Source organism: Mycolicibacterium aubagnense, assembly GCF_010730955.1.
Lineage (GTDB): Bacteria > Actinomycetota > Actinomycetes > Mycobacteriales > Mycobacteriaceae > Mycobacterium > Mycobacterium aubagnense.
The window spans coordinates 2,506,943-2,620,716 of the sequence record NZ_AP022577.1; the positions used below are offsets into that span (position 1 = coordinate 2,506,943).

General features: G+C 67.0%; 113 protein-coding genes, 1 pseudogene and 1 riboswitch (2 of these 115 running past the window's edge). Of the genes and pseudogenes, 48 read left to right on the forward strand and 66 right to left on the reverse strand.

From position 1 onward, the window contains the following. From G6N59_RS12415 to G6N59_RS12440, 6 genes are all read right to left on the reverse strand, one after another. Positions 1–847, reverse strand: the 5' portion of a protein-coding gene (locus tag G6N59_RS12415) for a DUF4878 domain-containing protein (RefSeq protein ID WP_163911279.1). Its footprint begins 443 nt before the window's first position; only the first 847 of its 1,290 coding nucleotides appear in the window; its start codon is at positions 845–847; its stop codon lies off the left edge, out of view. Between the two features lie 82 nt (positions 848–929). Further along, positions 930–1,550, reverse strand: coding sequence for an LON peptidase substrate-binding domain-containing protein (locus tag G6N59_RS12420; protein WP_179970356.1), 621 nt, complete (start codon positions 1,548–1,550; stop codon positions 930–932). A 17-nt stretch (positions 1,551–1,567) separates the two neighbouring features. Then, complete coding sequence (locus G6N59_RS12425) at positions 1,568–2,716, reverse strand: glutamate--cysteine ligase (RefSeq protein WP_138232696.1); 1,149 nt, start codon at positions 2,714–2,716, stop codon at positions 1,568–1,570. Continuing rightward, positions 2,697–3,416 (reverse strand): superoxide dismutase[Cu-Zn], encoded by a 720-nt coding sequence (gene sodC / locus G6N59_RS12430; RefSeq protein WP_138232566.1) that lies wholly within the window; start codon positions 3,414–3,416, stop codon positions 2,697–2,699. The genes G6N59_RS12425 and sodC overlap by 20 nt, the downstream gene beginning before the upstream one ends. Positions 3,417–3,426: 10 nt before the next feature. Further along, a complete protein-coding gene (locus tag G6N59_RS12435) occupies positions 3,427–3,888 on the reverse strand; it encodes a LytR C-terminal domain-containing protein (protein WP_138232567.1) in 462 nt (153 codons plus the stop codon). 41 nt (positions 3,889–3,929) lie between these two features. Next, positions 3,930–4,238: a nucleoid-associated protein NapA gene (locus G6N59_RS12440; RefSeq protein WP_138232568.1), complete on the reverse strand. Its 309-nt coding sequence runs from the start codon at positions 4,236–4,238 to the stop codon at positions 3,930–3,932. 161 nt (positions 4,239–4,399) lie between these two features. Between G6N59_RS12440 and G6N59_RS12445 the strand changes: the two genes are divergently transcribed. After that, entirely contained in the window at positions 4,400–4,993 is a 594-nt protein-coding gene (locus G6N59_RS12445; protein ID WP_138232569.1) for a peptide deformylase, read from the forward strand. Continuing rightward, on the forward strand, positions 4,993–5,856 hold the full coding sequence (locus tag G6N59_RS12450; RefSeq protein ID WP_138232570.1) for an N-acetylglutamate synthase, CG3035 family: 864 nt from the start codon (positions 4,993–4,995) through the stop codon (positions 5,854–5,856). The genes G6N59_RS12445 and G6N59_RS12450 overlap by 1 nt, the downstream gene beginning before the upstream one ends. A 69-nt stretch (positions 5,857–5,925) precedes the next feature. On the opposite strand, the gene gjpA is transcribed toward G6N59_RS12450, so the two are convergent. After that, positions 5,926–7,587: an outer membrane porin GjpA gene (gene gjpA / locus G6N59_RS12455; protein WP_138232571.1), complete on the reverse strand. Its 1,662-nt coding sequence runs from the start codon at positions 7,585–7,587 to the stop codon at positions 5,926–5,928. Positions 7,588–8,238: 651 nt separating this feature from the next. Between gjpA and G6N59_RS12460 the strand changes: the two genes are divergently transcribed. Genes G6N59_RS12460 through G6N59_RS12480 form a run of 5 tightly spaced genes read left to right on the forward strand, consistent with a single transcriptional unit; the run spans position 8,239 to position 15,508 of the window. Beyond that, positions 8,239–9,720, forward strand: a complete 1,482-nt coding sequence (locus tag G6N59_RS12460; protein WP_179970308.1) for a DUF3375 domain-containing protein — start codon at positions 8,239–8,241, stop codon at positions 9,718–9,720. A gap of 17 nt (positions 9,721–9,737) precedes the next feature. Continuing rightward, positions 9,738–10,403: a DUF4194 domain-containing protein gene (locus G6N59_RS12465; RefSeq protein WP_138232573.1), complete on the forward strand. Its 666-nt coding sequence runs from the start codon at positions 9,738–9,740 to the stop codon at positions 10,401–10,403. Further along, the gene (locus tag G6N59_RS12470; RefSeq protein WP_138232574.1) at positions 10,396–13,737 is read left to right on the forward strand and encodes an ATP-binding protein; all 3,342 of its coding nucleotides are present in this window, start codon (positions 10,396–10,398) and stop codon (positions 13,735–13,737) included. The genes G6N59_RS12465 and G6N59_RS12470 overlap by 8 nt, the downstream gene beginning before the upstream one ends. Before the next feature lie 10 nt (positions 13,738–13,747). Next, on the forward strand, positions 13,748–14,533 hold the full coding sequence (locus tag G6N59_RS12475; RefSeq protein WP_138232575.1) for an exodeoxyribonuclease III: 786 nt from the start codon (positions 13,748–13,750) through the stop codon (positions 14,531–14,533). After that, positions 14,534–15,508, forward strand: coding sequence for an alpha/beta hydrolase (locus tag G6N59_RS12480; RefSeq protein ID WP_138232576.1), 975 nt, complete (start codon positions 14,534–14,536; stop codon positions 15,506–15,508). On the opposite strand, the gene G6N59_RS12485 is transcribed toward G6N59_RS12480, so the two are convergent. After that, on the reverse strand, positions 15,505–16,071 hold the full coding sequence (locus G6N59_RS12485) for a TetR/AcrR family transcriptional regulator (protein WP_138232577.1): 567 nt from the start codon (positions 16,069–16,071) through the stop codon (positions 15,505–15,507). The genes G6N59_RS12480 and G6N59_RS12485 overlap by 4 nt on opposite strands. A 113-nt stretch (positions 16,072–16,184) precedes the next feature. Between G6N59_RS12485 and G6N59_RS12490 the strand changes: the two genes are divergently transcribed. From G6N59_RS12490 to G6N59_RS12505, 4 genes are all read left to right on the forward strand, one after another. Further along, positions 16,185–19,298, forward strand: a complete 3,114-nt coding sequence (locus G6N59_RS12490; protein WP_138232578.1) for an MMPL family transporter — start codon at positions 16,185–16,187, stop codon at positions 19,296–19,298. Positions 19,299–19,861: 563 nt separating this feature from the next. Beyond that, complete coding sequence (locus G6N59_RS12495; protein WP_138232579.1) at positions 19,862–20,068, forward strand: hypothetical protein; 207 nt, start codon at positions 19,862–19,864, stop codon at positions 20,066–20,068. Beyond that, positions 20,061–20,969: a COG1361 family protein gene (locus tag G6N59_RS12500; protein ID WP_138232580.1), complete on the forward strand. Its 909-nt coding sequence runs from the start codon at positions 20,061–20,063 to the stop codon at positions 20,967–20,969. The genes G6N59_RS12495 and G6N59_RS12500 overlap by 8 nt, the downstream gene beginning before the upstream one ends. Continuing rightward, positions 20,966–22,855 (forward strand): serine/threonine-protein kinase, encoded by a 1,890-nt coding sequence (locus G6N59_RS12505; protein WP_138232581.1) that lies wholly within the window; start codon positions 20,966–20,968, stop codon positions 22,853–22,855. Before G6N59_RS12500 ends, G6N59_RS12505 begins: the two co-directional genes overlap by 4 nt. Here G6N59_RS12505 and G6N59_RS12510 read toward each other — a convergent pair whose 3' ends face one another. From G6N59_RS12510 to G6N59_RS12545, 8 genes are all read right to left on the reverse strand, one after another. Further along, the gene (locus tag G6N59_RS12510) at positions 22,856–23,068 is read right to left on the reverse strand and encodes a hypothetical protein (RefSeq protein ID WP_138232582.1); all 213 of its coding nucleotides are present in this window, start codon (positions 23,066–23,068) and stop codon (positions 22,856–22,858) included. Positions 23,069–23,273: 205 nt separating this feature from the next. Further along, positions 23,274–23,663, reverse strand: a complete 390-nt coding sequence (locus tag G6N59_RS12515; RefSeq protein ID WP_138232583.1) for a hypothetical protein — start codon at positions 23,661–23,663, stop codon at positions 23,274–23,276. Between the two features lie 3 nt (positions 23,664–23,666). Further along, on the reverse strand, positions 23,667–24,437 hold the full coding sequence (locus tag G6N59_RS12520; protein ID WP_138232584.1) for a MerR family transcriptional regulator: 771 nt from the start codon (positions 24,435–24,437) through the stop codon (positions 23,667–23,669). Positions 24,438–24,446: 9 nt separating this feature from the next. Beyond that, positions 24,447–25,931: a flavin-containing monooxygenase gene (locus G6N59_RS12525; protein WP_138232585.1), complete on the reverse strand. Its 1,485-nt coding sequence runs from the start codon at positions 25,929–25,931 to the stop codon at positions 24,447–24,449. Between the two features lie 2 nt (positions 25,932–25,933). Beyond that, on the reverse strand, positions 25,934–26,854 hold the full coding sequence (locus G6N59_RS12530; protein WP_138232586.1) for a ferritin-like domain-containing protein: 921 nt from the start codon (positions 26,852–26,854) through the stop codon (positions 25,934–25,936). Positions 26,855–26,866: 12 nt separating this feature from the next. Next, positions 26,867–27,724, reverse strand: coding sequence for an SDR family NAD(P)-dependent oxidoreductase (locus G6N59_RS12535; protein ID WP_138232587.1), 858 nt, complete (start codon positions 27,722–27,724; stop codon positions 26,867–26,869). Continuing rightward, entirely contained in the window at positions 27,724–28,713 is a 990-nt protein-coding gene (locus G6N59_RS12540; protein ID WP_138232588.1) for an alpha/beta hydrolase, read from the reverse strand. Before G6N59_RS12540 ends, G6N59_RS12535 begins: the two co-directional genes overlap by 1 nt. Before the next feature lie 87 nt (positions 28,714–28,800). Further along, positions 28,801–30,555: an MFS transporter gene (locus tag G6N59_RS12545; protein ID WP_138232589.1), complete on the reverse strand. Its 1,755-nt coding sequence runs from the start codon at positions 30,553–30,555 to the stop codon at positions 28,801–28,803. Between the two features lie 183 nt (positions 30,556–30,738). After that, positions 30,739–30,853, forward strand: a riboswitch (TPP riboswitch). Here G6N59_RS12545 and thiC point away from each other — a divergent pair. The 5 genes from thiC (at position 30,845) to G6N59_RS12570 (ending at position 35,739) form a co-directional block, all read left to right on the forward strand. Then, positions 30,845–32,479, forward strand: coding sequence for a phosphomethylpyrimidine synthase ThiC (gene thiC, locus G6N59_RS12550; RefSeq protein ID WP_138232590.1), 1,635 nt, complete (start codon positions 30,845–30,847; stop codon positions 32,477–32,479). Its footprint overlaps the riboswitch before it by 9 nt. A gap of 7 nt (positions 32,480–32,486) precedes the next feature. Beyond that, entirely contained in the window at positions 32,487–33,317 is an 831-nt protein-coding gene (gene thiD / locus G6N59_RS12555; protein WP_138232591.1) for a bifunctional hydroxymethylpyrimidine kinase/phosphomethylpyrimidine kinase, read from the forward strand. After that, positions 33,314–33,940, forward strand: a complete 627-nt coding sequence (locus G6N59_RS12560; protein ID WP_138232592.1) for an alpha/beta hydrolase family protein — start codon at positions 33,314–33,316, stop codon at positions 33,938–33,940. The genes thiD and G6N59_RS12560 overlap by 4 nt, the downstream gene beginning before the upstream one ends. Positions 33,941–33,954: 14 nt before the next feature. Beyond that, positions 33,955–35,442 (forward strand): flavin-containing monooxygenase, encoded by a 1,488-nt coding sequence (locus G6N59_RS12565; RefSeq protein WP_138232593.1) that lies wholly within the window; start codon positions 33,955–33,957, stop codon positions 35,440–35,442. Between the two features lie 15 nt (positions 35,443–35,457). Beyond that, entirely contained in the window at positions 35,458–35,739 is a 282-nt protein-coding gene (locus tag G6N59_RS12570) for a DoxX-related protein (protein ID WP_138232594.1), read from the forward strand. On the opposite strand, the gene G6N59_RS12575 is transcribed toward G6N59_RS12570, so the two are convergent. From G6N59_RS12575 to thiO, 11 genes are all read right to left on the reverse strand, one after another. Then, the gene (locus G6N59_RS12575) at positions 35,740–36,945 is read right to left on the reverse strand and encodes an MFS transporter (protein WP_138232595.1); all 1,206 of its coding nucleotides are present in this window, start codon (positions 36,943–36,945) and stop codon (positions 35,740–35,742) included. Further along, positions 36,942–37,580, reverse strand: coding sequence for a GntR family transcriptional regulator (locus G6N59_RS12580; protein ID WP_138232596.1), 639 nt, complete (start codon positions 37,578–37,580; stop codon positions 36,942–36,944). Before G6N59_RS12580 ends, G6N59_RS12575 begins: the two co-directional genes overlap by 4 nt. A 67-nt stretch (positions 37,581–37,647) precedes the next feature. Further along, a complete protein-coding gene (locus G6N59_RS12585; protein WP_163911282.1) occupies positions 37,648–38,088 on the reverse strand; it encodes a hypothetical protein in 441 nt (146 codons plus the stop codon). A gap of 82 nt (positions 38,089–38,170) precedes the next feature. Beyond that, entirely contained in the window at positions 38,171–39,646 is a 1,476-nt protein-coding gene (locus G6N59_RS12590; RefSeq protein WP_138232597.1) for a M28 family peptidase, read from the reverse strand. Next, entirely contained in the window at positions 39,643–41,115 is a 1,473-nt protein-coding gene (locus G6N59_RS12595; protein ID WP_138232598.1) for a M28 family peptidase, read from the reverse strand. Before G6N59_RS12595 ends, G6N59_RS12590 begins: the two co-directional genes overlap by 4 nt. Before the next feature lie 52 nt (positions 41,116–41,167). After that, positions 41,168–41,914 (reverse strand): ABC transporter permease, encoded by a 747-nt coding sequence (locus G6N59_RS12600; protein ID WP_138232599.1) that lies wholly within the window; start codon positions 41,912–41,914, stop codon positions 41,168–41,170. After that, positions 41,914–42,816 carry an ABC transporter ATP-binding protein gene (locus tag G6N59_RS12605; RefSeq protein ID WP_138232600.1) on the reverse strand — a complete coding sequence of 301 codons (903 nt, stop codon included), beginning with the start codon at positions 42,814–42,816 and terminating at the stop codon, positions 41,914–41,916. Before G6N59_RS12605 ends, G6N59_RS12600 begins: the two co-directional genes overlap by 1 nt. Next, complete coding sequence (locus G6N59_RS12610) at positions 42,813–43,580, reverse strand: SGNH/GDSL hydrolase family protein (RefSeq protein ID WP_138232601.1); 768 nt, start codon at positions 43,578–43,580, stop codon at positions 42,813–42,815. Before G6N59_RS12610 ends, G6N59_RS12605 begins: the two co-directional genes overlap by 4 nt. Beyond that, positions 43,577–44,320 carry a thiazole synthase gene (gene thiG / locus G6N59_RS12615; RefSeq protein WP_268815830.1) on the reverse strand — a complete coding sequence of 248 codons (744 nt, stop codon included), beginning with the start codon at positions 44,318–44,320 and terminating at the stop codon, positions 43,577–43,579. Before thiG ends, G6N59_RS12610 begins: the two co-directional genes overlap by 4 nt. 22 nt (positions 44,321–44,342) lie before the next feature. Next, a complete protein-coding gene (thiS, locus tag G6N59_RS12620) occupies positions 44,343–44,540 on the reverse strand; it encodes a sulfur carrier protein ThiS (RefSeq protein ID WP_138232603.1) in 198 nt (65 codons plus the stop codon). Beyond that, the gene (gene thiO / locus G6N59_RS12625; RefSeq protein WP_138232604.1) at positions 44,534–45,553 is read right to left on the reverse strand and encodes a glycine oxidase ThiO; all 1,020 of its coding nucleotides are present in this window, start codon (positions 45,551–45,553) and stop codon (positions 44,534–44,536) included. Before thiO ends, thiS begins: the two co-directional genes overlap by 7 nt. A gap of 130 nt (positions 45,554–45,683) precedes the next feature. On the opposite strand from thiO, the gene thiE reads away from it, so the two are divergent. Then, positions 45,684–46,352 (forward strand): thiamine phosphate synthase, encoded by a 669-nt coding sequence (gene thiE, locus G6N59_RS12630; protein ID WP_138232605.1) that lies wholly within the window; start codon positions 45,684–45,686, stop codon positions 46,350–46,352. Here the strand turns inward: thiE and G6N59_RS12635 are convergent. Continuing rightward, the gene (locus G6N59_RS12635) at positions 46,342–46,827 is read right to left on the reverse strand and encodes an NUDIX hydrolase (RefSeq protein ID WP_138232606.1); all 486 of its coding nucleotides are present in this window, start codon (positions 46,825–46,827) and stop codon (positions 46,342–46,344) included. The genes thiE and G6N59_RS12635 overlap by 11 nt on opposite strands. Before the next feature lie 143 nt (positions 46,828–46,970). Between G6N59_RS12635 and glnX the strand changes: the two genes are divergently transcribed. Genes glnX through G6N59_RS12650 form a run of 3 tightly spaced genes read left to right on the forward strand, consistent with a single transcriptional unit; the run spans position 46,971 to position 51,522 of the window. Continuing rightward, positions 46,971–48,287, forward strand: a complete 1,317-nt coding sequence (glnX, locus tag G6N59_RS12640; RefSeq protein WP_138232607.1) for a protein kinase G-activating protein GlnX — start codon at positions 46,971–46,973, stop codon at positions 48,285–48,287. An 8-nt stretch (positions 48,288–48,295) separates the two neighbouring features. Next, entirely contained in the window at positions 48,296–49,249 is a 954-nt protein-coding gene (locus G6N59_RS12645; RefSeq protein ID WP_163911285.1) for a glutamate ABC transporter substrate-binding protein, read from the forward strand. Continuing rightward, positions 49,249–51,522: a serine/threonine-protein kinase PknG gene (locus G6N59_RS12650; protein WP_138232697.1), complete on the forward strand. Its 2,274-nt coding sequence runs from the start codon at positions 49,249–49,251 to the stop codon at positions 51,520–51,522. Before G6N59_RS12645 ends, G6N59_RS12650 begins: the two co-directional genes overlap by 1 nt. A 233-nt stretch (positions 51,523–51,755) precedes the next feature. On the opposite strand, the gene G6N59_RS12655 is transcribed toward G6N59_RS12650, so the two are convergent. The 4 genes from G6N59_RS12655 to fgd all read right to left on the reverse strand — a co-directional run bounded on the left by G6N59_RS12655 (position 51,756) and on the right by fgd (position 56,949). Beyond that, complete coding sequence (locus tag G6N59_RS12655) at positions 51,756–52,637, reverse strand: cytochrome c oxidase assembly protein (RefSeq protein ID WP_407665886.1); 882 nt, start codon at positions 52,635–52,637, stop codon at positions 51,756–51,758. A gap of 81 nt (positions 52,638–52,718) precedes the next feature. Then, entirely contained in the window at positions 52,719–53,843 is a 1,125-nt protein-coding gene (locus tag G6N59_RS12660; protein ID WP_138232609.1) for an acetate kinase, read from the reverse strand. Next, positions 53,840–55,909, reverse strand: a complete 2,070-nt coding sequence (pta, locus tag G6N59_RS12665) for a phosphate acetyltransferase (RefSeq protein ID WP_138232610.1) — start codon at positions 55,907–55,909, stop codon at positions 53,840–53,842. Before pta ends, G6N59_RS12660 begins: the two co-directional genes overlap by 4 nt. Positions 55,910–55,938: 29 nt before the next feature. Then, on the reverse strand, positions 55,939–56,949 hold the full coding sequence (gene fgd / locus G6N59_RS12670) for a glucose-6-phosphate dehydrogenase (coenzyme-F420) (protein WP_138232611.1): 1,011 nt from the start codon (positions 56,947–56,949) through the stop codon (positions 55,939–55,941). A 127-nt stretch (positions 56,950–57,076) separates the two neighbouring features. Between fgd and G6N59_RS12675 the strand changes: the two genes are divergently transcribed. Continuing rightward, complete coding sequence (locus G6N59_RS12675) at positions 57,077–57,826, forward strand: MBL fold metallo-hydrolase (RefSeq protein ID WP_138232612.1); 750 nt, start codon at positions 57,077–57,079, stop codon at positions 57,824–57,826. Between the two features lie 27 nt (positions 57,827–57,853). On the opposite strand, the gene G6N59_RS12680 is transcribed toward G6N59_RS12675, so the two are convergent. Genes G6N59_RS12680 through G6N59_RS12690 form a run of 3 tightly spaced genes read right to left on the reverse strand, consistent with a single transcriptional unit; the run spans position 57,854 to position 59,958 of the window. After that, the gene (locus G6N59_RS12680) at positions 57,854–58,171 is read right to left on the reverse strand and encodes a hypothetical protein (RefSeq protein WP_138232613.1); all 318 of its coding nucleotides are present in this window, start codon (positions 58,169–58,171) and stop codon (positions 57,854–57,856) included. Between the two features lie 50 nt (positions 58,172–58,221). Further along, entirely contained in the window at positions 58,222–58,737 is a 516-nt protein-coding gene (locus G6N59_RS12685; RefSeq protein WP_234884413.1) for a GNAT family N-acetyltransferase, read from the reverse strand. 12 nt (positions 58,738–58,749) lie between these two features. After that, positions 58,750–59,958, reverse strand: coding sequence for an FAD-dependent oxidoreductase (locus G6N59_RS12690; protein ID WP_138232614.1), 1,209 nt, complete (start codon positions 59,956–59,958; stop codon positions 58,750–58,752). Positions 59,959–60,033: 75 nt separating this feature from the next. On the opposite strand from G6N59_RS12690, the gene G6N59_RS12695 reads away from it, so the two are divergent. Further along, positions 60,034–60,888, forward strand: coding sequence for an SDR family oxidoreductase (locus G6N59_RS12695; protein WP_138232615.1), 855 nt, complete (start codon positions 60,034–60,036; stop codon positions 60,886–60,888). A gap of 182 nt (positions 60,889–61,070) precedes the next feature. After that, positions 61,071–61,988 (forward strand): annotated as a pseudogene (locus G6N59_RS12700) (YbfB/YjiJ family MFS transporter); the annotation flags it as partial. Between the two features lie 39 nt (positions 61,989–62,027). Here G6N59_RS12700 and G6N59_RS12705 read toward each other — a convergent pair. Continuing rightward, entirely contained in the window at positions 62,028–62,954 is a 927-nt protein-coding gene (locus G6N59_RS12705) for a LysR family transcriptional regulator (RefSeq protein ID WP_138232616.1), read from the reverse strand. A gap of 119 nt (positions 62,955–63,073) precedes the next feature. Between G6N59_RS12705 and G6N59_RS12710 the strand changes: the two genes are divergently transcribed. After that, the gene (locus G6N59_RS12710) at positions 63,074–63,787 is read left to right on the forward strand and encodes an SDR family NAD(P)-dependent oxidoreductase (protein ID WP_138232617.1); all 714 of its coding nucleotides are present in this window, start codon (positions 63,074–63,076) and stop codon (positions 63,785–63,787) included. Continuing rightward, complete coding sequence (locus G6N59_RS12715; protein ID WP_234884414.1) at positions 63,774–63,992, forward strand: nuclear transport factor 2 family protein; 219 nt, start codon at positions 63,774–63,776, stop codon at positions 63,990–63,992. The genes G6N59_RS12710 and G6N59_RS12715 overlap by 14 nt, the downstream gene beginning before the upstream one ends. Positions 63,993–64,196: 204 nt before the next feature. Here G6N59_RS12715 and G6N59_RS12720 read toward each other — a convergent pair whose 3' ends face one another. From G6N59_RS12720 to G6N59_RS12745, 6 genes are read right to left on the reverse strand one after another with little or no spacing between them, the layout of a single operon-like run. After that, positions 64,197–64,589 (reverse strand): hypothetical protein, encoded by a 393-nt coding sequence (locus tag G6N59_RS12720; protein WP_138232619.1) that lies wholly within the window; start codon positions 64,587–64,589, stop codon positions 64,197–64,199. 8 nt (positions 64,590–64,597) lie between these two features. Next, complete coding sequence (locus tag G6N59_RS12725) at positions 64,598–65,812, reverse strand: O-succinylhomoserine sulfhydrylase (protein WP_138232700.1); 1,215 nt, start codon at positions 65,810–65,812, stop codon at positions 64,598–64,600. Between the two features lie 5 nt (positions 65,813–65,817). Then, positions 65,818–66,231: a rhodanese-like domain-containing protein gene (locus G6N59_RS12730; RefSeq protein ID WP_138232620.1), complete on the reverse strand. Its 414-nt coding sequence runs from the start codon at positions 66,229–66,231 to the stop codon at positions 65,818–65,820. A 20-nt stretch (positions 66,232–66,251) separates the two neighbouring features. Beyond that, positions 66,252–66,701 carry an Rv0361 family membrane protein gene (locus tag G6N59_RS12735; RefSeq protein WP_138232621.1) on the reverse strand — a complete coding sequence of 150 codons (450 nt, stop codon included), beginning with the start codon at positions 66,699–66,701 and terminating at the stop codon, positions 66,252–66,254. Between the two features lie 2 nt (positions 66,702–66,703). Beyond that, the gene (locus G6N59_RS12740; protein ID WP_138232622.1) at positions 66,704–67,825 is read right to left on the reverse strand and encodes an ATP-grasp domain-containing protein; all 1,122 of its coding nucleotides are present in this window, start codon (positions 67,823–67,825) and stop codon (positions 66,704–66,706) included. Between the two features lie 45 nt (positions 67,826–67,870). After that, positions 67,871–68,179 carry a UBP-type zinc finger domain-containing protein gene (locus G6N59_RS12745; RefSeq protein WP_138232701.1) on the reverse strand — a complete coding sequence of 103 codons (309 nt, stop codon included), beginning with the start codon at positions 68,177–68,179 and terminating at the stop codon, positions 67,871–67,873. A 58-nt stretch (positions 68,180–68,237) separates the two neighbouring features. On the opposite strand from G6N59_RS12745, the gene G6N59_RS12750 reads away from it, so the two are divergent. From G6N59_RS12750 to G6N59_RS12770, 5 genes are all read left to right on the forward strand, one after another. Then, complete coding sequence (locus tag G6N59_RS12750) at positions 68,238–69,830, forward strand: Na+/H+ antiporter (protein ID WP_138232623.1); 1,593 nt, start codon at positions 68,238–68,240, stop codon at positions 69,828–69,830. A 318-nt stretch (positions 69,831–70,148) separates the two neighbouring features. Then, a complete protein-coding gene (locus G6N59_RS12755) occupies positions 70,149–70,553 on the forward strand; it encodes an ArsR/SmtB family transcription factor (protein ID WP_138232624.1) in 405 nt (134 codons plus the stop codon). Then, positions 70,550–71,032, forward strand: coding sequence for an SRPBCC family protein (locus G6N59_RS12760; RefSeq protein ID WP_138232625.1), 483 nt, complete (start codon positions 70,550–70,552; stop codon positions 71,030–71,032). Before G6N59_RS12755 ends, G6N59_RS12760 begins: the two co-directional genes overlap by 4 nt. 35 nt (positions 71,033–71,067) lie before the next feature. After that, complete coding sequence (locus G6N59_RS12765; RefSeq protein WP_138232626.1) at positions 71,068–71,529, forward strand: VOC family protein; 462 nt, start codon at positions 71,068–71,070, stop codon at positions 71,527–71,529. A gap of 313 nt (positions 71,530–71,842) precedes the next feature. After that, positions 71,843–72,697, forward strand: coding sequence for a glycoside hydrolase family 25 domain-containing protein (locus G6N59_RS12770; protein WP_138232627.1), 855 nt, complete (start codon positions 71,843–71,845; stop codon positions 72,695–72,697). Here G6N59_RS12770 and G6N59_RS12775 read toward each other — a convergent pair whose 3' ends face one another. Beyond that, complete coding sequence (locus G6N59_RS12775; protein WP_138232628.1) at positions 72,698–73,183, reverse strand: MarR family winged helix-turn-helix transcriptional regulator; 486 nt, start codon at positions 73,181–73,183, stop codon at positions 72,698–72,700. It lies immediately after the preceding gene. Between the two features lie 61 nt (positions 73,184–73,244). Between G6N59_RS12775 and G6N59_RS12780 the strand changes: the two genes are divergently transcribed. Further along, the gene (locus G6N59_RS12780) at positions 73,245–75,221 is read left to right on the forward strand and encodes an MMPL family transporter (protein ID WP_138232629.1); all 1,977 of its coding nucleotides are present in this window, start codon (positions 73,245–73,247) and stop codon (positions 75,219–75,221) included. On the opposite strand, the gene G6N59_RS12785 is transcribed toward G6N59_RS12780, so the two are convergent. Both G6N59_RS12785 and G6N59_RS12790 read right to left on the reverse strand, forming a co-directional pair. Then, complete coding sequence (locus tag G6N59_RS12785) at positions 75,218–75,835, reverse strand: PaaI family thioesterase (RefSeq protein ID WP_138232630.1); 618 nt, start codon at positions 75,833–75,835, stop codon at positions 75,218–75,220. The two genes, G6N59_RS12780 and G6N59_RS12785, sit on opposite strands and share 4 nt — an antisense overlap. Further along, positions 75,835–77,127: an adenylosuccinate synthase gene (locus G6N59_RS12790; protein ID WP_138232631.1), complete on the reverse strand. Its 1,293-nt coding sequence runs from the start codon at positions 77,125–77,127 to the stop codon at positions 75,835–75,837. The genes G6N59_RS12785 and G6N59_RS12790 overlap by 1 nt, the downstream gene beginning before the upstream one ends. 81 nt (positions 77,128–77,208) lie before the next feature. Between G6N59_RS12790 and G6N59_RS12795 the strand changes: the two genes are divergently transcribed. The 3 genes from G6N59_RS12795 to G6N59_RS12805 all read left to right on the forward strand — a co-directional run bounded on the left by G6N59_RS12795 (position 77,209) and on the right by G6N59_RS12805 (position 79,613). Continuing rightward, positions 77,209–77,841 carry a peptidase M50 gene (locus G6N59_RS12795; protein ID WP_170212456.1) on the forward strand — a complete coding sequence of 211 codons (633 nt, stop codon included), beginning with the start codon at positions 77,209–77,211 and terminating at the stop codon, positions 77,839–77,841. A gap of 10 nt (positions 77,842–77,851) precedes the next feature. Further along, positions 77,852–78,625, forward strand: a complete 774-nt coding sequence (locus G6N59_RS12800) for a site-2 protease family protein (protein ID WP_138232632.1) — start codon at positions 77,852–77,854, stop codon at positions 78,623–78,625. Positions 78,626–78,722: 97 nt separating this feature from the next. After that, positions 78,723–79,613, forward strand: coding sequence for a cation diffusion facilitator family transporter (locus G6N59_RS12805; RefSeq protein ID WP_138232633.1), 891 nt, complete (start codon positions 78,723–78,725; stop codon positions 79,611–79,613). 64 nt (positions 79,614–79,677) lie between these two features. Here G6N59_RS12805 and G6N59_RS12810 read toward each other — a convergent pair whose 3' ends face one another. Next, entirely contained in the window at positions 79,678–80,091 is a 414-nt protein-coding gene (locus G6N59_RS12810) for a DUF3151 domain-containing protein (RefSeq protein ID WP_138232634.1), read from the reverse strand. Positions 80,092–80,224: 133 nt separating this feature from the next. Between G6N59_RS12810 and G6N59_RS12815 the strand changes: the two genes are divergently transcribed. Beyond that, a complete protein-coding gene (locus G6N59_RS12815) occupies positions 80,225–80,662 on the forward strand; it encodes a hypothetical protein (RefSeq protein ID WP_138232635.1) in 438 nt (145 codons plus the stop codon). Between the two features lie 22 nt (positions 80,663–80,684). On the opposite strand, the gene fbaA is transcribed toward G6N59_RS12815, so the two are convergent. Further along, positions 80,685–81,731, reverse strand: a complete 1,047-nt coding sequence (gene fbaA, locus G6N59_RS12820; protein WP_138232636.1) for a class II fructose-bisphosphate aldolase — start codon at positions 81,729–81,731, stop codon at positions 80,685–80,687. Between the two features lie 80 nt (positions 81,732–81,811). Beyond that, on the reverse strand, positions 81,812–82,825 hold the full coding sequence (locus tag G6N59_RS12825) for an alcohol dehydrogenase catalytic domain-containing protein (protein ID WP_138232637.1): 1,014 nt from the start codon (positions 82,823–82,825) through the stop codon (positions 81,812–81,814). Between the two features lie 66 nt (positions 82,826–82,891). On the opposite strand from G6N59_RS12825, the gene G6N59_RS12830 reads away from it, so the two are divergent. Beyond that, the gene (locus tag G6N59_RS12830; protein ID WP_179970309.1) at positions 82,892–83,551 is read left to right on the forward strand and encodes a VTT domain-containing protein; all 660 of its coding nucleotides are present in this window, start codon (positions 82,892–82,894) and stop codon (positions 83,549–83,551) included. A 6-nt stretch (positions 83,552–83,557) separates the two neighbouring features. On the opposite strand, the gene G6N59_RS12835 is transcribed toward G6N59_RS12830, so the two are convergent. Continuing rightward, positions 83,558–84,460, reverse strand: coding sequence for an LLM class F420-dependent oxidoreductase (locus G6N59_RS12835; protein WP_138232639.1), 903 nt, complete (start codon positions 84,458–84,460; stop codon positions 83,558–83,560). Between the two features lie 42 nt (positions 84,461–84,502). Further along, on the reverse strand, positions 84,503–85,279 hold the full coding sequence (locus G6N59_RS12840; RefSeq protein ID WP_138232640.1) for an IclR family transcriptional regulator: 777 nt from the start codon (positions 85,277–85,279) through the stop codon (positions 84,503–84,505). 127 nt (positions 85,280–85,406) lie between these two features. On the opposite strand from G6N59_RS12840, the gene G6N59_RS12845 reads away from it, so the two are divergent. From G6N59_RS12845 to G6N59_RS12855, 3 genes are all read left to right on the forward strand, one after another. Beyond that, the gene (locus G6N59_RS12845; protein ID WP_138232641.1) at positions 85,407–86,201 is read left to right on the forward strand and encodes a CoA transferase subunit A; all 795 of its coding nucleotides are present in this window, start codon (positions 85,407–85,409) and stop codon (positions 86,199–86,201) included. Beyond that, the gene (locus G6N59_RS12850; RefSeq protein WP_138232642.1) at positions 86,198–86,842 is read left to right on the forward strand and encodes a 3-oxoacid CoA-transferase subunit B; all 645 of its coding nucleotides are present in this window, start codon (positions 86,198–86,200) and stop codon (positions 86,840–86,842) included. The genes G6N59_RS12845 and G6N59_RS12850 overlap by 4 nt, the downstream gene beginning before the upstream one ends. 194 nt (positions 86,843–87,036) lie before the next feature. Next, a complete protein-coding gene (locus tag G6N59_RS12855; protein ID WP_138232643.1) occupies positions 87,037–87,585 on the forward strand; it encodes an NADPH-dependent FMN reductase in 549 nt (182 codons plus the stop codon). A 19-nt stretch (positions 87,586–87,604) separates the two neighbouring features. Here the strand turns inward: G6N59_RS12855 and G6N59_RS12860 are convergent, their stop codons facing one another. Beyond that, on the reverse strand, positions 87,605–90,523 hold the full coding sequence (locus G6N59_RS12860; protein WP_138232644.1) for an MMPL/RND family transporter: 2,919 nt from the start codon (positions 90,521–90,523) through the stop codon (positions 87,605–87,607). 134 nt (positions 90,524–90,657) lie between these two features. Between G6N59_RS12860 and G6N59_RS12865 the strand changes: the two genes are divergently transcribed. Together G6N59_RS12865 and G6N59_RS12870 are read left to right on the forward strand one after the other, a co-directional pair. Continuing rightward, complete coding sequence (locus G6N59_RS12865; RefSeq protein ID WP_138232645.1) at positions 90,658–91,881, forward strand: sensor histidine kinase; 1,224 nt, start codon at positions 90,658–90,660, stop codon at positions 91,879–91,881. After that, positions 91,874–92,551, forward strand: a complete 678-nt coding sequence (locus tag G6N59_RS12870; RefSeq protein ID WP_138232646.1) for a response regulator — start codon at positions 91,874–91,876, stop codon at positions 92,549–92,551. Before G6N59_RS12865 ends, G6N59_RS12870 begins: the two co-directional genes overlap by 8 nt. A gap of 14 nt (positions 92,552–92,565) precedes the next feature. Here G6N59_RS12870 and G6N59_RS12875 read toward each other — a convergent pair whose 3' ends face one another. Continuing rightward, positions 92,566–93,417, reverse strand: a complete 852-nt coding sequence (locus tag G6N59_RS12875) for an SDR family oxidoreductase (RefSeq protein WP_234884415.1) — start codon at positions 93,415–93,417, stop codon at positions 92,566–92,568. Positions 93,418–93,591: 174 nt separating this feature from the next. Between G6N59_RS12875 and G6N59_RS12880 the strand changes: the two genes are divergently transcribed. The 3 genes from G6N59_RS12880 to G6N59_RS12885 are packed head-to-tail and all read left to right on the forward strand — an operon-like array spanning position 93,592 to position 95,620. Then, a complete protein-coding gene (locus G6N59_RS12880) occupies positions 93,592–93,930 on the forward strand; it encodes an intersectin-EH binding protein Ibp1 (RefSeq protein ID WP_138232647.1) in 339 nt (112 codons plus the stop codon). Positions 93,931–93,953: 23 nt separating this feature from the next. Then, positions 93,954–94,118, forward strand: a complete 165-nt coding sequence (locus G6N59_RS30570) for a hypothetical protein (RefSeq protein WP_090562895.1) — start codon at positions 93,954–93,956, stop codon at positions 94,116–94,118. Next, positions 94,115–95,620 carry an alpha,alpha-trehalose-phosphate synthase (UDP-forming) gene (locus G6N59_RS12885; RefSeq protein WP_234884416.1) on the forward strand — a complete coding sequence of 502 codons (1,506 nt, stop codon included), beginning with the start codon at positions 94,115–94,117 and terminating at the stop codon, positions 95,618–95,620. The genes G6N59_RS30570 and G6N59_RS12885 overlap by 4 nt, the downstream gene beginning before the upstream one ends. An 82-nt stretch (positions 95,621–95,702) precedes the next feature. Here G6N59_RS12885 and G6N59_RS12890 read toward each other — a convergent pair whose 3' ends face one another. From G6N59_RS12890 to G6N59_RS12945, 12 genes are all read right to left on the reverse strand, one after another. Further along, the gene (locus G6N59_RS12890) at positions 95,703–96,191 is read right to left on the reverse strand and encodes a mammalian cell entry protein (protein ID WP_138232648.1); all 489 of its coding nucleotides are present in this window, start codon (positions 96,189–96,191) and stop codon (positions 95,703–95,705) included. Then, a complete protein-coding gene (locus G6N59_RS12895) occupies positions 96,191–96,919 on the reverse strand; it encodes an Rv1363c family protein (RefSeq protein ID WP_138232649.1) in 729 nt (242 codons plus the stop codon). Before G6N59_RS12895 ends, G6N59_RS12890 begins: the two co-directional genes overlap by 1 nt. Then, positions 96,919–98,568 carry an MCE family protein gene (locus G6N59_RS12900; RefSeq protein ID WP_163911997.1) on the reverse strand — a complete coding sequence of 550 codons (1,650 nt, stop codon included), beginning with the start codon at positions 98,566–98,568 and terminating at the stop codon, positions 96,919–96,921. Before G6N59_RS12900 ends, G6N59_RS12895 begins: the two co-directional genes overlap by 1 nt. A gap of 2 nt (positions 98,569–98,570) precedes the next feature. Next, positions 98,571–99,740, reverse strand: a complete 1,170-nt coding sequence (locus tag G6N59_RS12905) for an MCE family protein (RefSeq protein WP_163911290.1) — start codon at positions 99,738–99,740, stop codon at positions 98,571–98,573. Continuing rightward, entirely contained in the window at positions 99,740–101,161 is a 1,422-nt protein-coding gene (locus G6N59_RS12910; protein ID WP_138232706.1) for an MCE family protein, read from the reverse strand. The genes G6N59_RS12905 and G6N59_RS12910 overlap by 1 nt, the downstream gene beginning before the upstream one ends. Then, a complete protein-coding gene (locus tag G6N59_RS12915; RefSeq protein WP_138232651.1) occupies positions 101,161–102,216 on the reverse strand; it encodes an MCE family protein in 1,056 nt (351 codons plus the stop codon). Before G6N59_RS12915 ends, G6N59_RS12910 begins: the two co-directional genes overlap by 1 nt. Beyond that, the gene (locus G6N59_RS12920; RefSeq protein WP_138232652.1) at positions 102,209–103,243 is read right to left on the reverse strand and encodes an MCE family protein; all 1,035 of its coding nucleotides are present in this window, start codon (positions 103,241–103,243) and stop codon (positions 102,209–102,211) included. Before G6N59_RS12920 ends, G6N59_RS12915 begins: the two co-directional genes overlap by 8 nt. A 25-nt stretch (positions 103,244–103,268) precedes the next feature. Further along, entirely contained in the window at positions 103,269–104,471 is a 1,203-nt protein-coding gene (locus G6N59_RS12925) for an MCE family protein (RefSeq protein WP_138232653.1), read from the reverse strand. Between the two features lie 13 nt (positions 104,472–104,484). Further along, the gene (locus tag G6N59_RS12930; RefSeq protein ID WP_138232654.1) at positions 104,485–105,327 is read right to left on the reverse strand and encodes an MlaE family ABC transporter permease; all 843 of its coding nucleotides are present in this window, start codon (positions 105,325–105,327) and stop codon (positions 104,485–104,487) included. A 43-nt stretch (positions 105,328–105,370) separates the two neighbouring features. Then, complete coding sequence (locus G6N59_RS12935) at positions 105,371–106,135, reverse strand: MlaE family ABC transporter permease (RefSeq protein ID WP_029105067.1); 765 nt, start codon at positions 106,133–106,135, stop codon at positions 105,371–105,373. 275 nt (positions 106,136–106,410) lie between these two features. Beyond that, a complete protein-coding gene (locus tag G6N59_RS12940; protein ID WP_138232655.1) occupies positions 106,411–107,337 on the reverse strand; it encodes a 3-oxoacyl-ACP reductase in 927 nt (308 codons plus the stop codon). Positions 107,338–107,376: 39 nt separating this feature from the next. Beyond that, a complete protein-coding gene (locus G6N59_RS12945; RefSeq protein WP_029105068.1) occupies positions 107,377–107,568 on the reverse strand; it encodes a ferredoxin in 192 nt (63 codons plus the stop codon). A gap of 187 nt (positions 107,569–107,755) precedes the next feature. Here G6N59_RS12945 and G6N59_RS12950 point away from each other — a divergent pair, with 187 nt between their 5' ends. From G6N59_RS12950 to fadD17, 3 genes are read left to right on the forward strand one after another with little or no spacing between them, the layout of a single operon-like run. Continuing rightward, the gene (locus tag G6N59_RS12950; RefSeq protein ID WP_138232656.1) at positions 107,756–108,937 is read left to right on the forward strand and encodes an acyl-CoA dehydrogenase family protein; all 1,182 of its coding nucleotides are present in this window, start codon (positions 107,756–107,758) and stop codon (positions 108,935–108,937) included. Between the two features lie 16 nt (positions 108,938–108,953). Next, positions 108,954–110,054 (forward strand): acyl-CoA dehydrogenase family protein, encoded by a 1,101-nt coding sequence (locus G6N59_RS12955; protein ID WP_138232657.1) that lies wholly within the window; start codon positions 108,954–108,956, stop codon positions 110,052–110,054. 8 nt (positions 110,055–110,062) lie between these two features. Next, the gene (gene fadD17, locus G6N59_RS12960; protein WP_138232658.1) at positions 110,063–111,625 is read left to right on the forward strand and encodes a long-chain-fatty-acid--CoA ligase FadD17; all 1,563 of its coding nucleotides are present in this window, start codon (positions 110,063–110,065) and stop codon (positions 111,623–111,625) included. Here the strand turns inward: fadD17 and G6N59_RS12965 are convergent. After that, positions 111,622–112,746 carry a methyltransferase gene (locus G6N59_RS12965; protein WP_138232659.1) on the reverse strand — a complete coding sequence of 375 codons (1,125 nt, stop codon included), beginning with the start codon at positions 112,744–112,746 and terminating at the stop codon, positions 111,622–111,624. The two genes, fadD17 and G6N59_RS12965, sit on opposite strands and share 4 nt — an antisense overlap. Positions 112,747–112,809: 63 nt before the next feature. Here G6N59_RS12965 and G6N59_RS12970 point away from each other — a divergent pair, with 63 nt between their 5' ends. After that, the gene (locus G6N59_RS12970; RefSeq protein ID WP_138232660.1) at positions 112,810–113,508 is read left to right on the forward strand and encodes an LpqN/LpqT family lipoprotein; all 699 of its coding nucleotides are present in this window, start codon (positions 112,810–112,812) and stop codon (positions 113,506–113,508) included. Positions 113,509–113,570: 62 nt separating this feature from the next. Here the strand turns inward: G6N59_RS12970 and G6N59_RS12975 are convergent, their stop codons facing one another. Next, positions 113,571–113,774, reverse strand: the final stretch of a protein-coding gene (locus tag G6N59_RS12975; protein ID WP_138232661.1) for an NAD(P)H-dependent flavin oxidoreductase. Its footprint extends 918 nt past the window's final position; only the last 204 of its 1,122 coding nucleotides appear in the window; the start codon falls outside the window, past its right edge; it ends in the stop codon at positions 113,571–113,573.

Below are 113,774 nucleotides of genomic sequence, written 5' to 3' on the forward strand. Positions count from 1 at the left end.
CGAGGTCCAGGAAGCCCGGGAACACGTAGATCGCGGACTCGTCGCTGATCTCCTTGCCGAACACCGTCAGCGTCTTACGTGCGGCGTTGTCGCTGCTGCCGAGCGACGACAGGTCGACCTTGATGGCGGCGTGGGCCAGCTGCCACTTGTCGCCGTCCTTCTTCACCTGGATCGTGGCATCGGAGTTCTTGTCGCCGAACTTGGCCGCCACATGGACGTCGCCCCGGCCGATGGACGCCATGGTCTTGTCCTCGTTCAGGATGCGGATGTCGCTGATCGGCCATTCGGCGATCTGCTTCTTCAGCACGTCGTTGGAGAGGAACTCCTTCGAGGCCGGCTGGTCGCCGCTGAACGACAGTGCCGCATCGGCATCACCCTTCGACAGCGCCTCCAGGTAGCCCTTGACGACGTCGCCGGCCGAACTCGAGCCGCCGCTGCTACCCGAGCCGAACGAGTCGTAGACGTAGTAGATGCCGCCGCCCAGGACGACGAGCACCACCACGATGGCCGCGATGATCAGCGGCACCTTGCTCTTCTTCGGCGGGGTGACGAACGGCTGGGCGCCGTAGCCGCCCGGTGCCGCTGGTGCCCCCGGCCAGCCCGGAGTGCTCGGCGGCTGGCCCCAGCCCCCGGCCTGCGGTGCGGCCGGTTGGCCCCATGCCGGTGTCTGGGTCTGGCCCGCCGGCGGCTGGCTCAAAGGCGGCGGCGGCTGCGGCGACTGCTGCGGCCAGCCCGGCGCGGCCGGAGGCCTGGTCTGGTGAATCGCCGTCTCTTCTTCGTCGGACGACCTACCGGCGCCCCCGCCTGGGTTGGGACCGTTATAGCCGCCCCCCTGCCAACCCGTCATGAGCCCTCCCCCTAACACAAGAAACTGTGTCCAGGATAGGCGGTGCCGCATCCCCCTCGCTGCACGGAATGGCCCCGCTCCGCTAGTCCTCCGACAGCTGGAACTCCACCAAGGCCGTGATGCTCTCGACCGCTTCGTCCAGCGCCTCCAGCCGGGCCGCGGCATTCGGTGCGGCCAGCACCGAATACTTGTCGGCCTGGCCGATCGGCAGCAGTGAAGCCAGCGCGTACAGCCGTTGTCCCACAGCAGGTTTGACAGTCCTGGCCAGGATCGAGTCGCGGTCGCGCAGGCGCGCGCCCTGTGCCGACGCGATGCGTTGGAACAGCGCGATGATCCGGTCCTCGATCGCCACGATCGAGGATTCGGGTACCACCGGCCCCGGCTCGTCGGGCCACTTCTCGATTTCGGCGCGCGGATAGGGATCGTCGTTGTGCCACTGCACGATTCGGATGCGGTCCGTCACGCTGCAGTTCAGCATGTACCGTCCGGCCCCCTGCGGCTGGCACCGGTCGATGCGCGCCAGCGCCCCGACCGAGCACCGAGCCTCACCCCCACCGACCTCGCGGCCGGCCGAGATCAGCACCACGCCGAACACCTGCTCCGCGGCGGCCATACAGTCCCGCACCAGTTCGCCGTACCGCGGCTCGAAGATGCGCAGCGGCAGTTCGTCGCCGGGCAGCAGCGTGGATTCCAGCGGGAACATCGGCGTGGTGGTCACGGCTACAACTCCAGCTCGGACACCAATGCATCGACCACTTGCAGCAGGTCCCCGTCGCTCTCCTCGGCGACCCGGCGCTGACGCTGATAGGACCCGCCCAGCGTGTAGATGTCCTCGACACGCGCCAGCTCGTCAGCGCAATTCAGCGATGCCGCAACGGGTTCCAGCCGATTCAGCACATCGTCCAGATCTTCGGTGACGAGTCGCTCGTTGCTGTCGGCATCCAGGATGATCTCGGCGTCCAGCCCGTAACGCGCTGCGCGCCACTTGTTTTCCTGCACATGCCAGGGCGGCATGGTCGGCAGCTGCTCGCCGGCATCCAGCCTGCGGTCCAAATCGACGATCAGGCAATGCGTCAGCGCGACCAGCGCACCGAGCTCTGCGATGTTGGACACACCGTCGAAAATCCGGACCTCGATCGTGCCCAGATGCGGCGACGGCCGGATGTCCCAACGGATTTCGTTCATGTGGTCGATGATGCCGGTCTTGCGCTGGTCGTAGACGAAGCGCTCGAAGTGCGACCATTTCTGGAAGTGGAACGGCAGGCCCGCCGTCGGCAGCTGCTGGAACATCATGGCCCGGTTACTGGCGTAACCGGTGTCCTCGCCGTCCCAGTACGGCGACGACGCCGACAGGGCCAGCAGATGCGGGTAGTGGTTGAGCAGCGACGTGATGATCGGCATCACCTTGTGCGCCGACGAGATCCCGACATGCACGTGCACGCCCCAGATCAGCATCTGCCGTCCCCACCACTGGGTGCGCTTGATCAGCTCGGCGTAGCGTTGGCCCTCGGTGAGCTGCTGGCTCTCCCATTCCGCAAACGGATGCGTCCCGGCGCAGAACAGTTCCATGCCGCGCTCCCGCACGATCCGGCGTACCGGACCGAGCGTGGACCGCAGGTCGTCCATGGCCTCGCCGACGTTGTCGCACACGCCGCTGACCACCTCAACGGTGTTCCGCAGCAATTCCTTGTGTACGTGCGGTGTTTCGCCGATCTCGGCGATGACCGCGGCGGCCTCATTACTGAGGTCGCGCGTGTGGGCATCGACGAGGGCGAATTCCCATTCGACGCCGAGGGTCGGTCGTGGCGACCCCGCGAAATCGATCCGCGGTGGGGTGTGGCTGTCCGCCCTACCCGGCAGAGATGACACCGCAGGCCACGCGCTTACCGGCGTCACCGGTGCTCAATGAGGCCTCGTCCGCACCCGGGGCGGCGCCCTGGATCTGCTGGTACCGGTCGGCCGGGATGTTGCCGAAGTTGTCGGCCTTCTCGTGGATGATCAGCGCCGTCTTGTTGCCGGCCAGCAGCTGCTCAGCGGTGACGGCGTCGGTGGTGGTCACCAGCTGCGCGGTGCCGTCATTACGCACCTGCAGCGAGGCCAGGTCGCCGCTCATTGGCTGTCCGGTGTGGCCCGGAGCCTGGAAGTGCCCACCGGCGGACAAGAAGTCGCCGGGCGCGCCACCGGTTGGCGCCACCGAGTTCGGCTCGCACTTGCCGGTCGAGTGGATGTGCAGGCCGTGGAAGCCGGGAGTCAGCACGCCGCCCTCGGTCGTCTTCACCGTCAGGGTGGCAAAGCCGCCGTTGAACAGGAACTCAGCGGTCGCAACCGTCGCGCCCTCGGGGGTCTTCAGCTCGGCGACCAGTTTCTCGCCGACCGGGGCGGCCTGCGGGGCAGCCTTGTCGCCGGCCATGTCACCATGGCCCTGCGGAGCGTGCTCGACACCGGTCCAGACGGCCGGCGTGGTGCCGGGCTGCGAGGTGGCAACCTGTCCGGGAGGGGCACACGCGGCCACGACGGGGGCGATGACCGCAGCGGCGGCCAGGAAGCGAATCGGGGCTGAGATCGGCATGCCCGAGAGCCTATCCGGTCACCAAAACGATCACGCCCGGTCCCTTGTCATTGAGCGCGGGGATGCGCGGTTCGACCGGCGCGTCAAGGATTTTGCCGACCGCTTCGGCGGCTTCCTTCTCCCCTGCCGCGTCACCGAAATACACGGTCGTGGCGGCCGGTGGGGCGTCCACGCTGAGGTTATCCGTCTCGGTCACGTTCCACTGCTGCTCATGCAGCTTGTTGGCGACGGTCTGCGCCGCGCCGGCAACCTCGGAGATGTTGAAGACCTTGACGTCGGCCTTGGCCGGCGCCGGCGGCGTCGTGGTGGCCGTGGCGGACGTGGCGCTGGTGGAGCTGCTCGACGAGCTCGATTCGGAGCTACTGTCCGAACTCAACGACTGGAACGCCACGAGCAAGAACACGACACCGAGGAACAGCAGCACCATGACCATGGCGCGCAGGGGTAGTCCGGAAGACTCTCGCTGATTCATTGCTCCCCACCTTATCGAGGCGAACCCTCAGGGCAGAAAAGCTAGGTGATTTCGAAACCGAGACGACGCGCGGCCTTGGCCTTCTGCCGGCTGGCCCGCTGCCGACGCAGCCGCTTGACCAGCATGGGGTCCGCCGCGAGCGCCTCAGGTCGGTCGACCAGCGCATTGAGCACCTGGTAGTACCGGGTGGCCGACATCGAGAACAGTTCCTTGATGGCGTCCTCTTTGGAACCCGCGAACTTCCACCACTGACGTTCGAAACCAAGAATGTCGTGTTCGCGGCGGGTCAACCCGTCGGCGAGCTCAGAGTCGTCCCCGGATCGCTCAGTACGCGCAATAGCGCCGTCCATTTCGCCCCTGGACCCTTTCTCTGATCTCGGTACATACCAGCCTGTTTCGCACGTCACAACGGATCTGGGACGCACCAGGTGGTTCGGCGATCATTCAACCACGGCCGACGGTGTTGAGCCGTGATCGTTACCCGCGAGTCGGATCACTAAGATTGCTCGTCATGGCTGTACGTCCAATCTGCATCGTCGGTGACCCTGTTCTGCACAACGCGACCACTCCGGTGGCTGTCGGCGCCGACGGCGCCCTCCCGTCCGATCTCGCCGAACTCATCGACGACATGTACGAGACCATGGACAAGGCCAACGGCGTGGGCCTGGCGGCCAATCAGATCGGCGTCGGGTTGCGGCTGTTCGTCTACGACTGCGCCGACGACCGCGGCCAGACCGCGCGCCGTCGCGGCGTTGTGATCAACCCGGTGCTGGAGACCTCGGAAATCCCCGAGACCATGCCCGACCCCGACCTCGACGACGAGGGCTGCCTGTCGGTCCCCGGCGAGTCGTTCCCGACCGGGCGCGCCACGTGGGCGAAGGTCACCGGCCTGGACGCCGACGGCAAACCCGTCGAGTTGGAGGGCACCGGCCTGTTCGCTCGCATGCTGCAGCACGAGACCGGACACCTCGACGGCTTCCTGTACCTCGACTGCCTGATCGGCCGCAACGCACGGGCCGCCAAGCGGATGGTCAAGTCGAACAAGTGGGGCGTGCCCGGGCTGAGCTGGATGCCGGGTGAGGTCGACGACCCGTTCGGGCACTGATGCCGTCGGTCGGTAGCCGCGTCTCGCTCCGTTACCGGCTGGCGGACTCCGAAGCGGAGGCCTTCACCGACGTCGTCGGTCACCTCGAGGCGCTCACTCCGCTCGTAGTGGTGCGTACCAAATCCGGCGAGCGCGTCGAGGTCAGCCCCGCCGACGTGATGTCGGTTCGCGAGCTGTCGCACGCTCCGGTGCGCAATTCGGAGATTCGCGCGGTCGAGCACGCCGCCGCGCTGGCCTGGCCGGGCACCGAGCACCGGTGGGTCGACGGCTGGCTGCTGCGGGCCGGGGGCCCGGCCAAGCGGACCAATTCGGCTGTGCCGCTGCTCTTTTCCTCGGATCTGACCACCCTGCCGGCAATCGCCGACTGGTACGGGGCCCGCGGGCTGCAGCCGTGGGTGGCGCTGCCGGAGCGGCTGTTGCCCGTCCGTGCAGAAGGCGTCGAGCCGAACCGGGTGCTGACCGTCGAATTGCCGGGTGGTGGTTCGGATGTCGCGCTGCCGCCGCACCCTGACAATCGGTGGCTGGCGATCTCCGGGCAGGACGTGCCCGTCGAGGCGCTCAGCGCCGTCATCGACGGAGAAGTGGCGTTCGCCACGGTGTCGGATGCGGCGGTCGGACGTGTCGCGGTGACCACGGCGCCCGACGGCAGGGTCTTTGCCGGGTTGTCGGACGTCGCCGTCCTCGAGTCGGAACGTCGACGCGGGCTGGGCCGGAAGGTGTGTGCGGAGATGCTGGCGTGGGCGTCGTCCCGCAGCGCGACGCACGCCTACGTTCGGGTGCCCGACGACAATGCGGCGGCCTTGGCGCTGGCCGAGTCGATGGGGTTCCGGCTGCATCACCGCGCTAGATACGTACTGCTGTAACGCCGAGACTACGGTTTCTCGCGCGACATCGTCGGCGCACGGGAAACCGTAGTCTCGGCGGAAGTGGTCCTACTCGTGCGAGCCGGAGCCGGAGGTGCCGTGCGTTGAACCGCCCTGGCTTGCAGCAGATTTCGCCGTAGCGCTCGATTGCTGCGATTCAGACTTCTTTGGCTCGGACTTGTTCGGCTCAGACTTGGTGGCCGAACCCGACTTCTCGCCAGCCGGTTTCGTCGTCGAACCCGACTTCGTGGTGTCCGACTTCGTGCTGTCCGACTTGGTGTTGTCCGACTTCGTGGTGGTGTCGGCCTTGGTGGTGGCGTCGGCCTTCGTGGTGGTGTCGGCCTTGGTCGTCGAAGTCGACTTCGGAGCGTCGGTCTTCGTCTGGCTGTCCGCCTTTATCGTCCCATCGGCCTTCGGTGCGGAGTCGGACTTCGTCGCCGTACCGGTGTTGTCGACATTGGTCGTGTGCGACTCGGTCGACACTGTGGCAGTGGCAGCAGGAGTGGCCGACGACGCAGTGTCGGCGGACTTGACGCCCGTCGGGTCAGCGGTAGCCGACGTCTGAGCACTGGTCTTGACAGCCGCGGTGGCAACTGGCGTCTGCGGCACGGCGGTGACCGAGTTATCCGTGATGCCCTTGGTCACGCTGACGGACAACGCGTTCGGGGTAGGCGCAGCCGCAGTGGCCGCGGCGGCCGCAGCCGGGGCGAGCGGGTTACCGGTGCCACTCCAGCCGATGGCCTTCGCCAGCAATTGACCGAGCGACATCAGCGCACCGATCGGCCCGACGCCTTGGCCGGCGATCGGCAGGTCGAGCGGGAAACCCATGACGCCGGTGGTGACGACCTGACCGAGCGAGTTGAGGATCGAACCGCCGATGTTATTGGCGGCGCCGGTGACGGGGTCCACCCCGGTGACGCCGGCAGTCAGCAGCCCGCCGAACTGAATGCTCAGATCGTGCAGGGTCGTCTCATGGGTCAGGAGTCCGGAGCCATTGATCAGTGGCACCAGCGCGCCGAGGTTGAGGTTGGCTCCGTTGAGGAAACCGCCGACCACATTCGCCGGAATGTTGATCACCTGCTGCAGTGCGGCCATTGCGTCACCGGTGGACAGCGCCGCTCCGGCCGCGGTGAGACTGTTGACCAGCGCCACTACCGGGCTGATCGCCGGACCCGCCAAGCCGATCAGGACACCGCTGAGCGGCGAGGCAAGAACGTTGAGGACCTGGGTGATCACCTGCGTCGCCCGCGGGTCGTTCTCCGTCGGGAGCAACTTCGGCATGATATTGAGCGCCATGTAGTGCCAGCCATCGAGCGAGCCGAAGGCCTGACCGGTGTTGTAGTCGGTGTTCAGGAGCGTGGCGGCCTGAACCACGGACTGCACGTTCTTCACCACCTGACCGAGCACCGTCCCGATGCTGCCCGGGTTCTGCAGGATCGTGCGGAGGTGGGTCACCTGGTTGGCCAGAATCTGCTGGAGCAGCACGGCCGGCGCCGCGGAGAATTCCGCGCCGAGTTTCTGTGCATTGGCACCGGCGGTGTCGAAGACGTCCTTCCATGCCTGCAGCGGGTTGTACGCCGCGGTCAGCTGCACTGCGGCGGTGCTGACCGACGGCAGCGCCGGAAGGTGGGCAGCGGCAGGCACCGACGACAGCAGCGGGCTGACCACGATGGCCGCCGTGGTCGCTGCGCAAATGCCCGCCTTGGTATGGCGACGGACGGCAACATTCATGAACAAACTCCTCTGGTTGTCTGCTTACTGGCGGGTAATTTACCGACGAGTAACTCAGTTAATCCAGAGCTTCTGACGAAGTCGTAAAGAATTGATAGCGACCACACGAGGTCTACAGCCCACACAAAGCCGGCCCGCGTATTAGCCGGTAAAGGACTGTTCGTAGGCTGGCTAATCTTCCCGACAAATGGCCAGTCGGCAAAGCCATTTACATGGCCGGGCTACCGCGTCGCGAAGCCGCCGGCAGCCGGTACATCCACCTGGAACTATTTCATTTAGCAATGCTCAGAGGTGATTTTTCACCGTGACCCACCCCACAACCCATGCCCATCGTGACCGGGGTCTCACCAATGCCCGGCGGCTGCCGGTGAGCTCGGCCGCGGGCGCCCCTCACCCCCGCGGAGCAAATCGGGCGTGGGCCGGATCGATGCCCCGGGGTCGTTGCTGCACGCGCCCGCGCCAGAGGCCGTTCGGACGCTGACCGGTGTCCACATAGTGAGAACACAAGTGGGACGCGGCGTCCCCGGCAATATCAACAATCGCCTTTCGGGCGTCCGCGGGGGACGACCGCCGACGCCGGCCGGCACTTCGCCAAGTATCTTGGACCGGCGGTGGAACGCACCGAAGAGTCAGGTTGGTCAGGGGTTGCAGGTGCAAGAGAACGCGGCGCTGTCGGCCGCCGAGCTGCTCGAACTCAACCGTGACGTTCAAGGCTCGCGCGCGGTCCGGCTGCTGGCCACCAACAACCTCGGCGTGTACGCCACGCTGATGGAGCGCCACCTCAGTGCCGGCATGGTCGCCGAAACCGATCTGGTGGTTCGGCTGGAACGCGATCTGGCGGCCCTCGGCGAGAGCGACGACCAGCTCGGGCAGTCCGGCCTGGCGCTGATCAAGTCGTGGGCCAGCCAGGGCTGGGTACACCGGGTCGTGGATCAGCGGAGCGGCTCGGGCGATTTCGCCCGCAATGTCTGTTATCTGACACAGGACGCCCGACGCGCCCTCGACTTCGTCCGCGGCATGCGGCGCGGCGACAGCATCGCCACCGGCGGCTCGATCGCCGGCATCGCATCCCGCATGCGCCAGATCGCCACCCGCGCCGGCAATGACCCCGACCGCATCCGCGCCGGCATCGAAGCCGAGATCGCCGCGCTGCACCGCGAGCTCGACGAGTTGGAAGCCGGACTGCGACCCGAGCCCGACGTCACCGACATGTACGACGAGGCCCGTGCCATCGCGCTGCAGATGGAACGGTTGATCACCGACATCGGCCGCTACGGCACCATGATCGAGCAGGCCACCCAGGCGCTGGACGATCCGATCGACACCAACATCGAGTACCGCGACCGGCAGCGCCAGATGTATGCCGACTACCAGGCCGCGTGGGATTCGGCCGGTCGCGATTCGCACCGGGCGTTCCTGCGGATGATCAACGACCCCGACCAGCGCAGAGAGTTCGAATCGGATATCGCCACCGTCGCGTCGGCGCTCCCCGGGCTGGACCCGGCGCTGCGCAAGGTGATGGCCGGGTTCTTCGAATTGATCGGCCACCAGATCGACGAGGTCGAACGTATCCAGCAGCGGTGCGCGCAACGAGTGAAGCGGTTCACCGCGTTCGGCACCATGGAGTCCAGCCGTGGGGTGGCGCGCCAGCTCAACGAGGCCATCGGCGCGGCCCGCACGCTACTGAAGTCGTCCCTGACCGACTCCCGGCTGGACATCGAAGTCCCCTTGGCCCGGCACGCGATCAGCTCGATCGGCGCGCTGAGCTTCAAGATCGGCGACCTGTCGGCACCCAAGCCGGCCCAAGCGGCACAGGGCGACGTCGACCTATCGAGCTTCGCCGCCCTGACCACCCAGGTCGATGCACCGGCGATGTCCGAGATGCTCAACGCCGCGGTCGCGCGCCGCCCGGTGTCCCTGGCCGAGGCCGTGGAGCTGCTCGATTCCGCCTATCTGGGTCACGTCATCGTGTTGTGGTCCTGGGCCCTCAAACAACCCGGAGGATCAGGCGACCCCAGCGCAAACACCATGTCGGTGCGGTTCCGGTCACTCGACGGGCGGGACCGCGAGATCGAGGTGCCGTATCTGATGTTCACCGAGCCTGTTGCTGTGGCAGGAGCCCTACATGACTAGCGTTGGCGGAGCCAAATATGAGCGATAGCCCTATCGATTTCGCCTCGCTCCCTGAGGTCGACGGCGCCAGCCGGGTGGTCGGACAGCGTCGTCCGCGGTTCGACGGCGACGTCAGCGCCATGCCGGACCGCGCCTGCTGGGCGCTGCAGCACCTGCTGACCCGCCGCTACATCAGCAGCGAATCCGACCGCGACATCTACAGCTGGATCCTGGAGTACCGCGACGAATTATCGGTACGACTGTCCGAACTCGACCTGCAGCTGCGCATCTCCGAAGGCGTCGACATCGCCTTCATCGAGCAGGCCCGCTACGAGTCGGCCAAGGGCATCAAGTTGCTCCGCCGTGAACCGCTGGGCACCTACGACTCGATTCTGGCCCTGCAACTGGCGCAGATGATGCGCGCCGGCGGCGACCAGAGTTTCCTGATCACCCGCGACGAAATGCACGGCATGTTCAGCGGCGTGCTCAACGAAACCGACCGCGACGCGGTGACATTCACCGCTCGCATCGACGCGGCCATCGCCCGCCTCACCGGTCTCGACATCCTGCGCCGCAGCCGCGACGACGAGGACAGCTACACCGTGAGCCCCGTCATCACCGCGGTGATGACGGCCTCGGTGATCACCGAGTTGCAGCAGCAGTTCGAACAACTCACCAGTGGAGGGGCCGACACTGATGGCTGAACAGTTCCACCTGTCCCGCCTCCAGATCATCAACTGGGGTGTCTTCGACGGCTACCATTCCGTACCGTTCAGCGCCGGTGGATCGCTGATCGCCGGCGCGTCGGGCAGTGGCAAATCGTCACTGCTGGACGCGATTTCGCTGGGCTTTCTGCCGTTCAACCGGCGCAACTTCAACGCCTCCGGTGACAACACCGCAGCGGGCTCGAGTGCCGGCCGCCGCACCGTCGACAAGTACGTCCGCGGCGCGTGGGGTCAGCGCAGCGACGCCGGTACCAGTCAGGTCATGTACCTGCGCGGCGACGGCACCACCTGGTCCGCCGTCGCCGTCAGCTACACCAGCAATACCGGTCGCACCATCACCGGCCTGGTGCTCAAATGGCTTACCGGAGAATCGCGTTCGGACTCATTGAGCCGCTTCGTCATCGGGGACGGCGACCTGGACATCGAGGACGTCTGCAACCGGTGGGCCGCGGGCCGGTTCGACACGGGCGTGTTCAAGGACAGCGGTTGGCGGTTCACGACCAAGGTCGAGTCGCAGTACCTGGCCCAGCTCTACGCCTCGATCGGTATCCGGGCCTCGGATGCCGCCCAGCAGCTGCTGGGCAAGGCCAAGTCGCTGAAAAGCGTTGGTGGACTGGAGCAGTTCGTCCGCGAGTTCATGCTGGACGAACCGGACAGCCTGGCCCGGCTGCCCGAAGCCCTCAAGCAGATCGATCCCCTTGTCGAAGCCCGTGAACTGCTCGCGGTGGCGCAGCGCAAGCGCAAGATCCTCGGTGACATCGAGGCCATCCAGGTGCGCTACGCCTCCGAGTCGACCGACCTCGGGATCATCGATCTGGTCGACCTGCCGATGGTGCGGGCCTACACCGACCACGTGCGGCTGCGGCACTGTCCCGCCGAGATCGAGACGCTCGATGCGACCATCGACCAGCTGGAGCACGAGAACGCTGACCTGACCCGGCAGCTGAATCTGGCCAAGGCCGAGGGCGATTCGCTCAATGCCCAGATCAACGGGGCGTCGGCGAATGTCGCCCCGCTGCAGTCGCAGGTAAATGCGGCCGAGGCGCAGGCCGACGAGGTGGCCCGCCGACGCGCGGGCTACGAGGAGATGGTCGCGGCCCTGGGCGTGGAAGTGCCCGACAGCGCCGATGAATTCTGGAACCTGCGCGAGGAGCTGACCCGGCAGGCCACCGAGATGCTGGGCAAGTTGGAGTGGGGCCGCGATGCCTCCACCGACGCCGAGTACGCGCAGAAGTCGGCGCGAATCCTGCGCGACAACGCGGCCAAGGAGCTCAAGCGCGTCGAGCATGTGGGCTCGGCGCTGCCCGAGTCCGCGGTCACGATGCGGGACCAGATCTGCGCGGGTGTCGGCATCGACCCCGCCGAACTACCTTATATCGCGGAGCTTTTCGACCTGCAGCCCGAGCACACGCGGTGGCGCCTCGCGGTCGAGAAGGTGCTGCGCTCGGTGGGCCTGCGGCTGCTGGTGCCGGATCAGCACTATGCCAAGGTGCTGCGGTTCGTCAACGAGACCAACATGCGCGGACGCCTGGCGCTGCACCACGTCCGGGCCGGCTCCTCCGGTCGCGAGGCCGAGCCGAACACGTTGGCGGGCAAGCTGTTCCTGGTCAAGCCCAAGCATGCCTGCGCCGCCGAAGCTGCGGATGTGATCGCCGCGGCCGGTGACCACATCTGCGTGGACACCCCCGACGTGTTCGTGCGGTTCCGCCGGGCGGTCACCGATACGGGCCTGTACAAGGACTCCGACCGGTTGGCCATCAAGGACGACAGGCGCCCGATCAAGCCGTCCGAGTACATCTATCAGGGCGACATCAGCGCCAAGCTGGAAGCGCTGCATGCCGAACTCACCGAGGCCGAGGAGGCCTTCGCCGCGGCCCGACGTGCTGCGGATGAGATTGCGGCGCAGCGGCAACGGTGGCGCGACCGCGCGGCAGCATGCAAGGCGGTCTACGAGCAGTTCCCGCAGTGGAGCCAGATCGACACCGACACGGCAGAGGGCCACGCCGACCGGCTCCGCGACCAGTACGAGCTGCTGCTGGCCGATCATCCCGACATCGAGGCATTGTCGGCCCGCGCCGAGGAGTGCTGGGTCGACATCCAGACCCTCATGACGCGGCGCGGCGCCATCCAGACCCGGCGCGACGATCTGGACGCACGTCGGACCAAGCTGATGGATCTGCAGGACCGTCTCTCGCCCGCCGACGTGTCGGAGCACGCGACAGATCTGTTGCGCCGCTACGCCGCTGACGTCCCGGTGCCGCTGGAGCTGCTCAACCCCGAACCGCACCGCGAGGCGCTGTTCGCGGCCATCCGCCGCGAACGCGACCAGCTCACCGAGAGCAGGCGGCGCTCCTACGAGGAGCTGTCCCGCATCGTCGCGACATTCGACACGTCGTTCCCGGATGCGATCCCGAACGACTCGGACGACTTCGATGAACGGATCTACGACTACGTCGCGGTCTGCCGCCACATCGACGAGCGCGAGCTGCCCGACGCCTATGACCGCATGATGCGGCTCATCACCGAGCAGGCGCCCGACGCGATCCTGACCCTGCACCGCGTCGCCGAACAGGAAACCCGGCGGATCAGCGACCAGATCGAGCGGGTCAACACCGGTCTGGGCGCAGTCGAATTCAACCGCGGCACCCGACTGACGCTGCGCGCGAACCCGCGCAGCATGGTCGCCGTGTCCGAGCTGACCGACATCGTCAAGGCCATCTCGCGACGTATCGCCGAGGTGGGACTCGGCGACAAGAAGGCCATCCTGGATCAGTACGCCGACATCCTGCGGCTCCGAAACCGGTTGGCAGGCAACAACCCCGAGGACCGGGCCTGGACCCGGGACGCGCTCGACGTGCGCAACCGGTTCACGTTCGACTGCGCCGAGTGGGACGTCGCGAACGACGAACTGATCCGCACGCACAGCAACGCCGGCGACAACTCCGGTGGCGAGCAGGAGAAGCTGATGGCGTTTTGTCTGGCCGGTGCGCTGAGCTTCAACCTCGCCAATCCCGAAAGCGGTGACAACAAGCCGGTTTTCGCGCAGTTGATGCTCGACGAGGCGTTCTCCAAGTCCGATCCACAGTTCGCCTCGCAGGCGCTGCAGGCGTTCCGTAAGTTCGGCTTCCAGCTGGTGATCGTCGCAACGGTGCAGAACGCCACCACCATTCAGCCGTACATCGACGGCGTGGTGATGGTGTCCAAGTCCGAGGCGACCGGCCGCAACGCCCGTCCGGTCGCCAATGTCGCAACCAAGACCATCACGGATTTCACCGCCCTGCGTCGGGAACTGAAAGTCCCGGAACCTGTCTGATCGGAGCGTCATGCGTATCGCCACCTGGAACGTCAACTCCATCCGCACCCGGGTCGACCGGGTCACGGACTGGCTGTCCCGCGCGGACGTCGACGTGCTCGCCATGCAGGAAACCAAGTGCAAGGACGAGCAGTTCCCGACGATGCCGTTCGCGGCGCTGGGATACGACGTCGCGCACGTCGGGCACAGCCAGTGGAACGGCGTGGCGATCGCGTCCCGCGTGGGGCTCGAGGACGTCCAGATCGGTTTCGACGGCCAACCACAATGGCAGGAGGCCGACGAGGCCCGCGCCATCGGAGCCACCTGCGGTGGGGTCCGGGTGTGGAGCCTGTACGTCCCGAACGGCCGGACGCTGGACGACCCGCACCTGCCGTACAAGCTGAAATGGCTTGCCGCGCTGCGGGACACCGCCACCGGCTGGCTGGCCGACGACCCGTCGCTGCCCCTGGCCCTGATGGGCGACTGGAACATCGCGCCCACTGACGAGGACGTGTGGGACATGGCGGTGTTCCAGAATTCGACTCACGTCTCCGAGCCGGAGCGCGCGGCGTTCCGTGCCATGAACGATGCCGGATTCGCCGACGTGGTGCGACCGTTCACCCCGGGCCCGGGCGTCTACACCTACTGGGACTACACGCAGCTGCGGTTCCCCAAGAAGCAGGGCATGCGCATCGACTTCGTCCTGGGCTCACCGGAATTCGCGGCCCGGGTCACGCACGGTGAGATCGTCCGCGAGGAGCGAAAAGGCAAGCAGCCCAGCGATCATGCACCCGTGCTGGTCGACTTGGAGAAATAGATGACGTCCCTTCCTATCGTCTACGCCCCCGGCCCGGCGAGTCGGCGCGCCCGCGTCATCCACTTCATTGCGAACCTCCTGTTGGCCCGCATCCTGATTCGGGCCCTGACGACGGCGGAGTTCGAGGCCACATCGCTACGCATCGAACGAGTGGGACGCCGCGTCAACCGGATCGCCCGGCTGCAGCGCGTTCGGCCCTACCGCAGATTCCGGCTGGTCGCGGACAACTGGAACGGTCTGCCGGTCGAGTCGGTCTCGCTGTTGAACCTGCCTGCGTCGACCACGAACGGCGTCATCCTCTACTTCCACGGCGGCGGTTTCGTCCTCGGCGATCTCAACACCCACATCCACGCCGTCGCGACCTTGACGCGGGTCACCAAGTTGCCCGTGGTGCACGTCGAGTACCGGCAATACCCCGAGGTCGATCTGGCGACGTCGATCCAGGACTGCCTCGGCGCCTACCGTCATCTGCTGGGCCAGGGCATCGATCCGGAGAAGGTCATCATTGCCGGCGACTCGGCCGGTGGTTTCCTGGCGTTCGCGACCGCGCAGCGCGCACCGGAGAACGGATTACCCACTCCCGCAGGGGTGGTCGGCATTTCGCCTTTGCTCGAACTGCACAACACGGCACGCTGCGCGCATCCGAACGCTCGTACCGACGTGTTCGGCATCTCCACGGTCCTGCCGGTGCTCAGTGACCGCATCTGCCCCGGCGCGGATCTGGCGCAGCTCGAACCCATGTCGGGGCCCATGGACGCGATGCCACCGTCGCTCATCCTCGTCTCCGCATCGGAGGCCCTGCTGAGCGACGCCGCCCGGATGCAGGAGAAGCTGATCCAGGCGGGACGCACCTGCGAGGTCGCGGCCTGGCCGCGCCAGCTGCACGCGTTCCCGGCCATCTTCCCCGGGCTGCCCGAAAGCCGTCAGGCGTACGCGCGGATCGCACGGTTCATCTCCGAATGCCTGGCCCGCTAGCCATTCTTCAGAAGCTGTTCCACCGATTCGACGAGCGCTTCCTCGACGCGGCGTAGCGGCCGCTCCGATTTGGTCGCCTGCGACATGACGATCGCGCCCTCGATCGCGGCTACGGTCAGTGTCGCCTGGCGTTCGGCATCTTCTGTCGACAGCCCGGCGGTTTCGAGACCGGTGGCGATCCGCTGTTCCCAATCGAGGAAGACCTGACCGGCAGCGTCGGCCGCCGCCGGTGCTTCACTGCGACCCAGCGCCGCGGCGAGAATCGGACATCCGACTTCGAAGTCGCTACTGGTCAGATTCGCGATCCACATGGCGACGAACGCTCGCAGCGTTCCGACCGGACCTTGTTCGGCGAACAAGAGGTCGATGCCGTCGGCCAGCGTCTTACCGGCGGTCACGGTGGCGTCGGCCACGAGTTCGGCCTTGCCACCGGGGAAATTCAGGTACAGCGACCGCCGCGCGGCGCCGCTGCGTTCGAGCAGCTGGCTGAGCCCCGTTGCCGCGACACCTTGGCGCCGAATCAGATCGATGGCTGTGACGACGAGCCGATCACGGACACTCATGTGACGTAACTCCCTGTCCCTCAGCGTTGTTTCTACACCAGTCGGTCTACTAGCGTCTGGCCTCAATAGTAGACCGAACGGTGTAGTTCCGGTCTCGAATCAAAGGGGTCCGGGTGGGACACAACAGCAGTTTTTTTGCCGCCACCAGCAGATTCTGCGCCAGGTGGGCGTGGTTGGTCATCGGCTTCTGGGTAGCGCTGGCCGGAATTCTCAACGTGGCCATCCCGCAGCTCGAGCAAACCGTCGCAGCACGCTCCGCGCCGTTCATGCCGGCCAACATCAAGGCCGCGCAGACCCTGCGTGAGATGTCCGACGCCTTCGGCGTCCCCCGGTCGTCCGCCGTCGGCAGTGTGGTGCTGGTCGATGAGCACGGTATCGATGCCGCGGACGAAGCCCTGTACCGGAACATCGTCACCACCCTGCAGCGGGACAAGGCCAATGTCGCCTACGTCCTCGACACCTACAACAATCCGCAGTTGCGCGACATCGCGCTCAGCCCGGACCACAAGGCGATCAACCTGGTGCTCGCCGGCACCGGTGATGTCGGGTCGACGAAGGCACACCAGAACACCATCGCGATCCGCGATCAGCTTCAGGCGCTGCCCAAACCACCCGGGGTCGGGGTATACCTCACCGGGCCGTCACCGACACTGGCAGATCTGTTCAGCGCCATGGACTTTTCACTGCTGATCATCACCGCGGTGTCCGTTCTGCTGATCACGCTAGTGCTGCTGATGGTCTATCGCTCCCTGGCGACGGCGATGGTCCCGTTGTTGACCATCGGTATCGCCCTCGGCGTGGCTCGCCCGATCGTGTCGCTTCTCGGCATGACCGGGATCCTCACCGTTTCGAACTTCACCATCTCCCTGATGACCGCGATGCTGCTCGGTGCCGCCACCGACTACGCCATCTTCATCCTGGCCGGCTATCACGAGGCCCGGCGCAGCCAGGTCCCCGTGGGCGATGCGATAGCTCAAGCCGGACAGCGGGTTTCAGGCATTCTGATCGCGTCGATGCTGACGATCGCGGCAGCCGCCACGGCGATGGGATTCACCGAGCTGGGCATGTTCAAGGCCGCCGGCCCGCCGATCGCCATCGCGATCGTCGTCGGCCTGGCGGTGTCGATGTCACTGCCCTATGCCCTGCTGTCGATCCTGGGCGGGCGCGGACTGGCCGAACCACGGCCCCTCAACGACCGCCGCTGGCGCCGGATCGGATCCACCATGATCCGCCGGTCCGGCGTGCTGGTGACCGCGTCGCTGGTGCTGTTGCTCGCTGCCGCATCGGTTCTGACCACCTTCCGGGTGAACTTCGACGAGAACTCCATGCAGCTCGACGACACCGAGAGCGCGATCGGCTACCAGAAGACCTATGCACACTGGGGCGTCAACGAGGCGGCGCCGGAATACCTGATCGTCTCGGCCGACCATGACATGCGGAACACCGACGACCTCGCCGCGCTGGACCGGGTCGCGGGGCGCATTGCCGGCATGCCCGAGATCGCGTACGTCCGTTCGATGACGCGGCCGGCCGGAAAGCAGTTGCCGCAGACCACCATCGGCTATCAGGCCGGGATCGTGGCAGACCGGCTCGGCGACGCGAAGAACCAGGTCACCAAGGTAGTGCCCGACATGCACCGCCTGGACTCCGGAGCGACGCAGTTGCGCGACGGCGCCGCGTCCGCGGTGACCCAGATCCCCCAATTGGTTTCGGGCATAAAGCAAGTGACCGGGCTCGCCCACCAGGTCCTCGACGGGTACCAGGCCGCCGGCGCGGGGCTCGCCACCCTGACCGACGGGACTGTGGACGTCCAGTCCGCGCTGGCGGATCTGAGTTCCTCCACCGGATTGCTCGACGCGGCGTTGCAGGCCATCGACGGCAACACGCAGGTCGCCGAGGCCGGGCGCCTGGTGAGTTCGGCGCTCGGCTCGGCACTTTCGCCTCAGCCCGGGCCGGACTGCCTGCTGAACCCGGTGTGCAGCCGCGCCCGCGCGGACATCGCCGACCTCGACTCGATCTCCAACGGGGCGGTCAGCCGGGCGCTGCTGCAGGCCCAGCACCTCTCCGCGATCCCGCAGGTCACCGTCGACAAGGTTCGGGCTGCCGAGCCGGCCATCCGAGATGCGTTGGGCACGTTGCAGAAAATGGTCTCGAACCTGCCCGGCGGTTCACCGGCGCAGGCCCGCGTCCAGCTGACCGAGCTGGTGCGCGGCGCCGACCAACTCAGCGCCGGGATGACCCGGCTCGCTGTCGGACTCGACCAGGTCAAGGGTGGCGTGGACCGCGTGGTCGACATGTCGGGGCAACTCACCGACGGACTCGGTCAGGCGACGGACTATCTGACGACCTTGAGCACCCATACCACCGACGGCCCGGCATCAGGCTTCTACCTTCCGCCCCAAGGTTTCTCCGACCCGAAGTTCCGGGCCGCACAGGACCTGCTGTTCTCCCCTGACGGCAAAACGGCACGCATGCTGGTCATCTGGAAGATCAATCCGTACAGCGCCCAGGCGCTGGACGCATCGCGGTCGCTGGCCCCGGCCGCGACCCAGGCCGCCGCCGGAACCTCTTTGCAGACGGCACGTTTCGCCAGCACCGGTCTGGCTACGCTGTCGGCCGACATGCGGGACCAGGTGTGGCACGACTTCGCCGCCTACGGCATCGTCGCGATCCTGGGTGTGCTGCTGGTGTTGATCGTGCTGTTGCGCAGCATTCTCGCGCCGGTGTTCATGGTCGCAGTGGTGACCCTGTCATTCGCCGCCGCTGCCGGAGTCAGTGTGCTGGTGTGGCAGCACCTCATCGGCGTCGACGTGGACTGGTCGGTGTTCCCGGTGTCCTTCATGGCGCTCATCGCCGTGGGCGCGGACTACAGCATGCTGTTCGCCGCACGCATCCGCGACGAGTCCGCCGACGGCATGATCCGCGGCATCCTGCGCAGCTTCGGCAGCACCGGAAGTGTCATCACCACCGCCGGAATCGTGTTCGCGCTCACCATGTTCGCGCTGATGAGCGGGCGAGTGATCAATCTGCTGCAGATCGGTTTCACCATCGGTATCGGTCTGCTCATCGATGTCACCCTGGTACGCACCGTGCTGGTGCCGGCCGCCATGGCGATGATCGGCAACCGCATCTGGTGGCCGAGTAGGCCGACCGCCGGGGCCATACATGCCGATGGACCGCCAGTCACAACGAACTCGCGGCGCGATGCCGCGGTCGTCGACGCTTAGGTGAACTAACCGAAGGCGCGGTGGGCCGGGCGGCCCACCGCGGCAAACTCGATTTCCGCCTGTATTCGTGGCCTCAATGCTCGTAGGATCCATAGCAGCCGAAACGGTGGTTCAATATCTCCGACTGGTTCACGGCTACTACGCGGGAGCTTCCAGTGAGCGACAGAACCTCGAACAGACTGCGCGCCATCGCCCTCACCGTCGTGTTTGCCGCTTATTTCGCGGCGTCCGCCACAACAGCCGGTCTCACGGCCAGTCACGCAGCCCCTTCTCCGCCCCCGCGCCCGACCAACGCCAACAGGCCAACGAATGCGCCGAGTTCCAACGGGGGCGGGAGCCACTACACCCCGACCGCTCCGGCTCCTACCTCAGCGAACGGACCCGAACCGTCGGTCACCGCGGATACCGTCGTGATTCACACCCCACCGGCCTCGGTGCCAACACCGACATTGCCGCCGCCGGCTATCAACACCCCGGTCCCCACCCGGCCTCAGCCGACCCAGCCAACCCAGCCGGTCGACGTACCGATACCACCGCAAGCCCCGCAGTCCGAAGGTCCACCCGTGCCAGCCGTTACCCCGACCCCGGTGCAACCGCTCAACGTCAGTACCGCGCCGCTGAGCCGGACCGAGAACGTGATGTTGACCAACAGCGTCGACGCCGGGACTTCCGCGGAGATCATCATCCTCGTGCTCTTGGCCATCGGGGTCTGGTACTACACCCATCGCGTCATCGTGCAGTTGACAGCAAGAAGGCCGCAGCGTGCGTAATTTCTTCGTGGCGGTTTTGTTGGTGGCCGGGTGCACGCTGCTGTCTGCACCGTCGGCGAACGCGTCGACATCAGCGAAAGACGCTGCGCTGCAGATTGTGTCGGCAACCGTCGACGGCCAGAACCTCAAGGACAGCACGCAGTCCGCACCGCTACGCCTGGTGCCCGGCGAGTCGGTCGACGTCGCGGTGCAGGTCGCCAATCACGGCGACCAGGCAGTCCGCGTCCGGCATGTCGAGTTGAGCGGGCGCGTACTCGGACTGGTCTTCTACAACTACCTCGCCAACGTCGACTTTCAGATCGCGCCCGGTGCCACCGAGACCGTTCGCTACCGACTTGAGCTGTCCGGCTTGAAACGACAGGGCGTCGGCTTGATGCGCGGCGAGATGGCCGTCACCGACGCGGACGGCAACACGATCGCGTCGACACCGATGGTCAGCGACATCCGCGGGTCGTACCTCAGCGTGTACGGACTGTTCGGTTTCGCCCTACTGGTGCTGACAGTCCTTGCATCCATCGATGCCGCCCTCGCTCTCGCCCGACACAAGCTGTCCGACAATCGATTTCTCCGCGGCGTCCGACTGCTCATGCCCGGCATCGGTGTCGGTCTGCTGCTGCTCTTCACGGCCTCGGCATGCCGAATCTGGGTGCCTGAGACACCGGTCTGGCTGGCGGTCGCGGGGGTAACCGCGGCGCTGTTCTTCACATGCGGGTACTTCAGCCCCACCCCGCGCGACGAGGACGACGAGGACGACGACATCGTCGACGACGACATCGTCATCGGAACCGACGGACTCGATGCGGAAACAACCGATCGGTTGACCCCGGTCAGAGCCGACGAACCGACGCTGATCATCCCGACCACGCGCACGTTGGCGGCCGATAGCGGGGCGGGCGATTGACCTCGGACAACACCGCGCGTATCCGTGCTGCGCTGCCCGGCTACGACATTGGTGGGCAGATCGGGGCCGGTGGCTGTGGCGAAGTCTTTGGCGGCGTGCATCGCGAACTGCGGCGGCGGGTGGCGATCAAACAGATTCCGCCCCAATTCGCGGCTGATGCGGAATTACGAAAGCGGTTCGCCACGGAAGCCACGTTGATGGCTGCTATCGACCACCCCCATGTCGTCTCGGTGTACGACTACGTCCAGGAGGCGGATCTTTGTCTGCTGGTCCTGGAGTACCTGTCCGGCGGAACTGTCCACGATCGCTTCCAGAAGGAAGGATTCGACGCGTCGACGTCCATCGCGGTGGCGCTTTCGTGTGCGGCGGGCCTACAGGACGCACACCGCCGCGGCGTGCTGCATCGCGACATCAAGCCGGCGAACCTCATGTTCTCGTCAAATGGCACGGTGAAGCTCACCGACTTCGGGATCGCGAAAATCATGGGCGGGGATGGCCAACTCGTCACCAAAACCGGCATGATCGTGGGCACGCCGTCGTACATCGCCCCGGAACAAGTACGCGGGCTGGAACTTTCGCCGGCGACCGACGTTTACGCGCTTGCCACCATGACGTATCAACTGCTGTCCGGAAAGCTGCCGTTTCCGCCCACTTCCGACACCATGGCGATGTTGTTCATGCACGCCTACGAGCAGCCGATACCCCTCACAGAGGTGGCCCCTGGAATTCCTAAAGCCATTGCCGACGTGGTGATGCAAGGCTTGGCGACCGATCCGGGGTACCGATACGACTCTGCCGAAGCCTTTGGCGTGGCGTTGGCGACGCCGGCAAGCCAATCGTGGGGACAAAACTGGCTCAGCGAAATCGGCGTTCCCGTCCTGGGCGCCGACACCATTACGGCCGCCGCGACGGGGCGTCGGCACGCCACCCAGTTCCGCACGCCGGCGCAACCCACCCAGGTCCACACACCGGCGCAATCCACTCCCGTGAGAACGCCGAGTACGGCAGAACGCACCGTCCGCAGCACGACTCGGGTCCGGCCGACCGAACCGCTGCCCCGGGCAGCGATCAACCTCAGCGACCTGGATCGCGATGACGTCAAGCCGGTGCGCCGCATCGTCGCTTTCCGGTCCCCCAGAATTCCGGCGATCCTCGCGCTCGTCCTTGCCGGACTCTGCGTCGCGATCGGCGTTTTCGGTCCGGTCACGCCGCCCGGCGGCGACCTGCTCCCCGGGGTGGTGACCATCGCGGGCACGGATCCGACACTTGGCTCTGTCGACCGAGTTGACCTCGCCCACCCGATCCCCGTCACGATCAGCGCGCCGAATGTCACCGACGTGTCTCTGTCCCTGAACTTCCTGGGGCTGCCGATCGCCAAGCAGAAGGCCGAACTCCACGGCGGCGCGGGAACAGTATCGGCACCTGTCAGCCCGCTGATCCTGGCCGGCCAACTCAACACCGAGGTTACCGTCACGACCGGCAGCAAGTCGGTCGCCGCGAGCCGATTCCAGCTCCGGTCGACACAGTCCCCGTTGCCGACGGCGACAACCATCGGCATCGGTCTGCTTGCCCTGTTCAGCGCCGCCTACCTGGAGTCCAGTCTGCGAACCCTGCGCCGTGGCCGCCGTTCAGTCGCGAGCGGCGCCGGAGCAGTGGTGAGCGCGGTTGCGTTGGCATTCGTCGGGCTGGCCGCCCTGTGGGTTTACCAGGGACGCCAACCCACGCCCGAGTCGCTCTTCGGCGCAGTGTCGCTCGCCGCCATGGCCGCCATCGCGGCCGGCATCGCCGCTGCTCGTGCCGGCAAGGTGCGCCGGTACCGCCGATCCCTCGACCGGGCGCTCGCATTGGCCCTCACCCAACAGCTGACAAAGCGCACCCGGCGGTGATCACTCATCGACGGTGGCGGCACCGTCGAACATGCTGATCGCCTGTTCGCGGATGGGGCGAACTCGGTCGGCGAGGGCATTCATCGCCTCCTGGGACTCCCACGCCGTCGTGGCGATGCAGCGGCCGGATGCGCGGTCGGTGAGCAGCGACATGCCGACAAACCCTTCGAGCCCTTGGAGTTGGGGCAGCACTTCATCGCGGAGGTGCGTCACTCCTGCGTCGATAGCCGAGGGTTGTGCGTGAATAGTGGTAGAGCGTGCGTACACGACCCACCCCCTCTATATCGGGGCAGCGCCCCAGCGGCGCCGCCGGTCCACCGATGTACGTTCCTCCGATGACCGGCCGGTGGCAATAGCCGCGCGGTGCGCGCAAATTCCTTGACACCCAAGGAAATTAGCTCGTTTAAGCGCTGAGGACCTAGCTGCGCTTGACGCCCGGAAGCCGGTCGACGAGCCAGCCGAGCCGCGCCACTGTGGTGTCCAGTGGCTCCACAACTTCGGCCAGCCGCTGCAGACTCGGCAGTGTCGCGGCAATCGAATTGGCGCCGTGGGCGATCTTCTCGGCAGACCTGTCGATCCCGGCCGCGGCCTCGGTCAACGACGTGATCTGGCTGGCGATCAGTTCGGCATGACGGTCGATACCGGCAGCGCTCACGCTCAGCTCGGCGATGTTGTCGGCGATGAACTGAGCCGACTTCCTCAGCTCGGCTACGTCATCCATCAACGCGAACACGGCCTGAACGAGCGTCTTCGGTCCGCGCCGCTTCCGCTTGCCGGACGCATTCCCGGCTTCGTGTGCCCCTGCCATGACTCACGCCTTCCGTTCGACAGGAGCCCCCTTGTCCTTGGCCTCCTGCTGGTACTGCCGCAGCTCGGCACGCACCGCTTCATCTAACGCGCGGTCAAGGCTAGCGTGGGCGGAACGGCGAGACACCCGGCGCATGGCATCAATCAGGTCGGCGGCCCAGGCAAGTTCGACATCGTTGCTGGGATACCAGCCCGTCCCCCGTTGCCGGACCACCTCGGTATGGCCGGCCCGGGTCATCGCCCGCGCCGCCTCGTCGAGCTTCTTGTCCACCGCCGTGGTGGTTTTCAGGATCGCGGCCAACGGCATGCCGCGAGAGATGAGCTTGGCGAAGTCATCGATCACCCGGCGGTCGGGCACCAGGTAGGCATCCTTGTCGTCCGTGGACTGGATGATCCCGCCCGAGACCAGCCGGCGCAGGGTCGCGCCATCCAGCCGGCCGAGCTGCATCTCCATCTCCTGGCGCGTCATGGTCTGCGCCTTCGGGTTCGACCACGGCGAGATCACCAGTTCTTCGAGTTCCGCCAGATCCAGCACCTCGACCAGCCCTTCACCGCGCTGTAAGCCAGTGATGAACTTCAGAATGTGCTTGACGGTGAAGCCCTCGCTGAGCAGCCGGACGATCGCCTGCAACTGGCTCAGGTGCCGGTCGGTGTAGATCGCGACCCGGCCCCGGCGCTGAGGCCGGGGCAGCAGGCCGCTCTCCTGGTAGACGCGGACGTTCCGGGTTGTCGTCCCCGCTTTGCGCGCGAGGTCGTCGATCCGGTACTCAGCCACCAGCGGATTCTATGCGGTCAGGACTGAGGCACCGCTGGTCTGTTCAGCAGTGATCTTGAAGTCGTGCAAATTGACGCTCTTCAGCTGGTTGACGTACTGGGTGGCGAACCCGGGGAACATCGTCGCGTTGAAACCGTCGTCGGTCAGGTACCAGCTCTGGCAGCCGGAGTTCCAGGTCGTGGACTGCAGCCGCTGCTGAATGGCGTCGTTGTAGCGGGCCTGAACCTCAGGACGCACGTCGAGCGACTTCCAGCCGAACTTCAGCAGCTTGGAGATGGCCTCGACGATGTAGTCGATCTGCGCTTCCATGTACACCAGCGCCGAGCTGTGGCCGGGGCCGGAGTTGGGTCCGAAGGTGAAATACAGGTTCGGATACCCCGATACCGCGACGCTGCGGTAGGCGTATGCGCCCCGGCTCCATTCCGCGGCGAGCTCCCGGCCGTCGATGCCGATGACGGGGAACGGCGTGCCGGCCTTGGACACCTCGAAGCCGGTGGCGAAGACGATGGCGTCGAACTGGTGCTCGATGCCTTCGACGGTCCGAATTCCCTTGGGCGACAACCGGGCAATAGGCCAGGTGACCAGCTTGCAGTTGTCGGCCTGCAGCGCCGGGTAATAGTCGCTGGTCATCAGCAGCCGCTTGCAGCCGGCCGAGAAGTCCGGCGTCAGCTGCCGGCGTAGCCACGGATCTTTCACCTGTCGACGGAGATTCGCCAGGCTCACCGCCTCGACCACGCGCGTGAACGGGCTGTCCCACACCACGCCGAGCGCGACCGACTCGTGGCCCCAGAACCAGGCCGACCGCATCAGCTTCTCGGCCAGCGGCACGTCCTTGTAGAGCCGCTTCATCCACCCACTGGTGGATCCGTTGACCCGCGGGATCACCCAGCCGGGCGTGCGCTGGAACACTTTGACCGACTTGGCGACCTTGACCAGTTCCGGGACGATCTGCACACCACTGGCGCCGGTGCCGATCACCGCGACCTTCTTACCGGTGAAGTCGTAGTCGTGATCCCAACGGGCACTGTGGATCTTGTGACCCTCGTAGGTCTCGATGCCCTCGATCTTCGGAAAGCTGGCGTTCGCCAACGGCCCCGAGGCGACGATGACGGTGCGCGCCTGGACCGGCGGCCGTCCCTCGAAGTTGACGGTCCACTCCCCCGCCGCCTCGTCGTACTCCACGCCTGTCACGTTGTGGCCGAACTGGATATACGGCGCGATGCCCGCGGACTCGACCATGGTGTCGATGTACCCGAGGATCTCGTCGCTACCGGAATAGGTGTGTGACCAGTCCGGGTTGGGCGCGAAGCTGTACGAGTACAGGCGCGACGGAATGTCGCAGGCCGCACCGGGATACGTGTTGTCGCGCCAGGTACCGCCGACCCGGGTACCGCGTTCGAAGATCTCGAAATCGGTGATGCCCTGGTCTTTGAGCCGGATGGCGGCGCCGACGCCGGCGAACCCCGCACCGATGATGGCTACAGAAATGGTCATGATCAGGCCACCGGCTCGTAGGTCAGTTCGTCCGACCAGGTCGGCGTGTAGCGCACCAGCGGCATCGGGATGACGCCGGTGACCTTCACCAACGAGTCCGCCAGCCAGTGGTACTTCGAGGTGCGGTCGATGACCTTCTTGCTGTGCCAGGAGATGAAGCGGTACATGGGCACCCTATGCACGAATTCGCTTCGCTCGCCGACACTCCGGAACCGGCGCATCGCCTGGTACAGGCGCTCCTCGTTGACGCCCATGGCAACGATGTTGTCGCGCATCTTGTTGAGCAAGGGGAAGTAGCTCAACGTGCCGATGATGAGCGCCGGATTGATCCAGCTGCCGACGAAGTCGACGGCCAGCTTGCGCATGTCGGCGTGACCCAAGATGTCCATCACCTCGAAATCGACCGCGAGGTGCCGGGACTCATCGGAGTTGATGCGCTTGAAAACCTCTTGCGCCACCGGATCTCTGACCTCTTCGGTGATGAATTTGATCAGCGCACCGTCGAGTGCCACCTCCAGCATCGGGATGACGGTGCCGAGGATCGACAACGCCATACCGTCCGCGAACTTGTCGAGCCAGGTGATCACCAGCTGCACGTTGACGCTGGGCGGCGGGATTTCGTCGTCGTCGAGCATGCCCCAGCGCCGCATCAGCGCCAGCTCTGCGTTGGCGTGCTTCTGCTCTTCAGCGTGGAAGTGCTCGTAGATGCTCTTGAGCGTCGGGGTCGGAGCCTTCTTGGCCAGTGCGGCGAAGCCCCGGGCGCCGACGTTCTCGATCCACATCAAATCGGTCATGAACGGCTTGAGCTTGGCCCACAGTTCAGGCTCGATCAGCTCGGCTCCCGGTGCGTCCCAATCGATGTCGACCAGGGCCCACTGCTTGTCCTTGATCTTCTGCAGCATCTCATCGAGATCCATTGCCATGATCTGTTCCTTTCAGTTCTCGGGGAGGAGTCGGTTCAGGAGACCGGCGCCGTGGGTATACAGCGCGGGAAAGTGTCGCTTCAGGTGCCAGATGACGGTGGCGTCGAGTTGCGGCACCACGTACAGCCGGCCACCGTCGTGCGCGTCCAGAGTGCGGGCGGCGACGTTATCGGGCGACAGCCCGGTCCACCGCATCAATTGCTCGGCGAGGTTCGACGAACCGGGCGTAATGCGCCCGTCTCGTGCGACATTCGTCTTCACAAAGGTGGGGCATAGCACGGTGACCGCGATGTCGGTGCCATTCAATTCCGCCGACAACGTTTCGGAGAGCGACATGACACCGGCCTTGGAGACGTTGTAGGCCGCCATCGACGGCGCTGCGGCGAACCCGGCCGCCGAGGCCACGTTGATGATGCCCCCCCTACCGGCCGCGCGGAGCAACGGAGTGAAGACCTCGCAGCCGTACACCACGCCCCACAGGTTGATGCCGAGTGCCCAGTCCCAGTCTTCGAAGCCGATGTCGCCCACCGGTTTTCCGCCGATGCCGACGCCGGCGTTGTTGATCACCAGGGTCGGTGCGCCGCCGAAGATCTCCTGCGCCTGCTTGGCCAGCAGTTCGATCGCCTTCCGGTCGGCGACATCGCACTGCACGGCGTGGCCCTTGCCCGTGGGCAGCTGGTCGATGAGCGCGACCGTTTCTTTGGCCCGCTCCATGCTGATGTCCGCGCAGATGATCTCTCCGCCGCGCCGGGCGAGCTCGAGTGCGAATGACCGCCCGATGCCACTGCCGGCCCCGGTGACCACCGCCTTCGCCTGGTCCGAACGGCGTTGGCCGCGAAAGACATTCAGGATGGTGTCAATGCCGAGCATCAGCACACCTCTTCGAGTTCGTTGGATCGCTTGTAGGCATCGGCGATGAAGGCCGCGGCACGGCGCAGTGCCGGAACGGCCTCTGGTGCCACATGCGGCAGTGCCTGGAAGACGTGCACCATGCCGGGCCAGACCTCGAGCGTGCTGGTGCCGCCGGCCCGGCGCAGCTCGGCGTCGAGGTAGCGCGCATCGGCGCGCAGCATCTCGAAACCGCCGACCTGAATCAGCATGGGCGGCAACAGATCGGCATTCGCGAAGTCGAGTCGCAGCCGCGGATCGGCCAGGTTCTGCCCCTGGGTGTACAGCCCGACCATGCGGGCGGCAGCGGTCGCCGACATCGCCGGATCGCGGTACGCCGCCTTCTCCTGCTCCAGCGCGAGCCCGAGCGTCACGTCGATCAACGGCGAGAACAGCACCACACCCGCGGGGCGGAAGTCCGCGTCACCGGCGTGCGCGAGCAGCATGTCGCAGGTGAGATGGCCACCCGCCGAGTCGGCGCCCATCACGATGTCGGACGCCGCATAGCCTTCCGACAGCAGCCACCGATAACCGGCCTCGACGTCTTCGGCCGCGGTCGGGAACCGGTGTTCGGGCGCCAGGCGGTAGTCCACGACGAACATCGGCAGGCCTGTCGCCTCGGACAAGCGCGCCACCAGCTTGCGGTGGGTGCGTGCCGAGCAGATGACGTACGCGCTGCCGTGCACGTAGTAGCCGGCGCGATTGCCGAATTCCACCCCGGGGCCGAGCACCCATTCGCCCCGCAGCTCTTGCGTGCGCACCGGGATGATCCTGGTGCCGCCGGGCATGGATCCGAAGGTCTCCATGATGGTGGCGATCAGCCCACGGCCGAACCAGACACCGGGCTGGTTCATGGGGATGACGCTGGTCAGGTTACCCAGGGTCCAGCGGGTCACGGTGGCCGAGAGCGCGGCGCGCACTGTTGCGCGGGTAGGTATCTCGGGCAGCGTTGCCCGATCAGTTTCCGTCACGCCGACTAGAGCACCACCAACTGTGCCATTTGTCAATGGCACAGTTGTGGTCGGCGTCCGGACCAGCGAGGAGTGGCTATGCGGAAATCAGGCCTCGTTGTCGGCGCCGGGCTCCGTGGCGTACGTGCCCGGGTTGAACATCGACGCCACCGCGCCGAGCAGCATCATGACCGCCGCCGCGCCGAACACCACGACCAGGCCGGAGTGGAATGGTTCCGTGATGAGCCGCGGGAAGAAGCTCTGACCGGTCAGGGTGGCGGCATTCACGCCCGGCTGCTGCAGGGTGTGGAACGGCGCCAGCAGCTCGGCTATCGGGTTGTAGCCGAGGAAGGCCGCGAAGAGGCTGCCCACCGGCGGCAGCCCAGCCACCTGTTGCGCGACGTCAGCCGAAACCCCTTGCTGCTGAAGGCCACTGGACAGCGCGGACGGCAGCGTGTGGGCCAGCCCGACGATCATCAGCGAGAAGAAGATGCCGATCGACAGCGAGTTACCGGCGTTGAAGAATGTCGACCGGACCCCCGACGCCGCACCGCGCTGCGCGGCCGGCACGCTCGACATGATGGCCGCCGCGTTGGGTGCGGTGAAGATGCCGCCGCCGACGCCGTTGAGGAACACCAGCAGGGCGAACTGCCAATAGTCGAAGTTGACCGGGATCATCAGCAGCGCAACAAAAGTCACCGCCATCAACAGCATGCCACCGACCGCCAGTGGCCGGGCGCCGACCCGGTCGGAGAGGGTACCGGCGACGGGCGCCGACACCAGGAAGCCGATCGTGGCCGGCAACAGATAGATACCTGCCCACAGCGGCGTCGATTCGAAGTCGTAGCCGTGCAGCGGCAGCCAGATGCCCTGCAGCCAGATGATGAGCATGAACTGCAACCCACCGCGGCCTACCGAGGACATCAGGCCGGCGAGGTTGCCCATGCCGAACGTCGCCGACTTGAACAGCCGCATGTCGACCATCGGCGACTCGACCTTGAGCTCGACAATGCAGAACGCGACCAACAGCAGCAGGCCGACGCCGATCGATCCCAGCACCGCGGGACTGGTCCAGCCCGTCGGCGAATTGCCATACGGCTGAATGCCGTACGTGATGCCAAGCAGCAGGACCGTCAGCCCCACGCCGAACGTGGCGGTACCCGCCCAGTCCATCCGCCCCGGGGTACGAGCGCCCAATTCACGCAGCGACCGGTAGCTCCAGATGGTGCCGATGATGCCGATCGGAACGCCGACCCAGAACACGGCCTTCCACTCCCATTCGGAGAGGAACCCGCCGATCAGCAGTCCGAGGAACGAACCCGCAACGGCGGCAACCATATTCACCCCGAGTGCCATGCCGCGCTGGTTGGCGGGGAAGGCGTCGGTCAGGATCGCCGACGACGACGCCATCAGCATGGCGCCGCCGACGCCCTGGATCACCCGCCAGGCGATCAGCCACACCGCGCCGCCACCGAGGTGGAACGGATCGAACGACAGCGCGACCGCCGCCAGCGTGAACACCACGAAACCGACGTTGTAGATACGGACCCGGCCGTACATGTCCCCGAGCCGGCCGAACGGCACCACCAGCACGGCCGTCACCACCAAATAGCCCATGAGCATCCACAGCAGGTAGCTGACGTTGCCCGGCGCCAGCGGGTTCAGCCCGATGCCCCGGAAGATCGCGGGCAGGGAGATCAACACGATGGACGCGTTGATAGAGGCCAGCAGGATGCCCAGCGTGGTGTTGGACAGCACCACCCACTTGTAGTGCGGGTGGTCGTGGTCCATCTGGACGCGGCGGCGCGCGGTTGCTGCGAGGGCGGTATCCCGCTGCCCGGTGAGCTCGGTGTCAGTCGTCATCAGTCGGTCTTCGCTCCAATATCAGAAAAACATATGTTAGCTATACAAACGACCTCATGACAATTCGATTCCCGGTAGCCGGGCATCTCAAGCTGTGCGTTGCATATGAGTAGTCGCTCCGTGCCACGGCCAAAACTCGGCGTCCAGCCCCTCTTCCCTTCCTGCGGCAATCCGTTACGGTGGACACGTCCGCGCGGGAGCGCACACCTTGGTGCGCTGAGAGGACGGCTGTGTGGTGCCGTCGACCGTATGAACCTGACCGGGTAATGCCGGCGTAGGGAGTAAGCAGATGACTGCAATTGGCGTATCGCCAGCTCATTTTCATGACCTTTCTTGCGGCCCCATCGCGGGGAGCACAAAGGTCTATCGGGAGCTTCCCGACGGGGGAAAGGTCCCGTTCCGGCGGGTCAACCTGACCACCGGCGACCACCTCGACCTGTACGACACCTCGGGTCCGTACACCGACGAGAACGCCACCATCGACCTGGAGAAGGGCCTGCCCGGCCGCCCCGGCGTCGTCAAAGACCGCGGCACGCAGTTGCAGCGTGCCCGTAACGGCGAGATCACCGCGGAGATGGCGTTCATCGCCGAGCGCGAAGGCGTGCCCGCTGAGCTGGTACGCGACGAGGTCGCGATCGGCCGGGCCATCATCCCGGCGAACCACAACCACCCCGAGCTCGAGCCGATGATCATCGGCAAGGCTTTTGCCGTGAAGGTCAACGCCAACATCGGTAACTCGGCCGTCACGTCCTCGATCTCCGAAGAGGTCGACAAGATGGTGTGGGCCACCCGCTGGGGCGCCGACACGATCATGGATCTCTCGACCGGCAAGGACATCCACCAGACCCGCGAGTGGATCCTGCGCAACTCCCCCGTCCCGGTCGGCACCGTGCCGATCTACCAGGCACTGGAGAAGGTCAACGGCGATCCGACGCTGCTGACCTGGGAGCTGTACCGCGACACCGTCGTCGAGCAGTGCGAGCAGGGCGTCGACTACATGACGGTGCACGCCGGCGTGCTGCTGCGCTACATCCCGCTGACGGTCAAGCGCGTCACCGGCATCGTGTCCCGGGGCGGCTCGATCATGGCGGCGTGGTGCCTGGCGCACCACCAGGAGTCGTTCCTGTACACGCACTTCGAAGAGCTCTGCGAGATCCTGCAGCGCTACGACGTGACCTTCTCCCTCGGTGACGGCCTGCGCCCCGGTTCCATCGCCGACGCCAACGACGAGGCCCAGTTCGCCGAACTGACCACGCTGGGTGAACTGACCAAGATCGCGAAATCCCATGGCGTGCAGGTGATGATCGAAGGCCCGGGCCACGTCCCGATGCACAAGATCGTGGAGAACGTCCGCCTGGAAGAGGAACTCTGCGAAGAGGCGCCGTTCTACACCCTCGGCCCGCTGGCCACCGACATCGCTCCGGCGTACGACCACATCACCTCGGCGATCGGTGCGGCGATCATCGCCCAGGCCGGCACCGCGATGCTCTGCTACGTCACCCCGAAGGAGCACCTGGGCCTGCCCAACCGCAAGGACGTCAAGGACGGCGTGATCGCGTACAAGATCGCCGCGCACGCCGCTGACCTCGCCAAGGGCCACCCGGGCGCGCAGGACCGCGACAACGCGCTGTCGCAGGCCCGCTTCGAGTTCCGCTGGCACGACCAGTTCGCGCTGTCGCTCGACCCGGACACCGCACGCGAGTACCACGACGAGACGCTGCCCGCCGAGCCCGCCAAAACCGCGCACTTCTGCTCGATGTGCGGACCGAAATTCTGCTCGATGCGCATCACGCAGGACATCCGTGACGCCTACCCCGACGGGGTCGCGCCCGATTACGCGGACGAGATCGCGCAAGGCATGGCGGAGAAATCCCAGGAGTTCGCCGACCACGGCAACCGGGTGTATCTACCCTTGGCTCCGTGATGTCGAAGTGAACTTCCTGCCCTTGACCCCGCCGGGCCAGACGCCCCTGCGGGTGATGACCATTGCCGGCTCCGATTCCGGCGGTGGCGCCGGCATCCAGGCCGACCTGCGCACCTTCGCGATGCTCGGCGTACACGGGTGCGTCGCCATCGCTGCGGTGACGGTGCAGAACTCGGTGGGGGTCAAGGGTTTTCACGAGCTGCCGCTCGACATCATCAGCGGGCAGATCACCGCGGTGGTCGACGACATCGGCATCCAGGCGGCCAAGACCGGCATGCTGGCCTCGGCCGAGATCATCGGTGCAGTTGCGGAGACCTGGCGGAGCCTCGACGGCGACGTGCCGCTCGTCGTCGATCCGGTGTGCGCGTCCATGCACGGCGACCCGCTGCTGCACCCCAGCGCGCTGAACTCGGTTCGTACCCAGCTGTTTCCGATCGCCACCCTGGTCACCCCGAACCTGGACGAGGTGCGGCTGATCACGGGTATCGACGTGGTGGACGCGTCGACGCAACGCGACGCCGCGAAGGCCCTGCACGACCTGGGTCCGAAGTGGGCCCTGGTCAAGGGCGGACATCTGCGGTCCAGCGATCACAGCCCCGACCTGCTGTACGACGGCAGCGAGTTCTACGAATTCACCACCGAGCGCATCGACACCGGCCATGACCACGGTGCGGGTGACACCCTCGCCGCGTCCACGGCTTGCGCACTGGCGCACGGCTTTTCGGTGCCCGACGCGGTGGCGTTCGGCAAGAGCTGGGTGACCGAATGCCTGCGGGCGGCCTACCCCCTGGGCCACGGCCACGGTCCCGTCAACGCGCTCTTCCGGTTGCAGGCATGAATCTTGAGGCCATCGCGGGCGTCGCGCACGAACCCGACGGGACGCCGACGGGCGTCGTGCTGCTCACCCACGGCGCGGGCAGTAACCGGGACGCCCCGCTGATCGTCCGGACCTGCGACGAGTGGGCCCGCCACGGCTGGCTCGCCATCCGCTACGACCTGCCGTACCGGCGTCGCCGGCCGAAAGGCCCGCCGTCGAACTCCGCGGCATCGGATCAGCAGGGCATCGTGGAGGCCATCGAGCTGGCGCACACGCTGACCGACGGCCCGGTGATCGCGGGCGGCCATTCCTACGGCGGCCGGATGACGTCCATGGTTGCGGCCGAGGGCGCCGACCTGGCCGGACTGGCGCTGTCGTCGTACCCCTTGCACCCACCCGGCAAGCCCGAACGCGCCCGCACCGAGCACCTACCGCACATCGCGGTCCCGACGGTGTTCACGCACGGCACGGCCGACCCGTTCGGCACCATCGCCGAACTGACGGCCGCCGCCGCGCTGATCCCCGGCCCCACCGCGCTCGTCACGATTACCGGCGCCCGCCATGACCTGGGATCCAAGACCCTGGACGTCCCGGCACTGGCGGTTGCTAGAGCCATTGGACTCATTACCCGAAGCGGTACCTGAGGTACCGTCTGCCTATGACGACGCAGCAGTTCGAGGCGGTCATCGTCGGCGCGGGATTCGCCGGTATCGGTGCCGCCATCCAGCTCAAACGCCTCGGGATCGAGAACTTCACCATCCTTGAGCGCGAGGACGACCTCGGCGGCACCTGGTACGTCAATCATTACCCCGGCCTCGCGGTCGACGTGCCCACCACCACCTACTCGTACTTCTTCGAGCCGAACCCGAGCTGGTCTCGCCTTTTCACCCCGGGTCCGGAGATCAAGCGATACGCCGATGATGTTGCCGCCAAGTACGACGTGCGCCGCCACATCCGGTTCAATGTCGTCGTCAACGGGGCCCGCTGGGACGAGGACGCCTCGCTCTGGCGCATCAGCATTGCCGACGGCGAGACTCTCAGCGCCCGCTACCTGATCACCGCCACCGGCTTCCTGTCCCAGCCGAACATCCCGGCGATTCCCGGCATCGAGAAGTTCGCCGGCCGCGTCATCCACACCACCGACTGGGACGACGACTACGACCCGGCGGGCAAGCGCGTCGCGGTCATCGGCACCGGTGCCACCGCCGTGCAGCTGATCCCCGAGCTGGCCAAGACCGCCGCCGACCTGACGGTTTTCCAGCGCACGCCGATCTGGGTGGTACCAAAGATCGATCCGCACTTCGGCCCTCGGGCCAAGCGAATGTTCGCCCGATTCCCGCTGACGCAGCGCGTACTTCGCTGGCTCACCGATTCGATCTACGAAGTGATGGTGTCCGTCGGCGTCCGGCACTACGGGATGTTCCGCGGCCGCTTCAACATCTCGGCATCCGACCTGTCGAAGATGCACCGATTCTTCGTCATCCGCGACAAGGACCTGCGGCGCCGGCTGACCCCGGACTACGACTTCGGTTGCAAGCGGCCGACTTTCAGCAACGGTTACTACCAGGCCTTCAACCGGGCCAACGTGCACCTGCAGGATGCCGGCATCGACCACGTCGCCGCCGACGGGATCATCGGCAGCGACGGCGTCAAGGTCGAGATCGACACCCTGGTGCTCGCCACCGGTTTCGACCTGTGGGAGGCCAACTTCCCCGCCATCGAGGTGATCGGCCGCGAGGGTCGCGATCTCGGAAAGTGGTGGCGCGAAACGCGTTTCCAGGCGTACCAGGGCGTGTCGATGCCGTACTTCCCGAACTATCTGAGCCTGGCCAGCCCGTACGCGTTCCTGGGGTTGAACTTCTTCAACACCATGGAGTACCAGATGCGTCTGATGGACCGGCTTTTCACCGAGGTGAAGAAGCGCGGCGCGACGACATTCGAGGTCACCGAGGAAGCGAACACCGCATTCCTGGACCGGATGACCGAACTGCTCGGGGATTCGATCTTCACCCTCGGCAACTGCGCCAGCGCCCACTCGTACTATTTCAATCCCGCGGGTGAGCCGACGCTGCTGCGCCCGTCGTCGACCGAGACGGCGATCCGCGAAGCTTCCGAATTTCCGTTGAGCGACTACAAGATTTCGTGATCAGAGAGGACCACAGTGACCGACGCCGCTGAGAACACCGCTGGGAAGAAGGGCCTGCTGGCCGGAATCGGCCTGGCTTTGGCCGGGCTGGCACACTTCATCAAGCCCGACCTCTTCAGGGGCATCGCCGCGACGGCGTTCCCGGAGGACGTCGACAAGCACCTCAAGGTCAACGGGTCGATCGAGACCGCGCTCGGCGTCGGCCTCATCGTCCCCCAGACGCGCAAGGTGGCGACCATAGGCGTGATCGGCTACGTCCTCTACCTGGCCGCCAACGTCGCCCGCAACCGCGCCTGATCAAGCGCGGGCCGGCAGGTGCTTGGACCAGCCCGCCGCGCAGATCGCGGTGCACACCGCCGCCAGTAGGCCCACCACGGTGAGCATCGCCGGGTAGCTGACGTAGTGCGCCAGTGCGGCCAGCACCGCCGGCAGCAGGAAGCCCACGTACGCCAGCGAGTAGTACACGCCGGACACCCCGGCCAGCTCGTGGGGCTGGGCGATGCGCTGAATCTCCAGCAGCCCGGACACGATGGCAATGCCGTAGGCGCTGCCCAGCAGCATGGCCACCAGCACCGCGATGGCCGGCGACCGCGTGACCGCGGTGGCGACAGCAGCGAACACTCCCGCCGACATCAGCACCATGGACACCACGACGGCGCGGGCGCTGGAGTGGTCGTCCAACCGCCGGGCGATCGGCTGCACCAGCACACCGCAGGCCAGCGTCAACACCGTCAGGCCCGCGGTGTACAGCAGTGCCCAGGAGCCGAGGCTATCGGCGACCAATGCCGGCACGATGGCGTACGCGATAGCGGCGGAGCCGAACACCCATGGCGCCATCGGGGCCACCACGCGGACGAAACGGCGGTGCGTCGCGGCCGGAACACGCAACTGGGACAACAGGTCTCCGCTGACCCGGGCACTCCGGGTCTCCACCGTCCGCGTCAGCGTCAGCCACAGCGCCGGAGCGCACAGCGCGGCCTGCACCAGGTACGTCAGGGTCAACGGCAACGGCGCGAACTGCGCCAGCAGGCCCGAGCACAACGGCCCGATCGCCAGCCCGAGCGACAGCCAGATCGAGGCCCGGCGCGCACCGGCACCGGCGGCGGCCGTGTCGTACGGCGGCGCGGACAACTCGGCGATCCAGGTGGACCCGACGGCCATCGCGACGCCCACGCTCAGTCCGCACAGCAACCGGCCCACGAAAAGTGCTGGGAATCCGCCGAGTTCGCCGGTCGCCAAGATCATGCTGCCCACCGCCGAACTGATGAGGCCGGCGATCATCAGCGGCCGGCGCCCATAGCGGTTCGACATCGCCGCGGCCACCAGCAGCCCGGGGATCAGGCCCAGCACATAGGCGCCCAACAGGACGTCGACATCCACGCGGGAGTAACCTGCGCGGTGCACATATTCGATCAGCATCGGCGTGAATTGATTTCCGCCCCAACCGATACAGAAGACACCGGCGGCGACGGCGAGCCACGGCTTCACGCGTGCGCGGCTCATCGCAGCACCACCTCGTACGTCGACTCGAGGTGAGCGAGCAACCGGGCGTCGAACGCCGTCGCGTCGCGGGTACCGATGGCATGGGCCAGCTGTGCGTGCTCGGTGATGAGGCGGTCGACGAGGGTCCGGTCGGCCTGCACGGCGTCAGCCATCATCCGGCGCTGCCGGTCGCCCAACGAGCAGTAGAACCGCTGCGAGATGCGGTTCCCGGCGGCATCGACGATGTGCCGATGGAAGGCGTCGTCGAGCTCGGCGAAGCGCACCAGATCCGCGGCGGCGGCGCGCTGCCCGTCGATGAGACGGGCGAGCTCGGCGGACGCCGCCTGCGCGGCGGCCGCCGAGCGGCAGAGCCGGCGCACGGCGCTGCCCTCCAGCGCCAGGCGCATCTCGAGCAGGTCGGTGGCCTCGTGCGGCGGGATGGGCACGACGACCGCACCCCGGCGCGGCAGGAGGTCAAGGAGGTCTTCGGCCGCCAGCCGCAGGAAGGCTTCGTGCACGGGCGTACGACTCACCCCGAGCTCCGCCGCCACCTCGACCTCGCTCAGCAGCTGCCCACCTTTGACCGCACCTACCAGGATCTTGGTCTTGGTGTCCCGGTAGGCGCGCTCGCTGGCGGGGGTCTGTTCGATGGCCACGCACCGACATTAGCAACTTGCATGCAAGCTTGCATACAAGTAGTGACAGAGCTAACGCTCAGGCAGGTCAGTGCTGCTGTTGCTGCCCGGGCCCATTGAAGCCCCAGCGCGGCTGCGTCTGATAGACGGTCGACGTCTGCACCGAGGTCGACGTCGCGATCGAGGTCGAGGTATCCGTTTCGGTCGAGGTCTGCACCGAGGTCGAGGTCTCGGTCTGCGTCTGGGTGGCGGTCTGGGTGGCGGTCTCGGTGTTGGTCACAGTCTCGGGAGCGGGCGCCGGAGCCTGCTGCTGGCCACCGCCGCCACCGGAGTTGCTGCTGCTGCCGTCGCCGCCACCGCCGTGGTGCTGTTTGGCCGTCGTCGTGGTGGTCGTGGTGCTCGACGGCGTCACCGTGACCGTCGTCGGAGCATTGTTTCCCTGCGAGCCGCAGGCGACGGTGAGCCCGCCCATGGCCAGGACAGCCAAGGTGCCCGCAGCCGACGACCAACGTCGATAGGTGATTTTCATGGGCACAATTACTAGCTGAGCAACCTGGCAACGACACCTGCCGGTCACGCAATTCCGCTTATGAAGTTGCTGTGAAACCTTGTTACTTGCCTGCTTGCCGGTGGCGCTGGTCGTGCAGCGGCACGCCATTCGGTCCGGTCAACGACTGCGCATAAGTGCCGACCGCAAATGCGACGGCCGGCCCTGTCACAGCCAGGGCGTCCCGATTCAGCTGCTCGACGGTGTCGCCCGTCGCCCCGTACCCGGGATCGAAGGCAACGCCCACCTGTCCACCCCACAATCTGGCCTGGATCGCCGACTTGCGTTGTGAGGTACCGGTCGAGAGGCCACCGACCGGCACCCCGGCGGTGAGGAACGGACCGTAACCGCTGCCCAGATCCATCGTCATGTCCGCGGGACGCTTGCCGGCGAGGTACAGATATCCGGCCAGCGTGCGCTCGATACCGGCCGACCCAGCAGGTATCGCGTCGAGGGGGAGCTCAGGGTTGGCCTGGCCCGACTGGTCGCCGTCGAACGTGAAGAACCCGGCATTGGGCGAGCCGAGAATGTCGAAATCCAGATACAGCGCAATGTCATTCAGCGGTTCGGCGGCCAACCCACGCACGTACTTGGTGGCACCTTCCTGGCCCACCGCCCCCGAACCCCAGAAGGTGAACCGCACCGCGTTCGCGATCTTCGGCGAGCCGCCGAGCGCGGCCGCCGTCTCGAGCAACGCGGACACCCCGGTGGCGGCATCGTTGATGCCCGCGCTCCCCGGCGCGCTGTCGAGATGCGCACCTGCCAACACGACACTGTGCTGATCACCGGTCTTGGTCTGGGCCAAGACGTTTCGCGATTTCACGCCGGAGTTCTTGGCATCGAGGGTGAGCTTCACCGGCGCATTGGTTTTCAGCAGGGCGGCATCGGCGTCCTTGCCGATGATGCCTACCGGCGTATTGAGGTGTTCGTAGTAACCGGGACTGAACAACCCGCGCGGCGCTCCGTTCGGGCTGGGCGGGCTGACCACCAGAACTGCGACCGCGCCACGGGCCACCGCCGCGTTCTGCTTGTCGACGACCGAGCAGCCCAGGTCATCGACCACCGCGATGGCTCCGCGCAGGTTGAGCGTGCCGTAGTCGTCCGCCGCGCAGCCGGCCGGCTTGACCGGGTGCAAGGTCGGCGCGCTCAGACCGCCCGGCGCGGTGGACGCCAGCAGTGACGCCTGTACGACGGACCAGCGGAGGCCACCGACGTCCAGCACCGGATTGCCGGGCGCACCGCGCACCACCCGCACATACTCAGGGGTCTGCACGTCGAACCCTTTGTCCCGCAGCAGGTTCGCCACATAGTCCACGCTGGCCTGGTAGCCGGGCGTGCCGTCGGCGCGGGTGCCCTTGTTGTCCGCGGCGATGGCGGCGAACTTCTTCAGATGCGTGTAGATGCCGTCGGTGCCCACCTTGGCGGCCAACTCGCGCGCGAGGTCAGGGGCGGGCGGGGGCGGCGGGGCGGGGGCCGGTGGAGGTGGCGCGCACGCCGCCAGGACCGCGGTCAACAGGCCGGCGATCGTGACGCGCCTCATGATGCCGAGACCACGTGCCGGGTTCGGTCATCGCGGACCGGAACGCCGCCCCGGCCACCCAAATCCTGGGCGTACCGGCCGACTCCGAAAGCCACGCCACGGCCCATGATGTCCATTGCCGTGCGGTTGATGTGCGCCAAAGTGTCCGTCTTCTTGTGGTAGTTGGGGTCGAAAGGTTTTCCGGCGATACCGCCCCAGAGGCGGGCCTGCTCGTCGTTCATGTTCTCCTCATCACCGGCGACCAATCCGCCTGCCGGAATGCCCGCCCTGGTGAAGGCGTCGTAGTCCGACCGGGCGTTGAAGGGATAGTCCTGAGGCTGCTTTCCGGCACCCGACAGATATGCCGTGAAGGTGCGATCGATACCGGCCGAGCCCTCCGGGATGCGTGGCACCAGATCGTCGGCCACCGGCGGGCCGGACAAGTTGCCGTCGTAGCTGAAGTAACCGGCGTTCTCCGAGGCGAGCATGTCGAAATTCATATACAGCGCAATGTCTTTGAGCGCCTCGCCGTCAAGAGACTCGATGTACCGGTCAGAGCCGATGGTGCCCTCCTCTTCGGCGCCCCAGAACGCGAACCGCACAGCGTTCACGATTTTTGGCGCGCTGCCCAACTGCAGTGCGGTCTCCAGAACCGCGGCCACCCCGGACCCGTTGTCGTTGATCCCGGGGCCATCCTTGACGCTGTCCAGGTGTGCGCCGACCATGACGACGTCATGCACGGACCCGGTCTTGGTCTGGGCAATCACGTTGCGGGTGTGCTCAATCCGCGCTCCGGCATCCAGTTTCAGGGTGACGGCCCCGGGGTTGGCCCGCAACCGAGCCCCGTCTGCTTTCGGGATGAGCACCGCCGGAATCTTCACCGTCGCCTTGGCCCCGAGGGTGCCGCCGCGTGCGGGGACCCCCGCGTCGTCGACATCGTCCTTGTTGTCTGCCACCACCAGCGCGACCGCGCCGTGGGCCGCCGCGGTCGCTTCCTTTGTCGCGAAGGGACACGTGCCGCGGTCCACCAGGGCAACGGCACCCGTGATGGGCAGACCGTCGTAATCGGCACTGTTGCAGCCTGATCCGGGCCCACCACGAACAGGCACCAGCGGTGCGGTGAGACCGGGGGTGCCCGCGGAGTATTCCAGTGCCCGCGCCGGCAACCGCCTGCCGGCGACGCTCAGTTCAGGGGTGCTGTGGTACGCAACCTTGACTTCCAGGTTTGGGATGGCGACATCGAAACCTTTGGCGCGCAACGCATTCGCCGTGTAGTCCACGCTCGCGTCGTAGCCCGGCGTGCCGAACGCCCGGTTGCCGCCATTGGCGTCGGCGATGGCCTGCAGCTTGGCCAGATGGCCGGTCGTCGCCTCGACGGACACGCTCTTGGCGAGATCCTCGGCGAACTCCTCCGCGCCGGGTGACGATCGCCCACACCCCGAGATTCCGAGGGCCAGCACGAGCGCGAGCGCGAGCGGGGTGCGGACCATGGGCACCACCGTAGCGTGAACGCGTCCGTGCGAGGGCGCGTCAGCGCTATCGTCACGGATCTCGGCGGACCAGTGTCACCAGGGCAGCAACGAACACCGTTGCCACCACCGCGGCGAAGTACAGCGCGGCACCGACCGGCCCCCACCACATCGTGAACGTCTGGAACCAGGGGGTTTCGGTGAACGTGTAGGCGTTGGAGAAGGGCAGCAACGGCCCGACGCGGCCACCGATCTGCGGAATTGTGCCGAGCAGCGGCTCCACGACGAACGGCATCAGTACGAGCACCGCGACCACGCCCGCGGTGTGGCGCATCAAGGCCCCCAACGCCACCGCCAGCACCGCCCCCAGCGCGGCGTACAGGCTGGTGGCACCGACTGCTCGCCAGACCTCCGACCCCGACAGATCGAGTTCTCCAGCGCGTTCGCTGGACAACAACGATCGCGCCAACCCGATGGCCCCGATCATCATGATCGCCGTGACGACCCCAGAAAATGCTGCGGCGACAGCAGCTTTGGCGGTCAGCACGACACCACGGCGTGGCGTGGCCAGAAATGTCGCGCGAATCATCCCGGTGCGGAATTCACTCGTCACCGACAACGCGGACAAGATCATCAACACGGGAACGCCGAAGATGCTCACCCCGAGGGCCGCTCGCTCCGGTGACAGATAGCTGTACGGCAATCCGCCGGCTTGGATGGCTGCGAACCCGAGGCTCAACACCGCGACCGACAGCGTCGTCCACACCGGCGCGCGGGTGGACTGCAATTTGATGCGTTCGGCGTTCAGCGTCGCGAGCATCAGGAAACCGACCGATAATCGACAGCGCCATCGGTCAGCCGCAGGTAGGCATCCTCCAGCGACACCTGTCGGGCGCTGAGCTCGTGCAGGGTGATGTCGTGGGCCGCGGCCAGTTCCCCGACTCGTTCTGACGGACAATCGGTCACCGTCAGTACCTCATCCTCGCGCTGCACCGAAACTCCCTGCGCGGTCAACACTTCCCGCAGCCGCTCGAGTTGTGGGCTACGGGCTCGGACCACCCCTCGCCCCGCCCGGGCCACGAACTCGGCCATGGTGGTCGAAGCGATCAGCCGACCGCGACCGATGACCACCAATCGATCGGCGGTGTTGGCCATCTCGGCCAGCAGATGACTCGACACCAGCACCGTCCGGCCCTCGGCGGCCAGACCGCGCATCAGGGTGCGCACCCACCGGATGCCTTCGGGGTCGAGGCCGTTGACGGGTTCGTCGAACAACAGGACCTCAGGATCGCCGAGTACTGCGGCCGCGATGCCGAGGCGCTGCGACATACCGAGGGAGAACGACCCTGCCTGCTTGTTCGCCACCTCGCCCAGACCCACGAGTCCGAGCACCTCGTCGACCCTGGCCACCGGCAAGCGATTGGCGGCAGCCAGCCACCGCAGGTGCGCCCGGGCCGTCCGGTTGGGGTGTACCTGGCGCGCGTCGAGCAGGGCACCGACACTGCGCAACGGCGAGGTGAGATCGCGGTACCGCCTACCCAGCACGGTGGCGGTCCCCGCAGTCGGCCGGTCCAGCCCGACGATCATTCGCATCGTGGTGGACTTGCCGGCGCCGTTGGGGCCGAGAAATCCGGTGACGACGCCCGGCTCGACGGTGCACGTCACGTCATCGACGGCTCGTGTTCGACCGAAATCCTTTGTCAGGCCGTTCAGTTGGATCATCTCGCCAGGGCTTCCACGACCAGCCCCGCGACGGCTCGCATACCTGCGGCATTGGGATGGAGCGGCGCCACCCGGCCGGGCAGCGGTAGGTGAAACGCCGTGGTCCAGGGATCGGCCGACCACGCGTGATGATCACGACTGCCGTCCGCCGCCCGCACCAGTTCACAACCGGTGTCGGTGGCGGCCGCGGCCGTCAGCTCGGCCAGTCGGGCGGCGACATGCCGGCCCAGGTCGGCTTCCGCGGCACCGATCGGGGGCGCGGGCACGCCGGCCGGCGGCAGGAGAGTCAGGTAGTCGACGAACAGCACCCGGGCCTGTGGCGCCCGCCGACGCGCTTCTCGCCCAACGGCTTTCAATGACTCACCCACGGCGTCGAGCGCCTGGTCCCGCGCTGTCGCATCAAGCAGTCCGCGCAGCAATCCGCCGGCGAAGGGCACCGACCGCAAGAAGCGGGGCAGGCACGCGGCACCGAGCATCGGCACGTACCCGGCGTCGTTGCCCCCGATGGTGACGGTGACCAATGACTCCGACCCGTCCAGGGCATCGACCTGCGGCGGCGCACCGAACTGCCGCTGCGAGAGCACGTGCGCGGTGGTGGCACCCGAAAACGTCACGTCGACAAGGTCGTAACCGAGCTGCGCGGCAACGAGGTGCGGATAGTTGACCGCCGACCTGCCGGACCGCTTCGGCGCGCCGGACGCTGCCGGTGTGATGCCAGGTCCCGCCGCCATCGAACTACCGAGAGCGACGTAGCGCTCCGTCATAGCGCCGGGCTGGATGCCTGCGCCCAGAACCGCTTGGGCACGCGGCCGGCCCGGCTGGCCAACCGGCCCGCGGTGACCGCGGCGGCCATGGCTGCCGCCATCATCGGCGGATCCGAGGCCCGGGTCACCGCGGTCGCGAGAAGCACAGCGTCGCAACCCAGTTCCATCGCCAGCGCCGCATCGCTGGCCGTGCCGATACCCGCGTCGAGCACCACCGGCACCCCGGCGGCCGCGACGATCATCTCGATGTTGTGCGGGTTGGAGATACCCAGTCCCGTGCCGATGGGTGCACCCAACGGCATGACCGCCGCACAACCGGTGTCCTCCAGTCGCCTGGCCAGCACCGGGTCGTCGTTGGTGTAGGGCAGGACGACAAAACCGTCATCCACCAATTGCTCTGCGGCACGCACCAATTCGATTGCGTCCGGGAGGAGCGTGCGCTCGTCGGCGATCACTTCGAGCTTCACCCAGTTGGTCTGCAACGCTTCGCGCGCCAGCTGCGCCGTCAGCACCGCTTCGGCCGCGCCGCGACAGCCGGCGGTGTTGGGAAGCGCCGCGATGCCGAGCTTGCGCAGCAAATCCAGTACGCCGGTGCCGGTTTCGGCATCGATACGGCGCATCGCGACGGTGGTCAGCTCGGTGCCCGAGGCGACGAGCGCCTCCTCCAGGATCGATAAGTTGGCCGCGCCGCCGGTTCCCATGATGAGCCGGGAGCCGAATTCGCGATCGGCGATGCGCAAGACATCAGCGGACGTACAGACCTCAGCCACCCTGCACCGCCGTCACGACCTCGATCTTGACGCCCTCGGTCAGGACGTCGTCCCACTCCGACCGCGGCAGCACCGCCCAATCCACGGCGACGGCGATGCCCTTGTCCGGAAAGCCCAGTGTGTCGATCAATTCGGCTACCGTGGTGCCTTCGCGAATCTCCACGCTCTCATCGTTGACTGTGATCAGCACAGGGCCACCTTCTCTTTCACCTCGCCCTTCAGCAGTTCCGAAATCCGTTGTGCGGTCCACGCGGACAGCAGAAAACCGTTCCGCCCGTGGCCGGTCGCCGACAGGGTGCGGTCGTCCAGCCAGCCCACGATCGGCAGGCCGTCCGGAGTCATCGGCCGCAGGCCCGCCGCGCATTCGGCCAGTTCGTATTCACCGAGTGCCGGCATCACCGCACACGCGTCATCGAGGATGTCGCGCACGCCGGTGACCGCAGGCGCGGTGTCGCGGCCGTGCTCGTACTGGGTGGCTCCAGCGACCACACCGTCCGCGCGTGGCACCAGGTAGACCTGCCGCCCGTGTACCCGAGCCCGAACCACCCGCTGCGGCACCGGCATACACCCCTTGCGCCACCGCAGCCGCAGAATCTCGCCCTTCACCGGGCGAATCGGCAGACCGGGCCACAGGGCCGGGGCGTCGATCCCATTGGCCAGCACGGTGACATCCGCGTCGCGCGTCTCCTCGAGCGACCCGACCGGGCCCGCCCACTGCACACCGAGACGGTCACAATGCGCGATGAGGCCCTCGACCACCAGCCGGTTGTCCACGGCAAGTTCGGTTTCCGCGCGGAAGCCATGGCGAATCCCTTGTGCCAGCAACGGTTCGACATCGCGGGCGGCGGTGGTCACGGTCACGGGATGGCCCTGCGCCGCGAGCCACGCGGCGACGGTGCGGAGGTCAGCCGCATCGGCCCGGTCGACCGCGACCACGAGCGAGTCGCGCGCGGTGACCACGCAGTCGGGCAGCCCGTCGAGGAACCCGCCGTGCCAGAGCGCCAGGGAGTCCAGGCCCAGCTGCAACTGGTCCTGCTCACCCGGCCAGCCTTCGGAGTGCGGTGCGAGCATGCCGCCGGCCACCCACGAGGCGCCGCTCGCCTCGGCCCGGTGCACCCGCACCGACCACCCGTCCAGCGCCGCGCGGCGCGCCACGGCCAGACCGATGACGCCGCCACCGACGACAGCAAGGTCCAACGGCACGATCCCTCTTCTCCCTTCGCCGGCATGATCCGGATCAGGTGTGACGGTAAGGGTAGGACGACCCCACTCTCAGCCCCCGGTCCCGGGACTCCCGTGTTGCGGCGTCCACGGTAGTCGCTACCGTCGCGCTGTGCCTACACCCACCCAGCGGCTGCAGTCCGCATCCCTGTATCTGTGCACCGACGCGCGCCGCGAGCGCGGTGACCTGGCAGAGTTCGCCGACGCCGCGCTGGCCGGCGGCGTCGACATCATCCAGCTGCGCGACAAGGGCTCCGCCGGTGAGGCACTGTTCGGTCCGCTGGAGGCCAGACAGGAGCTGGAGGCGCTGGCGGTGCTGGCCGACGCGGCGCGGCGGCACGGCGCGCTGTTCGCGGTGAACGACCGGGCCGACATCGCCCGCGGGGCGCACGCCGACGTGCTGCATCTGGGCCAGGACGATCTCCCCCTGTCCCTGGCCCGCGAGATCGTCGGGCCCGATCCGCTGTTCGGCCGCTCCACCCACGACGAGCAGCAGCTGGCCGTCTCCGTGACCGAAGACGTCGACTACTTCTGCGTCGGCCCGTGCTGGCCGACGCCCACCAAGCCGGGCCGCACGGCACCCGGGCTGGACCTGGTCCGTGCCGCCGCCGCATCCGGAACCGACAAACCATGGTTCGCCATCGGTGGCATCGACCTGGCCCGCGTCCCCGAGGTGGTGGCCGCCGGCGCGCGCCGCATCGTGGTGGTGCGGGCGATCACGGGCGCCGAGGATCCGGCTGCGGCAGCCCGGGCGCTCAAGCAGGCGCTGCCTACGAACTGAGCGGGATACCCGCCGTCACGCTACGCAGGCGCTCCCAACTGGCGGCGAACCCGGGATGCAGCGGCAGGGAGGCGACGTCGTCCTCGGAGACCCAGCGCAGTTCGACGCTCTCCCGGTTGGGCACCGTCTCGAGTTGTTCGAGCGCGTCCGCGATGACCGTCGTGTACGTCCAGACCTCGCCGATCGCCGTCGCGGTGACGACCGTGGTCCGAACAGTCAATTGATGCGCCTCCAACCCAGCTTCTTCATAGGCCTCACGGACCGCGGCTTCCTCGACGGTTTCGTGGCTGTCCCGCGCACCACCCGGCAGTGCCCAGGTGCCCCCTTGATGGCTCCACGGCGCGCGGTACTGCAAGAGCACCGCCGCTCCGCCACCCGGCTGCGGCGCCCGCAGCAGAAGTCCGGCCGCGCCGTGGCGACCCCAGAAGTGGGAGCCGTCAGCCGCAAGCACCCATCCGTCACCGTCGCCCTGCACGAAACCCACAATAGGGAACTTCGCGAAAGATCTGGGGACCGGGCCGACGGGGAATCCACCCCCTGCGCGCCACAAGCTCTTAGACTTCTATTAAAGGACTTCGGGCAGGGTCAGGGGTACGGAAAGTTGAGGTCGGCGCACACGTGACGGTGGAGTTGGCGCACCCTTCAACCGAGCCCGTGGCTTCTCGGTCACCCGGAACTCCCACACACACCCGGTGGTGGTTCATGTGGACCACACCCGGCCGCATCCTGCTCATCGGATTGATGCTGGCCAGCCTGGTCATCGGGTGCGCGTTCGCCACGTCGACCACCATCCACGCCCGCCAGCAGGCCCTGACCACCGTGCTCGACCACACCGAGCCGCTGGCGTTCGCGGCCGGCCAGCTCTACACCACGCTGTCCGTCGCCGACGCCGCCGCAGGCACCGCCTTCATCGCCGGCTCCGAGCCCCAGGACGTACGGCAACGCTACGAGCAGGCGATCACCGACGCCGCGGTCGCGGTCACCGCGGCCTCCAGCGGGCTGACCGACGAACGCATGGTGCAGGTGCTCGGGCGCATCAACGCCGAACTGGCGGTTTACACCGGGCTGGTGGAAACCGCCCGAACCAACAATCGCGCGGGGAACCCGGTCGGTTCGTCGTACCTCTCCGAGGCGTCATGGCTGATGCAGACGCAGATCCTGCCCGACGCACAACGGCTCTACGAGAACACCTCGGCACGCGTGAATTCGGAAACCAGCGGCTCGTCGCAGGTACCCGCGCCGGTGATCCTGGTCGTCGCCGCGACGCTGATGTTCGGCTTCTTCTCGAACCGCTGGCTGGCCCGGCACACCCGCCGCCGCGTCAACATCGGTTTCGTGGCCGGGGGGATGGCAGTGCTGATCATGATCGTCTGGATCGGGGCCACGCTCGTCATCTCGACCACGAACACCCGACACGCCCGCAACGCGGCGGCCTCGCTGCAAACCGTGACCAGCATGGCCATCACGGCGCAGCAGGCCCGTGCGGACGAGACGCTGTCGCTGATCCGACGTGGCGACGAGAGCGTCCGCAAGCAGTCGTACTACCGCCGCATCGACGCCCTCCAGCAGCAGCTGGCGGACTACATGCGGCGCCCCGACGCGATCGGCACGAAGGACCTGACGGGCGCCGATCAGTTGGTCCGCCGCTGGCGCGCCGCCGACGACCGGATCAACGCCTACATCTCGACCGGCAACTACCAATCCGCGACGCAGGTGGCCCTGGGCACGAGCGAAGACGATTCGACGCCTGCCTTCGACAAGCTCGATGAGGCCCTCGCCAAGAGCATCGACGAAAGCCGCAAACAGCTCCGCAGCGATATCTTGAACGGGCGTCAGGCCTTGTCGGGAGCGACCGTCGGCGCGGCGGCGCTGAGCCTCGCCGCGGCGGTGGCAGTGGCGCTCGGGCTCTGGCCGAGGTTGAGTGAATACCGATGAGTCTTGCAATGCGTTCTCGGTTGGTCCCGGCGATGGTGGCGGTGCTGGTGGCCGCCGGCTGCGGCGAGGCCCCACCCGCGGCCGGACCGCCGAACATCACCATCGCGCCGCCCACCCCCGCCGGCATGCAGGTGCAGACCGCGGTGCCCGACCTGGGTCCCGAGGACAAGTCCGACTGCACCGCGAGCCTGCGGCCGTTCCCGACACCCGAGGCCGCGGCGGCAGCCGTCACCAACATCAAGGACCGGGGCCGGCTGATCGTCGGGCTCGACATCGGCAGCAACCTCTTTGCCTTCCGCGACCCGATCACGGGCCAGATCACCGGATTCGACGTCGACATCGCCGGTGAGGTGGCGCGCGACATCTTCGGCACCCCGTCACAGGTCGAGTACCGGATCTTGTCGGACAACGACCGGATCTCGGCGCTACAACACAACACCGTCGATATCGTGGTGAAGACCATGAGTATCACCTGCGAGCGCCGCAAGCTGGTGAACTTCTCGGCCGAGTACTTCTCCGCCAAACAGCGCATTCTGACCACCCGGGACTCCGACATCCGCAAGCCCGCGGACCTCTCGGGCAAGCGGGTGTGTGTCGTGCCGGCCACCACCTCGAAGGCGCGGCTGCAGCACATCACCCCGCCACCGATCCTCGTCGAGGCGGTCACCTGGGCGGACTGCCTGGTGGCGCTACAACAGCGGCAGGCCGACGCCGTGTCCACCGATGACGCCATCCTGGCCGGCCTGGTGGCGCAGGATCCGTACCTGCACATCGTCGGGCCCAACATGGCCGAGGAGCCGTACGGCATCGGCATCAACCTGAACAACACCGGGCTGGTCCGCTTCGTCAACGGAACGTTGGAGCGCATTCGCCGCGACGGGACGTGGAACACGTTGTACCGCAAGTGGCTGACCGTACTGGGCTCGACGCCGAACCCGCCGTTACCGAGGTACAGCGACTGATGCCCGAGAGCGAAGCGACGACCGGCCCGGTGGACGCCGGTCCCGACAGCAACCCCGGCACCCGGGCTGTCGAGACGACGTGGGATTCGCTGGCCACGATGCGGCCGATGGGCACGCAAGCGGTGTTCCGGCCGCTGTTCGACGACTCCACCAGCATTCAGGTGCCCGTTCCGCCGGAACGGGATTCGGCCCCCACCAGTCTCGTCACCGCGACCACCCGGGTCTCCCCCATCCGCCGCCTGGGCGGTGGCCTGGTGGAGGTGCCGCGGGTGGTGGACCAGGATCCGCTCGCGGCGTTGATGACCAATCCCGTCGTGGCCGAAGCCAAACGGTTCTGCTGGTCCTGCGGCAAGCCGGTCGGCCGGTCCAAGGACGGCGAGCCCGGCCAGTCGGAAGGCTCGTGCCCGCATTGCGGGGCCGCGTATTCGTTTCTGCCGCAACTGAGTCCGGGCACCATGGTGGCCGATCAGTACGAGGTCAAAGGTTGCATCGCCCACGGTGGGCTGGGCTGGATCTACCTCGCGCTGGACACCAACGTCAACAATCGGCCGGTGGTGCTCAAAGGTCTGGTGCACTCCGGGGACGCCGAGGCGCAGGCGATCGCCATGGCCGAGCGGCAGTTCTTGGCCGAGGTCACGCATCCCGCGATCGTGAAGATCTTCAACTTCGTCGAGCACGCCGACAAGCACGGCGACCCGGTCGGCTACATCGTGATGGAGTACGTCGGCGGCATCTCGCTCAAGCAGGTGAAGGGTGCCAAACTGCCGGTGGCCCAAGCCATCGCCTACATGCTGGAGATCCTGCCGGCACTCGGTTACCTGCATTCGATCGGACTGGTCTACAACGACCTGAAGCCCGAGAACATCATGTTCACCGAGGAACAGCTCAAGCTCATCGACCTCGGCGCGGTGTCACGGATCAATTCGTTCGGATTCCTCTACGGGACGCCGGGTTACCAGGCGCCGGAGATCGTCCGGACCGGCCCGACCATCGTCACCGACATCTACACCGTCGGCCGCACGCTCGCGGCGCTGACCCTGAATCTGAAGACGGACAAGGGCCGCTACGTCGACGGGCTGCCGGAGGACGATCCGATTCTGGCCCAATACGATTCGTTCGGCCGGCTGCTGCGGCGCGCCATCGATCCGGACCCGCGCCGGCGGTTCGGCAGCGCCGAGGAGATGTCCGGGCAGCTGCTCGGCGTGCTGCGCGAGGTCGTCGCGCAGGACACCGGAACGCCGCGGCCCGGCCTGTCCTCGGTGTTCAGCCCGTCGCGGTCGACGTTCGGCGTCAACATGTTGGTGGCTCACACCGACGTGTACATCGACGGGCAGGTGCACACCGAGAAGATCACCGCACCAGAGATAGTCCGGGCCCTGCAGGTGCCGTTGGTCGACCCGGCCGACGTCGGCGCGACGGTGTTGTCGGCGACCGTGCTGAGCCAGCCGGTGCAGACCCTGGATTCGTTGCGCGCGGCCCGGGAGGGATCGCTCGATTCAGAAGGGGTGGATCTGTCGCAGTCGGTCGAGCTGCCGCTGATGGAAGTGCGCGCGCTACTCGACCTGGGCGATGTCGCCAAGGCCAACCGGAAGCTGGAGAACCTGGCCGACCGGATCGGCTGGCACTGGCGGCTGGTGTGGTTCCGCGCGGTCGGCGAACTACTGTCCGGTGACTACGCCGCGGCGACAAAGGATTTCACCGAGGTTCTCAACACCTTGCCGGGCGAACTGGCGCCCAAGGTGGCATTGGCGGCCACCGCCGAACTGTCCGGATCGGAGGCGGAACGGGCCTTCTATCAGACGGTGTGGAACACCGACAACGGCATCATCTCAGCCGGTTTCGGCCGGGCCCGGGTGCAGGCGCTGGCCGGCGACCGCGAAGCCGCGGTTCATACCCTCGACGAAGTTCCGGCCACCTCAAGACATTTCACCACGGCCCGACTGACCAGCGCCGTCACGCTGCTGTCGGCGCCCACCACCGCCGAGATCACCGAACGCCAAATCCGTGACGCCGCCCGCCGAGTGGAGGCGTTGCCGGAAACCGAACCGCGCGTGCTGCAGATCCGGACGCTGGTACTCGGCACCGCCCTGGACTGGCTGGCCGACCACACCGCCAGCACCAACCACATCCTGGGCTTCCCGTTCACCGAACACGGTCTACGCCTCGGTGTGGAGGCCTCCCTACGCGGGCTGGCCCGGGTGGCGCCCACGAAGGCGCACCGCTACGCGCTGGTGGACCTGGCCAACAACGTGCGGCCGGTCAGTACTTTCTAGCTCGGTATGCCGTTCGACGGCGTGTCGCCCCTTGGCGTGTCGCCTCTCCTGCGACAAGTTCGATCTGGAAGCTGTCACCTCCGGATGGGAGGCTCCAGGGTGACGGGCGGCTTCCGCGGTCCGAGCGCTGGGCACTCGACTAGCAAACCCCTTGCGGCAGTTGACATTGCGCTGACGCAGAAAAAGGTCGAGTAGCAGTCTGCGTAGACGCACGGTCAACGCAGCGAGCCGGGTCACCGGTAGCGGTCACGCAGCTGCGGATCGTTTTCCCACCACAGGCCGCTGGAGGGCGCCTCGGCCTCCGGTTCGGCGTCGGCTCCGGAGGCGGCCCGCGCAGCAGGGGACGCCGTAGCGGCTGCCGCGGCGTCCAGTTCGGCATCGACCTCCGCCGCCTTGCGTCGTTCGTCAGAACCCAACGCCCGCATCAGGAGCAAGATGAAGGGCACGCCCAGGACGTCACCCAGAATCCACAAGATCCCGGCGCCGAACGTCTGGTCCTGGCGGATGCTCGGGCCGAAGTCACGGTGCAGTCCGGCGTAGTAGTCGTGGGCGATCACCGGGCCGAGCCACAGCACCAGACCGAGGATGCCGTCGCCGAGGCCCTCGGCCACGCTGATCCCGATGGACAGCAGCGGCGGGTAACGCCGCGGCACCGGGTCGACCTGCAAGCGGGCATAGAAGTAGGCAAAGCCGATGCCCAGCAGCACAAGTCGGGTCACGGCGGCGAGCGGCCCCGTCATCGACGCGACGTACCACGGTGTCAGGTACAGCAGCCACGGCGTCGCCAGCATCAGCACCGAGGTCACCGGAGGCGACAGGAGCAGTCGCGCCGGGGCGGAATTGAGCACCGCGTCGACGCGCTCCTGCACCGATGGACCGATCGCGGCCCGCATCGTCGCGACCGGGCGGCTCAGCGCGAAGAAGAAGGGCACGACGTAGAGCAACAGCAAGACTTGTAGCGCGCGCACCCAGAACAGCGCCGGCGCGTACACCGCGAGGGCGCTGAGCGTCGATACCGCCCACACCGCGGTCGCGACGCCGAAGCACCACAGCTGACTCCGCGTCACCGGGGTGCGCCGACGGGTCCACACCAGGGCGCCGATGCCGAGCAGCATCAACACCACAGCCACAGGGTCAAATGTCCCGGTCAAAGGGTGCACGAGGCGCAAGCTACGCCCCAACCCTGGCAGGTTCCTTCAGGAAACCTTGCAGACCTCGACGCAGGCCCGCGCGATGGCCAGCTCTTCATTGGTGGGGATCACCAGCACGGTCACCGGCGAGGTATCCGTGGAAATCCGCCGGGCTCCGCGCACCGTGGACAGGTTGCGCTCCTCGTCGACCTCGATCCCGAGAGCCAACAGCCCGGCGAGCGCATCACGGCGGACCGCGGCGTCGTTCTCGCCCACCCCGGCGGTGAAGGTGATGACGTCGGCCCCACCCAACAGCGCCAGGTAGCCGCCGATGTACTTGCGCAGCCGGTGGATGTAGACGTCGTAGGCCAGCTGGGCCGCTTCATCACCGCCGTTCATGCGCGTGTGCAGCTCGCGGAAATCGGTGGCGCCACCCAATCCCGATACACCCGAGTGGCGGTTCAGCAGGGCGTCGATGTCCTCGATCGACATCCCGGCGGCGCGCGACAGGTACATGATGATGCCGGGGTCGACGTCGCCGGAGCGGGTGCCCATCACCAGACCCTCCATGGGCGTCAGGCCCATCGAGGTGTCGATGGGCCTGCCGCCGGCGATCGCCGACGCCGATGCGCCGTTACCGAGATGCAGGACAATCTGATTCACCGATTCGAGGGGCAGGCCCAGGAACTGGGCAGCCTGCTCGCTGACGTACTGGTGCGACGTGCCGTGAAAGCCGTACCGGCGAATGTGCCACTGCGCGGCGACCTCCCGGTCGATCGCATACTCGGCGGCGGCCGCGGGCAGGTTATGGAAGAAGGCAGTGTCGAACACCGCGACGTGAGGTACGTCGGGCAGGAGTTTGCGGGCTGCATTGATGCCCATCAGCCCCGGCGGATTGTGTAGCGGCGCCAGCGGGGCCAGTTTCTCGAGTTCGGCGACCAGCTCGTCGCCGATCAGGGTCGGCCGGTAGAACCGCCGGCCGCCATGCACGACGCGGTGACCGACGGCCGCGATCTGGTCGACCGACACTCCGGCGGCCCGCACCGCATCGAACACCTGCTGCAACGCCCTCGGGTAATCGTCCACCCGCTCGATCACGCCGTCGGCCAGTGACTCACCCGAAGCCGGTTGCACCAATCGGTATTTCACCGACGATGAGCCGCAGTTGAGTACCAGTACGGACCCGCTCATTTCGCTCCTTGAGCCTGAATCGCCGTGATGGCAACGGTGTTGACAATGTCCTCGACGAGCGCGCCGCGGGACAAGTCGTTCACGGGCTTGTTCAGGCCCTGCAGCACCGGGCCGATCGCGATGGCGCCCGCGCTGCGCTGCACCGCCTTGTACGTGTTGTTGCCGGTGTTCAGATCCGGGAAGATCAGCACCGTCGCACGGCCGGCCACCGGGGAATCCGGCATCTTGGTCGCGGCCACCGACGGCTCCACCGCCGCGTCGTATTGGATGGGTCCTTCGACCAGCAGCTCCGGCGCCCGCTTGCGGACCAATTCCGTTGCTGCCCTGACCTTGTCGACGTCGGCGCCCGTCCCCGAATCGCCCGTCGAGTAGGACAGCATGGCCACGCGCGGCTCGATCCCGAACTGCGCGGCGGTCTGCGCCGAGCTGATCGCGATGTCGGCGAGCTGCTCGGACGTCGGGTCCGGCACGATCGCGCAGTCGCCGTAGGCCAGCACCCGATCCGCCAGGCACATCAGGAAGATGCTCGACACCGTCGAGATGTCCGGCGCGGTACGGATGATCTCGAACGCCGGCCGCACGGTGTGCGCCGTCGTGTGCGCGGCACCGGACACCATGCCGTCGACCATGTTGTTGTGCACCAGCATGGTGCCGAAGTACGAGACGTCGTGGATGATCTCGCGGGCCTGTTCGAGAGTGACGCCCTTCTTCTTGCGCAGTTCGGCGTACTGCGCCGCGAACTGGTCGGACAACTCGCTGGTGCGTGGATTCAGCACCACGGCGGCCGACAGATCCAGACCCAGCTCGGCAGCCCGCGCCCGCACCGTCGGCTCGTCACCGAGAATGGTGAGATCGGCAACCGAGCGGGCGAGCAGCCGGCCCGCAGCGCGCAGAATCCGGTCATCGTCGCCTTCGGGCAACACGATGCGCTTCCGGTCGGCCCGGGCCCGGTCCTGGAGCTGATGGGTGAACATCTGCGGCGTGGTGACCGTGGGAATCGGAACCGCAAGCCGGGCAAGCAGATCCGCGACATCGACATGCTTATCCATCAAGGTCAGCGCGGTGTCGATCTTACGAAGCGAGGAGGCCGTCACCCGGCCCTTGGCCAGCGACGCGGCACGGGCGGTGTCGTAGGTACCCAAGTCGGTGGCCACGATCGGTAACCGCAGCCCGAGGCCCGCGACCAGCTTCGCGATCGACGGGTGTAGCGGCAGGCCACCGTTGAGAACCAGGCACGAGATCGACGGAAAGTTTTCTGCCGCATGGGCGCTGGCGATCGCCAGCACCACGTCCGACCGGTCCCCCGGGGTGATGACGGCCATGGCGTCGGTGAGACGCTCGAGGCAGTGCTCGGCCGTCATACCTGCGACCATCACACCCATGACTTCCCGGCTCAGCAGCTCGGCGTCACCGCTGAGCACCGTGCCGTGCACCGCGTCGCGCAGCTCGGCCACCGACGGCGCCGAGAGCAACGGTTCCTCGGGCAGCACATAGCTTTTCGGCGCGAACCGCGCCAAAGCAGCAGCGACCGCGGCCAATTCATCAGGCGCGCACCGGTTGGCCACCACTGCGGCGGTGTGCGCGTGCTGGACCGCCAGCTCCGCCAGACACAGCTCCACGACATGGGCGACCTCGTCGGGGGTGCGGTCCGCGCCCCGCACCGAAAGCAGCACCGGCGCACCCAGATTCACCGCGATGCGCGCGTTCACCGACAGTTCGGTCGGCGAGGCGACATCGGTGTAGTCACTGCCCACGATCACCACGGCATCGCACCTGTCGGCGACACGGTGGTACCGGTCGACGATGTCGGCGATCGCCGCATCCGTGTCTTCGTGCAGCTGCTGGTACGTGACACCCACGCAGTCGTCGTACTCCAGACCCGCGGTGTTATGGGTCAGCAGCATCTCGAGGATGTAGTCGGGACCGTCGCCGGCGCGCGTTATCGGCCGGAACACCCCGACCCTGGCGACCGTGGCCGCCAGCCGGTGCAACAGCCCTAGCGCGATGGTCGACTTGCCGGTGTCGCCTTCAGGTGAGGCGATGTAGATCGCGGTTGCGTCGGGCACGGCGACAGCCTACCGAGCCACGACGTTCATCAGGCCAGCTTGCGCAGCCGAGGCTCAAGATCGGTCTTGAACAGCTCCAGGAAGCGGCGCTGGTCCTGCCGCGGGTCGTGGAACACCAGGTGGTTCAGGCCCCAGTCGACGTACTGCTTGACCTTCTCGACGGCTTCGTCCGGGTCGGAAGCCACGATCCAGCGCTTGGCGACCTGCTCGATGGGCAGCGCGTCGGCGGCCGCTTCCATCTCGATCGGGTCGTCGATCGAATGCTTCTGCTCGGCCGTCAGCGACAGCGGCGCCCAGAACCGGGTGTTCTCCAGAGCCAGTTCGGGATCCGGGTCGTACGAGATCTTGATCTCGATCATCCGGTCGACGTCGTCGGGGTTCTTACCCGCCGCCTCGGCACCCTCGCGCATGGCGGGGATCAGCTTGTCCTTGTACAGCTCCTCGCCCTTGCCCGAAGTGCAGATGAAACCATCACCGGCACGGCCGGCGTACTTGGCCACCTGCGGCCCACCCGCGGCGATGTAGATCGGGATGCCACCCTCGGGGACGTCGTAGATCGAGGCGCCCTTGGTCTTGTAGTACTCGCCTTCGAAGTCGACGCGGTCACCGAGCCACAACTCACGCATCAGGCGCACCGACTCCCGCAGCCGGGCGTAGCGCTCCTTGAACTCGGGCCATTCGCCTTCATAACCAGTGGCGATCTCGTTGAGCGCCTCCCCGGTGCCGATGCCCAGGAAGATCCGATCCGGGTACAGGCAGCCCATGGTCGCGAACGCCTGCGCGATGACCGCCGGGTTGTAGCGGAACGTCGGAGTCAGCACCGAGGTGCCCAGGATCAGCCGCTCGGTGCGCTCGCCCACCGCGGTCATCCAGGCCAGGGAAAACGGTGCATGGCCACCGGTATGGCGCCATGGCTGGAAATGATCACTGACGGTGGCGCTGTCCATACCCGCCGCTTCGGCGGCCACCGCCAGCTCGACGAGTTCCCGCGGGGCGAACTGCTCCGCCGACGCCTTGTATCCGAGCCTGAGTTCAGCCATGAGTCCCGTTCCTGTTCGTCGCTGCTACGACATTGCTCTTCGCGTCATTGCTCTTCGCGTCCGCATTCGCCGAATTGCTCCTCGCGTCCGCATGCACCTACTTTTCTACTCTGCCTACACTCGCCTCATGGTGGCAGCCCTGAGCGCGATCGCGGAGAGTCTCGGAGTCAATGTTCACTTCGCCCAGACCGACCTGGTGAACTGGACCCTGGTCAGCGATGACAGCGGGGTGATCCTGATCGACGCCGGCTTCCCGGGCCAGCGCGACGACGTCCTCCGTTCCCTGCGTGACCTGGGCTTCGAGGCCGGCGACGTGCGGGCGATTCTGCTCACGCACGCTCACGTCGACCACCTCGGTGCGGCGATCTGGTTCGCGAAAACCCATGGCACGCCGGTGTTCTGCCACGGCGCCGAAGTCGGCCATGCCAAACGCGAGTATCTGGAACAGGTTTCACCGACCGACCTGCTGACGCGGGCCTGGAACCCGCGGTACCTGGCCTGGTCGGCGACCATCGTCGGCAAGGGCGCGCTGGTGCGCGAGGGCATCCCCACCGCGCAGGCGCTCACCAAGGACGTCGCGGCCACACTGCCGGGCAGCCCGCAGCTGATCCCGAGCCCGGGACACACCGGCGGACACTGCTCCTACGTGTTCGGCGACGTGCTGGTGGCCGGCGACGCCATGATCACCGGGCACCCGGTACTCACCAAGGGCGGCCCTCAGCTGCTGCCGCAGATGTTCAACCACGACCAGGCGGCATGCGAACGGAGCCTGTCCGCGCTCGGCCTGCTGGACACCCAGGTGCTGCTGCCAGGCCACGGACCTGCGTGGCGCGGGCCGGTCCGGGAGGCCGCCGAGCTGGCACTTCAGCGGAGCTGAACAAACGGCGCAGTAACGGCGCCGGTGTCAGACGCTGTGTTTGACCAGCTCCAGGAACAGCACGAACAGCCCGGCCAGCACCAGACCGCCCGCCACGACGACGGCCGGGAGGAAGAACATGTGGTCGAGCTCTTCGTCGTCAAAGATGTTGTTGCCCTGGGCATCACGGTTGACCGGGCCGTAGAAAACCCGCCCGAAAGCGGACCACCGCACGGTGCGCGCCCGGAGCCGGTGGGGATTGTCCTCGGACATCCGGCCGAAGCGGGCCCGCGTGACCATACCCGTGGCCAGCACGATCACCGCGGCCACGAGCAGCAGACACCCGACGGTCCAACCGGAAAGCACACATAAGCGTATCCACCGGGCGGTCCGAACGACTCCGATTCAGCAGCCTGTCAGCCAGCGGACGGCTCGGACAGCTCGAATGCCGCAATGTCCTTGACGAAAGCTATGGGGTAGACCTCACCTTCGGCCGGCAGCGGCTGCGCCATGCGTTGATACCCGGTTGCCTGGTACAGCGCCTCGGCCTCGGGTTGCCGGTGGCCGGTGGTCAGGTAGATACGCCGATAGCCGGCGTCGACAATGCGCGCCTCCAGCTCAATCAGCAGCGCCCGTGCGTATCCCCGCCGGCGGGAACCAGAATCAGTCCAAATCCGTTTCAGTTCAGCGGTTTCCGCATCGAAGCGGCGGAATGCCCCGCCGGTGACCGGCACACCGTCACGCAGTCCGATCACCATGGCCCCGACCGGCGGTTCGAACTCCGCGGCCGGATAGTCCCGCAACCAGGCACTGACAGCCGCCGGAGTGCTGTCGTAGCGCGTCGCGTACTCGACGGCGAGCTCGGTCAGCAACGGGCCGGCCAGCGGGTCGTCCGGAGCGACGGCCACGAACGCCAGGGCGGAGTCAGTCACGGATCGAGTCGATCATCGGGCGTGCACGTCTGGTGTGCGCACGTGTTCGGGACGGAAGCCGCGGCCGACAAGCAGCGGCGGGATGTATTGCAGCGGGCCCTTTCCCACGAAAGACGGCACCGTGATCGGTGACAGGTCACCGGCCAGGTTGGGTTCGACCACCCGGTCCTGAACCAGCACCTGGCCGGCCTGGATGATGCGGGTCGGCAATTCGCGGCGGCGCTGCACCTTGGCCAGGTCGGCGTCGGCGAGCAGGCCGTTGCGCAGCGGGCCGCACAAGATGTTGGCGGCGGCGACAGCGTCGGCCACTGCCAGGTTGATGCCGACGCCGCCGGCCGGCGACATCGCGTGAGCGGCGTCGCCGATGCACAGCAGCCCGGGCCGCCACCACGTCTTGAGCCGGTCCACGCGCACATCGAGCTGACTGGTGTCATCCCAGGACTTCAGATCCTCGACATGCTCGCGAAGCTGCGGCCGGACCGACACCAGCCGTGCCTTGAAGTCTTCGAGTGACCCGCCCCGCGGATTGGCCCCCTTGGGCATGAGGTACGCGACCTGCCAGTAGTCGCCGCGATAGATCATCGCCATCAGCAGTCCCTTGCGGATGATCCCGAACAGTTCCTGCGGATCGCCGGGGCGCCAGCCCAGCCGGAACCACAACACGTCCATAGGGCTGTGGACGCTCGCCATCGGCAGACCCGCCGCATCGCGCACTGCAGACTTGCGGCCGTCAGCGGCCACAACCAGGTCCGCACGCACCTCCAACTCGGGCGTGCGCACGCCGACCACCCGGCCACCCTCGGTGATCAGGTCGGTCACCTCGGCATTGCGGATCAGCGTGAATTCCGGGTAGTCGGCTGCCTTTTCGGCGAGAAAGTCCAGGAAGTCCCACTGCGGCATGAGCGCGATGTACGGCTCGGGGAAACGCAACAGCCGCAGGGCGCCGAAGCTTCCGAAGGTCCGGATGGTGCCGTCGGCATCCATGCACACGCGGTTGATCTTGGTGTGCCGCAGCTTCAGGAACTCATCGATGAACCCCAACTCGTGCATGATGCGCAACGTGGTGGGGTGCACGGTGTCGCCGCGAAAGTCCCGCAGAAAGTCGTTGTGCTTCTCCAGCACGACGACGTTGATCCCGGCCCGGGCCAGCAGCAGGGCGTGTACCAGACCCGCGGGCCCACCACCGGCTACACAAACTTGAGTCCGCAGCGCGCGCGTCATGCCCCGACAGTAGTCGGTCGGGGTAGCCAAATCGGGGCTTCAATTCAAAACTTGACACGTGTAAAGTTTGCCGCCATGGACAACATCCGCGGCAAGACAATCGCAATCACCGGGGCCGCCCGGGGCATCGGCTACGCCACCGCCAAGGCCCTTCTCGCCCGCGGCGCGCGGGTCGTCATCGGTGACCGCGACGTCGCAGTACTCGAATCCGCGGTCGCCGACCTCGTCAAACTCGGCCAGGTCACCGGGTACCCGCTGGACGTCACCGACCGGGAATCCTTCGAGGTCTTCCTCGACAAGGCCCGCAGTGACGGCGCCGGCCACCTCGACGTGCTGATCAACAATGCCGGCGTCATGCCGGTCGGCCCGTTCCTGAAGGAGACGGAACAGTCGATCCGGTCGTCCCTCGAGGTCAACGTGTATGGCGTACTGACCGGCTGCCAGCTTGCGCTTCCCGAGATGGTGCGGCGCCGCAGCGGTCACGTCATCAACATCGCCTCACTGTCAGGCCTCATCCCGCTGCCCGGCCAGGTGGTGTATGTCGGCGCGAAGTACGCCGTCGTCGGCCTGTCCACCGCGCTGGCCGACGAGATGGCCCCGCATGGTGTCAACGTCTCGGTGATCATGCCGCCGTTCACCAATACCGAGCTGATCTCAGGTACCAAGTCCAGCGGCGCCATCAAGCCGGTCGAGCCCGAAGATATCGCCGCGGCGATCATCAAGACGCTCGACAAGCCCAAGACCCACGTGTCGGTGCCGCCGCCGCTGCGGTTCACCGCGCAGGCCGCCCAGATGCTGCCACCCAAGGGCCGGCGGGCGATGAACAAGCTACTCGGGCTTGACAAGGTATTCCTGGAGTTCGACGCCGCCAAGCGGAAGAGCTACGAGGATCGGGCCCGGACCGCGCAGGGCGTCATCGAGAAGGACTGAGCGCGCCGCACTGTGAGGTAATTCCTTTCAGCTACAAGGAGATAGGTCGTGGCCGGCAACGCCCGTGCCACGCACCATCGGGCATGCCCAACGCCGCCTGGCTCTCGATCGCCCGCGCCGCGGCAGCCCTGGCCGCGGCGATGGGCATCGGCCGGTTCGCCTACACACCGATCCTCCCCTTGATGACCGCCCACGCCGGTCTCACCGCGCAGGCCGCAGGGCAACTGGCGACGGCCAACTACGTCGGCTACCTGATCGGCGCACTGGGCGCCACCGCCTCACCGCGGCTCGCTCGTTCCGTGACCGCCTGCCGGGCGTCTCTGGTCATGCTCATCGCGAGCCTCGCGGCAATGGCGCTGAGTACCAACGTCATCGAATGGGGCATCCTGCGGTTGATCGCCGGGATCGCCAGTGCGCTGGTCTTCGTGATCGCCGTCAACACCCTCTTGGATCACGGCCATCCGGCCCACCATGCCGGCTGGGCATTCAGCGGCGTCGGTATCGGCATCGCGTTGTCGGCGGCCCTGCCGGCCGGCAACGATTGGCAGGGCGCGTGGTGGGCCGCCACCGCGCTGGCTGCGCTGCTCAGCGTCTTCGCCTGGTTCATGCGCCCTGGAGTCCCCGACGAGACGTCGAAAGCCTCTGCCGGGCAGGCCAATGCGCGCGGACCGCTGATCATGCTGATGACCAGCTACACCCTCGAAGGCGTCGGCTACATCATCGCGGGCACATTCCTGGTCGCCGCCGTCACGCAGCAGTCACCGGGCGGACTCGGCAGCGCCGTGTGGCTGTTGGTCGGCCTGGCGGCGGCACCGTCGGCTGCGCTGTGGGCGCGGTTCACCGGTCGCTTCTCGTATTCCGCATTGCTGGTCGCCGCGCTGTTGCTGCAGGCTGCCGGGATTGCCTGGGCCGGAACCGGAAACAGCATCGCGGCCCTCGCCGGCGCAATCCTGTTCGGCGGTACCTTCATCGGCATCAGCACCCTGGCCCTGGCCGCCGGGCGGGCGTTGCAGTTCCCGGGCGCCGTCGCGCTGCTGACGACGGGCTATTCGGTGGGCCAGATCGTCGGACCGGTCGCAGTGGCACCCCTGCTGCACAACGGGTTTCAGCAGGCCCTGCTCGCCGGTGCGGCCGTCGTGCTACTCGCCGCCCTGGCCGCGCTGCTGATGTGGATCAGTGGGCGGCAGCCACGCGTCGTCAGTACCGACGGCGGCGACGTCACGGGTGAGCGCGTCGACGACGGCATGAACGGCAGGATTGTCTTCTCCCCGTCGCCACACCAGTGACCACGTCCACAGCGGTACCGGCTGAATCACCGGACGGCGCACCAGGTCTCGCGGCAGGACATCCGTCTGCCCGCGGGGATTGTTGAGCACCGGCCGTCCCAGCTGCCGGACGTGTTCGAAGAACGTCGGCCCCGTGACCCCACCGTCATCGGTACGCATCACCCGGGCGCCGGTGTCCGCGGCGAACTGCTCGCCGTAGCGGTTCCACGACTCCCAACTCGCCGTGTCCGAATCCACCAACACCAGAGTGTCTTTCGCCTGCACAGGCGAGTCGTCAGGACCGACACACAAGGCGAACAGCCGGTCCACCCCCATCAGCCGTGACTCCAACGACAACGCGTCCAGATCAGCGGTCTGCACCCAGCAGATGGCCAGATCGAGGATGCCCTCGGCCACCCGCGCCGCCTGCGCGTGCGACGGCATCACCCAGGTGTCGACGCGCAACTGCGCGACGCCGGCCGCCCGTTCCGCGAGGTCGGTCGGGCACCAGTTGACATAGCCGATTCGAATGGGCTCGGAGTTCGACAGACCGATTGCCCGCCTGCGGAATTCGTCAGCCTGGGCCACCAGCGCCCGCGCGTGGGGCAACAGCGACGCGCCCGCGGCAGTGAGGCGCACCGACCGGCGGTCACGATCGAACAGATCCACCTTGAGATCACGTTCGAGCGCCTTGATCTGCTGCGACAGGGACGGCCCGGCGATGTGCAGACGGTCGGCGGCGCGGCCGAAATTCAGCTCATCGGCAACGGCGACGAAGTACCGCAGCTGCCGTAGTTCCATGTCAGCAGCGTAGTAGGCAGAGCCTCTCAGCAAGAAGCAAATAAATCGCGCGGCAGGGGCATGGTCGCCGGCCGGCCGAGGTTGTGGAGTGCATCGACCTCAACCGAAAGGACACTCCGATGAGCACCACACCTCGCGTCGCGATCATCACCGGCGCCTCCCAGGGCATCGGCGAAGCCCTGGTCGCCGGCTACCGCAAGCTGGGCTACGCCGTCGTCGCCAACTCCCGCACCATCGCGGCGAGCAATGACCCGATGGTCCGGGGCGTCGCGGGCGACATCGCCCAGCCGGGTGTGGGCCAGCGCTTGGTCGACGCCGCTGTCGAGCGCTTCGGGCGCGTCGACGCCGTGGTCAACAACGCCGGCATCTTCATCGCCAAGCCGTTCACCGACTACACCGACGCGGACTACGACGCCGTCACCGGGGTGAATTCCCGCGGGTTCTTCGAGCTGACCCGGGCCGCCATCAGGACCATGGAGGCGCAGGGCGACGGCGGCCACGTCGTCACCATCTCCACCAGCCTGGTCGACCATGCCAACTCGCAGGTGCCGTCGGCCCTGGCGTCGCTGACCAAGGGCGGCCTCAACGCGGCGACCAAGGCCCTCGCCATCGAATACGGCAGCCGCGGAATCCGCGCCAACGCAGTCGCTTTGGGCATCATCCGCACCCCGATGCACGCACCGGAGACCCACGAATTCCTGTCGGCGCTGCACCCGGTCGGCCACATGGGCGACATCTCCGATGTCGTCGACGCGGTGCTGTACCTGGAGAACGCCACGTTCGTGACCGGTGAAATCCTGCATGTGGACGGTGGTCAGAGTGCCGGGCATTGAAGTGATTCGTGAGGTCCTGGACCGGTGGCAGGCGGGCATCGCCGCCCACCGGCTCGACCAGGTCGCCGCGGTGTTCACCGACGACGCGATATTCCAAGGCCTTCGGCCCCACAGTGTGGGACGGCAAGGGGTGTTCGCCTACTACGAGTCCCAGCCGGCCGGCCTGACGGTCGACTACCCGCACTACCAAGTGTCGCCGACCTAACACGTCGCAGACTCGGGGCGCCTACGCCATCACAACTCCAGGTACCGGCACACGGCGAACATGCGTACTCCCCCGGAGCACTACGTCGAATGTGCAGCTTTTTGGACGGAATCCACGGTTCGAGCGACGAAAGCTGCACGCTCGGCGTAGGTCCGCTCTCCACAGTCGAAGGAATGCGAACCAGATGACAGCTGACGGGCGAAATCAGAACTGCGGCGCGGGATCTCCGACGCGGTACGCCTCGATCACATCCAGGTTCGCCATCAACTGCTCGACGGTGAAACGGTAGATCGCGCCGTCCTCTTCGGTGCCGACGAGGATCAGTTGCGGCTGGTCCGGATCGGCGACCCAGATCCTGGTCACCAGTTCCCGCGGGTCGTCCTCGGTGGACTCGAAACCCGACGGCGGGTAATACCAGATCAGATACTCGTCGTTGGAGTACTCCGAATCGAATACCCAACCGCGCGGCAGGATTTCGCCCGCGATCCGCCCGACAGCCTCGACTTCGGCATGCACCTCGTCAGGCAGCCAGTTGGCATCGCGGGTGGCCTGCCGCTTCTTCCGACGGGCCTTCTTGGCCGCGGTCTGCTTGGACATCAGGTCCCCTAGCCCAGCGCCTGGTCGAGATCAGCCACAAGATCTTCAGTGCCCTCGAGCCCCACGGAAATCCGCACCACACCGTCGCCCAGGCCGATCGCGGCCCGGCCCTCGGGCCCCATGGCGCGGTGCGTGGTGGTGGCCGGGTGGGTGATCAGCGTCTTGGAATCACCCAGGTTGTTGGAAATATCGATGACCTGCAGCTTGTCGAGCACCTCGAACGCCCGGTCCTTGCCGCCATCGAGCTCGAAGGTGACGACGGTGCCGCCGCCGCGCATCTGCCGCTTGGCCAGATCATGCTGCGGATGTGACTGCAGGAACGGATATTTCACCCAGTTCACGCCGCGCACACCTTCGAGGAACTCCGCCACCCGCTGCGCCGAACGGTTCGAATAGTCGACCCGAATAGCGAGCGTCTCAAGGCCTTTCAGCATCGTCCAGGCGTTGAATGCACTCATCGCCGGACCCGTGTGCCGCATCAGCTGCTGCACCGGACCGGAGATGTACTCCTTGTCCCCCAGGATCGCACCGCCGAGCACCCGGCCCTGGCCATCGATGTGCTTGGTGCCCGAGTACACGACGACGTCGGCACCCAACTCCATGCCCTGCTGCAACAGCGGCGTCGCGAAGACATTGTCCAGCACCACTTTTGCCCCGGCCGCATGCGCCAACTCGGAGACCGCGGCGATGTCCACCAGCGACTGCATCGGATTGGACGGCGTCTCGAAGAACACCGCGGTGGTGGGGACCGACAGCGCTTCCTCCCACTGCGAGAGGTCGTCACCGTCGACGAAGACGGTCTCCACACCCCAGCGCGGCAGAATCTCGTTGCAGACCACGAAGCAGGAACCGAACAGGCTGCGCGCCGCAACCAGCCGGTCGCCCGCGGCGAGCAGCGCACCCAGCGCGGTGAACACCGCCGCCATGCCGGTTGCCGTCGCGAAACAGGCGGGCGCGCCTTCGATGAGCCGCAGCCGTTCCTCGAACATCTGGATGGTCGGGTTGCCGTAGCGCGAGTACACGTAGCGGTCGATCTCGCCGGTGAACGCCTGCTCCGCGGCCGCCGCCGACTCGTAGACGTACCCCGAGGTCAGGAACATCGCCTCGGCGGTCTCCTCGAACTCGGACCGCAGCAGGCCGCCGCGCACGCCGATGGTCGCCTGGCTGACGCCGTCCGGCAGCGGTGCGGGAACCCGGACCGAGGGGACACCGTCGGCGTTCACGCCCCTCACGACTGCACCCACGGCAAGCCGATGGCGCGCCAGCCGCTGCCACCACGGTGCCGCTGGTCGTCGAGATTGCCCTCGAAGCCGTCGAGCACGTTGTACGACGGGCCGATACCCGCCGCGGTCGCTGCCTCGGCGGCGCCGATGGACCGGTTGCCCGAACGACACAGGAACACCACCGGCCGGTCGCCCGGCGTCACGCCGGCCGCCAGCAGGTCCTCGACGAAGCCGGTGTTGCGCTTACCGTCGCCAGACACCCATTCGATGTACACAACGTCACGTCCGAGGCTGGAGATGTCAGGCACTCCCACCCAACGCCATTCGGCGTCGGTCCGGCAGTCGACGAGCACCGCCTCGGGGTTCTCGCTGAGCAGGTCCCAGGCCTGCTGCGGCGTGATATCTCCCGCGTAGCTCACGGATGCGAGTCTGTCACAAACTAGCTCGGGACCGGCGAGCACACCTTCCATCCGCCATCCTCATTCACCAGCACCACCGGCGCTGTGGGCTTCTGGTCCGGCGTCTTGTCGAAGTGGTACACCAGCACGGCGGTGGCCTTCTGGCCGTCGAACTTGATGTCCCGGACCTCGTCGACATAGCGCTGCCCGTTCTTGGCCGCCGAAACTTCTTGCTTGCCAAGCACATCCGCCTCGGTACCGACCTGCGCCTTGCAGGTGTACGTCGAAAAGCGCGCGTAGTCCTTGCGCTGCAGGCCGTCGTTCTGGCCGACGACCGCGGTACGCACCAGCTGCTCCGGCGTCGGATCATTGCGGCCGAACACCCCGATCGCATTCAGCACGGCGACGATGACCACGAGGACCACGATGACCGCCAGCGCGGCCAGGAACGGGCCCAGCGTCTGGCGGGGGTGCGATTCCGATTCGGTCATGGTCACTTCCCTGCCTGGTTGATCGCCGCCGTTTGGTTGAGCGCCGCGGCCACCTGATGCGCGCGGTCGCGTGCCCGCACCACGTCCGGCGCCGTCGCCAGTGCCACGCACACCTCGCCGGAGAGCCGGACGTCGCTCTCGGCGACGGCCAGCGCATCGGGCAGTGCGCGCGAGACCGCGGCCTTATCCGCCGACGGGCGGCTGACCTCACCGGCCGCCGGCGAAATCATGATGGTGTCGACCGGCAGGCCGAGGATCGCCCGGGCGTGCAGATCGAACTGCGAGAGGCGCTGCGACCGTGTCGTCACGAAGCCGGCGCCGGTCAGCACCGAGTGGACCGTCGCGAAGTACACCTCCTCGGCGCCCGCGGCCGGATCCGCATCGGCGCCCAGCAGCAGGTCGACCGTGAACAGCCCCGTGCCACCGAGCTTGCCCGCGATGCGCGCGGCGATAGAGCGGGCCGCGTCCAGCGCCGAGTCCGACAGCTGATGCGGCTGCCACAACTCCAGGGGGCCACCGTTCTCGCGACGGTGACCGATCGGTTCGCAGAACTGCACCACCGGACCGGCCGGGCCCTGGGTCCGCACGGTCAGCACGGTGAACTCGGCGGCCACGTCGACGGCTGCCTCTGCCATCACCCGATCTCCGCCCGCGGCCACCGCACGGTGCCAGGCGACGTCGACGTCCTCGAGACGGGACAGCACCGAACGGCCGGCACCGTCGGTGTTAGCGGCCGGCGTCACCGTGAGCGGCAGCCCGGCGTGCTCGGCGACCGCGGTGAGCTCGTCGACCGATCCGGCGAACCAGAACGGCGCCGTGGGCAGTCCCAGCTCGTCGGCCGCCAAGGTGCGCAGCGCCTCACGATCGGACGCCAGGCGCAGGGCACCCGGGGTCGGGAACACGGCGACGTCGTCGAGCGCGGCCAACGCCGCCACGACATCGGCGCCGAGATCCGCGGCCGGGCACTGGACCACCACCAGTTGCGGCGTGTGCCGGTCGATCACGGCCCGCAGTGCCGCCGCCCCGGTGGGCACGGGCACCGCGGTCGACCACGTCCCCAGCCGCTGGAAGGACTGCACCAGTTCACTGCTCAGCTCACCGGTGCCGAGTACGAGAACGGTCATGCGGTCCACCAACTCATCTGCCTTCCCGTCGCTTCGCTCGCCCCTTTAACCCAATCTGATGTCGACGTAGCACCATCGCCAGCTCTCCCCCGGCTCGACCGACCGCATCACCGGATGCCCGGTGCGGCGGTAATGCTCATTCGCGTGTTGGTGCGGACTCGAATCGCAACAACCGACCTGTCCGCAGGTCAGGCACATCCGGAGGTGCGCCCACGTATCCTCCCCAAGTGCCGCACAGTCACCACAGCGCCCGGGCGTCTGCGGCTCCGGTTCAGCTCGACCGACCGCGTCGGCGAGGTGCGTGCAGGTGGTCGGGGAATTTTCTTCATGCGGACGCGTTGCCCGTGACTGCATCCATTTCCCCAGCATGTTGAACAAGGATAGGGCCGGCTGACCGAGGAGGTTTGAGGACATGGGTGCCCCACTGCTGGCAGTGCTGGTGGCCTCGGTGTTGTTGGCCGCGCTGGCCCGCCGATACGACGTCTCCGCGCCGCTGGGACTCGTTGTCGCGGGACTCGCCGTCGGGCTGATTCCCGGCGTGCCCGCCATCGAGATGCAGCCGCAGTTGGTCATGTTCGTGGTGCTGCCGCCGCTGCTGTGGTCGGCCGGGCTGGAGAGCAGTTACCTGGCCCTGCGCAAGAACGTCCGCCCCATCGGGATGCTCGCGGTCGGGCTGCCGTTGGCCACCACGCTGGCCGTCGGATTCGTCGCGTTCCACACCGTCCCGGAGCTGACGGTGGCCGCAGCCCTCACCCTGGGCGCGATCGTGGCGCCGCCCGACGCGGTATCCGCCGCGGCCATCGGCCGCCGGCTGGGACTGCCCCGCCAGATCATGACGCTGCTCGGCGGCGAGAGCCTGCTGAATGACGCCACGGCGCTCACCGCATACAAGGTCGCGCTGGCCGCGGCCGTCGGCGCGGCGGCGACGTGGCAGGGCGCGCTGGGCACCTTCGCGCTCGCCGCGGCGGGCGGGATCGTGATCGGCGGACTGATCGGCTGGCTGATCGAGTTCATCCGGACCTGGCTGGACGATCCCCTGGTGGAGAGCGCCATCGGGCTGGTCGCACCGTATTTCATCTACTGGCTGGCCGAAGAGGTGCACGGCTCCGGCGTGATCGCGGTGGTGGTCGCCGCACTGCTGCTCGGCCAGCGCGCAACCCGCGCGTCCTACGCCACCCGCCTGCAGGACGACGCGGTGTGGAAATCGATCCAGCTGGTGCTGGAGTCCTTCGCGTTCCTGATGATCGGCCTGCAGCTGCCGACGGTCGTCGACGAGCTGACCGGTATCCGCGCGGTCACCCTGGCCGTGGCATCAGCCGCGGTACTGGCCACGGTGATCGGTGTCCGCATCGTCTGGGTGTACGTCATGGCCTACACCCCGCGGGTCCTGTCCCGCGGCATCCGGGAACGAGAACCCCGGCCGACGCCGTCGCAGGTGTTCATCGTGGCCTGGGCGGGCATGCGCGGCGTCGTGTCACTCGCCGCGGCGTTCGGTGTGCCTCTGGTGACACTGAGCGGCGCGCCGTTCCCGGGGCGGCCGCAGCTGGTGTTCCTGACGTTCGTCGTCGTGATCGGGACGCTGCTGCTGCACGGCCTGACGCTGCCGTGGCTGATCCGCATGCTGGACGTCCGCAGCGAAGCCCAGGCGCATCAGGATGCGTTGGAGCAGGCCGCGGCATCGAGCCGCGCGGCCGCGGCCGCCGCCGACCGACTCGACGAATTATTGGCCCGCAGTAGCAATTCCAGCGCCCAGCAGCACGTCGGAGAGATCCTGCAGAACTGGAACGACCGTCGCCGCAATGCCGTGTGGGAACGACTGGGCCGCAGTGACGACGACATCGGCGAAAGCCCGGCGTCGGCCATGCGCCGGCTGCGACTGGAGATGCTGGCGGCCGAGCGCGCGACGTTCATCGCCGAGCGCGACGCCGGAAACATCGACGACGAGGTGCTGCGGTCGGTGTTGCACGGCCTGGATCTGGAAGAAGCGGCGCTCAACCGCGAATAGTGTGGCCGACGCGCCCGCCGAGATCGACGAAATGGCTGCGAAAACGGCCGGGCAGCGACCAATTCATCAATCTGGTCGAGTCTTGCCTCAGGTTCGCACCGCGAACCTGACCGCATGGCGAATTCCTCGCTGCTTTCCCGCCACCCAGTCAGGCTCGGCGCAGTCGGAACACGGATCGGGGTTGAGACTGCAGCGCGGGCGCAACGTACTCGCAAAAGTGCGCCGCAGATTCAGGATCAACGCCTTCGCGGCCTCCACGCGGGCGTTCGAACCGTGGGCTCTTGACGCCACAATCGCGCCGGCCTAATCTACAACCAAATGGTTGTAGATACTTTCCCTGAGGCGTTCACCGATGCGGAGATCGACCGGATTTTTCACGCATTGGCGGACGCCACGCGCCGCGACATCGTGGCCCGCACGATGCGCAGCGACCAGTCGGTGAGCGCACTCGCCCGCGGTTACGACATGAGCTTCGCCGCGGTGCAGAAGCACGTCGCGGTTCTGGCCGGAGCCGCCTTGGTGCATAAAGAGCGCCGCGGCCGGGAACAACTCGTCCGTGCGGTGCCCGAGACGCTGCACCGGGCGGGCGTGCTCCTGGAGCGCTACGCGGCGCTCTGGCACGACCGCGCCGCGACCATTGAGGCGATCCTCGCCGAAGACGGTTACCCACCAGCTGAAACATCAAGCCGCACAACACCTCACAATCGAAAGGACCACCGATGACGGTGATCAGCAGCGCCACCGACCCGCAAGCTCTCACCATGACCTTCGTGGCGGAGTTCGCCGCCCCGCCCGCGCGGGTCTGGCAGGTATGGGAAGACCCGCGGCAGCTGGAACGCTGGTGGGGTCCGCCAACCTGGCCGGCCACCTTCACCCGGCACGAGCTCACGCCGAGCGGTCAGTCGCGGTACCACATGACGGGGCCCGAGGGCGAGATCGCACCGGGCTGGTGGACCACGCTCGAAGTCGACGCACCGAACCGACTTCTCTTCGAAGACGGCTTCTCGAGGCCCGACGGCGAGCCCGACCCCGAGATGCCCACCATGCGCCTCGAAGTGTCCTTCGACGCGATCGACGGCGGCACCCGCATGACAATCGTCGCCCGGTTCACCGATCTGGAACAACTCGAGAAGGTGACCGCGATGGGCATGGTCGAGGGCATGACCGGCGCCCTCGGACAGATCGACGCGCTCCTGGCCTGATCAAACGAAAACTACTGAAAGACAAGGGAAACGACATGCCGAAAGCCATCCAGCCCTGCCTCTGGTTCAACAACCAGGCGCGCGAAGCCATGGAGTACTACGTCGAGGTGTTTCCGGACTCCCGGATCATCTCGATCGAGGAGTACCCCGACGCGGCCCTCGACGAACATTTCGCGGGCATGTCGGGCAAGGTACTGAACGGCCGGTTCAGTCTGAACGGCGTCGATTTCGTCTGTCTCGACGGCGGACCGATGTTCACCTTCAACGAATCCATCTCGTTCGTGATCCAATGCGCCGACCAGGACGAGATCGACGGGTACTGGTCCAAGCTCTCGCACGTGCCCGAATCCGAGCAATGTGGTTGGTGCAAGGATCGATTCGGGATCAGCTGGCAGATCATCCCGTCCAACATGGACCAACTGCTGGGCCGGCCCGAACAGGTCCAGACGATGATGCGGCAGAAGAAGATCGTGATCGCCGAGTTGGAGAACGCCTGAACAAACCCGGCCGCGGAGATCGCGCTATCGTGGAAAGTGCCCTTCGACAACGAGAGTCAACAAGAATCGGACAACCGAGAATCGAAGCGGGACAAGGCCGCCATGGCAGAAGGCGAGGATTCGCTACGAACACCGCAGGCAAACCCGAAGCCCTGGGCGAGATGTGTGAACAAACCGGCGCCATCGCCACGGCGACTCACAACGCCGACGGCCAGTTGCAATGGACGGTGCAGTTGAGTGACGGATTCAGCACCGAAACAAAGATATTGGCGAGCACGACCAGCTGGACGCCGGTGATCAAGGGGGCGGCGCCATGACCCTGTACGGACCGGATACGTCGAACAACAATTTTCGTTCGGCCGGCGATGCCATTGCGTTCGTCTCTCAGCTGCCCGGCCAGGGTTTTTCCTGGATCGAGCAGAAGGTGTCCGAGGGCAGCTATTACCGGGACCCGTATTGGCCGGTGATCGCGCGGTGGTGCCAGGACAACCACTTTCCGCACATCGGCTATCACTACGTCACCACCAACAGCCCGGCGGCACAGGCCCAAGCGTGGCTCAGCAACAATGGTGGCAGATTTGCGATGCTGGACTTCGAGGCGAATTCCGGTGACATCCAGAACTTCTGGGCCGTGGTCAATGCGTTCAACGCCGCCGGGGTCACCATCTCGCTGTCATACATCCCGCACTGGTACTGGCAACAGATCGGTTCACCCGACATCTCACAGGTGCCCGGGCTGATCGCGTCGAACTACGTCAACGGCACCGGCTACGCGTCAAACCTTTATCCCGGCAACGACAAGCAGCGGTACTGGTTCCCCTACGGCGGCGCCACGCCGCAGATCCTGCAATTCACCGATGCCGCCATGATCGGGAATTTGTCGGTGGACTGCAACGCATTCCAGGGCACCCTGGATCAACTCATCTCACTGTTGAACGGAGGAACCGTGACTACGCCTGACCCAACGGCCAAGCCCGACCCGACCACCGCGACCCTCAACCAGATCCTGGCCATCGTGCAGGATATCCAGACCCAGTTGCGCGGGCCGAATCTGAACGGTTGGCCTCAGCTCGGCAAGAATGCGGCCGGCCAGAACCTGACGATGGTAGACGCGGTGGCCGCACTCAGAGCGGAAGTATCCGCCCTCAAGGCCACGTCGTCCGCGTGATCACCGCTCGCCGGGGACGGGTTCTGCACGGAACGCCCGCATCGCACCGGTGAGCGCCACGAACACCCGGTGCGCCGCCTTGAGGTCGGCATCGGGCAGATCAGCAAGCGCCTCCGTGTTGAGCTGAGCCAATGGGCTGAAGAACTCCCGGCCCACGGCCAAGCCCTTGTCGTCGTACCGCAGGATGACCTTGCGCCGGTCGGTGGGGTCGGTGTCGCGGCGCAGATGCCCGGAGCTGATCATCCGCTCGACCAGGTAGGTGATGGCCGCGCCCGAGGTGCCCATGAGCTTGCGCAGCTCGCCCGCAGTCAGCGGCGCCCCCGCCGATTCGGCGACCATGATGTGCAGCAGTGCCCGAAAATCATTGGCGCCCAGATCGTTCTGCACCGCGAAGGTGCGGCCGATCTGCTCGGACTCGGCCGTCAGCGCCCGCACATCAGCAGAGATCTGCGCCTCCAGAGCGGCGCGGTCCGGCGGCGTTGGCACGCGGAGAGCATACCGTTCACAAAATTCATTTGATTAATATTTAAGTATCTGAAATATTTTCATGGTGTCCACCCGTGTCGCCTGGGCATCGGCCCTGATCGTCCTGATCCTCTCCGGCACAGCCATGGCGCTGCTCGGCGCCGGAGATTCCGCATCGCAGTCGCCGGTGGCCGTGCCCGCCGGCGCCGAATCCGCCCGCGCCGACGCGCTACGCGCCCAGTTCCCCGGCGGCGATACCGCGCCGGCGATCATCGTGGTGACCCGCACCGACGATGCCCCCTTGACGCCGGCCGACGTCACCGCCGCAGGCCCCGGCGCCCAGGTCTCCGCGGACGGCAAAGCTGCGCTGCGGGTTGCACCACTGGCGGCGGACCTGTCCGGCTTCCACCTCCGCGACGCGGTCCACGACCTGCGATCACAGGTTGCGGCAGCGCTGCCCGACGGATTGCGCGCACAGGTCACCGGCGGTCCCGCGTTCGGCGCCGACATCGCGAATTCCTTTGCCGGAGCGAACTTCACACTGCTCGCGGTGACCGCCACGGTCGTGGCGCTGCTGCTGATCGTCACGTACCGCTCCCCCGTCCTCTGGTTGATCCCGCTGCTGGTGATCGGATTCGCCGACCAGGTGGGCGCAGTCGTCGGCACCGCGGTGGCCGCGGCGACGGGGCTGAACCCCGACGGTTCCACGGCGGGCATCACCAGCGTGCTGGTCTTCGGTGCCGGCACCAATTACGCGCTGCTGCTCATCTCCCGCTACCGGGAGGAGCTGTCCCGGCGCGGTGACCATCGGGACGCGCTTCGGGTGGCGTGGCGCGCGGCCGCCCCGGCGATCGTCGCCAGCAACGCCACCGTGGTGCTGGCTCTGCTGACCCTGCTGCTCGCCTCCGCACCCAGCAACCGCAGTCTGGGCGTGCAGGCCGCGGCCGGACTCGTCGTCGCGGCCGTGTTCGTGTTGCTGGTGCTGCCCCCGCTGCTGGGATTGTTCGGCCGCCGCCTCTTCTGGCCCTTCATCCCCGAAACCGGCTCGGCCGCCAAGTCGCTCACCGAAAGCGGCGTCTGGCACCGCGTCGCCGCCGGCGTGGCCCGCAGGCCGGGCCGCGTCGCCACAGTGGCGTTGGCCGGCTTGGCCGCGCTGTGCGTCGGGCTGGTGAATCTGCCCATCGGGCTGTCACAGACCCAGCAGTTCCGGGTGCAGGCAGAGTCCGTCGCCGGCTACGACACCCTGGCCGCGCACTTCCCCAGCGGACTGACCAACCCCACCACCGTCATCGCCTCCGCACCAGACCTGGGTCCGGCCATCACCCGCACGCCCGGAGTCGTGTCGGCGACGCCGGCCGGGCGATCGGCGTCGGGCCTGACTCAATGGTCGGTGGTACTGGCTGCCGCGCCCGCCTCCCCAGACGCGTTCAAAACCATTGACGTCCTTCGCGATTCGGTGCACCAGCTCGACGCCGGCGCGGTCGTCGGGGGCCCCGACGCTCAGGCCCGCGACGCCGCGGCAGCGGCGCAGCACGACCGGAAGATCGTCATCCCCGCGATCCTGCTCGTGGTACTGGCCGTGTTGTACGTCTTGCTGCGCTCGGCGCTGGCACCGCTGGTCCTGGTGGCGGTGACGGTGCTCAGCGCCCTGGCCGCGCTGGGAGTGGGCGGCTGGGCCAGCGTGCACCTGTTCGGATTTCCCGCCCTGGACAACGGGACTCCGCTGTTCGCGTTCCTGTTCCTGGTCGCGCTCGGCGTGGACTACACCATCTTCCTGGTAACCAGGGCCCGGGAAGAGACCCCCGAATTCGGTAACCGGCAGGGCATCGTGCGCGCGGTCTCGGCGACGGGCGCGGTGATCACCAGCGCCGGCATCGTGCTGGCCGCGGTGTTCTGCGTGCTCGGTGTGCTACCGCTGATCGTGCTGACCCAGCTGGGCATCATCGTCGGCCTCGGCATCCTGCTGGACACCTTCGTCGTGCGCACCGTCATCATTCCGGCGCTGTTCACCCTGATCGGCCCCCGCATCTGGTGGCCGGCGCTACGCGCCGAGCCCTAGGGTTGGCCGGGCAGCAGGCTGACCATCAGGCCGTTGGCTTCGGCCAGCAGATTGCCCTCGGGGTCGAACAGTTCGGCCGCGACGAACGTCTTGCGGCCTTCGACCTCTTTCACCCGGCCCTTGGCGATCAGCGAAGTATCGATCGGGGTGACCTTGCGGTAATCGACGTGCAGATATGCGGTGCGGCTGACGGGCCGGGGCGCAGCATGGATCACCATGCCGAACACCGAGTCGAACAGCAGCGGCAGCACGCCGCCGTGCACCGCGTAATTGCCGCCCACGTGATAGCGGCTGAACGTCACCCGCAGTTCTACGCCGTCAGCGTCGAATTTGTCGACGAACCACGGCGGCATCAGCAGGCTGCCGGCACCGGGCAGCGCGGGCACCCGGTTGGCCGGACCGACGCCTTCGGGTGCCTGGAAGGGCCCCAGCAACTTCACCAGTTCCTCGACCCGGTCCGCCGCGTCATCCCAGGTGTCGCTGTCGGGGTTGGCCGAGACCGCCAGATCCTGCAACCGCCGCATACCTTCGAGGAACCGGCCGAAACCCGGTCCCGGCTGGGCGGCCTCGAAAATCGGGAAGCCGCCGACAGCACCAATCAATCCACCAGCCATCAGGGCGCCAGGATGTCCCGGCGCACGATCGTCTGGTCCCGGCCGGGACCGACGCCGATGCATGACATGGGGGCTCCGGCGAGCTCCTCCAGCCGCAGCACATAGTCCTGTGCCTTGGCGGGCAGGTCGGAGAACTCGCGCGCGGTGGAGATGTCCTCCCACCAGCCCGGCAGTTCCTCGTAGATCGGCTCGGCGCGGGCGATGTCGGCCTGCGTCATCGGCATCTCGTCGGTGCGCTTGCCGTCGACGGTGTAGCCGACGCAGATCGGCACCGTCTCCAGGCTGGACAGCACGTCGAGCTTGGTCAGGAAGTAGTCGGTGATGCCGTTGACGCGGGTCGCGTACCGGGCGATGACGGCGTCGAACCAGCCGCAGCGCCGGGCCCGGCCGGTGGTCACGCCGACCTCGCCGCCCGTCTTGGACAGGTAGGCGCCGTGCTCGTCGAACAGCTCTGTCGGGAACGGGCCCGAGCCCACCCGGGTCGTGTAGGCCTTGAGGATGCCCAGCACCGTGGTGATCCGCGTCGGGCCGATGCCGGAGCCGACCGCCGCGCCACCCGCAGTCGGGTTGGACGACGTCACGAACGGGTACGTGCCGTGGTCGACGTCCAGCAAGGTGCCCTGAGAGCCCTCGAGCAGGACCGTCTCGCCACGCTCCAGCGCCTGGTTGAGCAGCAGCCGGGCGTCGGCGATGCGGTGCTTGAAGCCCTCGGCCTGCTGCAGCAGGCTCTCGACGACCTCAGCAGAGTCGAGCGCCTTGCGGTTGTAGATCTTGACCAGCACCTGGTTCTTGAACTCCAGTGCGGCCTCGACCTTGGCGGCCAGCTGTCCTTCGTCGAGCACGTCGGCCACCCGGATGCCGATGCGCGCGATCTTGTCCTGGTAGCAGGGCCCGATGCCGCGACCGGTGGTGCCGATCTTCTTGCTGCCCGCGTACCGCTCGGTGACCTTGTCGATGGCCACGTGATACGGCATCAGCAAGTGCGCGTCAGCCGAGATCATGAGCTTGCTGGTGTCCACACCGCGGTCCTCGAGCCCCGACAGCTCGCTGAGCAGCACGCCCGGATCGACCACGACACCGTTGCCGATGACGTTGGTGACCCCGGGTGTCAGGATGCCCGACGGGATGAGGTGAAGAGCGAAGTTCTCCCCCGTGGGCAGTACCACCGTGTGCCCGGCGTTGTTGCCGCCTTGGTAGCGAACCACCCATTGCACACGTCCACCGAGTAGATCGGTGGCCTTACCTTTGCCCTCGTCACCCCATTGGGCCCCGATGAGCACGATTGCCGGCATCGTTTTGCCTCCCGCATCACCTGCCTGAATACAGTGGCAGCCGGTGAGCAACCTTATCCCAGCAGGACGAGAGGAGAGGCCTTGACCGTCAGACAGGTCCCCGGGGCAGTGGTGGTGCTGGTCTTCGGCGAGCGCCGGAGCCCCCGCGCGCTGACGGATCTGACGACCGTCCCGGTGCCCTCGGCCAGTGCTCTGACGATCCCCGACGGCGCCGCCCGGGTCATCGTCGTCGGCGGCCACGCCGACCTGTCCGCCACTCTGGCCCGGCTGCTGCGCGACGACCGGCTCGACGTCGAGGTCGGCTTCGTCCCACCCCTGTCCCGCGGTGGGCTCGGTGCCGCTCGCCGCGCCAGAGACGGTGTGGCCCAACGTGTTCCGCTGATCCGCGACGAGACCGGAGCGGTGATCGTCCGGTCCGCGCGCTGGCTGCCGACGGCCGGCGACGCCATCACCGGAGAGGCCGTCGTCGACGACACGGTGCTGTTCGACGGTGAGTCCACGGGCGTCGTCATCGAACCACTGCCCGGCATGCCGGGGCTGCGCGCGCGGGCTCTCGGGGCCGCGCCGGGACTCGGCCGGGGCTGGGTCACGGGCCGCGCCGCGCAACTCGGCAGTACCGGAGTTTTGGTGGAACGTGACGGCGTGGCGGCCGCCCGTCCGGCGCGGCGGTCGGCGTTCTACCGTCACATCCAAGGTTGGCTGCGGGTCGGCTAGTTTTCTTGGCATGAGCTTGCCGCTGCGGCACGGAGTCCGTCCCAGTCCCATCTTCTGGGCGATCGTGGCCCTGACCGCCGCCGGTGGCGCGGTGGCATGGTTCTGCGGCGCCGAGGTCCGGCCACTGGCTTACGCCGGAGTCTTCGTGTTCGTCATCGCCGGGTGGACCGTGTCGCTCTGTCTGCACGAGTTCGGCCACGCCTACACCGCCTGGCGCTTCGGAGACCGCGACGTCGAGCTGCGCGGCTACCTCACACTGAACCCCGCGAAGTACGCCAGCCCGCTGCTGTCACTGGGCCTGCCGGCGCTGTTCATCGCCCTCGGCGGCATCGGCCTGCCCGGCGGCGCCGTGTACGTGCGCACCGAATACATGACGCCGCGACAGCGCACTCTGGTCAGTCTGGCCGGCCCGTTCGCGAACCTGGTGCTGGCCATCGTCCTACTGGTCACCACCGCGGCGCTGTTCGACAGCGACCATCCGGTGTTTTGGGCAGGCCTGGCCTTCCTGGGCTTTCTGCAGATCACGGCACTGTTCTTGAACCTGCTGCCCATCCCGGGCCTCGACGGCTACGGCGCGCTGGAACCGCACCTGAGCCCCGAAACCCAGCGCGCGTTGCTGCCCGCCCGGCAATGGGGCTTCCTGGTGCTGATGCTGCTGCTGATCGTCCCCGAGCTGAACCGGTTGTTCTTCAACGTCGTCTATTCGGCAGTCAGCCTGGCCGGCGTGCCGCCGCGACTGGCGATGATCGGCAGCGCACTGACCCGGTTCTGGTCCGCCTGGTAGGGATTTTGTGCACGATTTTCCGTGGCGACCGCGGATTATCGTGCACGAATGCCGGGGCACCTTGCGACATATGCGTAGTTCTGCATATATTGCTGGCATGGGTGCCGGACACGACCACAATCATGGCTCGAACGCACGCGCCAGCCGCATGATCATCGCCGCAGCCGTACTCAGCGTCTTCTTCGTCATCGAGCTGACCACCGCGCTGCTGATCAACTCGATCGCGCTACTGGCCGACGCGGGCCACATGCTGACCGACCTGGTCGCGATGTTCATGGGCCTCGGCGCCGTCCTGCTCGCCCGCCGCGGCTCGACTTCGGCCGCCCGCACCTACGGTTGGCACCGCGCCGAGGTGTTCACCGCGGTGGCCAATGCCGCGCTGCTGATGGGCGTCGCGGCGTTCATCCTCTACGAGGCCTATGAACGACTGGGTGCGGCGCCTTCGATTCCCGGTGTGCCGATGATCGTCGTCGCGCTCGCGGGCCTGCTGGCCAACCTGGTCGTCGTGCTGTTGCTGCGCTCCGACGCCGACAGCAGCCTCGCGGTCAAAGGCGCCTACATGGAGGTCGTCGCCGACACCGTCGGCAGCGTCGGCGTCCTGATCGCCGGCATCGTGAACGTCACCACCGGCTGGCCGTACGCCGACGTCGTCGTCGCCGTCCTGGTCGCACTGTGGGTACTGCCCCGGGCCATCGCGCTCGCCCGGGCCGCCCTGCGCATCCTGTCGGAGTCCTCCCCCAGCCACATCGACGTCGAGGAACTGCGCACGGCACTCGCCGCCGTCGACGGCGTCACCGACGTGCACGACCTGCACGTGTGGACGCTGGTACCCGGCAAGGACATGGCCACCGCGCATCTGACGTCCGCCGAGGATTCGGCGCGGGTCCTCGAGTCGGCCCGCGCCGTGCTGGCCGCCCGTGGGCTGGACCACGCCACCGTGCAGGTGGAACCGCCGGCCGCCGGCGACTGCCACTGCGAAGCGGACTAGGTCTGGATTTGCCGCACTCCTCAGCGCGGCTCGTACCTCGCCGCCAGATCGTCGTCCGGCGGCGCTACAGTCCCAGCTGGCCGCGGGCCGCCGGATCGCAGTCCTCCAGCAGGTCCAGGCAACGCAGGTACTCGTCCTGCTCGCCGATGGCTGCCGCAGCCTTGGCCAGCACGGCCACGCAACGCAGGAAGCCCTGGTTCGGTTCGTGCGCGAACGGCACCGGGCCAAAGCCCTTCCAGCCGTTGCGGCGCAGCTGGTCCAGCCCGCGGTGGTAACCGGTACGGGCGTAGGCGTAGGCGGTGATCGTCTGCCCGTCGGCCAGCGCAGCCTCGGCCAGGGCGGCCCACGCGACCGAAGCCGTCGGCTGCGCCGCAGCAACGTCGGTCGCGGATTTGCCCGCCGCCAGTGCGTCCTCAGCCTCGAAGTTGGCAGGCAGCAGCACCGGCTCCGGACCCAGCAGATCACCCATTCGCGTCATGGCCGACATTGTGCCGTGCGGGCGCTCGCGGAGATACCGCAGGCGGGCGATTAAGCTCCAGGCAGGACGTCGCGGCCGGCAACGGACGCATCGGCCCCAGTGCGCGACTTTGATCGGGAGGACAGACACCCCCATGTCGAACCCAGCCGCCATGTCGAATCCGACGGGACCGGACGACCGTCGCGACGCGAATCAGCGCGCTGCCACGACAGGCGACGACGCCGCAGCGGCAACGGAAATCTTCGAGCCCGCGGATCCAGCGACCGACCCGACCATCCCGGTGCGGCGCTTCACCGCGCCGTCGAGCTTCGACGGCAAGACCCAGATCATCGCCCCGCTGCCGGACCCGGAAACCGAGCTGATGCCGCCGGCCGCACCGCAGCAGATTCCCGGCACCGTCAAGACCCTGAAAGACCGGCGCAGCTGGGGGTGGGTCATCGCACTGGTACTGGTGATCGCCGCCATCGCCGCCCTGGCGGTCCTGGGCACGGTGCTCCTGACCCGCGGCCATTCGGCCATGAACGCCGAATGGCCGGCTACGACACAGGATTTCGCAATTCCCGCGTCATAACCGGCCACTCGGGCGGCGTCGTCTAGCGGGACATGCCCGCGGAGACGCTGCGGCCCGTGCTGTGCAGGTCGTTACAGGCCTCGATGACGCGCTGGGTCATCGAAGCCTCGGCCTTCTTCAGGTAGCTGCGCGGGTCGTAGACCTTCTTGTTGCCGACCTCGCCGTCGATCTTCAGGACGCCGTCGTAGTTGGTGAACATGTGCGCCGCGAGGGGACGGGTGAACGCGTACTGGGTGTCGGTGTCGACGTTCATCTTCACCACGCCGTACCGCAGCGAGTCCTCGATCTCGGACTTCAGCGAGCCCGAACCACCATGGAAGACGAAGTCGAACGGCTTGGAACCTGCCGGCAGACCCAGCTTGGCGGCGGCCACCTTCTGGCCCTCGGCGAGCACCTCGGGCTTGAGCTTGACGTTGCCCGGCTTGTACACACCGTGCACGTTGCCGAAGGTGGCGGCCAGCAGGTACTTGCCGTTCTCGCCGGCGCCGAGCGCGTCGATGGTCTTCTCGAAGTCCTCCGAGCTGGTGTAGAGCTTCTCGTTGATCTCGGCCTCGACACCGTCCTCTTCACCGCCGACGACGCCGATCTCGACCTCGAGGATGATGTTCGCGGCCGACGTGAGCTTCAGCAGCTCCTGCGCGATCTGCAGGTTCTCGTCGATGGGCACCGCCGAGCCGTCCCACATGTGCGACTGGAACAGCGGGTTCTCGCCACGCGCGACGCGCTCGGCCGAGATGGCCAGCAGCGGGCGGACGAAGCCGTCGAGCTTGTCCTTGGGGCAGTGGTCGGTGTGCAGCGCGACGGTGATGTCGTACTTGGCGGCCACGACGTGGGCGAACTCCGCCAACGCGACCGCCCCGGTCACCATATCCTTGACGCCGAGACCAGAGGCGAATTCTGCACCGCCGGTGGAGAATTGGATGATGCCGTCGCTACCGGCGTCGGCGAATCCTTTGATCGCGGCGTTGACGCTCTCGGAGCCGACGCAGTTGATGGCCGGGAACGCGAACGAGTGCTCCTTGGCACGCGCCAGCATCTCCGCGTAGACCTCGGGCGTGGCGATGGGCATGTTTTTCCTCTCGGCGAACCTGCAGTCTGGGCCAGTATGTCAGTCACGTGAAGCTGAAGTGCGGCACCCGGGACACCCGGTCAGACGGTCAAGACCATCCGGTAGCGGGCCTGGCCGCTGTTCATGCGCTCGAAGGCCTCCGCGGCCTGCACCAGAGGTCGTTCCTCGATGACGGCCCGCACGCCTGCCAGCGCGGCGAAACGCAACGTCTCCTCGATGTCGCGTGCGGTGCCCGACGGATGCCCGGTGACCGAGAAGCCGCCGTTGATGAGGTCGAGCGGGCTGATCGGCAGGGGCTCGGGAGTGACACCGACGGTTACGAGTTCACCCTCGGGTCCGAGCCCTGCCACAGTGGCAGCCATCGCCGTCGAGCTCGCAGCTGTCGCGAGCACAACCGCCGCCCCGCCGAGACGCTGCAGTTCGGCCGCGACATCCGAGGCGTTCGAATCGATGTAGTGATGCGCACCGAGTTGCTTGGCAGCGGCTTCGCGCTCCGGACCGCGGGCGATCGCGACCGTCTCGAAGCCCATCGCCCTGGAGAACTGCACCCCGAGATGGCCCAGGCCGCCGATCCCGATCACCGCGACCAGGTCACCGGCCTTGGCCCGGGTTTTGCGCAACCCGTTGAATGTCGTCACGCCTGCACACCCCATCGGCGCAGCCTCGGCGAACGAGAATTCTTCTGGTATTCGCGCCAGCGCCGTCGCGGGCACGGTGACCGATTCGGCGTAGCCGCCCGGGTAATGCCAGCTGGGCACCTCCATGCGTACGCACTGCATGAAGAAGCCCCGGCGGCACGGCACACAGCGGTTGCAATTGCCGCCGAACCAGCCGACCGCTACGCGATCGCCGACAACGAAGTCCTCGACGCCGTCGCCCAGTTCTGCGACCGTGCCCGCGATTTCGTGGCCGAGGGTGAGCGGCCACGAAAGTCCGGGGAAGTGCCCCGCGTAGAACTCACGGTCAGTGCCGCATACACCGCAGGCGGCGACGGCGATGCGGACGTGATCGCGCAGCGGCGAAACGGTGTCGACGTCCGCCAGTGTGAGCGGAGCATTGGCTTCCGCAACGTGAACTGCCTTGTGAGTCGCCATGGCCCTGACCCTACGAGGGATGTGCAGTTAACGGAACGGCCAGCACGCACCGGTATGTTGACCCCCATGATCAGCACGCTGTCGCTCATGCCGGACTTCATGGATCCGGTGAAGCTCATCGGATACTTCGGTACCTGGGCCCTGGTCGGATTGCTGGTTGTCATCTTCGTCGAGTCGGGCGTCCTGTTCCCGATCCTGCCCGGCGACACCCTGCTGTTCGTCGCGGGCATGCTGGCGGCCGGCACCGCCGCCCAGGCCGAGGTCGCCGCAAAGGCCAACTTCAACATCTGGCTGCTGCTGCTGACCATCCCGGTCGCGGCCATCCTCGGCGGGCAGGCCGGCTATTTCATCGGACGGTTCATCGGTGTCGAGATGTTCAAGCCCGACGCCCGCGTCCTGAAACAGAAGTACCTGGACGAAGCACACGCGTTCTTCGAGGAACGCGGGCCGTTCGCGATCCTGCTGGCCCGCTTCGTGCCGATCGTGCGGACCCTGGCGCCGATCACCGCCGGCGCCGCCCGAATGGGCTACGGCGCTTTCACGCTGTACAACGTGGTCGGTGCCATCGTCTGGGGCTGCGGCATCACCCTGCTGGGCTATTGGCTGGGGCAATTCCCCATCGTCCAGAAGCTGCTCGAGCCGATCTTCGTCCTGATCCTGATCGCGTCCATCACGCCGATGATCTGGGAGTGGTACAAGCGGCGTAAAGCTGCTTCCGACAGCTAGCCGGGCCTACAGCCCCAGGACCGCGGCCAGCTCTCGCAAGCCTGGCCGCGGGTCGGCAGTCGGATGCTCTCCGAGGATCTGCACAACCACGTGGTCGGCACCTGCCTCCAGGTGCGCCTGCACGGCGGCCGCGGCATCATCGACACCGCCCATACCAACCACCGCACGCGCCAGCCGGTCGGAGCCGCCGCGCACCAAGTCGCTCTCGTCAAAGCCCTGGCGCAGCCACGAGTTCCGGTAGTTGGGCAGGCCGCTGTAGACGTTCAGATGGTCATGCGCACGGCGGAGCTGCTCGGTGTCATCCCCGCCGACGACCACCGCCTGCTCGGAGACGATCCACTTGTCCGGCCCGAGGATCTCCCGGGTGGTCCGCGTCGCGGCCGGCAGCACCAGGTACGGATGCGCGCCGTCGGCGTGGCTACCCGACAGCTCGATCATTTTGGGTCCCAGGGCCGCGAGCAGCCGGGGCGGGCGGCCGATGCCGGGTTCGATGGCGTCCGGCACCGCGGCCATCCTCTCCAGATAGCTGCGCATGGTGGCGAGCGGCTTCTGATACGTGCCGCCCATGCCGCGCTCCACCAACGGGCCGTGGCTGACACCGAGGCCCAGCACGAACCGTCCCGGGTAAAGCGCGGTCAACGTGCGAGCACCGGCCTCGGCAGCCGATGGAATGCGCACATGGATGTTGGCGATCCCGGTGCCGACCACCAGTCGCTCGGTCGCCGCCAGGAATGCGGCCGACTCTGTCAGGCATTCCTTGCCGACGGTCTCGGGCAGGAACAGCGACCCATAGCCCATGGCTTCGATGTCGCGGGCCACCGCCTGGGCGTCGGGCATGGCCCAGCTGTCGCTGGCCCACCAGACGCCGATGCGGGACGGAAAGTCGATGTGCGCGCGTTCGGTGGTCACCGGTCCACAATCGCCTACCGGGCAACTGTGCCGCCGGGCGGGTCAGCTCTGGAGCCGACCCGACAACTCATGCGCCTGTTCCAGCAGCAGCCGCCCGAGTTCCCGCCGGCGGCCGGCGCGGAACCGGGTCTCGACGCCCGTCAGGCTCAACGCCCAGCCGGGTAGGCCGCGCCGGTCGAACACCGCTGCCGCCATGCCCCAGCTGCCCTCGACCAGCAGCGCGGGATTGGTCGCGTATCCGGCACGCCGGGTCTGCTCGATGCGCTTGCGGATGGCGGCCTCGGAATGCGTCGGCCCCCAAGTGGTTTCGGGCTGCTCCCGGGAGAAGTAGTCGTCGACATCGGCGGCCGGCAGATGGCTCAGAATCGCCAAGCCGGCACTGGCCACGCCGAGCGGAAACCGGATGCCGACCTGCAAGACGTGTGAGCGCAACGGGAAGCTGCCCTCCTCACTGAGCACGCAGACGGTCTGATCGCCGCGCCGGGCCGAGAAGAACGCGCTCTCGCCGGTCTCGCGGGCCAGTCGGACCACGACGGCCCGTGCCTGGTCGGTCACGTCGTGGTGTTGGGCCGCACCGACGCCGAGCAGGTACAGCTCGGGGCCGAGTGACCAGCGCCCGGTTTTCTGATCCCGGCTGACCAGATGTTCGTCGGCCAGCGCGGTCAGTAGCCGGTGCGCGGTGGGACGGGCCAGCCCCGCCATCTTGGCGAGCTCGGTGGTGGAGGCGCCGTCGGGTTCGGCCGTCGCGACGGCCCGCAGCATCGCCCCGACTCGGGCGACGACATTCGGACCGGTCACCACCCCATGGTAGGCGTTCATTTAGTGAACGCCGATCACAGCATTGCTCATCCTGTGAACACTTTTGACGTGCTTTGAGCAGAGACTTGCCATGTCAGCGGCCTGACGTGAAAAGTGGGTCCCGCGTTTACTGGATGAACGGAGTGTCATGACCTCGAAGGTGTACGCCTCAGCCGCCGAAGCGGTTGCCGACATCGGTAACGGCGCCACGCTGGCCGTCGGCGGATTCGGCTTGTGCGGCATCCCCGACCAACTCATCGATGCCATCGCCGCGTCGAGCGCCACCGACCTTGAGGTGTTCTCGAACAACTGCGGCGTCGACGGCGTCGGCCTCGGCGTGCTGCTGGGCCTCGGCAAGGTCCGCCGGGTCACCGCGTCGTACGTCGGAGAGAACAAAGAGTTCGCCCGCCAGTACCTGTCCGGCGAGCTCGAGGTGGAGCTCACGCCGCAGGGCACCCTGGCCGAGCGCATGCGCGCCGGTGGCGCCGGCATCCCGGCGTTCTACACGCCTGCGGGTGTCGGCACCCCGGTCTCCGACGGCGGTCTGCCGTGGCGCTACGCGGCCGACGGTTCGGTCGCAGTTGCCTCGCCGGCCAAAGAGATTCGAGAGTGGGGCGGCAAGCGCTACGTGCTGGAGGAGTCGATCAACGCCGACTTCGCATTGGTGCATGCGCTGCGCGCCGACACTGCGGGCAACCTGGTCTTCAACAAGACCGCACGCAACTTCAACCCGCTCGCTGCGATGTGCGGCCGTATCACCATCGTCCAGGTGGAGGAACTGGTGCAGCCCGGCGAGATCGACCCCGACGACGTCCACCTGGCCGGCGTCTTCGTGCAGCGCATCGTGCACACCGGGCCGCAGGACAAGCAGATCGAGAAGCGCACGGTCAGCGAGGAGCGCAGCGGATCGCGCATCAGCACCAGTGAGGAGCCCGCTAAATGACCGGTTGGAACCGTGACCAGATGGCCGCCCGCGCCGCCGCCGACATGATTGACGGCGAGTACGTCAACCTCGGCATCGGACTGCCGACCCTGATCCCCGGCTTCCTGACGGGCGACGTGCACGTCACGCTGCACTCGGAGAACGGCATCCTGGGCACGGGGCCGTATCCCCGTGACGATGAGGTTGACGCGGACCTCATCAACGCCGGCAAGGAGACCGTGACGGTCAATCCCGGTGCGGCGTACTTCGATTCGTCGCTGTCGTTCGGGATGATCCGCGGCGGCCACATCGACACCGCGGTGCTCGGCGGCATGGAGGTGGCTCGCAACGGCGACCTGGCCAACTGGATGGTGCCCGGCAAGATGGTCAAGGGCATGGGCGGCGCCATGGACCTGGTGCATGGCGCGTCGCGGGTCATCGTGCTCATGGAGCACACCGACAAGGCCGGCAATCCGAAGATCGTCGAGGCATGCACGCTGCCGCTGACCGGTCAGGGTGTCGTCGACCGGATCATCACCAACCTCGCCGTCATCGATGTGCCCGGCGACGGCACGCTGATCCTGCGTGAAACCGCCCCCGGGGTGAGCGTCGACGACGTCATCGCGGCCACCGGCGCCGAGCTGACGGTCGAGCTGGCCTAGGTAGTCAAGCCGCGTTGCGTCCGGCTCGCTCCGGAGTGCCATTGCTCGGATCCGCGGGTACTACGCAACTCGATCGGAAATCCTCACGGCCTGACAGAAATTCGACGACTGTGGCGATTCTTCCGCGCGGGCATCACCGAGTTCGGCAGGCTGTCAGGAGCCGCAACCGGGATCACGTAGAAGAGGAGCACTTCATGAGGATCGGCATCATCGTCGGATCGATTCGGGATGGGCGCGCCGGCGCCGGCGTCGGGGCCTGGGTGGCCGAGCAAGCGGCGCAACGTACCGACGCACAGTTCGAGCTCATCGACCTGTTGACCTTCGACGTGCCGCTGCTCACCTCCGCTACGGTCCCCGCCGCGGCCCGCAAGCAGTACGAATCAGAAAACGTGCAGCGCTGGAGCGCGGCGATCGACGCCTGCGACGGATTCATCTTCGTCACCCCTGAGTACAACCATGGGGTGCCGGGCGCGTTCAAGAACGCCGTGGACAGTCTCGGCTCTGAATGGTTCGGCAAGACAGTGGGTTTCGTAGCGTACGGCGCCGATGGCGGCGTACGCGCGGTGGAACAGTGGCGACAGATCGTGGCCAACTTCCAGATGCTCGACGTCCGCGCCCAGGTGTCGTTGTCCCTGTTCGCCGAGTTCGGCGCCGATGGTTTCACCCCGCTGGAACGGCGCGTGGGAGAACTGGCGGCGCTGTTCGACCAGCTGATCACGTTGACCGCGAAGGTGATTGACTGACGGGCAGATGCCGCCGAGCTCAGCCAGCGGCACCCTGCAGCGCTTCCCGACCCGGCGTCGCGCCGGCAATGAGCGGCACGTCCCGCCGGGGTCGCGACGGCCGACGCGTGAACGTGCGGGCCAGCACGCCGCGCACCAGCGGCACCGGCGACCACCAGAACCAGCGGCCGAGCAGCCCGGCGATGCCCGGCACCACGAACGTCCGCACGATCAGGGTGTCCATCAGCAGTCCGACGCCGATGGTGGTGCCGACCTGTTCGATGCTCAGTACGTCGCTGGACAGCATCGCGAACATCGTGATGCCGAAGACGATTCCGGCAGTGGTCACCACCCCGCCGGTGCCGCCGAACGTCCGGATCATGCCGGTCTTCAAACCCGCATCCGGCCGCGTCACCTCCTCGCGCAGCCGCATGGTCAGCAGCAGGTTGTAGTCCGCGCCGACGGCCACCAAGGCGATCAAGGCGATCGACGGCACCGCCCAGTGCAGGTCCCTGCCCAGCAGGTCCTGCCAGATGAAGGAGCTGACGCCGAGCGCCGACGCGTACGACACCACGACGGTGCCGATCACCACCGCGGCCGCCACCGGACTGCGCAGCATGATGAGGATGATCAGGAAAACCAGCGCGAGCGCGACGGCAGCCAGCAGCAGGAAGTCGCCAGAGACATAGCCACGCAGTTCTGCGGTGCCGGTGCCGAAGCCGGTGACGTTCGCGGTGTTCCGGACCAGCGTGCCCTCTTTCGTCGATTCGCGCACGGCGGCCAGGATCTCGGGCGAGCGCAGCGCCCCGTCGGTGCCGAACACCTTGCCGTCGCCGTACACGAGCAGCCGCGTCGACCGGCCGTCGGGCGCGAAGTACAACCCGGCCGCCCGCTGGAAACGCGGGTCCTGCCACGCGCGCTGCGGCAGATAGAAGCCACCGGCACTGCTGTCCTGAAAATCCGCTCGGACCCCGCGTAGGTAGTCCGTCAGTCCGGAGAACATGCCCCGGGTCTCACCGACGGTCTTGGTCAATTGCGTTGTCACCACACCGAGTTGATCGACGGCCGCCCGCATCGAGCGCACCGACACCTGCGCACCGGTCAACGCCCGGGCCATGTCCGTGGTGCCGGCACCGAACTGCCGGGTGCTGTCGGTCAGGGTGCCGGTGGCCGCCACCACCGAATCCATGGGCTCGACGACTTTGAGCACCACCGAGCAGATGGCGTCGTTCGCGCAATTCGGGTTGGCGTTGGTAAAGCCCCGCAACGGGTCCATGTACTGCGACACCGCAGTGACGTTGTCCCGCAACTGCTGCATGCCGCCGTGCATGGCATCGATTCCGGATCCGAGCTGCCCGAGCCCCAGGACACTGCCGCCGAGCCCGTTCTGTAATTGCGTTATCGCCGAGGAGAACTGGTCCAACGTCGCGGACAGCTGGTTGACCGCGCCCAGCCGCTTGCTCAGCTGCGCCACCCCGTCATCGAGCTGGTCGGCGATGGTGCCGGCTTGGTCGGTCAGCGCCGCCTGCTCGGGCAGCGAACCGGCCGGCCGCGACGCCGACTGCACCATGCGGATACCCGGAATCTCCATGATCTTGCGCGTCACCCGTTCGACCGCGATGACGCCTGCCGGATTGCGCAGGTCGTGGTCCGTCTCGATGGAGACGATCTCGGGCAGCAGCCGGTTGGGCGGGAAATGCCGGTCCATGGCCTGGTATCCGCGGTTGGCGTGCGTGGTATTCGGTTGCGCGGCAAGCTCGTCGAAGCCCAGGCGCACACCGGCGACCGGGAGGGCGCAGATCGCCAGCACCAGCACCGAGGCCACCAGCACCGGCCCCGGCCACCGGGCGACGACGGTCCCCACCCGCCGCCAGCTCCGGCCGGGCACCGCGACGGCGGCGCGCGCTCGTGGTTGCGCCAGACCGTGCCGGCCGGCCAACCCGATGAACGCCGGCAACAGCGTCAGCGAGGCGAGCATTCCGGTGAGAATGCCGATGGCACAGGGTAATCCGGCACTGCGGAGCATGCCGACCTGAGCGAACAGCAGACACGACAGCGCCGCCGCGATGGTCAGACCGGACGCGGCGATCACCGGCGCGACGCTGCGGTTCGCGATCGCCAGCGCGTCCTCGTGGTCGATAGCGGCACGCCGCTGTTCGTGATAGCGGCCCAGCAGAAAAATCCCGTAATCCGTTGCCGCGCCGAGCACCATCGCCGCCAACAGGGACACCGAGAAGATCGACACCTCGATCAGGTCCCGCTCCCCCAGTAACGCCACGATTCCCCGCGCCACCCCGAGCCCCAGGCCGACGGTCAGCAGCGGGATCGCCGCCGTGATCACGGACCGGTACACCACGAACAACAGCACCGCGATCAATAACACGGTGACACCGGTGATCATCAGCATCTGTTTGTCGATGGCGCCGAGCTCGTCGGCGATGGTGGCGCCGGGTCCGGTGACGTAGGCGTGCAGGCCCGGCGGCGCGGGTGCGGCGGCGACTATCCGCCGCACCGCATCCAGGGCGGCGTTCGCCTTGGCCGCGCCGAGCTCGCCACGAATCCGCAGCATGGCATAGACGGCCTTGCCGTCGGTGCTCTGTGCACCGGCCGCCGTCACCGGATCGGACCACAGATCCATCACCGAATCGACATCAGCGGTGTCCGCGCGCAGGGTGCGCAGCAGCCCGTCGTAGTAGGCCCGCTCCGGCACCCCGAGCGGGTGCTCGCTTTCCAGCACCAGGTAATTGAGGTTGCCACCCGAGCCGTCGTGGAACTGCCGGTCCATCTGTACACCGGCCAGATTGACCGGGGCGTCCGCGGGCAAGAAGCCACGCGCGTGGTTGTGCGCGGTGCTTTCCACTTGGGGCACAAGGAGATTGCCCGCCGCCGCGGCCAGCACCCACAATCCGATGATCAGGACCGCGAAGCGGCTGCAGATTCTTGCGATGACATCCCACACGGATCCGAAACTAGGGGCGACCAGGACCCGCCGGCGTCGTGCTGCGGACGAGCCCGGGCCTCCTACCGTGGTAGGAGGCCCGGGCCGCCTTCCGAATGATGTGTAAACCCGGCCAGCGGCTCTACGCTGGCCCTATGGCCTGGCTCCGTGACTTCGCGCTGCGTCGACGGGGCTTGATGAACTACCAGTTCCCGTTCACCGTCCCGGTCGTCATGTACAGCGGTTCGCTGCTGGTCGCCGGCACTGCCGCGATGCAACGGGATTTCACCCGGCCGTGGCTGCTCGCCGTCGCCATTGCACTGGTGTTCGCCCCGATCGTCGCGTTCATCGCGTTCGGCCACAAGCCGACGACGCCCGCGACCGCGGCGTCGGTGCTGGCCGGGGTGGCGTTGCTCCTGCTGTGCTGGCCGCCCGTGTTCCTCGACGCCGCGCCGTTCCTGCTGATGTTCATGCTGGGCGAAGTGTTCGCCCTGGGTTCGGTGCGGCACGGACTGCTGGCCGCGACGGGATGTGCCCTGCTGCTGATCGGGGCCTCACGCACCGGACACCTCACCACATTCGTGCCCTACCTGCTGTTCTTCCTCGCCATCGCGGCGATGATCGGCCACATCCTGCAGCTGCAGCAGCGACTGGTCATCGAGGAGCGCGCCCGCCAGGCAGCGCTCACCGAGCAGGCGGCAGCCGACGAGCGGCGCCGGATCGCCCGCGAGGTCCACGACGTGATCGCCCACTCGCTGTCGGTGACCATGCTGCATCTGACCGGTGCCCGGCGGGCGCTGCAGGAGGACTGCGACGTGGACGACGCGGTCGACGGCCTCCTCGACGCCGAACGCCTCGGCCGGCAGGCCATGTCCGATATCCGGCAGACGGTCGGCCTGCTCGGTGCGCAGGAAGCCCAGCCGCCCCGGCTGACTCCCGAACCCGGGTTGTCCGACATCCCTGATCTGGTGGCGAGCTTCGCCTCGGCCGGGCTGCAGGTGGACTCCCGCATCGAGGCCGACCCTGCGGACCTCAGCGCGGGAATCGGGCTGGCGCTGTTCCGGGTGACGCAGGAATCGTTGGCCAACATCGCCAAACACGCCCCGGCGTCACCCGTGCAGCTGCGACTCCGTCACGACAACGGCACCGCCGCCCTCTCGATCTGCAACGAGCTGTCCACCCCGGCGTCCGAGATCAAGCCGGGCGCCGGGCTGCCCGGGATGCGCCAGCGCATCGAAACCCTCGGCGGCGAATTCCAGGCCGGCCCCGGACCCGACGGGTGGACGGTCCAGGCTCGGGTACCGGTCACCCCGACGGCAACCGCGCATTGCGCGATGCGCCGAATCCGGCTGTCACGTAATGGGACCCACAATGACTGACGGCCCCGTCCCGAAAGACGGTTCAACCGTCGACGTGCTGCTGGTCGACGATCAGGAGCTCGTCCGCTCGGGCCTGCGCCGCATCCTGCGGCGCAAGGACGGCTTCACCATCGTCGGAGAATGCGCCGACGGTGACGAGGTCCCGCGGGAAGTGCTCCGGTGCCGCCCCGACGTCGTCGTGATGGACCTGCGGATGAAGCGTGTCAGCGGCGTCGACGCCATCCGGGCCCTGCGCACCAACGGCGGCCCACCAGCGTTGGCGCTCACCACTTTTGACGACGACGAGCTGTTGTCTGCGGCGCTGCGTGCCGGGGCGGCGGGCTTCGTCCTCAAGGACTCGCCGGCCGAGGAACTGATCCGCGCGGTGCATGCCGTCGCGCGCGGCGAGGCATACCTGGACTCGGCCGTCACCGCCCGCGTGCTCAACGGCTACCGGCGAGCGCCGGGAACACCGTCCGACGACGTGGCAGACCGGCTCACCGCGCGTGAACGCGATGTGTTGCAACTGATCGGATCGGGCGCGACCAACGCCGAGATCGCCGACCGGCTGGTCATCTCGGAGGTGACGGTGAAGAGCCACATCGGGCGCATCTTCACCAAGCTCGACCTGCGGGACCGCGCGGCCGCGATCGTCTACGCCTACGACCACGGCGTGGTCGCGCCGAAATAACCCCGCAATAGCTCTTACTGCGGGAAAACCCCGCGCATGGCGTCGGCGCCGAACATCGGCTCCATCATGGCCGAGAAGTCCGGCCCGCGACGCAGCTGCTGGCCGCCGTCGACGTTGATCAGCTGGCCGGTGATCCACTGCGATGCGTCACTGAGCAGGAACAGCGCCAGGTTGGCGACGTCCTCGACCTCGCCGGCCCGGGGCAGCGGGGTGCACTTCCGGTAATCCTCACGCAGCGGCTCGAATTCGAAGATGCTGGCCGCCACCAGGTCGGTGCGGATCAGGCCGGGGCGGATGCTGTTCGCGCGCACCCAGGATGCGCCGAGTTCGTCGGCCGCCAGCTGCACCAGGTGATCCAGCGCGGACTTGGTGACGCCGTACGGCCCGAACCAGCGGTGGGTGTTGCTCGCGGCGATCGACGAGATACCGACGAACGATCCGCCGCCGCCACGGACCATTTCCCGTGCGGTGTGCTTGACCACGTACATGCTGCCGTTGACGTTCAGGTCGACGGTCTGCCGCCACATCTCCGAATCGATGTGGGTCACGGGTCCGACGGTCAGCGAGCCACCGGCACAGTGCACGGCGCCGGACAGCTTCCCGTTCCATGCGGCGGCGGTCGCGACGGCGCGGGCGACGTCGTCCTCGTTGGTGACGTCGGCGGTCTGGGAGCGGATGACGCCTGGTCCCCCGGCAGCTGAAATCTCGTCGACAGCGGACTGCAGCGTGGCCTCGGTGCGGCCGACGATGAGCGCGTTGCCGCCGGCCGCCACAACTCCCTGCGCGATGGCCTTTCCGATGCCGCTGCCACCGCCGGTGATCAATACGGTTCGATCCGTCAGCCAACCCTGGACTGAAAACTGCACCGGCGTACTCCTTTGGACAGATCGACGGGAACACGTCCTGTATACACTTTTCAAAAGTTGTACACAATGCTGGTCGGGCGCCCATTCCCACGCCCGGCCGCGGTCAGATTCGTCGTTGGCCGCCCAGCACCTGGGCGTACGCTGAAATTTTCCTTGATGAAAGCGTGACGCGCCATGACGATCCACCCGATTCACCGGCGGCTCCTGGTCGCCGGCGGCTTCACCATCGCGACCGTCGCCGCACCCGCGGTATTCGCCCTCTGCAGCCCAGTGTCCACCGCACTACTCGGGGACACCAGCTGCCCTCCGGGAATGACGGAAAACCCGGTCAGCGGTTCGTGTTTCGGGAGCGGCAGCGACCAGGCCCCCGGCCCGGTCCAAGCCGCTCCGAACCAGCTCGGCCAAGTCGACGGCATTCCCTGCACCGGCCGTAACACCGGCGAATGCATCGGTCTCTCGGAGGAGCAGGTACCCGGAATGCACCCGCACTCATCACTGAGTTCCAGCCCGTAACAGCAGTCGCCTAAGGTTGTGTAATGCCTGCAAAAACTGACCCCGCCGACATCGGCGACGTGGAGCCCCTGGCCGACAGCACCGCCCGTCAGGCCCGCCGGGTAGTCGCCGCTTACGCCAACGATGCCGACGAATGTCGCATGTTCCTGTCCATGCTGGGTATCGGGCCCACGAAGCTCGACGCGTGACGGCCCGCGGAGGCAACGACGCTTCCGCGGCGTCCACCGCGAGGCCCACAACCTCCAAGGGCGGCAAGTCCGCCACGAAACCCGTCGGCAACTCGGACTTCGTCGTGGTCGCCAACCGGCTGCCCGTCGACATGGAGCGGCTGCCCGACGGTTCCATCACCTGGAAGCGCAGCCCCGGCGGCCTCGTCACCGCGCTGGAGCCGTTGTTGCGCAAGCAGCGTGGCGCCTGGATCGGCTGGCCCGGCGTCGCCGACAGCGACGAAGAGCCGATCGTTCAGGACGAGCTGACGCTGTGCCCGGTCCGCCTCTCGGCCGACGACATCGCCGAATACTACGAGGGCTTCTCCAACGCGACCCTGTGGCCGCTGTACCACGACGTCATCGTCAAGCCCACCTACCACCGCCACTGGTGGGACGCCTACGTCGCGGTCAACAAGCGCTTCGCCGAGGCCACGGCCCGCACGGCAGCGCAGGGCGCGACCGTCTGGGTTCAGGACTACCAGCTGCAGCTGGTACCCAAGATGCTGCGGGAGCTGCGTCCCGATCTGACCATCGGGTTCTTCCTGCACATCCCGTTCCCGCCCGTCGAGCTGTTCATGCAGATGCCGTGGCGCACCGAGATCATCGAGGGTCTACTCGGCGCCGACCTGGTCGGCTTCCACCTGCCCGGCGGCGCACAGAACTTCCTGGTGCTGGCCCGCCGGCTGCTCGACGCCCACACCACCCGCCACACCATCGGTGTGCGCTCCCGGTTCGGCGAGGTGACCTTCGGCAACCGCACCGTCAAGGTCGGTGCCTTTCCCATCTCGATCGACTCGGCCGCGTTGGACGCCCAGGCCCGTAGTCGCACCATCCGGCAGCGAGCCCGTCAGATCCGCGATGAATTGGGCAACCCGCGCAAGATCATGCTGGGCGTGGACCGGCTGGACTACACCAAGGGCATCGACGTGCGGCTGCGTGCGTTCTCCGAGCTGCTCGCCGAGGGACGCGCCAACCGGCACGACACTGTGCTTGTGCAGCTGGCCACCCCGAGCCGGGAACGCGTGGAGAGCTACAAGGTCATGCGCGAGGACATCGAGCGCCAGGTCGGGCACATCAACGGCGAGTACAGCGAAGTCGGCCACGCGGTGGTGCACTACATGCACCGGGCGATCGGCCGGGAGGAGCTCATCGCGTTTTTCGTCGCCGCGGACGTCATGCTCGTGACGCCGTTGCGGGACGGGATGAACCTGGTCGCCAAGGAGTACGTGGCCTGCCGCAGCGACCTTGGCGGCGCGCTTGTGCTCAGCGAATTCACCGGTGCCGCAGAGGAATTGCGGCAGGCGTACCTCACCAACCCGCACCATCTGGACGGGGTCAAGGACGCGATCGCCGATGCCCTGACCCAATCCCCCGAAGAGGGACGCCGTCGCATGCGCGCGCTGCGCCGTCAGGTGCTCGCCCACGACGTCGACCGGTGGGCCCGGGCGTTCCTCGACGCGCTGGCGCACACCCGCGACTGACGTCACGACCGACACACGATTCAGGCCCCGGAGCTTTCGCTGCGGGGCCTGAATCGTGTTGGGGTGCCTGAAGATCGGCGCGTCAGAAGATCGGTGTCATCTCGTCGATCAACCACTTGCCGTCGATTTTGCGGTAGTCGACCTTCAGCCGGCTGCCCTCATAGTTGGGCTGCTTGCGCTCATCGGTGATGACCCGGTTGACGAACGCCAGCACCGAGCCGGAGTCACGGTGCGACGAGATCATGCCCGCGCCAACCACATTCACCTGGCTGATCAACTTGCGCTTCACCGCGTCGTTGAAGATGTTGTTTTTCGCCGTCAGTTCCTCGTACCGCTTGCGGAACGCCGGCGTCATCAACGTCAGCGCCTGCGTGGTGCTGCGCTGCACGCTGCTGTACTCATAGCCGAGAATCTGCGGGATCTGGGACTTGGCCAGATCGGGCAGTTCCTCCGCCGTCGCCTGCTCGCCGGCGAGCTGCACGTGGTTCCAGTACTCCGAGCCGCCGAGGGCGCCGAGCGCCACCACGGCGACCGCCAACAGGGCGCCGAGCGCTGCCAGCAATCGGTTCATCAGTTGCCCCCGTCCGGGTACTTGATGTCGTAGGCACTCATGTGACCGCTGTCGTCCTCCCGGATGAACACCCGCTGCCGGTACGGCGTCGACGGCTGATTCACCCCGTTCATGTCGGACAACGTCACCCGGACCGTCACCAGCACCTTCGCGATGTTCGAGGTGTTGTCGACGCTCTCCAGCGCCGCCGCGGTGATGACCGCCTCCGAGTTGGCCTGCGTCTGCTTGAACAGGTACTTCAGGTTCTCGGCGTTGTTGCTCTGGTTCATCATGTCGCGCAGCGGACCGGGGCCGATGCCGCCCACGAAGCGGTTCACGCTCTCGTCGACCGTGTTCTGCGTGTAACTGAACATGTTGACCACGGTCTGCTTCGCGGTGTCGACGAACCGCTGATCGCGGTCCTGCGTCGCCTCGATCTGACCGTTGCCGTGCCAGAGGAACCACGTGCCGCCGGCCAGCGCCGCCACCAGCACGGCGACGACCGCCAAGCCGATGGCCGCGACCAGGGTCCGGTGCGGTTGCCGCCGTCGTACCTGAATGGCCGGCCGCGCCGACGTGGTGGTTCCCGGTTCTGTTGTCGTCTTGCTCGCCGTCGACGGAATCGCGACGTCGAGCACTGTTGAAGCCTCGGGGGAACCGGCGCTGCCGGCGGGCCGTGAGGCCCGCCGGCGCACGCGGCTCACCGGCGGCTCCGACGTTGTGTCCGTCGCAGCCGGTTGGTCACTCATCAAACCTGCCTTGGATCCTTCATGAGGTCGACCCAGGACTCGCCTGCGTCACCATTACTCGAGCCGGCGTTGAACACTCCCGTACCACCGGCAGGGTCTGCGAAGACCCCGTTGCTCGCATCGTACGTCGTGGTCTGCGGTCCCTTCGGTCCGCTCGCCTGCGGCTGTCCATCCGGGGCCGGCGGGTTGTTGATCGCGTACGGCGGGGTCACCTGATCCGGCGGCGCGAAGAACGGCCAGGGCAGCGGCTGCGGACCTGGATCACTCGGCGGGTACGGCAGCGGGAACGGCGCGTTGGGCGCGGGACCCGGCCCGGCGGGCACCCCCGGTGGCAACTGCACCGACGGCGGGCCCGGGTCGTAGTCGGCTCCCGGCGGGATCATCGGGAAATTGTTGGGCGGCGTGATGTTCCGCGGGTCGTTGACCGGGGTGTCGTACGGCACTGGCGGACCACGCCACGGGTTGCTGCCGATCGGCACGTAACCACGCGGGTCGCGGCAGAGCTGGACCGTGGGAGCACGCTTGCCCGGGTACTCCATGCAGGGGTAGTTGCGGGCACCGCGGACGGTGCTCGGATCACTCTGCGCGGTCTTGCAGTACAGGTCCTTCGGCAGATCGCGGACGGTGGTGTCGGCCGGTGTGCGGATGTCCGGGGCCGGGACGAAGCCCGTCACGCACGGCGGCTGGCCGAGGCTGATCTTGAAATCCAGCTTCGCGCCTTCGTCGATGGGCAACCCACCCGCGTCGGTCAGCAGCGCCGCGATCAGCGCCGGGAAAATCACCAGCGCCTGCTCGATGGACTTGTGGTAGATGACGCCGATCCGGCCGAAGTTCGCCAGGTTGGCCGCCAGCATCGGGAACGTCGGACGGATGCCGTCGAACGTCTCGTTGACGGTCTGGACGGCGCCCGGGACGGTCTTGAGCACCGAACGGATCTGCGGGTCGGCCTGGGCGGCCTCACCGGTCAGCGTCGCGAGACTGCTCGCCATGGTCTTGATGTCGGCACCGGCACGAATCTGTGCCTTCAACAACGGGCCGGCCTGGTCGATCAGCTTGTTGATCTCGTTCGTGTTGGCGTTGGCCTCGTCGACCAACAGCCGCGACGACTGGATCATGCGCGCCAGTTCCGGACCGGATCCGTTGAACGCCTTGAAGGACTCGCGGAGCAGGTCCTGCAATCGCGTGTTGCTGATGCTGCTGACCAGGGACTGCGCCTGGTTGAGCAGGTCCACGATGTCCTGGCCGACCGCAGTCCGGTCGACACCGATGGTGGCGCCGTTCTTCAGCATGTTCTTCGAGGGGTCGGCCGGCGGCACCAGGTCGATGTACTGCTCACCGATCGCGGACACGCTCTTGACCGTGGCCGTGACGTTGTCCGGCACGGGGGTGTCGGAGTTCAGCCGCATCTGGGCCGTCACGCCGTTGTCGTTCAGACCGATGTTCGTCACCCGGCCGATCGTCACGCCGCGGTAGGTGACGTTGGCGTTCTGGTAGATACCGCCGCCGACGACGAACTTGGCGTCAACCTTGTAGACGCCCAGGCCGATCGCCGCCGGGAGGTGCAGATAGGACGTCGTGATCAGGGCGAGGCAGATCACGGTGACGACGCCGAAGATCGCCAGCTGGAAACGCGCAAGACGGGTCAACAACATTACGGCTTCACCCCTCCATGTTGCGTCGCTGTGCCTGCTGGAATCTTGAACGGATCGGCGGCCTGTCCGGACAGGTTCGCCATTGCGCCCAACAGGAAGTCCGGCGGGTTGATCACTTCGTCCAGGTGCCTCATGTTCGGGTCGAAAGCGCCCGAGGTGGGGAAGACGGTCTCGCCAAGGCGGCGCAGCGTCAGGTCGAACGTCACGTACACGTTCAGGTAGTCGCCACGCACCGCGTTCTTGAAGTACTTGTTGGAGAACGGGAACGTCGCCATCAGATCCTGGTCGTGGATGAAGTCGTCGGCGTTGTCGTTGAGCGCTTTGATGACCGGAAAGAGGTCCTTGAAGTCGGCCGCGAAGTCATCCTTGGTCGCGGCCATGACCTTGGCACCGACCACGGCGAGCTTCCGCAGCGCGGTGAATGCGTCCACGATGTTCTTGCGGTTGTCATTGAGGACCTTGATCGCGCCGGGCAGCGTGTCCAGCGTGCGGCCCAGGCCGTCCTTGCTCTTGGCCAGGATCGAGGCGAAGCGGTTCAGCCCGTCCATGGCGCCGACGATGTCGGTGGTCTGCTTGTCCAGGGACTGGGTGAGTTCGGCCAGCCGAGGGATGAAGTCGACGAACTGCCCGGCCCGGCCGGCGACGGCGGCATACGCCTCATCGGTGATGTCCTGCAGCGCACCGAGATTGCCCTTGTTCACGACCAGGCCCAGCGACGACAGCACCTCTTCGGTGGTCGGGTACCGGCCGGTATGCGCCAGCGGAATCTCCGAGCCCTGCGTGAGCCGGCCCTGAGGAGCCTCCCCGACCGGTTCCGACAGCTGGACGTGCTGCGAACCCAGCAGCGAGGTCTGGGCGACCTTCGCCCTGGCGTTCGCCGGCAGCTTCACATCGCCGTTTATGGACAGCTTCACCGCGGCATAGAACGTGCCGTCGGGGCGCTGGACGGCGTCCAGGCCCGACACGCTACCGACGGTGACGTCGTTGACCATCACCGGCGAGTTCTGCGGCAACGTCGCGACGTCGGGCAGCTGCACCGTGATCGTGTAGGAACCGGCGCCGTGGCCCTGGGTACCGGGCATGTCCAGCGAATTCAGGCCACCGAACTGGCAACCGGCGAGCACCACGGCACTCGATCCGAGTGCCAGGGCCTTCACAACCGCCTTCATCAGTTGCCACCTCCAGCTTCGGCGGGCAGCGGTGCACCCACGGGCGCGGCGGGCGCCGGGGCGGGTCCGGGCAGCGGGCCCGAACCGTTCAGCGGCGTCGGGCCGGGACCCACCGGCGGCGTGGCCGGTGAAATCTGGCCCGGGATGGCCGGCGGCGGCAGGATCAGGTCACTGAGCGTGCCGTCCGGCTGGACCTTCGGCGGGATGACGCCAGGTGCGGCATTCCACTGCAGGTACGGAACCGGAGTCTGAGCCTTGGCCTCGGTCTGCGGGGTGTCGTAGATGAGCTGACCCTTGTATGCCGTGATGCTGTTGATCGGGTGGAACAGCACCGGCGGGTAGTTCATGGCGATACGGCGCAGCACCGGGCCCATGCGCTGACGGCAGATTTCCGCCCGCTTGTAGTTGTCCGGGGTGGCGCCGACGTCGAAGTTGCCGCCGCACAGGAACTGCACCGGGTTCGCGAAGTTCGGCAGTGACAACAGACCGTCCAGGGAGCCCTGTGCCGGGTTGTAGATGTTGTAGAAGTTGGCCAGACCGTTGGGCGTCACGTGCAGAACCTGCTCGATGTTGTCGCTGTTGTCGGTCAGCACCTGCGTGAACTCGGCCAACTTGCCGACCTGGTCGATCAAGGCCTTGTTGTTGTCCTTGAGCAGACCCTTGACGTCGCCCAGCGCCTGATTGAGGGCGCCGAGGGTCTGGTCCAGGCCGGCCGAGCTCTCCGCCAGCACCTGCGAGACCGACGCGACGTGGTCGGTGAACTGCACGATCTGCTCGTTGCTGTTCGACAGCGCGTTGACCAGAATCTGCAGGTTCTTGATGGTGCCGAACAGGTCGCCGCGCGAATCACCAAGGCGCCCAGCGGTTTGCGACAGTTCGCGCAATGCGTTGCGGAACGAGTCACCCTTGCCGTCCAGGGTGTCGGCGGCTTGGTTGATGAACGCACCGAGCGGGCCCTGCGGCGCACCGTCCTGCGGACCGAGCTGCGCGCTGAGCTGGGTCAGCTGCTTCTTGACGTCGTCCCATTCGACCGGAACACCGGTCCGGCTCAGCGGCACCTCGGCGCCGTTGGCCAGGGCCGCGCCACCGTCGTAGGCCGGAGTGAACTGCACGAACCGCGCCGCCACCAGGTTCGGCGAGATGATGATCGCCCGTGCGTCCGCCGGGATCTTTACCCCGTCTTGCACGGTCATGCTGACCTTGACCGAATTGGGCTGCGGTTCAACCGAATCGATCGTGCCCACCGGCACGCCGAGCACCCGCACATCGTCGCCCGCGTACAGACCCACCACGTTGGTGAAGTAGGCCACCACTTTGTGGCCGCCACGCGACGGCCACAGCAGGTAGGCGCCTCCGGCGACCAACGCCACCAGTGCGACCACCAGGGTGATGATCACCCCGCGCGACTTCAAGTTCTTCATCATGGCGACTTCGGCCTCACGACGATCCGTTCAGAGATGTAGCCCTTCAGCATGTCGGCGAGGCTGGCAGGCAGCTTGCCCGGCTGGAAGTACGTGTCGAGTAGGACTTCCGTCATCGTGGCCGGCGGCAGGCCGTACAGGTTGATGTTGAAGCCCGGGCCGTTGCCGACGACCTCACCGAGCGCGGTGGCGTAACCCGGCAACCGCTTGAGCGCCTCGCTGATGTGCTCCTTGCGCTTCAGCAATTCGTCCACCACCAGGTTCAGCTGCTTGAGGGCCGGGCCGAACTCCCGCTTGTTGTCCGCGACGAACCCCGAAAGCTGTTGCGAGACACCACGAATACCGGAGATCAACGTGCTCAGGGACTGACGCCGCTCGTCCAGCGCGGCGAACAGCTGATTGCCGTCGATGACCAGCTTGTTCACCTGGTCGGCGCGCTGCGCCAGGGTGTCGGACACCTTCTTGGCGTGGCCCAGCAGCTGTTCGAGCGCCTGGTCGCGCTTGTTCAGGCTGCTCGACAGTGCCGCCACACCGTCGAGCGCGCCACGCAGCTGCGGCGTCGCGTCATGCAGCGTGTCGGTCAGCACCTTGAGGGCCTGCTCCAGCTGCGGCTTGTCCAGCTCACTGGTGTTCTGGCCCAAGTCCTGCAGAGCGGTGTTGATCGTGTACGGAGTCGTGGTGCGGCCCAAGGGAATAACCGTGGCTTCCTTCGTCCCCTTAGGAGTGACCCAGAGAGACTTCTGCCCCAGCACAGTGTCGGTCCTGATCGATGCCAGCGACTGGTCGCCCACCACGATCTGGCGGTCGACGGTGAAATTCACCTTCGCCGAGGTCCCGGCGAGCTCCACGTCCCCGACCTTGCCGACCCTGATGCCCGCGACGCGGACGTCACTGCCCGGCGTGATGCCACCGGCGTCGCCGAAGAACGCGGAGTAGTTCTTGCCCTGCGGCCAGAACGGCAGCCCGGTGTAGCCGAACGAGATCAGCACCAGGCACACCACGATGAACACACCGAGAATGCCGGTGCGGAGTGGATCTTTTTCCGGCCTAGCCACTTTCGGAGCACCTGCCCTTCGACGGGTCCGCGGGACCACCGAACGGCACGATCAGGTCGCTACCCGCGGGGCCGCTCAACTTGATCTTCACCGAGCAGTAGTAGATGTTGAAGAACGCGCCATAGGCACCGAGGGCGTTGAGTCGCAGGTAGTCCTCCGCGAGGTTCTCGATGACCGGGTTCACCTCGGCCCGGCGCTCATACATGCGCTGGGCAAACGGGCGGGTGTTCTCGATGACGCCCTGCACCGGGCGCCGCGATTTCTGCAGCATGTCAGTCAGGTCGTTCTCGGCCGAGGCCAGCGGGCCGATGGCACCGGCGATGGGATCGCGGCCTTCGGCCAGGCCGGTGATGAGCTGCTGCAGTTGGTCGATGCTGGTGTTGAACTGGGCGCCCTTGGCGTCGACCGTGCCGAGCACCGTGTTGAGGTTGGTGATCGTGTCGCCGATCAGCTGGTCCCGGTCGGCCAGCGTCTGGCTGAACGAACCGGTGTTGGACAGCAGGTCGTTCAGCGCGCCGCCCTGCCCCTGCAGCGCCTCGATCATGGCGGCGGTGATCTCGTTGACCTTCTTGCCGTCCAGGCCCTTCACGACCGGACGGAGACCGCCGAGCAGCGCGTCGAGGTCGAGCGCCGGCTGGGTGTTGGCGAGGGCAACGGTGCCGCCGGCGGGCAGCTTGCGCAGCTCACCGGGCCCGGAGGTGATCTCCATGTACCGGTCACCGACCAGGTTCTGGTAGCGGATGACGGCGCGGCTCGAGGTGTACAGCTGGTACCGATCGTTCAGCGTGAACTTGACGTCGACGGTGTTGTCGCTCTTGAGCTTCACGCTCTTCACCGAGCCGACCTGGACACCCGAGATGCGGACGTCCTCGCCGGCCTTGAGCCGGGACGCGTCGGCGAAGTTGGCGTGATAGGTGTTCGACGAGGCGAAGCGGAACTGGCCGAACACCACCACCAGGCCGGCGGCGACCAGCAACATCACGATGGTGAACACCGTGACGTTGATCATTTCGCGCTTGTGTCTCATGGGCGGCCCCACTCACTCGCGGACATCAGTAGCGGTCCCTCTCTGCGTAGGCACCGGAGAACAGGAACTGCAGTGTCGAGGGCGCGTCGAACTGCAACTCGGTGTTGGGCTGGAACGGGATGTAGGCGTTGTCGGTCACCAGGAAGGGCGTGTGATACCAGGAACCACCGAACTGCTTGGACGGGACGTCCGGCAGGCCACGGCAGTTCGGGCCACCCGAGGCGTTCACCATCGGCAGGCTCTCGGGGAAGGTGTAGTTGGGCGCACCCGGGAAGAAGTTCGAGGAGACGAACAAGCCCGGCTTGACGCCACCGAACACCGGGCCGAAGCGGTCCACGGCCTTCGACAAGCCCTGGATGAGGCACGGGAATTCCGGTGAGTAGTCACCCAGGACCTTCAGCGGGGCCCGCAGCCGCTGGATGGCGGCGATGTAGTCGTCGGCGGCCGGCGAGATGGTCGCGTACGCGTTGTTGGCGAACCCGGTGGACGCGAGCAGCGCGGCGTTGAGGTCGTCCTTCTCGTCGGTCAGCGTCTTGCTCACCGTCGGCGCGTTGTCCAACACCTTCGCCAGATCGGGCGCGGCGTCGCCGTAAATACCGGCCACCGTCGCGGTGTCCTGGAAATCCTGCTGCAACGTCGGCAACTTCGGATTGAAGTACTGCAGGTACTTGCTCAACCCGGTCACGGCGGCGCCGGCGTCGTCGCCGTGACCCCGCAAGCCCTCACCGAGCGCGGTCACCGTCGCATTCAGATTCACCGGATCGATCTTGTCGAGCAGATCGGTCAACGTCTGAAAGACCGTGTTCATCTCCAGCTGGACGTCCTTGGCCTGCACCTGCGCACCAGGACGCAACGATTCCTTCGACGGATGCTCCGGCGGCAAGAATTCCACCGACTTGGCCCCGAACACCGTCGTGCTGCCCAGCCGGACGCGGGCGTTGGCCGGGATATACCGCATCTGATCACTCAGAACCGACAGCTTCAGCCGCGCCTGATCACCGGCGTAGTCGATTTCCTGGACCTTGCCGACCTGGATGCCGCGATACTTGACCTTCGCATCAGGATCCATCACCAGACCCGCACGCGGCGCCATCACCGACACCGTGTCCGTGGGCGTGAACGCCGCGGTGTACGACAAATAGGTGAACACCACCGCGGCCACCATGATGCTGATCAACACCGCCGCCGCGATTCTCACGTGGCTGCGTTTAGCGCCGCCGGAAGACATCGTCGTACACCCCCTATCCGGAGAGGTTGAAGTTGCCGGACGCGCCGTACACGGCCAGGGAGATGAGCAGGACGATGGTGACGACCACGATCAGCGAGGTCCGCACGGCCTGGCCAACCGCGATACCCACGCCGACGGGCCCGCCGCTGGCGTTGTAGCCGTAGTAGGTGTGCACGAGCATGACCGCGATGGACATGACGATGGCCTGCAGGAATGACCACAACAGGTCGGTGGGCACCATGAAGGTGCTGAAGTAGTGGTCGTAGAGACCGCCCGACTGACCGTTGATGTAGACGGTGGTGGCCCGCGCCGCGAAGAACGACGCCAGGACGGCCAGTGCGTACAGCGGGATGACGGCGATCAGGCCCGCGATGATCCGGGTCGACACCAGGTAGGACACCGAGTGCACGGCCATCGCTTCGACGGCGTCGACCTCCTCGGCCACCCGCATCGCGCCCAACTGCGCGGTACAGCCGGCGCCGATGGTGGCGGCCAGGGCGATACCGGCGATGATCGGCGCGACGATACGCACGTTGAGGAAGGCCGACAGGAAGCCGGTGAGGGCCTCGATACCGATGTTGCCCAGCGAGGAGTAACCCTGCACGGCGATGACGCCGCCGGAGGCCAGTGTCATGAACGCCGCGACGCCGACGGTGCCGCCGATCATGATCAGCGCGCCGGTGCCCATGGTCATCTCGGCGATGAGCCGGATGGTCTCGCGGCGGTAGCGCGTCAGCGCGTTGGGGATGTACCGGAAGGACTCCCCATAGAACAGCGCCTGCTCACCGAGGCTGTCGAAGATGCCGGGCACGGCCCGGAACATTCGTTTGAAGCGCAGTGTTGCGTCGTAACTCATGCGCGATCCGCCTCCGCTACTCGCTGGGTGCTCATTCCCCGCATCACCTCACCAGGACCCGGACGCCGATGGCGGTCATGATCACGTTGATCACGAACAAGCAGATGAAGGCGTAGACGACGGTCTCGTTCACCGCGATGCCGACACCCTTGGGGCCGCCCTTGACGGTCAGGCCGCGGTAGCAGCCGACCATGCCGGCGAGCAGCCCGAACAGCACGGCCTTGATCTCCGCGAGCATCAGCTCGCCCAGGCCGGTCAGCACGGTCAGCCCGTTGATGAACGAACCCGGGTTGACGCCCTGGAGGAATACGGAGAACACGTAACCACCGGAGATGCCGATGGCACACACCAGATTGTTGAGCAGCACCGCGACGAAGGTCGATGCCAGGACGCGCGGCACCACGAGACGCTGGATCGGGTCGATGCCGAGCACGCGCATGGCGTCGATCTCTTCGCGGATGGTGCGGGCACCCAGGTCGGCGCAGATGGCCGTGGCGCCGGCGCCGGCGACCACGAGCACGGTGACCACGGGGCCCAGCTGGGTGACGGTGCCGAAGGCGGTGCCTGCGCCGGAGAGGTCAGCGGCGCCGATCTCACGCAGCAGGATGTTCAGCGTGAAGGCCACCAGGACGGTGAACGGAATGGCGACGAGCAGGGTCGGCACGAGCGAAACGCGGGCGATCATCCAGGTCTGTTCGAAGAACTCCCGGAACTGAAATGGCCGGCGCCACATCTTTGTGAAGGTGTCGAGGGCCATTTCGAAGAACCCGCCGACGGCCCGGGCCGGAGCCGCAAGCTGTTCGATCAACCTTCGACTCCATTCTCGGTACGGGTTGCGCAGTCACGGCGAAGAGTGGGGTTGCCCTCTTCCGCAGTGGCCTGATCACCACGTTGTAATGCATGGCTCTTGTGAGCCGGCTCATAGTAGCTAGAACATGTTCGCAGTGGCAAAAGAACTGCAAAATCACTGGAAAACGATATATAATCGCAGCTCAGGATATATTTCTACGTTGCCGTCACTGTAACAAGTTCTAGTGCTGACGCGGCGCTTTCTGCGCCGCGTCAGCACTGGATCCGGGACGTTCAGTCCCTCGACTCCATCAAGGCAGTCGCAGAGAAATTCCGTTCCGGATCGCGGTCAGCAAAATATCCGCGCAGCGTGGAACTGAGTTGTGTCATGTCCCACTCAGCGGACGACGCTGTGAAGTGGCTCTCCACGGTCGGCGCCGCTACCAAGGTCACAGTCGGACCATAAACGATGAATAGCTGGCCATTCACGTTTTCCGACGCGGGCGAGGAAAGGAAACGCACCAGTTTCACAACATGTTCGGGCGACAGCGGGTCGACCTCACCCTCACCCGGAGCCGCACCGAACACATCGGCCGTCATCGCGGTACGGGCCCGCGGGGCGATGGCATTGGCCCGGACCCCGTAGCGCTCCAGGCCGCGGGCCGCGGTCAGGGTCAGCGCCGTGATGCCGGCCTTGGCGGCACCGTAGTTCGCCTGGCCGACCGGACCGGCCAGACCGGCCTCCGACGAGGTGTTGACGATCCGGCCGTACACCCGACCATCCGGGCCGTCACCTCCAGCCTTCGCCTTGGCGCGCCAGTAGGTCGCGGCGTTGCGGGTCAGCAGGAAGTGGCCGCGCAGGTGGACCGCGATGACCGCGTCCCAGTCCTCGTCCGTCATGTTGAACAGCATCTTGTCGCGGGTGATACCCGCGTTGTTGACCACGATGCTCAGCCCACCCAGGCCGTCCGCGGTCGCGACGAGTTCGTCGGCGGTGCTGCGGGCGCTGATGTCCCCGGCCACCGCAATGCCTTTGGAGCCGGCCGCCTCGATCTCGGCGAGTACATCCGACTTGTCGAGGGCGCCGGCCATGTCGTTCACCACGACGGTGGCGCCGGCCTGCGCCAGGCCGATGGCCTCGGCACGGCCCAGTCCCGCGGCGGCACCGGTGACCACGGCCACCTTCCCGGAGAGATCTGTCGAGTCCAGTGCTTCAGTCATCTTGCTCCTCGCGTGCGCGACGTCATTTTATGAATACCTCTAGTCTTTGCGGAGAAGGGCGGCGCGGGGGCATTCGGCGATGGACTGCTCAGCCAGCGCTTCCTGGTCGGCAGGCACCGGATCGGCCTTGACCACCGCATAGTCGTTGTCGTCCAGATCGAAAAGGTCCGGCGCAATTCCCACGCAAACCGCGTTTCCTTCACAGCGGTCGTGATCGACTTCAACCCGCATGACATCCTCCTGACAGCCCGGATTTCGACAGTGAGGCCAACATAACGACCCCGCCATGGCGATGCCAGTGTGGCACGCTCTGGACCCCAAGACTAGAACGTGTTACAAGTTTGAATAGGCATGGGTTGCGAAAGCGGCCCGGCACATGACCGAAATATCCCAATAGCCACTGGTAAGGATGAATTCGATGCGGATCGGCTACACCCCCGAGCAGGAGGAGTTGCGGCGCGAACTGCGCTCGTACTTCACCAAACTCATGACCCCCGAGCGCGCGGAGGCACTGTCATCCAATGACGGCGAGATGGGCCGCGGCAATGTCTACCGCGAGACCGTCGAGCAGATGGGCAAAGACGGCTGGCTGACGCTGAGCTGGCCGAAGGAGTACGGCGGCCAGGCCCGGCCTCCGATGGACGGCCTGATCTTCAACGACGAGGCCGCCATCGCCAACGTCCCGGTGCCGTTCCTGACCATCAACTCGGTGGCGCCGACGATCATGCACTTCGGCACCGAGGAGCAGAAGAAGTTCTTTCTGCCCAAGATCGCCGCGGGCCAGCTGCACTTCTCCATCGGCTACTCCGAGCCCGGCGCCGGCACCGACCTGGCCTCCCTGCGCACCACCGCGGTCCGCGACGGTGACGACTACGTCATCAATGGCCAGAAGATGTGGACGTCCCTGATCGCCTACGCCGACTACGTCTGGCTGGCGGCCCGCACCAACCCCGAGGCCAAGAAGCACCGCGGCATCTCGATGCTGATCGTGCCCACCACCGCCGAGGGCTTCTCGTGGACGCCGGTGCACACCATGTCCGGCGTTGACACCAGCGCGACGTACTACCAGGACGTGCGCGTCCCGGCGTCCAGCCTGGTCGGCGAGGAGCACGGCGGCTGGAAGCTGGTCACCAACCAGCTCAACCACGAGCGCGTCGCGCTGGTGTCGGCACAGCCGATTTTCACGGCGCTGGACGGGGTTCGGGAATGGGCCCAGAACACCAAGGATCACCACGGCAAGCGGCTGATCGACTCCGAGTGGGTGCAGCTGAACCTGGCCCGGGTGCACGCCAAGGCCGAAGTGCTGAAGCTCATCAACTGGGAGCTGGCCTCGGCCACCGATTCCGCCCCCTCCCCCGCCGACGCGTCGGCGGCCAAGGTCTACGGCACCGAACTGGCCACCGAGGCCTACCGGTTGCTCATGGAGGTGCTCGGCACCTCGGCCACCCTGCGTCGGGACACCCCGGGCGCACTGCTGCGCGGCCGGATCGAACGCTGGCACCGGTCCTGCCTGATCCTGACCTTCGGCGGCGGCACCAACGAGATTCAGCGCGACATCATCGGCATGGTCGCGCTCGGCCTGCCCCGAGTGAATCGCTAAGAGAGAGCGGCGAGAAATGGACTTCAAGACAACCGAAGCATCTGACGACCTCGGCGGCCTGGTCCGGTCCATCACCGAATCGGTGGTGACCCCGGAGCGCCAGAAGGAGTTGGACAAGCTCGATGAGCGGTTCGACCGCGAGCTGTGGGCCAAGCTGATCGACTCCGACATCCTGTCCACCACCGCACCCGAGTCGGTGGGCGGCGGCGGTTTCGGCGCGCTGGAACAGTCGGCCGTGCTGGTCGCCCTGGGCCGTCAGCTCTCTGCGGTGCCGTACCTCGAGTCGACCATCCTGGGCGCCGGCGCCATCGCCGAATTCGGTTCCGCTGCACTGAAATCCGAGTGGGCCGCCCCTGCGGTCGCCGGCAGCAAGATCGTCGTGCCCGCGCTGGACGGCGAGATGGGCCAGGGTCCCGTGCAGGCCACCGGCCTTGATGACTCCGGATACACGCTGACCGGCACCCGCACCCAGGTCGCCTACGGTCCCGTCGCCGACGCCTTCCTGGTCCCGGCCGAAACCGATTCCGGTGTCAAGGTTTTCCTGGTTCCCGCGGCCGACCCGGGCGTCACCGTCACGTCGCTGGACACCACCGGTCACGGCAGCGTTGCGCACCTGGACCTGCAGGGCGTGACCATCCCCGTTTCCGGTGTCGTGGGCGGCACGGAGGTGCTCGCATGGCTGCAGCTGCACAACGTCTTGGGCCGCAGCGCATTCCAGCTCGGTGTGGTGGAACGCGCACTGGAGCTCACCGCGCTGTACGCCCGTGAGCGCGAGCAGTTCGACCGCCCGATCGGCAGCTTCCAGGCCGTGTCGTCCCGCTTGGCCGACGGCTACATCGACGTCAAGGCGCTGCGCCTGACGCTGACCCAGGCCTCCTGGCGGGTGTCCGAGGGGTTGCCCGCCGAGGTGGACGTCAACACCGCGGCATTCTGGGCCGCCGAGGCCGGACACCGGGTGGCGCACACCGCGGTGCACGTGCACGGTGGCGTCGGCATCGACATGGATCACCCGGTGCACCGGTACTTCCTGGCGGCCAAGCAGACCGAGTTCGCGATCGGCAGTGCCACCGGGCAGCTGCTGCGCATCGGGCGCGAACTGGCCGAAACGCCTGTCTGATCCGATTGATGTCCGCTCGGCCCACCGTCAGCGACCTGCTGCGCCCGCTCGTCGACGTCACCGACCGCGGGTTGTACGACTGCGCTACGGCGCCGGACGGTGCCTCGCGGGAAGATGATGGCGGCCCGGCTGACCTGATCAGCTGGGCCGACCACATCGCCGCGGGTGCCCAGCTGGCCGCGGCGTTGACGGCTCGGCTGGACCCGGCCAAGCCGCCGCATGTCGGTGTGCTGCTGAGCAACACGACGTTCTTCTCGTCGCTGCTGGGGGCCGCCGCGCTGGCGGGGCTGGTGCCCGTCGGCCTGAACCCCACACGCCGCGGTGCCGCGCTGGTCGGCGATGCCGAGCGGTCCGACTGCCAGTTGATACTGGCCGACAACCCCGAGCTGGTCCCGGCCGGTCTCGACGCCGCGGGCATCGACATCATCGACGTCGAATCTGCCTCGTGGGCAACCGAACTCGCAGGATTCGCCGGCGCTCCGGTGCAGTTCGCCGACGTCGACCCCGACGACCTGTTCATGCTGATCTTCACCTCGGGCACCAGCGGTGACCCGAAGGCCGTCCGGGTCACCCACGACAAGGTGGCGTTCCCGGGCCAGATGCTCGCCGACCGCTTCGGCCTCGGCCGCGACGACACGTTCTATCTGTCCATGCCGCTGTTCCACTCCAACGCGGTGATGGCCGGCTGGGCGGTGGCGCTGGCGGCCCAGGGGTCGATCGCGTTGCGCCGCAAATTCTCCGCCTCCGGGTTCCTCCGGGACGTGCGCCGCTACGGCGCCACGTATGCCAACTACGTCGGCAAGCCGCTGTCGTACATTCTGGCCACGCCGGCGCGACCGGACGACACAGACAATCCGCTGAAATTCATGTACGGCAACGAGGGTGCCCCGCGCGACCTGAACCGGTTCGCACAGCGTTTCGGCGTCATCGTCGTCGACGGTTTCGGTTCCACCGAAGGCGGCGTCGCGGTCGCCCGCACTCCGGACACCCCGCCCGGCGCACTGGGTCCGCTGACCGACGAGGTGGCCGTCGTCGACGTGGAGACGGGACTGCCGTGCCCGCCTGGCGTCGTCGGCGAACTGGTGAATCCGACGGGCCGCGGCTGGTTCCGCGGCTACTACAACAACGAGGCCGCCGAGGCCGAGCGCATGGCCGGCGGCATATATCACACCGGCGACCTGGCTTACCGGGACGAGGCCGGGTTCATCTATTTCGCCGGGCGCCTTGGTGATTGGATGCGGGTCGACGGCGAGAACCTCGGCACCGCGCCCATCGAGCAGGTGCTGCTGCGCCACCCCGATGTCGTCGAGGCGGCCGTCTACGCGATACCCGATCCGGCCGTCGGCGACCAGGTGATGTCGGCGCTCGTCCTCCTCGACCACGCGGAGTTCTCCGTCGACGACTTCAGCGCCTTCCTGGCCGCCCAGGAGGATCTGGGTCCCAAGCAGTGGCCCCGGTTCGTCCGTGTTGCCACGACTCTGCCGCGCACCGAGACCTTCAAGGTCATCAAGCGGCAACTGTCGGCCGAGGGCACCGACTGCGCCGACCCGGTTTTCGCGATCTGCCGTTAGACGGGGACAGCCTCGACGAGGGACATGGGCCCCGCCGTCGGGACCACGCGGGTCTGCCGAAAACCGGCTCGCGCCAACAGGTCCGCGTACTCCGCCCCGGTGCGCTCCTGCCCACCGGCGGCCACCAGCATCTCCAGATCCAAAAGCATGCCGGGGTGGTTCGGCGTGCCTTCGGGGAGCACCAACTCGATCAGTGCCAGCGTGCCGCCCGGGGCGATCGCTTTGCGTACGTTGCGCAGGATCGCGGCGGCGCTGTCCTCATCCCAGTCGTGGATGATCGTCTTGAGCAGGTACGCGTCCCCGCCTTCGGGGACCGCGTCGAAGAACGAGCCACCGGTGACCGTGACCCGGCCGGACACCCCGGCTGCCTCCAGCACCGGGCCCGCGCCCGCGACCACCGATGGCAGATCGAACAGCACACCCCGGGCGTCGGTGGCCTGCTGCAGCACGGCAGACAGCAGCGCGCCGTGGCCGCCGCCGACGTCGACGATGGTACCGAAGCGAGTGAAATCATATGCGGGCATGAGGGTTTCGATCGCCATGCTGGACACGCCGGTCATGGCGTTGTTGAACACCTCCGCCAGGTCGCGGTCGGTCTCGAGGTATTCGAAGATCGGCATGCCGCGCAACATCTCGGCCGATGTCTTACCGGTCTGCACCGAGTACAGCAGCTGCCCCCAATGCTCCCAATGCTTGGGGTGGCCGATGAACAGCAGCATCCCCACCATCGAGCCTGGCACGTCGGAGCGCAATCCCTCACCCAGACGGGTGAGCTCGAACCGGCCGTCGCGGTTCTGCTTGAGCAGGGAGTTGCTCGCCAGCGCCCGCATCAGCCGATAGGTGGCCTCTGGATGCGAACCCAGCCGGCGGGCAATATCGTCGGCCGTCGCTGGGCCGCGGCCCAGCGCATCGAAGATGCCGAGTTTGGCGGCGGCGTACATGGCCTGGGTGAGCCAGGCGCCCTGGCTCAGCTCGAAGAGGGTCAGATTGGCCGGCACCACTGCCCGCCGCAGCTGACTCAAGCCTTCGCGAACCCGGCCGATGCCGTCGAGAAGCCAGCCGGGCGGTGGTTTTTGCGCGTTTGCCACAGAGCACACAGTAATCCCACAGCTAATCCTCATGCTAGAGCGAATCCGGTCCGCCTCACAGGAACATCGCGAACTCTGTCGATTAGTCTCGGCCGTATGAGAACGTCCGCGATCACCGGCCTCGTCGCGGCAGCGACCGCACTGTCTGTGGTGCTGGCCGGGTGCGACTCCGGCAAAGACGCGAGTGCGTCGACCGACCACGCGACCAGCGCCGCGCCGACAGCGGCGGCCACCGGTCCGGATGCGGCCGGCAGCAAGGCAAGTGACGGCCCCAACCCGACGATCGCCAGCTACATCAAGGACCACAAGATCACCGAACAGCAGGTGCACCGCACCGACACCGGCGAACCGAAAGTCGAGCTGCCGAAGCCGGACGGCTGGAAGTCCACCGGCGACGACAATCCGCCGTGGGCGTACGACTCGATCATCTACAACGGCGCCGTCGACCCGAAGGACTACGCGCCCAGCGTGATCGCGCTGCTGTCGAAACTGACCGGTGACGTCGACGCCAAGGCGCTGTTGGCCACCGCGCCCGGCGAGATTCAGAATCTTCCGGGCTTCACACCGTCGGGTCCCGGTACGGACACCACGGTGCGCAACTATCCCGGCTACCGGATCGCCGGCACCTGGGTGTCCGACGGCAAGACCAAGTTCGTCGCGCAGCAGACGGTGATCTTCCCGTCGAACGGTGCCACCTATGTGCTGCAACTGAATTCGGATGGCTCGGTGGACCAGACACCGATCATCCAGGCGGCCACCGACGCGGTCGCCAAGCAGGTCACCATCACCCCGTAAACGAATGATCCTGTGTCCCTGGCGCTTTTCCGCGCCGAGGACACAGGATCATCGACAGAACGTCAGTTGTCGCGGATGGCGTCCAGGCGCTTGGTGGCGGCCTCGAACTCGGCGACCAGCTCGGCGATGATGACCTCGACCGGGCGGATCTCGTTCATCCGGCCGACGATCTGACCGACCGGCATGGCGACCGCGGTCGGATCGCCGGACTCGTTCATCCGCTGGTGCGCCTCGCTGACCAGGATGTTCTGCAACGGCATCGGCAG

What these genes read in the sequence shown, in the direction of transcription:
- G6N59_RS12420 (WP_179970356.1), bottom strand. Translation starts at nt 1,550, where the DNA reads ATGTTCCCGCTGGAATCCACGCTGCTGCCCGGCGACGAACTGCCGCTG.
- sodC (WP_138232566.1), bottom strand. Translation starts at nt 3,416, where the DNA reads ATGCCGATCTCAGCCCCGATTCGCTTCCTGGCCGCCGCTGCGGTCATC.
- G6N59_RS12435 (WP_138232567.1), bottom strand. Translation starts at nt 3,888, where the DNA reads ATGAATCAGCGAGAGTCTTCCGGACTACCCCTGCGCGCCATGGTCATG.
- G6N59_RS12440 (WP_138232568.1), bottom strand. Translation starts at nt 4,238, where the DNA reads ATGGACGGCGCTATTGCGCGTACTGAGCGATCCGGGGACGACTCTGAG.
- G6N59_RS12445 (WP_138232569.1), top strand. Translation starts at nt 4,400, where the DNA reads ATGGCTGTACGTCCAATCTGCATCGTCGGTGACCCTGTTCTGCACAAC.
- G6N59_RS12450 (WP_138232570.1), top strand. Translation starts at nt 4,993, where the DNA reads ATGCCGTCGGTCGGTAGCCGCGTCTCGCTCCGTTACCGGCTGGCGGAC.
- gjpA (WP_138232571.1), bottom strand. Translation starts at nt 7,587, where the DNA reads ATGAATGTTGCCGTCCGTCGCCATACCAAGGCGGGCATTTGCGCAGCG.
- G6N59_RS12465 (WP_138232573.1), top strand. Translation starts at nt 9,738, where the DNA reads ATGAGCGATAGCCCTATCGATTTCGCCTCGCTCCCTGAGGTCGACGGC.
- G6N59_RS12470 (WP_138232574.1), top strand. Translation starts at nt 10,396, where the DNA reads ATGGCTGAACAGTTCCACCTGTCCCGCCTCCAGATCATCAACTGGGGT.
- G6N59_RS12475 (WP_138232575.1), top strand. Translation starts at nt 13,748, where the DNA reads ATGCGTATCGCCACCTGGAACGTCAACTCCATCCGCACCCGGGTCGAC.
- G6N59_RS12480 (WP_138232576.1), top strand. Translation starts at nt 14,534, where the DNA reads ATGACGTCCCTTCCTATCGTCTACGCCCCCGGCCCGGCGAGTCGGCGC.
- G6N59_RS12485 (WP_138232577.1), bottom strand. Translation starts at nt 16,071, where the DNA reads ATGAGTGTCCGTGATCGGCTCGTCGTCACAGCCATCGATCTGATTCGG.
- G6N59_RS12515 (WP_138232583.1), bottom strand. Translation starts at nt 23,663, where the DNA reads ATGGCAGGGGCACACGAAGCCGGGAATGCGTCCGGCAAGCGGAAGCGG.
- G6N59_RS12525 (WP_138232585.1), bottom strand. Translation starts at nt 25,931, where the DNA reads ATGACCATTTCTGTAGCCATCATCGGTGCGGGGTTCGCCGGCGTCGGC.
- G6N59_RS12530 (WP_138232586.1), bottom strand. Translation starts at nt 26,854, where the DNA reads ATGGCAATGGATCTCGATGAGATGCTGCAGAAGATCAAGGACAAGCAG.
- G6N59_RS12535 (WP_138232587.1), bottom strand. Translation starts at nt 27,724, where the DNA reads ATGCTCGGCATTGACACCATCCTGAATGTCTTTCGCGGCCAACGCCGT.
- G6N59_RS12545 (WP_138232589.1), bottom strand. Translation starts at nt 30,555, where the DNA reads ATGACGACTGACACCGAGCTCACCGGGCAGCGGGATACCGCCCTCGCA.
- thiC (WP_138232590.1), top strand. Translation starts at nt 30,845, where the DNA reads ATGACTGCAATTGGCGTATCGCCAGCTCATTTTCATGACCTTTCTTGC.
- G6N59_RS12560 (WP_138232592.1), top strand. Translation starts at nt 33,314, where the DNA reads ATGAATCTTGAGGCCATCGCGGGCGTCGCGCACGAACCCGACGGGACG.
- G6N59_RS12565 (WP_138232593.1), top strand. Translation starts at nt 33,955, where the DNA reads ATGACGACGCAGCAGTTCGAGGCGGTCATCGTCGGCGCGGGATTCGCC.
- G6N59_RS12575 (WP_138232595.1), bottom strand. Translation starts at nt 36,945, where the DNA reads ATGAGCCGCGCACGCGTGAAGCCGTGGCTCGCCGTCGCCGCCGGTGTC.
- G6N59_RS12585 (WP_163911282.1), bottom strand. Translation starts at nt 38,088, where the DNA reads ATGAAAATCACCTATCGACGTTGGTCGTCGGCTGCGGGCACCTTGGCT.
- G6N59_RS12590 (WP_138232597.1), bottom strand. Translation starts at nt 39,646, where the DNA reads ATGAGGCGCGTCACGATCGCCGGCCTGTTGACCGCGGTCCTGGCGGCG.
- G6N59_RS12595 (WP_138232598.1), bottom strand. Translation starts at nt 41,115, where the DNA reads ATGGTCCGCACCCCGCTCGCGCTCGCGCTCGTGCTGGCCCTCGGAATC.
- G6N59_RS12600 (WP_138232599.1), bottom strand. Translation starts at nt 41,914, where the DNA reads ATGCTCGCGACGCTGAACGCCGAACGCATCAAATTGCAGTCCACCCGC.
- G6N59_RS12605 (WP_138232600.1), bottom strand. Translation starts at nt 42,816, where the DNA reads ATGATCCAACTGAACGGCCTGACAAAGGATTTCGGTCGAACACGAGCC.
- G6N59_RS12610 (WP_138232601.1), bottom strand. Translation starts at nt 43,580, where the DNA reads ATGACGGAGCGCTACGTCGCTCTCGGTAGTTCGATGGCGGCGGGACCT.
- G6N59_RS12645 (WP_163911285.1), top strand. Translation starts at nt 48,296, where the DNA reads ATGCGTTCTCGGTTGGTCCCGGCGATGGTGGCGGTGCTGGTGGCCGCC.
- G6N59_RS12650 (WP_138232697.1), top strand. Translation starts at nt 49,249, where the DNA reads ATGCCCGAGAGCGAAGCGACGACCGGCCCGGTGGACGCCGGTCCCGAC.
- G6N59_RS12655 (WP_407665886.1), bottom strand. Translation starts at nt 52,637, where the DNA reads ATGCTGCTCGGCATCGGCGCCCTGGTGTGGACCCGTCGGCGCACCCCG.
- G6N59_RS12660 (WP_138232609.1), bottom strand. Translation starts at nt 53,843, where the DNA reads ATGAGCGGGTCCGTACTGGTACTCAACTGCGGCTCATCGTCGGTGAAA.
- fgd (WP_138232611.1), bottom strand. Translation starts at nt 56,949, where the DNA reads ATGGCTGAACTCAGGCTCGGATACAAGGCGTCGGCGGAGCAGTTCGCC.
- G6N59_RS12675 (WP_138232612.1), top strand. Translation starts at nt 57,077, where the DNA reads ATGGTGGCAGCCCTGAGCGCGATCGCGGAGAGTCTCGGAGTCAATGTT.
- G6N59_RS12690 (WP_138232614.1), bottom strand. Translation starts at nt 59,958, where the DNA reads ATGACGCGCGCGCTGCGGACTCAAGTTTGTGTAGCCGGTGGTGGGCCC.
- G6N59_RS12695 (WP_138232615.1), top strand. Translation starts at nt 60,034, where the DNA reads ATGGACAACATCCGCGGCAAGACAATCGCAATCACCGGGGCCGCCCGG.
- G6N59_RS12705 (WP_138232616.1), bottom strand. Translation starts at nt 62,954, where the DNA reads ATGGAACTACGGCAGCTGCGGTACTTCGTCGCCGTTGCCGATGAGCTG.
- G6N59_RS12710 (WP_138232617.1), top strand. Translation starts at nt 63,074, where the DNA reads ATGAGCACCACACCTCGCGTCGCGATCATCACCGGCGCCTCCCAGGGC.
- G6N59_RS12720 (WP_138232619.1), bottom strand. Translation starts at nt 64,589, where the DNA reads ATGTCCAAGCAGACCGCGGCCAAGAAGGCCCGTCGGAAGAAGCGGCAG.
- G6N59_RS12735 (WP_138232621.1), bottom strand. Translation starts at nt 66,701, where the DNA reads ATGACCGAATCGGAATCGCACCCCCGCCAGACGCTGGGCCCGTTCCTG.
- G6N59_RS12740 (WP_138232622.1), bottom strand. Translation starts at nt 67,825, where the DNA reads ATGACCGTTCTCGTACTCGGCACCGGTGAGCTGAGCAGTGAACTGGTG.
- G6N59_RS12745 (WP_138232701.1), bottom strand. Translation starts at nt 68,179, where the DNA reads ATGCAGTCACGGGCAACGCGTCCGCATGAAGAAAATTCCCCGACCACC.
- G6N59_RS12750 (WP_138232623.1), top strand. Translation starts at nt 68,238, where the DNA reads ATGGGTGCCCCACTGCTGGCAGTGCTGGTGGCCTCGGTGTTGTTGGCC.
- G6N59_RS12755 (WP_138232624.1), top strand. Translation starts at nt 70,149, where the DNA reads ATGGTTGTAGATACTTTCCCTGAGGCGTTCACCGATGCGGAGATCGAC.
- G6N59_RS12760 (WP_138232625.1), top strand. Translation starts at nt 70,550, where the DNA reads ATGACGGTGATCAGCAGCGCCACCGACCCGCAAGCTCTCACCATGACC.
- G6N59_RS12765 (WP_138232626.1), top strand. Translation starts at nt 71,068, where the DNA reads ATGCCGAAAGCCATCCAGCCCTGCCTCTGGTTCAACAACCAGGCGCGC.
- G6N59_RS12770 (WP_138232627.1), top strand. Translation starts at nt 71,843, where the DNA reads ATGACCCTGTACGGACCGGATACGTCGAACAACAATTTTCGTTCGGCC.
- G6N59_RS12780 (WP_138232629.1), top strand. Translation starts at nt 73,245, where the DNA reads ATGGTGTCCACCCGTGTCGCCTGGGCATCGGCCCTGATCGTCCTGATC.
- G6N59_RS12785 (WP_138232630.1), bottom strand. Translation starts at nt 75,835, where the DNA reads ATGGCTGGTGGATTGATTGGTGCTGTCGGCGGCTTCCCGATTTTCGAG.
- G6N59_RS12790 (WP_138232631.1), bottom strand. Translation starts at nt 77,127, where the DNA reads ATGCCGGCAATCGTGCTCATCGGGGCCCAATGGGGTGACGAGGGCAAA.
- G6N59_RS12800 (WP_138232632.1), top strand. Translation starts at nt 77,852, where the DNA reads ATGAGCTTGCCGCTGCGGCACGGAGTCCGTCCCAGTCCCATCTTCTGG.
- G6N59_RS12805 (WP_138232633.1), top strand. Translation starts at nt 78,723, where the DNA reads ATGGGTGCCGGACACGACCACAATCATGGCTCGAACGCACGCGCCAGC.
- G6N59_RS12810 (WP_138232634.1), bottom strand. Translation starts at nt 80,091, where the DNA reads ATGACGCGAATGGGTGATCTGCTGGGTCCGGAGCCGGTGCTGCTGCCT.
- G6N59_RS12815 (WP_138232635.1), top strand. Translation starts at nt 80,225, where the DNA reads ATGTCGAACCCAGCCGCCATGTCGAATCCGACGGGACCGGACGACCGT.
- fbaA (WP_138232636.1), bottom strand. Translation starts at nt 81,731, where the DNA reads ATGCCCATCGCCACGCCCGAGGTCTACGCGGAGATGCTGGCGCGTGCC.
- G6N59_RS12825 (WP_138232637.1), bottom strand. Translation starts at nt 82,825, where the DNA reads ATGGCGACTCACAAGGCAGTTCACGTTGCGGAAGCCAATGCTCCGCTC.
- G6N59_RS12830 (WP_179970309.1), top strand. Translation starts at nt 82,892, where the DNA reads ATGATCAGCACGCTGTCGCTCATGCCGGACTTCATGGATCCGGTGAAG.
- G6N59_RS12840 (WP_138232640.1), bottom strand. Translation starts at nt 85,279, where the DNA reads ATGAACGCCTACCATGGGGTGGTGACCGGTCCGAATGTCGTCGCCCGA.
- G6N59_RS12845 (WP_138232641.1), top strand. Translation starts at nt 85,407, where the DNA reads ATGACCTCGAAGGTGTACGCCTCAGCCGCCGAAGCGGTTGCCGACATC.
- G6N59_RS12850 (WP_138232642.1), top strand. Translation starts at nt 86,198, where the DNA reads ATGACCGGTTGGAACCGTGACCAGATGGCCGCCCGCGCCGCCGCCGAC.
- G6N59_RS12855 (WP_138232643.1), top strand. Translation starts at nt 87,037, where the DNA reads ATGAGGATCGGCATCATCGTCGGATCGATTCGGGATGGGCGCGCCGGC.
- G6N59_RS12865 (WP_138232645.1), top strand. Translation starts at nt 90,658, where the DNA reads ATGGCCTGGCTCCGTGACTTCGCGCTGCGTCGACGGGGCTTGATGAAC.
- G6N59_RS12870 (WP_138232646.1), top strand. Translation starts at nt 91,874, where the DNA reads ATGACTGACGGCCCCGTCCCGAAAGACGGTTCAACCGTCGACGTGCTG.
- G6N59_RS12880 (WP_138232647.1), top strand. Translation starts at nt 93,592, where the DNA reads ATGACGATCCACCCGATTCACCGGCGGCTCCTGGTCGCCGGCGGCTTC.
- G6N59_RS30570 (WP_090562895.1), top strand. Translation starts at nt 93,954, where the DNA reads ATGCCTGCAAAAACTGACCCCGCCGACATCGGCGACGTGGAGCCCCTG.
- G6N59_RS12890 (WP_138232648.1), bottom strand. Translation starts at nt 96,191, where the DNA reads ATGAACCGATTGCTGGCAGCGCTCGGCGCCCTGTTGGCGGTCGCCGTG.
- G6N59_RS12895 (WP_138232649.1), bottom strand. Translation starts at nt 96,919, where the DNA reads ATGAGTGACCAACCGGCTGCGACGGACACAACGTCGGAGCCGCCGGTG.
- G6N59_RS12905 (WP_163911290.1), bottom strand. Translation starts at nt 99,740, where the DNA reads ATGAAGGCGGTTGTGAAGGCCCTGGCACTCGGATCGAGTGCCGTGGTG.
- G6N59_RS12910 (WP_138232706.1), bottom strand. Translation starts at nt 101,161, where the DNA reads ATGAAGAACTTGAAGTCGCGCGGGGTGATCATCACCCTGGTGGTCGCA.
- G6N59_RS12920 (WP_138232652.1), bottom strand. Translation starts at nt 103,243, where the DNA reads ATGAGACACAAGCGCGAAATGATCAACGTCACGGTGTTCACCATCGTG.
- G6N59_RS12925 (WP_138232653.1), bottom strand. Translation starts at nt 104,471, where the DNA reads ATGTCTTCCGGCGGCGCTAAACGCAGCCACGTGAGAATCGCGGCGGCG.
- G6N59_RS12930 (WP_138232654.1), bottom strand. Translation starts at nt 105,327, where the DNA reads ATGAGTTACGACGCAACACTGCGCTTCAAACGAATGTTCCGGGCCGTG.
- G6N59_RS12940 (WP_138232655.1), bottom strand. Translation starts at nt 107,337, where the DNA reads ATGACTGAAGCACTGGACTCGACAGATCTCTCCGGGAAGGTGGCCGTG.
- G6N59_RS12945 (WP_029105068.1), bottom strand. Translation starts at nt 107,568, where the DNA reads ATGCGGGTTGAAGTCGATCACGACCGCTGTGAAGGAAACGCGGTTTGC.
- G6N59_RS12950 (WP_138232656.1), top strand. Translation starts at nt 107,756, where the DNA reads ATGCGGATCGGCTACACCCCCGAGCAGGAGGAGTTGCGGCGCGAACTG.
- G6N59_RS12955 (WP_138232657.1), top strand. Translation starts at nt 108,954, where the DNA reads ATGGACTTCAAGACAACCGAAGCATCTGACGACCTCGGCGGCCTGGTC.
- fadD17 (WP_138232658.1), top strand. Translation starts at nt 110,063, where the DNA reads ATGTCCGCTCGGCCCACCGTCAGCGACCTGCTGCGCCCGCTCGTCGAC.
- G6N59_RS12965 (WP_138232659.1), bottom strand. Translation starts at nt 112,746, where the DNA reads ATGAGGATTAGCTGTGGGATTACTGTGTGCTCTGTGGCAAACGCGCAA.
- G6N59_RS12970 (WP_138232660.1), top strand. Translation starts at nt 112,810, where the DNA reads ATGAGAACGTCCGCGATCACCGGCCTCGTCGCGGCAGCGACCGCACTG.